The following is a 115,343-nucleotide window of genomic DNA, read 5'->3' as shown; positions in this document are numbered from 1 at the left end:
GCAAGTTTACCCCGCGCAAAAACGGCTAATGGCCAAGATGCTCGATCGGTATGCGCAGCTTATTGCGGATGGCCAGCTTAAACCCGATCCGGCGCAAAGAATCGCTGTCGAACGGCTCCATCGACTTCAAGACGAATTGGAAGCAGGGCCACCTAAACGCAGTTGGTTTGAACGGCTGACGGGGACCGCAACCGGCAAACCAGACCCGCGCGGCGTGTATATGTGGGGCGGCGTCGGACGCGGAAAATCGATGCTGATGGACTTGTTTGTCGAAACTCTTGACCTTGAACAAAAGCGCCGCGTGCACTTTCACGCTTTTATGCTGGAAGTTGACGCGTTGATCACAAAGGCACGCAAAGCCAAACGTGACGATCCGCTTACTTCGGTCGCGCTAAGTATGGCCGCGGATACGCGGTGTCTTGCCTTTGATGAGATGGTCGTCACGAACACCGCCGATGCGGCGATCATGGGCCGTTTCTTCACTGCATTGATGGCGTCTGGAACGGTTATTGTCACCACCTCCAATCGCCCGCCTCGCGATTTGTATAAAGACGGGCTGAATCGTTCGCTATTCCTACCCTTTATCGATCTGGTTGAGAGCGAGATGGATGTGGTCGAGTTGAATGGTCCGATGGATTACCGACTTGACCGGATCGGCGGCCTGGCGACTTGGCATACGCCGATTGGTGAACCGGCAACCAACAAAGTCCGCGAAGCGTTTTTCCGTCTGACCGATTTCGCACCTGAAGATGCGGCGAATGTTCCCACTGGTGAACTCGACCTTGGTGGAGGCCGCACACTTCATGTGCCCAAAGCTCTTAAAGGCGTGGCAGTGTTCAGCTTTAAAAAGCTGTGTAGTGAAAATCGCGGAGCAGCTGATTACCTCGCGATCGCGCGCGAGTTTCATACTGTGTTTCTGGTCGGCATACCGATCATGAGCCCTGAAAAACGCAACGAGGCGATCCGGTTCACCAAACTGATCGACGCCCTGTATGAGCAGCGGGTCAAACTGTTCGCGACCGCAGCCTCCCTGCCCGATGATTTATATCCGGCAGGCGACGGAAGTTTTGAATTTCAGCGAACGGCGAGCCGCCTCAATGAAATGCAAAGCGACGAATATATGGCTCTGGGACACGGGGCGGAGGGTTAACCCGCATCAAGCCGCGGCAATACGTTCTGCCAACCGGGCTTGAGCCGCAACCAGACGGCTCATCACCTTCAGGTCTTGCTCGCGCAATTGAAGCGCCGTGTCGGCCCACATTTCTGTGATCTTATTGAGCTCAGCCAGCTCCAATTGCCACACGCGCTTGGTTGCCTGGCGCGCACCAACCAGACCGCCGTGGCGGCGCTCGGACTTTTTGATGAAATCGCGCGTCGCGTTCAGACCGTCACCCGGCTCAGCCAAAGCGTGAACAATGCCCATATCGTACATTTGTTCAGCCGTATAAGTCTCATTTGAAAGGATAATTCGGTCAGCCATGGCGCTGCCTAATTTGCGAGACAGCAATGCGTGTGCGCCCATTCCGGGATACAGACCAAACATAATCTCTGGCAGACCAAACGTCGCCTGACGTTCTGCAATGATGAAATCAAACGACAACAAGGCCTCGAAACCACCGCCCAGCGCCGTTCCCTGAACCAAGCCAATCGTCAGCATCGGGATATCGAGCGTACGAATATTCCGGTCAAGAATAGCGCAACACCGATGCCCGTAATGCACCAACCCTGCTCTATCGCGCTCGCGGATCAACTGCTGAAACAGATCAAGATCGCCGCCAAAGCAGAACACATCATCGGCCCGGCTGCCGAGCACAAGATACCGCAGAGGCACTTTGTCGGGCCCGAAGCCCTGCCCGATCAATTGCTGCCATTGCTCAAAATCATTGAGCATCGCCGGAGTAAAGCTGGGCCGCCCCTCAGGGCTCATATAAGACCAAAGAGTTGCGGTGGTGTCGTCGTACAAGACGTCGAGTTCTTGTAATGAGAAAAGTTCCTGAGGGATGGACGCGTGAAGCGCGCTTTCTGCGTATAATTCTTCTACGTCAGTCAATGGAACCGCACGATTAGCGCCGCTATCCATAATGCTCACTCCAATACAACCCGATTTTCGAAAGCTGTTCCTCGTCAGCAAACGTGCGACTGGCCTATTTTAGGCTCTTGTAGACTTGATGGTAAGCGAGGTTGGAGTCGGTTGGCAATTACTATTTTACACTTATCCAACAAGCTGACTCACAAGTGAGCTTGATCGGGCGCAGTTTTTGAAACAAATGAAACAGGCTTTAGCCGGTAATACCAAGCCGGGTGATGGAGCGATCCAGCATCAAAATTTGCCAGAGAATTCTGGAATTATCGCTACGGCCAGCGACATGGGCATCGGCCAGGTCAGCCACCTCTTGCGGTTTGAACCAGCCCGTTTGCGCCAACGCAGAGCTTTCTGCGACCTGCCGCGCCTCTTTTGCCAAAGGCCCCCGAAACCAATCGGCGATCGGTGTTACAAAACCCTGTTTCGGGCGATACAGAATATCGCCGGGAAGATACCGTTCCATACTCTTTTTAAGGAGATATTTGCCGGTGCTGCCTTTTACCCGCATATTTTCCGGAAGCTGCGCCGCGAATTCAACCAGTCTGTGATCGAGCAGCGGCTCGCGCGCTTCAAGGCTCACCGCCATGCTGGTCCGATCGACCTTGGTCAGAATATCGCCAGGCATCCAGAATTTCAGATCGGCATATTGCGCGCGGTCCAATCCGCTTTGTGCAGGCGCACCGCGCATCAATTCGATCACTTCATCCTCAGCGCGAAATCCCCCGAGTGAAGCGGCAAAGGCGTCTGAATAAAGGGTCCGGCGCTGCTGCGGAGTGGCCACCGAAAGGCCGCTGGCATACCCTTCCTCGCCGCTTGCTGCGAGCGCGAGAAACGTAGATTTTGCTCTGAATTTTTGCGGGGCCCAGTCAGCTTTGGGCCAGACCCGTCCGAGGGTTCCGAATACCGTTTCACGAAGCCCGGTTGGCAGCATGGACCGGACGCGTTCTTCGTTGTGATGAAACACCTGTCTGCGGTACCCCGCAAAGGCTTCATCCGCGCCATCGCCCGACAGCGCAACAGTCACCTTTTCCTTTGCCAGAGCGCACACGCGCCACGTCGGCAGAGCAGAGGCATCGGCAAACGGTTCGTCAAACATCGCCGCCAATTGGTCAATCGCACCAAAATCATCTTGGCCGACAGTTCGCGCGGTGTGATCGGTGTTGAATTTATCCGCGATTTGCCGCGCATACGTGGTCTCATCAAGCCCTGCGACATCAAAGCCTATCGAGCATGTCCGGACTGGATCGGCACTCGCCTCGCTCATCAACGCCACCACGCTGGAGGAATCGACCCCGCCCGAAAGGAACGCCCCCAACGGAACATCCGAAACCATTCGTGATTGCACAGCATCACGCATCAAATGGACAAGCTCGGCTGATAAATCAGCTTCATTGCCGCTTTTACGGTTGGTGAAATCTATATCCCACCACTGTTTGGAACCTTCGGGTTTCTTGCCCTGTTCGAGCAACATGAAATGACCCGCAGGAAGTTTCTCGACACCGGACAGGATCGAGTGCGTGTCAGGAACATAGCCCCATGTCATATAAGCTTCGAGCGCGGCCGGATCGGCCTTGCGCCGCAATTGCGGGTGCGCAAGCAGCCCTTTCAGCTCAGAGGCAAACGCGATGCTGCCATCGGACAATCGCGCAAGGAACATCGGTTTTACCCCGAACCGGTCCCGCGCAAGAAACAATTGCCGCTTGTCCAGATCATACAGCGCAAACGCGAACATACCGTGCAGTTTTTCGAGACACGCGGTGCCCCAACGCTGCCACGCGGCCAGAATCATTTCTGTATCGCCTTGGGTGCGGAACTGTGCCCCGTCTTTTTCCAATTCGCGGCGTAGCTCGCGGAAATTGTAGATCTCACCGTTGAAAACAATCACCGCACGACCATTGGCCGAATGCATCGGCTGCGGTGATCCTTCAAGATCGATGATGGACAATCGGCGGTGACCAAGTCCGACGCCGTGATCTGTCCACACGCCTGCTCCATCCGGTCCGCGGTGGACCATGGCATCGCACATCCGTTCGACCCGAACAGGATCGACCGGCTTCGGCGTTTCAGCGTGAAAGATTCCGGCGATTCCGCACATATTGCGCGCCTAGCCGATTGCCATCGGGGCGACAATCACAGCCAGCATCGCGGCGGCAAATGCCATCGCAGCAATCGCTCCTGCTGTCGCGGAAATGCTCGGCGAACGCCGTTCAGCGCGAGCCAGCAGATCCCACGTGGAAAGATCATCTGCGGTCCACCCATAATCATCCGGTTCGCGTTCGAAAAACCGCCACGCGCCTGCGATCAGAATGACAACGACGAGCGCGAAGAATATCCACCCATAGAAAATGTGATCAAAGCCCGCTGCGAACTCGACGCCTTGGCTTTGCGCGATATAGATCGTGCCCCAAGCGCGGATACCGTTGGCAATAATGGGAATGATGATCGAGGCCGCGATAAAGGCCGCGCGCCTGCTCCAGCTGTCAAAACGGGTAAAGCTGACCAGCACAGATAGCGTGACCATCGCGACAAGAAATTTAACCCCCGAACACGCCTCCGCCACGATGAACAGGCCGACCGGTGTTTCGATGAATATCCCGTCAACCACCGCAGGCACCCCGCTCCAATGCGTAAGCGCAATGGCGATTTCTGCTGTGACCAGCTGCAAGGCCGGTATCAATTCGTCACCAAACGGAACGAGGAAAACTGCAAAAGCCAGCGGCAGTGCCAGCGCGAAAGCTACGCGTAATCCCAAAGTCGCCGCGACCGCAGCCTGCAACGCGCCAACGGCGCCTGCATGAGCGAACAGATTAATCTCGGTAGTCCGCCCTACCAACCACAGGCCAAGGCCCGCCGCCACCAAAGCGAGACCGGGCATCCATGGTTTAGGGGCGATCTTGATCAGATCATCATTGCGCAGCCAAACAAGCCAGATGATAATAAGCGGAACGAGCAAGATGTGGGTGTAGGTGTCGATGTTCCACCATTGATGGAACATCTCGCCCCATTCGCGGGCGGTTACAAAGATCAGCAACGCGGAGCACAAAACGAGCAGGCCGAGCGGCGCACGCCAGTTTTCAGGGACATAGTCCATCACGCTTTCCTGTTGCCATGATGGCTGCGTATTGGATGCCTCAGGCGGCATTGCGGTTCTCCTGCGCGGCGATCCCAACCATGGTTTCAAGCGGTGCGAGCATTGCGTCCCAGGCGTGGAAATCGACCACAAATTGCCGAGCAGCCTCGCCCATAGCCGATTTGGCTTGGGGTCTGCCCAGGAGCGTTTGCATACGCGCGGTCATGATCTGTGCATCTGCAACGCAGATCATCCAATGCGCGTCATCTGTTGCCGCAATACCGGTTGCTGCTTCGGGTGTGACAAGCACCGGACGGGCCATCGCCATCGCTTCCAGCACTTTATTCTGAACTCCGCGCGCAATCAGCAGCGGCGCAACCACGCAATCGGCGGCGGCGATGAAAGGCCGCACATCGGGCACTTCGCCATGAATAGTCAGACCGTCCTGTTTGCTGCGCGCCAGCAGTTTCGCCGTTGGGTTACGCCCGACAATGTGAAACTCTGCATCAGGATACGAACTGCGTATTGCGGGCAGTAATTGATCAAGGACCCACAATGCCGCTTGTTCATTCGGGCGGTAATCCATCTGTCCGGTAAACACGAAATGCGGACCGGGCCGGCCCGATATTTGTACATCGGGTTGAACGCGCGAAGGATTGAAGAAGTCTGCATCGATCCCGTTACCCAGAACGGTTACGCCTGCACCTTGTGATGCGGGAAGGCGGCTTCGAAAAAGCTCGGCCTCGTTATCACTGATCAGGATCGTCGTATCGGCGCGTCTGCATAACCGCGCCTCTTCAGCTGCGAGTAAACGGCCTTCACGCGAATTCAGCCAAACCCGCTCGCCCGCCTCGGCATAAGATTCAAATTTGGCGCTATCGACATCACAAAGGTCAATCACGACACGCCCGTCAAAATCATCTGGAATGTATTGACCCATTTGCCCGGAAAAGATCACAATCGTGGCGATATTGCGTGTGGCAATCGTCTCACGCACCCAGCTTTCAAGCTGCGCGCTATGAAATGCAGTCAGGCTGACCGGTTTACCCGACAGCACTGCTTCGGCGCCTGCCAAAACCAGTGGTTTGTTCCGGTTGACGATTTTGTAGCTCGCAGCAATTGCGCAAAGTGCGCCCTCGCCCGCTCGGTCTTCGTCATTCTCTGCGAAACAGCCGACATGGACCGGCGCCATACAAGCAAGCTTGTGAAGCAAATGATGCGCGCGGATCTTGTCACCGCGATTGGGCGGAAACGGAATGCGGTGCGCGAGGAAGAGGATTTCGCCCATAGTCAATCAGCCTCAGGCCAGATCACGGGCGATCAATGGACCGATCATATTTGCAACCGGCAGGGGAAGCTTTTTCCAAAGGTCGATCTTGCGGCTATAGGCTTCATTGGTCGGATCAATATCGCGTGCAGCTTCGCCCGGTGCTGTCCACTGTCCGTAAGTCAGCGGCACCGGATCAAATCCCCAATTCTTCTTGAAATTGTAAGGACCGCTGCCGGTTTTGGACCTGCCAAAATCGAACCGTGTCATGCCTTGCCGCCGCGCATGCAGCATCAGCTCGTAATACATCCGTTCATTCGCGCGTTCGTTTCGCGCGGCCAATGTTCCGCCGCCCCAGAACGGCAGAACCGCACCGCCGTGATAGAGTGAGAAAACGCTGGCAATCGGCGCGCCCCGTTTTAACACGGTCAAAATATCCGCTTGGCCGGGAAACACATCAATCATCGCTTTGAAAAGTTTGCGCGGAAAAACAGGTGTGCCCAAATTTCGCACGCTCTCGCTATAGACCGCATAATGCGCATCCAGATCGCGTTTTTCGTGCCCTACCCGCACCTCAAGATCATTCTTGAGACCCTTGCGAACCTCGGCGCGGGCCTTGCGTGGGATGGCGAGCAATTCTGCCTCGTCATCCTCGGCCAGATCTCGTTCGAAACCGCAATGTTTATCATCCCAAACCTGCCAGCCATCGGGAATGTTTCCTCCGCGCAGCTCAATGCTTGAAAATCCCATTTGGACCGCGTGATCCCGAGCGATTTGCGCGATCGACTTTGCTGCCTCGTGGCTATCAGTGCAGATGCCGCCGCCGACGCCGAAACCGCTTGAGACCAGAGTGTTGGGGAACAGGATAGAGCGCACTTCGGTAAGCGGTAGCCATCCGCTGATAACGCCAAGCTGTTCTGTGACAAATCCGTATGCGCGCTGGCCCGTGCCCGCTTCGACAGCGCGCAGCCAGGCGGGCCGGTGGAATACACTGGCCCCCTGTTCGCGGACAAATTCATCAATGCGCGAAGCCCATCGATTATCATTCAGATCGACGGCGCGCGCTGAATGGACAATTTTCATCGGCGCATTCATGCCGCGATATCCTTGGCCGGCTTATCGACGAAAAATGGCTGCGCTCGGCGCGCCTCTATCTTTGCCACGGCATCCATACGGCCCCATGCAAACTCGCCCGTCAGATCGCGCAGCTTGCCCGCCATCTGATCAAGGCCAGTGTAATGGCGCAATTTGGAACGAAGCGGCGCATCGGGAACGCGCGGTTGATCGGGGTCGATCTCCCAAGGGTGGAAGTAAAATACCGCCGGCCGCTCGTCGCGGGCATTCACCTGACGAATGGCCCAGCGCGAAAAGGCATAGGGCAGAACGCGGAAGAAACCGCCCCCGCCCGCGGCAAGCCGTTTTGCGCCCAGCATTGCTGTTGTCACTGGGATCTCGATCATTTGCGACCACGACACAGGCTTGAACGCGAAACGCGGCGCCTCTCTCCAGCCATAATGATCATGCGTGATGGGTGCGACGCTGGAGGAATAGATATAGCCTTGCTCTGCCAACTCTTCAAAAGCCCACAAATTGCGCGGGTCGATTGAGAAACTGGGCGCGCGGTATCCGGTAATGGATTGACCCGATGCGTCCTCAAGGATTGTGCGCGCTTTGCGAATGTCCGCAGCAAATCCTGATCGGTCAAATGTAAAGACCCGCGCATGGTCATACCCATGGCTGGCGACTTCGTGACCTGCATCGGCAATCCGGCGGATCAATGCCGGATGGCGTTCTGCCACCCAACCAAGGGTGAAAAAAGTCGCCTTCACGCCGGATTGTGCGAACAGATCGATGATCCGGTCCACATTACTTTCGACCCGTGTCTTCAGACTGTCCCAATCATTGCGGTCAATGACGGTTTCAAACGCGCCGACCTGAAACCAGTCTTCGACGTCGACCGATAATCCATTGATGATCGGAGTTTTTATCGAGGCAGCAGGATCGGTCGCCGACATATTCAGGCGGCCTCGCGCGCTTTGTTGTCCTCAAGCCATTCGATCAGCATTGTCAGGACATGACGGAAGGATTGCTCCTGCTCTTCAAGGCGCTGTTCAATCCGGTCGAGCGCGGCATTTACTTCCGCTTCGTCCGGTATTTCCGAAAGCTGGATCGGTTCATGATCAAAGCTTGATGTACCGGCGGCCTGAAGCTCGCCAAGCGCGGCTTCCAGTTCGGCTGTGCGTGCATCACGCTGAGCCAGCAGAGCTGCGACCTCTGTTGCGGGGACGCTGTCAATGTTCTGATCCGGTGCAGGATCAGCGGTTTCGACCGACGGTTCGATACTCAGCGGGCTTGGCTGGGCACTTGATCCGCGTGCGGCGTCGGCCCCCATCTCTTCGATGACCGCGTCGAGCATTTTGATGGTCAAAGCGTCCTTTTCTTCGATTGCACCCAGCAATAACAGACGGTTCATCACCTGATTGACGCGCCGCGGAATGCCATCTGTTGCCCGGTACAATGCCGGCAACAATCCCGGCCTTAGCGTCGGGCGCCCTTGCCAACCGACATGTTTCAGCCGGTGCATGATGTAATCCTCGACCTCTTCTTCATCCAACGCTTCGAGGTGATGCGATGCGATGATGCGCTGGCGCAGTTGATCGAGATCAGGATGATGCGCCAATGTACGGCGAAATTCGGGCTGACCAAGCAACAGTGTTTGTAGCAAAGGATGCGAGCCAAGCTGGAAATTGGACAGCATCCGCATTTCTTCGAGAGCGGTCAGATCAAGGTTCTGGCATTCATCAACCACCAGCAGGCAACGCTTTCCTTCGCGCGCTTCTTCTTGAAGGTACCGTTCGATTGCGCCCAGAGCGCTCGCTTTATCCTTGCCATGAATCGCGATGCCAAAGGCTTGCGCGACCACGTGGATCAATTCCTCACCATCCAGCGCGCTGGTTACCACCTGCGCCACAGTGAGTTCTTCGGGATTAATACGTTCCATCAGGTGCGCGACCAGCGTGGATTTGCCAGCGCCAACCTCACCTGTGATAACGATAAAGCCCTCGCCCTGGTTCAGACCATATCCAAGATAGGACATCGCCTTTTTGTGGCTCGAACTCTCAAAGTAGAATTCGGGGTCTGGGGTGAGCTGAAATGGCCGCCCGCTGAAACCGTAAAAATGATCGTACATGAGTATATCGCTCCGTCGGTCAGAAGTTGTAGCGCAGGCCCAGCAACGCGGTTGCTGTGGCAAAATCTTCTGCGGTGAATTCGCTGTCGATGTAATCAACCGACAAGGCGGCTCGTGCTGTCAGCTTGCTTGTGATGGACCGGCCATAAGCCGCCGACGCGCCAAATCCGGTGGCATCGCCATTGTCAGTGCCGCTTTCGAACCAGTTCACATAGGCATTCGCGGCGAAGGTCGCACTGCGGCCGATGGCCCGGTTGAACCCGCCAGCAATGTAATAGCTTTCGTCAATCACGCCATCGACAGCCGCGAGCACAGTGCCCGGTGCGCCGATAAACTCGCGCCGGTCATACCCTGCGCCAAGGACTGCGGTGGATTGACCGATGCGCCGTTGATAGCTGGCATTGACACCCCGGCCCCGGAATGCGGAAGACCGCACCGAACCAAGCGAATTGACCAGACCGCCGCCATCGGCGCCGCTAACCTGACCGCCGAAATCGCCGGTGACCGGGTTGCGCAAGGCCTCAAAATCAGTGCCCAGATCGGCCAGAGCGTTGTTCAAACGTCCGCCAAACCCGCTCACCCCGTCATACACGTTGACGTTGAAAGAACTGCGCGAACTCGGCGCGTAATTGAAACTGCCGTAATAGGTGGTGGAATCGTAGCGGCGGCCAACGCTGGCAGCCAGCGACGTGCGCGAACTGGGTCGCCATAACACGCCGACATCCCACAACAGGCCATCGACATCAAAAGCAAGGATGCGCGGTGATGCGGAATCCGTGACCAACCGGCCATCGGCGCCGCGAACGGGATCACCGTTTACATCGCGCAGGGCATCACGGCTCGACACTTCGACATTTTCATATCCAACGCCGCCAACCAATGCGAGCGAGTCAGTCACCGGAACGGTTACATCGCCTCGCACAAAGACATCGCGGACCCTTTGATCAAGGTTCGAGATATCTTCTTGATAAATACCGGCGGTAACACCGACACCCACTGGCAACGGATCGCCTGCTCTGGTTCCTGCTCGGATTTGCCCGTTATAGGTCACACTGTCATCGAATACGTCCACAGGATCGCCGTTCTGGTCGAACACGGCGTTTTCTGTTTCGAAGCGGTTATAGCCAACCCGGGCAACACCCGAGACTTCGACCGCGCCGACCTGTGTGTTCAAACTTGGCCCGGCATAGACGCTGTAAATCTGGCTCGCTGCGTCTTCGCGGACCAAGGGGTTCTGGGTAACAGCACCGCCGCCATCGACGCGGGTGCGGCTGGCCAGCCCGCCCGCTTCGAATGTCAAAGCGCGCGGGATGACGGAGACATAGCCGCGGGCGATCCCGCTAACCGTGTCTGTGTCCACCTGATCGCCATATCCGATATTGCGTTCGTAACGGACAGAGACGGACGCGCCGCTGTTGCGGCCCTGAGCGTTCACATCCACACCGGCTGCAATCTGGGTAAAGGTCACCACATCATCGCCCGGCTGCAATTCAGCCGAAAGGATCTGGTTCACCTCGATATAAGGCTGCACGAATACAGAGCGTTGCTCTTCTTCGGCTTCCTGAGCGAAAGCCGGTGCACTGACAAAACCGGTCGCGATGCCGATCAGAAGGGTATTGCGGAGTTTAGTCATGGTCATTCCTCCTGCCCGCCATATTCGCCAAAGCGGCGACCGGACGGACTGAAATGAGCTGCATTGAGCAGCAATTTGATAGTGGGACAGGCCGACAGAAGCTGGTGCGCATCTTCGAGCGCAGCCCGGCTTGTTTCATCGGCGCGGACAACCAAAACGGATTGCCCGACATGGGACGCCAATTCTGCGGCCGCTGAAGATGCGAGCGCAGGCGGAGTATCAAAAATTACATAGCGGTTCGGTGCGCCGCGCGTCAGCCGGTCTAATATCTCGCCAGTCCGTTCGCTCGCCAGATATTCGGCATCGTGCGAACCCGTGGTTCCGGCAGGAAGCACGAACAGGCCTTCGATATCGGTTCGGACCGCCAATTTCTCCGGGCGAAGCGATGGATTGGCCAGAGCGTCCATCAGGCCCCGTTCTGCGCTAATACCAAGCCGCCGGGCAACCGATGGACGGATAACGTCGGCATCAACCAGCAGAACCTCGACATCCCGCTCTGCTGCAAGAGCAATTGCGAGATTGGTAGCACAGTATGTCTTGCCCTCGCCCTGATGCGGGGAGCAGACCAGAATGCGGCGTTGTTTCGGATCACCACCGGCGCGGGCATCGGCAATGATGTCGCGCTTTACGATCCGAAATTCTTCGAGCAGCGCCGTAACCGGATCCTCCGGTACGATCAGCCCCGCATCGCGAAGATGTTCGCTGTCGATTTCCATATACGGGCCGGACAAGGCAACGGCTGGTTCGGGTTCTGGAGTGGGTTCGGCTTGCGGTTGCGGCGCGGCATAGGCTGTCGGTACGGCTGCAGCAGTGGGTTGCGGCGCAGCAGCAGGTACAGCAGCGGGTTGAGCGGCAACCGGCGCTGGCCGAGGCGCAGGAACGCGGGGCTTGGGCAGGTTTGATGGCACCTTGGCCGGGCCAAGATTATCCAGCCCGAAAACACGGTCTGCGCGTTCAAGCAACGAGGTGCGTTTGGCGCCGTCCTGATTGATTTTGCTCTGTTCAGTCATTTCCTGTGTCCTTTGGGGCCGGTCACGCGACGGTCGAGACCGAGACAACCTCGATCGCAAGCAAGATCACAAACACTCCGCCAAGCCCTGCGCAGGCTCCGGCAAATTGTTTGAGACGGCGGCGTTGAAGCGCGCGCGCGGTTTCGGACATGGTGAGCGAGATCGACCCGATCACCGGCATATCAAAAGTACGTTCCAGTTTTTGCGGCGTGGCAAAGCTCGATTTGAGCTGGCCCAAGCCGTATGCGACCGCCGCTCCGGCGCCCAGACCAACGATGAGCACACCAAGCAACAGCAGCGGACGGTTAGGCGCCGCTGGTTTCTGCGGTACTATTGGCGGATCAATCAGATCGAATTTGTACTGGCTGGTTTCATCAACGACATTGCCGCGTGTGCGAATTTCTTCGCGGTCCTGCAGGCGATCTTCGTAGTTTTTGCGCAGCACTTCGTAATCGCGGCTGATGCGGTTTGCTTCGGCGGCGACTTCTGGTTCGGTCGCCTGGCTGGCCATCAACGCAGCGATGGTTGACTGCAAACCTGCACGGCGCGCCTGCAAGGCTTCTACGCCCGCCTGACGCTCTGCCCGGATCGCGACCAATGATGAATAGGCCGGGTTTGGCGTGCCACCTGCGTCATTCGGCCCAGCTTGCTCGACCTGTTTTTGCAGCAGAGCCACCTGTTTTGTCATCGCGACAATATCGGGATGCCCATCTTTCAATCCGCGCCCGCGCAACGCGGCCAATTGGCTTTGTGCCTGAAGCAGCGAGGCCTGAGGACCGGTAGCGTCTTGTCCGCCAACAATTGTGCGCGGAGTGCTGGCAAGCTGACCGTTGATCGCCGCGAACGAGCTTGTCGCCGCAGCAAGATCGGCTGCATTGTCGCGCAATTCGGTGCGGGCTTGCTGGATCTTGGTGGAAAGTGTTTCCGACCCGCCAATCAGTTCGGGATATTGCGATTCGAACGCAAGCCGCCGCTGTTCGGCCGCCTCCAGTTCCTCTTTGCGTTCGTCCAGTTGATCATCGAGCTCTGCAATGGCTTTATTGATCTCTGCACGGTTGCCTGAGATGTGCTCCTCGCGGAAGATATCGAGAAGTTTCTGGACAACATTACGGGCGAGAACAGCGTTTTCTGCATCGGAAAGATCGCTCTTCCCCACGGTCGCGATAATCTCGAACAGGTTATCCTGTTGACTGGTGACCTGAACATTCTTGCTCAGGGCGGCAACTGCAGAATCCATCTGGGTTGCCTCGATCACTTCTTCACCCAGTTTGGTGGAATTGATCACCTTTTGCAGATTCTTGGTGCTCACCAGAGTTTGGCGCACCCGCATGATTTCTTCGCGGCCATCACCGGCAATGCCCAATTGTTCGGATAGTACATCGTCAACATCAACATAGATGCGGGCTTTGGACTGATACGAATTGGGGATCGTTGCAACGACCAGCCATCCGAGCAAACACACCGCCCAGGCAACACCAATCGCGATCCAGCGGCGATGCCAGATCGAATGAAGCGCCGTGCGCAGTTCTTCAAAAATCTCGTTCATAATACAGCGCGCCCGTTAGAAACGGCTCTCCGGGATTGAAATGGTGTCGCCAGGTTTCAGCGCGACGTTGGCTGTCGCATCGCCTTTATTCAGGAGATCTTTGAGCCGCAGACGGTAAATCTTGTTCTTACCGGCTTTCCCATCAAACCGGGTCAGCGTCGCGCGGTTACCGGCGGCAAACTCCCCGAGCCCGCCAACAGCGATCATCGCATCAAGGACAGTCATGTTCGCGCGGTAAGCCAGCGCAGCAGGAACCGCGCCAGCGCCCGTAATCCGGATTAACTGAGGCAAAGCGCCATTGAATTCATTGACGATAACCGAGACGATGGGCTGCTCGATATATTCGCTCAGCTCGGTTTTGATATCTTCCTGAAGCTGGGTCGGGGTTTTGCCCACGGCCACCATATCCTGAACCAGAGGAATTGTGATCTTGCCATCCGGGCGCACCTGAATGTCTTCGGCAGACAATTCAGGATTGCGCCAAACATGGACAGTGATCTGATCAAGCGGGCCGAGGATGTAATCATCAGTCGGCGCCTGAGCAGATTGCGTGTTGAATGTCGCAGCAGGCAATTGAGTGCCCGGCGGACTGGCACAAGCGGCAAGCGCAAATGGGGCAAATACTATGCCTGCAAAACGAGAAAATGACAGCGGGGTAAACATTGATACGTATCCTTGGCCTTTGCGCTGCGGGCCTCGATACGAAAGTGCAGGAGCGACCTGCGGCATCGGGACACGCGAATGACCCGTTCTCTCTGGCTGAAAATGGTGAACATAATATTAGTGATACGGCCCAATTTGAGGCCCTATCCCGTTTCGGGACAGTGGTTTACGATGTGTTAACCCGGTTCTAGACCAATATTTCTGCCGCCGGGCCATGCCCCAGAAACGCGGCGGGAGACGCTGTCGCGCCGTAAGCCCCCGCGCAAAACACCGCGACCAGATCGCCCACGTCGCCGCGTGGCAGGTGTGCCAGATCGGCTAAGCGATCGAGCGGCGTACAAAGACAGCCCACAACATTTACGATGTCGTCTGGTTCAGCATCAAACTTGTTTGCAATTGCAACGGGATAATTTCGCCGGACTACGGTGCCAAAATTGCCCGATGCAGCCAGCTGGTGATGCAGCCCGCCATCAGTGACAAGATAGGTTGTGCCGTGGCTGTCCTTGCGATCAATCACGCGGCACAAATACACGCCTGCCTCGCCAACCAGATACCGGCCCAGCTCCAGACACAGCTCAGTTTCGGCAAGCTCCGGTGGAAGATCGGCAACACGCCGATGTAAGGCCGCACCGACTGCGGGCAGATCCAGTGCTTCTTCTTTGGGGAAATACGGGATGCCAAACCCGCCGCCCATATTCAGCTTGGGCAGCGAAGTCCCGATTTGTGCACCCAATTCCGCGGCGAGATCAAGGACATTGCCCTGCGCTTCGATGATTGCATCGGCATTCAATGCCTGACTGCCGGTGAAAATATGCAGGCCGCGCCATTCGGCACCTTCGGCCATAATCTGCTTGGCAAGGGCTGGCACCCTGTCGGCATCCACCCCGAAAGGTTTGGCGCCTCCGCCCATTTTCATGCCAGATCCTTTGAGCTCGAACGACGGATTGACGCGGATGGCCATGCGCGGCGCTTTGCCGATGCGCTGTCCGATCGTTAGCGAGCGATTGGCCTCGCCTTCGGATTCGCAGTTCAGCGTGACGCCTGCTGCAATCGCAGCCTCCAGCTCATCATCGCGCTTACCCGGTCCGGCAAAGCTGATGCGGGCCGGATCAAGCCCGGCATTTTGCGCCATGACCAGCTCTCCCGAGGAGGCGATATCGAAACCATCCACCAACGGCTGCATATGCCGCAAGACATCGGGATGCGGGTTCGCTTTGATCGCATAATTCACGCCGATCCGGCTCGGCAAGACCGCTCGCAATTGCGCCATGCGCGCATTCAGATGATCTCGGGAATACACAAATAACGGCGTCCTCCCGGCCTCTGCGACCAGAGCGCTGGCCGTGTGTCCGCCAATCGCCAATTCGCCATCAATCGCCGAATAACCAGTCGGCATCGGGCCAAGCGCTTTGCTCTTCATGCTGACTGCTCCCCTGCGAATTCGCGGTAAAGGGCCGTGCGATCAATCTTGCCGTTGGGGTTCAGCGGCATAGCTTTCTTCCAATGGATTGCATGAGGTTGCATGAAATTGGGCAATTCCTGTTTGAGCATTTTGGGCAGCTTGGCCTGTTCTTGTGCATCATCGGAGCCGCGAACCACAAGATGCACAGCATGACCTAACCGTTCATCAGGCAATCCAAATGCCACCGCTTCTGCGACCAGATCGGTTGCAATTGCCGCTTCTTCAATCTCTTGCGGGCTGATCCGGTTGCCTGCGCTTTTAATCATGGCATCGCGCCTGCCCACGAAATAGAGCAATCCATCGGTGTCGCGCCGCACTCTATCGCCCGACCAGACCGCAGTGCCGCCATATTGTGATTGCGCCGGAGCCAGTTTGAAACGCTGCGCCGTACGCTCCGGATCTTGCCAGTACCCTTGGGCAACCAACGGCCCGCAATGCACCAGCTCGCCTTCTTCATCAGGTCCGGCAACATCGCCAGCGTCATTGATAACCAGAATTTCCGCAAAAGGTATCGCTTGGCCCATGGAGGTGGGGTGGGAATCCACCAGCGCTGGATTGAGAAAAGTGGAGCGAAATGCCTCGGTCAAACCGTACATTGGATACAGATCAGACTTCGGAAAAATTCCGCGTAAATCTCGGACCAGATCTGGGGTCAAAGCTCCCCCGCTATTGGTCATACGGCGCATCGCAGAGACGGCCTCGGCGGGCCACTCCATCTCGGTCAATTGCACCCAAAGCGGCGGGACCGCAGCCAATGTTGTGACAGAATGGCGGGCGCAAGCCTTTGCGACATCGCGGGGAAACAGAAAATCAAGCGGGACAACGCTGCCGCCCGCATACCAGGTTGAAAGCAATTGGTTCTGACCATAGTCAAACGACAAAGGCAGCACCGCAAGCGTAACATCATCGCGCGCCATTTTGAGATAATGCGCGACACTAACCGCGCCCAGCCAGAGATTGGCGTGGCTTAACATCACCCCTTTGGGCCTGCCTGTTGAACCGCTGGTATAAAGAATCGCCGTTAAGTCATTGGGATCATAATTCGAGGGGCCAAGCGTTAAACCGGCCGTCTGCGCAGCTGAAAGCGCATCATTCTCTTCGATCACACCGCAATCCGAAGGGATATCGCCGTCATCAAGTGACGCGATGCGAGACTTTGTCGCGATCAGCATTACCGAACCGCTATCCGCCAGAATGTGCGCGGCCTGCGCGCGTTTGAGCAGGGGATTGATCGGCACATGGACCAACCCTGCCCGCGCCGCAGCAAGCGGCATGAGGCACGTCAGCTCCCCTTTGGCAGCCCAGCTGGCCACCCGCGCGCCTGCGGTGCCAATTTCCCGCGCCAACCAACCTGCAAGATTATCGATACGCTGTCTTAACTCATCATGGTTAAATACAGCATCGCGAAGCACCAATGCAGGCCGCGCGCCGTATCCGCCAGTACCCGCCAATTCGGCAAGGTGATCAAGCGGACGCGGTGCAGGATCAAGCGCGGGTTGGAATTGGTCTGGACTGGTTTGCATGAATTTCCGTGGAGCACATGTTTGTGATTGAAGTGAGGTATCACGATAGCGTTAACGTCTTGCAAGGCCTGTCTTTGCAAGATGATGGCGAACGCGTTGCCGCACCGTTTGACAGTGCGCAATGGTTCGCGTGGCTGGCCGAAACAGGTTTGCAGCCATGCGTCGCTCTTGCCACCGGGGATGAGCAAACACTTGCGATGGCCCTGACCGAGAATTCGGGCCGTATCGAGCCGCTGCGCAATTGGTACAGTTTTACATGGAGACCGATCAGCAACGGGGGCGAAAATACGGAGCGTTTGCTGACTTCGATTGCCTTGGACCTTAAAAATCGCGCCCACCGCGTGACCTTGCTTCCGGTGCCGGATGAGGACGGATCAGCGTCTCGATTGGCGCGCGCATTCGATGCCGCGGGCTGGCGTGTCGAGGTGACCCAATGCGACACCAACCATATTCTGGGCGTCGAAAACCGCAGCTTCGCCGAATATTGGGCAGCGCGGCCCGGAAAATTGCGCACCACCCTGAAACGCAAAGCCAACAAAGTTTCCGTGACGATTACGAGCCAGTTTGATGATGGCGCTTGGGACGATTACGAACGCATTTATGCCGCAAGTTGGAAACCGGTCGAAGGTCAGCCCGATATGCTGCGTGCCTATGCGAAGGCAGAAGGGGCCGCCAGGCGACTGCGCCTTGGCCTCGCGTATTACGAAGGCGATCCCATCGCCGCGCAATTCTGGACCGTTGAAAACGGCATCGCCTATATTCACAAGCTCGCGCATCTTGAAGAATTCAAGAAACTGTCTGCGGGCACCACTTTGTCTGCGGCCCTTTTTGAACAGGTGATCGATACCGACCGTGTCAAGGTTGTTGATTTTGGCACCGGCAATGAACCCTATAAAGCCGACTGGATGGAATCGACCCGACCGCGTTATCAGATAGACTGCATTAACCTGCGCGCGCCGCGCGGTTGGGCCGATTTGGCCCGGCTCACACTGGGACGGCTTAAAAGCCACGATGTGCCAGAACTTGCACGTGTGCCCCGCTCTGGCTAAGGCGCGCTGCAAGAGATCGAAGCCTGCATGCAATGCATATGGCTCCATAGATCACTGCCGATGGTAAGGGATAAACACTGGCATGAACACCACCCCTGTCCGCAACAATGCGTCCGACGGCGTTAGCAATGCCGCTGAACACGACCCCGCGATCGGCGCCGAAGATAGTGCCACGTCCAAGCTTGGTATGAGCAGGGCGGCAATCGACTCCTCGTTAAAAGACATTCTGGTCGCAGTTTTGGGCATTGATCGCGAAATCGCAGATGCGTTTACCGACGAATCCGGTCTGTTTGGCCACTTGCCTGAATTGGACTCGATGGCGGTCGCTGGCCTGCTGACCGAAATGGAAGATCAACTGGACATCGTCATCGAAGATGATGACGTCGATGGCGAAATGCTGGAAACCTATGGCGGATTGCTGTCATTCGCCGAAGCCAAAATCGTAGCGGGCTGATCCAGTAGAGTGATCGCGAGCTGGCCATGCCCCCTGCCCGGCGGCGGACACGCCGATGAGCTTGTGCTGCAGACCGGCGCCAATGACGCAGAGATGCGCCTTATGCTGGTCGCTCCATTATTTGACGAACATAACAAACTGCGCCGGCATATGGCTCAGGTAATGCGCCGCCTGTCAGAGGCGGGTATCATGTGCGTTCTGCCCGACTTACCCGGATTGAATGAAAGCACGCAGCCCTTGGAGGATCAATCGCTTGCCCATTGGCGCAGCGCCCTTGCCGCGGCGAGCGCGCATTTCAATGTGACGCATGTCCTGTCTTTCCGCAGCGGTGCCATCTTGATTGGCAATGACGCAAAAGGATGGACCTATGCACCGCAAGACGGAGCCAAATTGCTGCGCGGCATGATCCGCGCGCGCGCCATTGCGAGCAAAGAGGCAGGCGTGGCGGAAACAAGCCAAGAGCTGAATGATCTGGGCCGCAGCGAAGGCATAACACTTGCCGGATGGCCGATCGGATCAGAATTGTTCTGCGATCTGGAAACGGCCACTCCCGCGCGCTCTGACACTCTCGTTTCGATTGAGCAGGCCCTGATCGGTGGACAGGGTCTGTGGCTGAGAGCGGAACCGGGCGAAGATCACGCCCAGGCAGACGCAATGGCCACCGCGATCATCGAAGAACTGGGCAAGCCGGAATGAGCCGCCTGGCGCTCGATTTTGGCTGCGGTAGCCTTAAGCTCGCAGGCGCGCTGGATACTGCGCCCGGCATGACCGGATTGCTCATTGTTAGCGGCGGGAATGAAATTCGTTCTGGCGCGTTTTCGGGGCAATCGCGCCTCGCTGCGCGGATCGCGCAAAAAGGGTTTCCTGTGTTCCGTTTTGATCGCCGCGGTGTTGGCGACAGCGAAGGCGAAAACCGCGGGTTCAGAAACAGTCAGGGCGATATCGAGGCTGCGCTCACCGCATTCAAAGCGATGGCACCACAAGTTGAACGGTTTATCGGCTTTGGCAATTGTGATGCGGCGTCGGCTTTGATGCTGATGAAAGGCACTGGTTTTGACGGCCTCGTTCTTTCCAATCCATGGACGATAGAAACAGACAGCGAAACCGCGCAAAGTGATGACGATACCCCGCCGCCTGCGGCGATACGCGCGCGCTATGCAGAAAAGCTGCGCAATCCCGCAGAGTGGGCGCGGCTTGTCAAAGGCGGCGTTGATCTGGGCAAACTTGTTCGCGGGATTGCGAAATCTGTTCGCAGCGATGCGCCTCCATCGTTACTCGCCGATCAGATCCGCCAGGGTTTGAACGCATTCGATGGAAACGCCCGTATCCTGCTCGCCAGCAGGGATCGCACAGCCCAGGAGTTCGAGCGGCATTGGGACAGCACCGATCCGCGTATTTCCCGCTGCGAAGGGGCCAGTCACGCCTATGTTGAACCACAGGCCAATGCCTGGCTAGAGGCTCAAATTCTGGCGGCTTTGCGGGCGTAAACGCCTATCTTTCGAACAGGCTGACCAATTCGACGTGGTTCGACCAGCGAAACTGGCCAATCGGGCGCAGCTTTGCCAGTTTGAAACCAGTTCCGGTCAAAGTTGCCGCATCCCGCGCCCAGCTTGATGGATTGCAGCTGATATAGACCACCCGCCCCACCGAGCTGGCGGCAATCTGTTCGATCTGGTCTTTTGCCCCGGCGCGCGGCGGATCAAGCAGCACAGCATCAAACCGGTTGAGTTCATCAGGCATCAACGGGCTGCGAAACAGATCGCGGTGTAGCGCGTGAACTGTCCCGCCCGCCAATTTGGACGCTGCTTTGCAGGCCAAATGCGCCGCCTGATCCGCTTCAACCGCGAGCACTTTGCGCCCTTCGCGCCCTTCGCGCAGAGCAAATGCAAACGTGCCCAGTCCTGAGAATAAATCCGCAATCAATCCCGCACCGGACAGCCATTCCCGCGCGTCTTCGATCATGAGGTTTTCTGCATCGTGGGTCGCCTGAAGAAACGCACCCGATGGCAAGGCAACGGGCACATTTCCCAGCGTTACAGTAACACGATCAGGCTCCCACTGGCTTTCCGGCCCGTATCCCTGATCCAGCGTAAGGCGCGCCAAATTGCGCTCACGCGCAAAATCCAACGAAGCCTCGATCGCCTCAAGTCCATCGAGCGGGAAATTGGTTAGCCCGACATCGACACCCTGATCACATAGCGACAATTGCACATCGACAGCGCCTTTGCGCGGGCCGTACCGGCCGATAAATCCGCGCAGCGGACCAACCAGTTCAGCTAGCTCAGGTGTGATGACATGACATTCACGCAGGTCGACGATCCGGTGTGACCCCGCCTCCCTATATCCGATCAGAGCGCTCTTGCCCGTTCGCATGGCATGGAGCGTCGCGCGCCGCCGCGATTTGGGCGGGGACAGATGCTCTTTCAGCAATTCCCCGATATTCAGATCTTGCCCGGCAGCCGCGTTGACCACCCGGTCTCGCGCAAATGCGCAAAGCGTTGCCTCATCGGCATGCTGCAACAAACAACCGCCGCACGGGCCAAAATGCGGGCATGGCGGAGCAACGTGATGGCCGCCCTTTGCAGTGATCTTTCCGGCATCCACCTCGTCACCGGGAAGCGCGCCTGAAACGTGCTGACCCGTTGCGGTTACGCCGTCACCTTTGGCTGCGATACGAATGATTTGTTCTGAATTGCTCACAAGCAGGCGCGATAGGCGCTCGAAACGGAATTGGCGAGTTCTTCCGCTGTAAACATCGCACCAGATTGACGCGCGGCCTCTCCATGGAGCCAAACCGCTTCGCACGCGGCCTCGAACGGATCAGAACCGGAGGCCATACGGCTGACAGCAATTCCGGCCAGCACATCGCCTGTGCCCGCCACGGAAAGCCAGCTTGATGCCGGCGGTGAAATTGCGATGCGACCATCGGGTGCGGCGATGACTGTATCCGGCCCTTTCGCACAGATCACCATGCCGGTGACTTTTGAAAGGGCGATAGCCCGAGCCATCCGCCCCTCTGCAATGACCGAAAAGTTGCGGCAAAGCGTTTCCAATTCTCCATCATGCGGAGTCGCCAGAATATTCGCCCCATCCTCAACCATATGCGGGCGCAGCAGCACCAACGCATCCGCATCAAGCACCAGCCTGTGATTTTGGGAAAACGCCGTTTCCAGCGTTTTAACAGAGCCATCGTGGCGGGCCAGCCCCGGACCAATCAGCATTGCCGTGATCCGTTTGTCAGTGCCCGCAACCTTAAGCGGTGACGGATCAACCACCAGGCCAGCGGGCGCGCCGACTGTTTCATGCCGGATCAGCTTCACATATCCTGCACCAGCGCGCATCGCAGCCTGAGCAGAAAGCATCGCCGCGCCTGGCATATCCCCGCCGACAATCGCGCAAAGCCCGCGCGTATATTTGTGTGCGTCGGCTGGCGGAGCGAATAATTTCGGGCAATTGGCCAGAAACGCTGCGCCCTTAACCGCCTCTACGCCGATTTGGACGAGCCGTTTTGTCCCCATCATCGCCCGGGCGGGAAGCATCCAATGCGCAAATTTCCATGCGCCCAGGGCAAGTGTCACGTTATAAATTGGAAGGCCATCATTCAGTAATCTGCCGCTATCGCTATCAACACCGGACGGCAGATCAACTGCAACGCGGATTAAGTGACGCTCGGCAAGATCGCGCAGCACCAATGCGTGTTCAGCCGATAATGGCCGGGATAGGCCGGACCCGAACAGGCAATCTACAAACACCTCGCCCGTTATGCCGCCACCGGACGTCGCAACGGCCCCGCCCCACGCTTTGCGCGCGGCCTTGGCGGCATCGGTTGCTGGAGCCATCGGGGCGACGATCTGAACGCTATTGCCGGATTCGCGCAGACGGCGCGCAATGACGTATCCATCGCCGCCATTATTTCCGGGTCCGCACAGGACCGTGACCCCTCGGCCCGCTGCAATGCGCCGCACCCATTGCGCCGCCCCGCCCGCAGCAATTTCCATCAAATCCTCAACCGATGTGCCTGCATCAAAGATTGCCTGTTCGGCAGCCTGCATTTGCGCAACGGTCAGGATCTGCGACTGGATCATTGGGGCTGCGTTCTCAACATTTCTGACGGGATGCGATAGCGGTCCTCGCCGATCGCAAACACCGCAATTTCTGCTGTGCTTTCTTCGCTCACCTTAAGCGCATCTGCCCCGTCACCAACACCGATTTGATCGGTGGCTGTATCGTATTCAATCCGCCGAAACCCGCCATCGGGATGATGGATCAGGAACGATACACTTTCACCCTCCGCAGATCGTTCAAGCGTGCAGACCGCTTCGAGCTCCACTCCGGCGCCGATAGCGCATTGAATATCGCTCCCTTGCGGCACGGGACTTTCCGTTCCGCATGACGCGGCGAAAAGAGCCGCCGCTGCCGCGCTAAATATCCGCAAAAACATGGGTTTCATTCTTGGCTCCGGGATGGGTAAGCGCACCTTCCCGCGCGGAACCCACGGTTTGAGAATAACGCCACAGCGCGCCTGATTGATAATCATTGGTGCGCGGCGTCCAGTTTTTGCGGCGCTCATCAAGAACGGCATCTTCGACGTCCAGATCAATCGTCCCTGCTTCGGCATCAATGCGGATCGTATCACCATCTTCGACCAACGCGATCGGTCCACATTCGGCCGCCTCTGGGCCGACATGGCCGATACAAAAGCCGCGGGTCGCACCTGAAAACCGGCCATCGGTGATAAGAGCCACTTTCTCGCCCATACCCTGACCATAAAGCGCCGCCGTCGTGGACAGCATCTCGCGCATTCCGGGGCCACCTTTTGGTCCTTCGTAACGGATCACGACAACGCAGCCTTCGGCAATGTCGCGCTTTTCTACCGCGGCGAAGGCATCTTCTTCGCAGTCAAAAACGCGGGCTGGCCCTGTGAATTGGAGCCGTTCCATCCCGGCAACCTTCACAATCGCCCCATCAGGCGCAAGCGAACCTTTAAGGCCCACAACGCCGCCAGTCGGTGTGATTGGCTGTTTCACATCATAGAACACCTTTTGATCGGGGTTCCAGGTGATCTCCTCCAGATTTTCGCCCAGCGTTTTACCTGTGACCGTCATCGGGTTCGGGTCTAGAAAGCCGCCATCCAGCAGTGTTCGCATCCCCATATAGACGCCGCCTGCCTCGTGCATGTCTTTGGCAACGTATTTTCCGCCCGGCTTAAGATCGGCGATGTAGGGCGTCGATTTGAAGATTTCGGCCACGTCGAACAGATCAAAATCAATCCCGCACTCACTTGCCATGGCAGGCAAATGCAGCGCCGCGTTGGTTGAACCACCTGTCGCCGCAACCACGCGCGCGGCATTTTCAAACGCAGCGCGGGTGCAGATATCGCGCGGGCGCAAATTGAGTTCGATCAATTTCATCACCTGACGCCCGGCAGCGCGCGCAATCTCTTCACGTGATTTATACGGTGCAGGCGACATATTGCTGTTTGGTAGTGACAATCCGATTGCCTCCCCCACACAAGCCATAGTGTTAGCCGTGAACTGACCGCCGCATGCGCCATGTCCCGGACACGCCACTTTTTCGAGCGCAATGAGCTCTTGCAGCGGACAATTTCCGGCCGCGTGCTGGCCCACTTTTTCAAACACATCGACAACAGTGACATCCTCACCCTTATAAGTGCCGGGCAGGATCGATCCGCCATAGACAAAGATGCTGGGCACATTCAGCCGAAGCATGGACATCATCATGCCCGGCAGGCTCTTGTCACAACCGGCAAAGCCTACCAGCGCATCATAGCAGTGCCCGCGCACCGAAAGTTCGACCGAATCGGCGATCACTTCACGGCTGACAAGCGAGCTTTTCATGCCCTGATGCCCCATTGCGATGCCATCGGTCACAGTGATCGTGTTGAACCGGCGCGGTGTACCGCCGCCTTCGATCACACCTTCGCGGCAGATATTGGCCTGCGGATCAAGCGTGGTGTTGCACGGCGCGCTGTCATTGCCGGCACTCGCCACCGCCACAAAAGGGCGCGCGATCTCTTCTTCCGTCATGCCCATGGCGTAATAATAGGAGCGGTGCGGCGCGCGCTCCGGTCCGACAGAGACGTGGCGGCTGGGCAATTTCGATTTATCGAACGACATATTGTTTCCCGTAAGGCTTAATTCGGGAAACAGCACTGCCGTTAGTCGAGCGCGAGCGCAACCCTTCCGCATACGTCTGCGATCATTGCGGCAAAGCGTGATTGCTGTGCGCGCGTCATGATCAGGTCCTGACGCACCTCGATTGCGCAATAATGGCGCCCATGCGCTTCTGCGTGACGGTTCATCGTCGCATTGAGCTGTTTGCCCGAATACGGGACATTATCCCCGACCGTCAGGCCCAGCTCCCCGAACAACCGGATGGCGTGGCGCGCGGCGCGATCATCCTGATTGTGCAGAAGCGCGATTTCCCACGGCCGCTCTTCATCGCTGGTTTCCAGTTTCGGCGTAAAACTGTGCAGCGAAATGATGAGCGCCGGTTCGGCCTGCTCCAGCCATTTTTCCAACGCGGTGTGATACGGACGGTAATATTTTTTGAGCCGCGCTTCGACATCTGCGCCGATATTGCCGGGGATCAAGTGCCCGTCGCTTTCGGTCGGGACAACAGCCGGGTGATCTTCTTCACGGTGGAGGTCCACGACGAGGCGGCTGACCATAGCCAGATGCGCTGGGATATCGTGCCGCCGTGCCATCCGTTCTGCCACGCCGGCCACACCGATATCGACGGCAACATGGGTATCCAGCAGCTTTTTCGTGATGCCCAGCGGAATATCATCAGGCACAAAATTGGATGCATGATCGGCCACACAGACAAGTCCCCCGCGCTTGGGTTCGCCGACTTGTCGGTATGGAAGTCCATCGATCATCTAAGTTTCCCCGTCATTTGCCACCACTGCGGATGCGCCTTTGCAATCCGGCGCGCGGCTTCATCGCGCGCTGTGGTTTGTTCATACAACGCAAAACATGTGGCCCCTGATCCCGACATTTCAAATTTCCATGGCGCATCGTGTTCCAGCTCGGCCAGAACATCGGCAATTTGCGGGCAGATTGCGATGGCAGGATCGCGCAGGTCGTTGCGGCCTGATTGCGCGATTTGGCGAGCGTTACCCTCGGGCAGCGCGCCGCGATCCCTGCCGTCCCATGCCGCGAACACGGGGCCAGTGGAAACCGGAACGCGCGGGTTGAGGAGCAGGACAGCCATTCCGCCCAGATCGCTTTCGATGGGTTCCAGTTCGGTGCCAGTGCCCCTTCCGACTACTGTTTCGCTGCGCACACAGCACGGCACGTCGGCGCCGAGCTTTGCCGCGCGCTCCTGCCAATCATCGGGAAGGCCGTGGGCTTGTTCTACAATGCGGAACAGCGCGCCCGCATCGGCTGACCCGCCGCCCAGACCAGCGGCAACCGGCAGTTTCTTTTCGAGGGTAATGTCGAGACCGCCCGAACGCGGCAACAAGCCGAGCGCCTTGCTCACCAAATTGTCGAACGGATTGTCGATACCGCCTGCGAACTCGCCCACGGTGCTCACACAGTCCTGATCCGCCGCGCGGGCGCTCAGAGTGTCGCCCGCATCGACAAAGGCAAAGAGCGTCTCAAGCTCGTGATAGCCATCCTCGCGCCGCTTGCGGACATGCAGCGCGAGATTGATCTTGGCGAAAGCGGTTTCGGTGATGGTCACCCTATCTATACATCCCACTTCAAGCGAGAGGCGTTGACCGAAACGGCACCCATTTGCTCAACAAAAATGCGTTTCAATTCCTCGTACTGCGGAGATTGTTTCGCATCATAATTGGCTGGGTATCCATCGCCTTCCGCTTGGAAAAGTAACTGAATAAATTGGTCAACGGTGACAACGCCGCCTTCGGGAATGAAATCATCAACGTGGGATGGTTTGCCGTCAGCTAAACCGCCGCAAAAACCCATCCCAACACACAATTCATGCTGAAGTTTATTGTAGGCCCCGTCACCCACGCTGATCACATATTCGGATAGTTAGGCCCGCCGCCACCTTCCGGCGTGACCCAGTTGATGTTCTGGTTCGGGTCTTTGATGTCGCAGGTTTTGCAGTGGACGCAGTTTTGCGAGTTGATCACGAATTTGGGCTCTGCGCCCTCCTCCTGAACCCACTCGTAAACGCCCGCCGGGCAATAGCGTGCTGATGGTCCGCCGAATACGTCCAGCTCGCTGTTCTTCTGAAGGCCGATGTCCTGGACCTGCAAATGGACCGGCTGGTCCTCTGCGTGGTTGGTGTAGCTGAACGCGACGTTCGTCAGGCGGTCAAAGCTGATCTCGCCATCGGGTTTCGGATAGTCGATCTTCGGATAAAGGTCCGCGCGGCCCGTCATGGTGTAATCGGCGTGGTGCTTCATCGCAATTGGCAGGCCAATCTTAAGCGTGCGCATCCACATATCGACGCCCGCCAGCATGGTGCCGATATCGCCGCCATATTTCGCGACCGCAGGCTCTGCATTCTGGACCAGTTTCAGCTCGTCCGCGATCCAGCTTGAGCGAACCGCGCTATCGTAATCGGAAAGTTCGGTTTTCTCGTGACCGGCGGCCACCGCCGCAGCGATGCTTTCTGCTGCCAGCATACCGCTTTTCATGGCGGTGTGGCTGCCTTTGATGCGCGGCACATTTACGAAACCGGCCGCACATCCGATCAAAGCGCCGCCCGGAAATGCGAGCTTTGGCACAGACTGCCAGCCGCCCTCGTTAATGGCGCGCGCGCCATAGGCGACGCGTTTACCGCCTTCGATGATTTCACGGATCGCCGGGTGCTGTTTCCAGCGCTGAAATTCCTGATACGGCGAAACCCATGGGTTTTTGTAATCAAGCGCAGTCACGAAACCGAGCGCAACCTGACCGCCAGCCTGATGGTAGAGAAAGCCCCCGCCCCAGCTGTCACTTTCCGTAAGCGGCCAGCCTTGCGTGTGGATCACGCGGCCGGGAACATGTTTCTTGGGGTCAATATCCCAAAGTTCCTTGATACCGAGGCCATAAACCTGCGGCTCGCAATTCGCCTCAAGGTCGAACTTCGCTTTCATTTCCTTGGTCAGCGAACCGCGCGCGCCTTCGGCAAATACAGTGTATTTTGCTTCGATTTCCATGCCCGGCTGAAAATCCGGCTTTTTCGAACCATCCGCCGCAATACCCATGTCCTGAGTGATCACTCCGCGAACATTGCCATCATCGTCGAACATGACTTCATTCGCCGGGAAGCCCGGGAATACCATAACGCCCATGCCCTCGGCCTGTTCGCCCAACCAGCGGGTCATATTGCCCAGCGAGCCGGTATAGCAGCCATTATTGCTCATGAGAGGCGGCATGATGATGTGTGGGATAGAGCTCTTGCCGGTTTTCGACATGTTCCAGTGCCAGTTATCTGTCACCGGAGTTTCTGCCATCGGGCAATCCATGTCGCGCCAGTCAGGGAACAGTTCATCGAGCGCTTTGGGGTCTACAACCGCGCCAGAAAGAATGTGCGCGCCGATTTCGGAGCCTTTTTCAAGGACAACGACTTCGAGTTCTTCGTTGATTTGCTTCAGCCGGATCGCTGCGGAAAGGCCCGCTGGGCCGCCGCCGACGATAACGACATCGCAAGGCATTGATTCACGTTCGGACATGCGCTCTTCTACCCTTGGCTTGGGCGCGAGTGCCGCGCCGCTCTCTATCAATGTTCCACTTGCTAACTGGGGTTTGCGCAGTCAAGACCTGCCTTCAATCTGATGAACGCCCACACCACCCCTTCTGCCCGCGATCTGGCCGCCACTATTGAATGGTGGAGCAATGCGGGTGTGGACATGGATTTCACCGATGACGCTACGGCTTGGTTGACTGACGAAGAGGTTATAGAGCCCGCCCGCAAACCCGATCAAAGGCAGGATGGAGACAATCCTGCAAACGCAGAGCAAAATCCGGAAAACAAACAGATTGCCGCGCCAAGTGTTCAGCGCGTCGATCTGCTGGGCGATTCGCCGCCTGCCTCGCTTGAGCAATTCCACACGTTCTGGATGGAGGCGCCCGGTCTTGATGGCATTGGCACAAAGGGCCGGATTTTACCGCGCGGAAAACCGCAGTGTGATCTGATGGTGCTGGTCTGCGATCCCGAAGAAAGCGACCGCGACACCCTGCTTTCCGGCGACCAAGGCAAACTGCTTTCAAATATGCTCGCCGCGATGGGATACGCCGAGGACGATACCTACATCGCATCCGCGCTCCCCCGGCACACGCCGATGGCAGATACCACAGCGATTGCGACCGGCGGGATGGATGAAGTCACCGCGCTGCATATCCGACTTGTCGCGCCAAAACGGCTGATTGCTCTGGGAACCAGCATTCTGCCGTTTTTAGGGCACGACCGGTCACAAGAGTTTACTTCTTTACGTGAAATCAACCATAGGTCCGTAAACACGCCGCTTCTGAGTAGCGAAGGCTTGGACGCGATGATGTCTATGCCCCGCCTAAAAGCCAGATTTTGGCGGAGATGGATTGAATGGTCGGCCGGGAAATGACGATAAAAATGCTGCGATCCGGGATGGTTGCGATGGGTTTGGCCTCTGCCAGCCTGATAAGTGGTTCGGCAATGGCACAAAGCCAGAGCATGGCGGCGCATTACGGACAGGGCGTATCGCAAAGTGATGCGATCCCGCAGGTCTTGTCGCAACGAGAACGCGAGCATTTCGCCGCGCTGTTCAACGCGCTCGACCGCGAAAATTGGGATGAGGTTCGCGAGCGGCTCAGCAAGCACGAAAGCTCGGTTCTTTACCAAACCGCGCTTGCCGAATTCTACGTTCACGCCAACAGCCCGCGGGTAAGCGCCGAACAGATCGCCGACTGGTTCGAACTTGGCGTGTATCTGCCACAATCCGAACAACTGGGCCGTATGGGCGCGAAACGCGGGTTAGAGGCCTTGCCTCAATTTGCCGAGACGCAGAATTTCAGCCGTCAGCCCTATGCACCAAAACGCATCCGCCCGCGATCCATCAATGACGGTACAATGCCGGAATCGGCGCGCTCGGCCATTCTCGATTCGATCAAGAATGATGATCCCGCAGGCGCGCATTCGCTGCTGATTGAAATCGATGAACAGCTGAGCGCGGAATCGCGCGCGGAATGGCGGCAAAAAGTCGCCTGGAGCTATTACATTGAAAACAACGACACAGCCGCGCTGCAACTGGCCGAAACCGTTGGCGAGGGCAGCGGCGCATGGGTGGCAGAAGGCGAATGGGTCGCCGGACTTTCTGCATGGCGACTGGGCTATTGCTCGCTTGCCGGGGAAGCTTTTGCCCGTGCGGCCGTAAAATCCACCAATGCAGAACTAACATCAGCATCGCATTATTGGGCGCATCGTTCGCTTGTCCGGTGCCGCGAACCTGGCCAGGCTCAAGGCCATCTCGAAGCGGCGGCGCGCTATGACGAGACGCTTTATGGAATGCTCGCCTCTGACCAGTTGGGATTGGAATTCGAACGATCAGCGACACCGCAGCCATTCACCAAAAGCGATTGGCGCGAACTGGAAAACACCTACAATGTAAAGGTTGCCGCGGCGCTCGTGGAGATTGGCCGCCCCGCCCTTGCCGATGAAGTCTTGCGGTATCAGGCCCGCGTGGGTGATCCGCGTAATTTCAATGCTCTGTCGCGATTTGCCCGCGAGCTTGGCATGCCTGCGACGCAGCTGTTTATGGCGCACAATGCACCGCGCGGTCAGCGCAGCGATGGAACCTTGCGTTTCCCTGTGGCGCGCTGGCAACCGCGCAATGGCTGGCGCGTTGACCCTTCACTGGCTTTTGCCCACGCACTGCAAGAGTCCAATTTCCGCGCCGGAGCGGTTAGCCCCGCCAATGCGCGCGGTTTGATGCAGATCATGCCCGGCACGGCACGCGACCATAACCGCAGATTGAACCTGGGCGCGAGCTATGCCGATCTCAACGATCCAGAGGTAAATCTCGCCTATGGTCAGCAGCATCTCGAAATGCTGCGCGATCATCCATCGACAGGCGGTCAATTGCCCAAAATTATGGCGGCTTACAACGCCGGCCTTACGCCCGTAACCCGCTGGAACACCGAAATTAACGATCAGAACGATCCGTTGCTCTGGATGGAATCGATTCCCTATTGGGAAACCCGCGGCTATGTTGCGATCGTCATGCGCAATTACTGGATGTATGAGCGCGCCGCAGGCGTGCCCAGCCCGAGCCGCCGGGCTTTGGCGCAAGGTCGGTGGCCAAGCTTCCCTCAGCCGGTTAGGACGCGGTCAGCCTATTTAAATCGCTGACAGGAGCAGACAGTGGCGATCGACGAGACAAAAACATTTACGCCGATCAATATTGCAGTCCTGACTGTTTCCGACACGCGAACGCGCGATACCGACACTTCGGGCGATATCCTTGCCGCGCGAATTAGCGATGCGGGACACAATATCGCCGCGCGTACCATCGTGAAAGACAATGCGGATTTGCTCGCACAGCAGCTCGGCATGTGGATCAACGATCCGGGCATAGATGCGATTATCAGCACAGGCGGGACCGGGCTGACAGGCCGCGATGTCACGCCCGAAGCCCTGTCCAAAATCACTGATGCTCGTGATATCCCCGGCTTTGGCGAACTCTTTCGCTGGCTCAGCTTCAAGACGATCGGCACCAGCACAGTCCAATCGCGTGCCTGTGCGGTCGTTGCGCGCGGAACTTACATATTTGCCCTTCCCGGATCGAACGGCGCGGTGAAAGATGGCTGGGACGGCATCCTTGCCGAACAGCTTGATAGCCGCAACCGGCCCTGCAATTTCGTCGGTTTGATGCCGAGGCTGCGCGAGAAATAGAGCTTCACATTCTGCTTTGTTCTATTTATGTTCTTACTCGTGAGAACGCCAGAACATCCCGACTATGAAAGCGGACGCGGCGCAGCATCTGCGTCAGTCCCAACCCGTTTCGGCCTTGCCACGCGAGAGACCGATGCAGATTGGCGCGATCATGTCGAATTGCTGGACGGTCCGCCGGCCAAACTGCGTACGACCGTCACCAACGAACAGCCAAAAACCATCCTCAGCTTTAATGCTTCACCCGATGTGCCGTTCGACCGCAGCATCAACGCCTATCGCGGATGCGAGCATGGCTGTGTCTATTGCTTTGCGCGCCCTACCCATGCCTATCACGACCTGTCGCCGGGTCTGGATTTCGAGACAAAGCTTTTTGCCAAGCCCAACGCAGCCCGATTGCTGCGCGAAACGCTGGCGAAACCCAAATACCGCCCTCGCCCGATTGCCATGGGGACCAACACCGATCCGTACCAACCTATTGAGCGCGGTTACGGGATCACGCGGCAGCTGCTCGAAGTGTGCCTTGATGCGCGCCACCCTGTCACGATCACCACCAAATCGGACCGCGTGCTGCGTGATCTCGATTTGTTGTCTGACATGGCAAGCCAAAACCTCGTCGCAGTCGCGATTTCCGTCACCAGCATGGACGCCGCGCTGTCATCAAAATTGGAGCCGCGCTGCGCCGCGCCTGCAAAGAGGCTCGCAGCGCTTGGCAAGCTGGTCGAGGCGGGCATCCCGGCCCACTGTTCGGTATCGCCGATTATCCCGGCGATCACCGATGAATTTATGGAAGGTATCATCGCAAGAGCAGGCGAATTCGGGGTACAGAGCGCTGGATGGATTCCACTGCGCCTGCCGCACGAAGTTGCGCCGTTGTTTCGTGAATGGCTGAATGTTCATTATCCTGAACGTGCGGGCAAGGTTATGAGCATCGTGCGCTCCATCCGGTCTGGAAAAGACAATGATCCCGATTTCTTTACGCGCATGAAGCCGAGCGGTGTGTGGGCCGATCTTTTTCGCGCGCGTTTCCGCGTAGCGTGCAAGCGCGCTGGGATTGCAAAACCGAAATTCCAGCTCGATTGTTCGCAATTCAGACGCCCCGAACAGGGCGGGCAGATGCGTTTGCTCTAGACGCGTTAATCTTGCCCGAGCTCGCTAAGCAAATCAGCAAACCAATCCGCCGACGCATCAAAACGTTTGCCGCCCTTGATCCGATCAAATTCAATCGTGCGAAGCACATCGCCGCGTTCTTCGTCCTGTCCGGCCACGCCGGATTCGCCGCGCATCGCCGCGTCAACTGCATGCACCGTGCAACGGCGGATTAAAGCAAGGTCCGCTTCATTTGCCGGAGCAGACCGGGCGAAATACCCGCTCTTTTGCACGAGCACTTTTTCCGCGCCCAGCTGCGCAGCGAATTGTTCGGCAAACCATTTGCCCGGATTCACTTTGTCGAGCTGCACATGACCAAATGGGTCGCGCGGAACTTCGGCGCCTTCACTCTCCATCGCGGCCACAATCTCGCTTAGCCCTGCGCCTTCTGAAATGAACAGATTTACGCTGCCATGCGCGTCCATCGTGGCGCGCAGCCGTTTGGCTTCGCGCGTGATATCCAAAGGGCGCTCCGGCACATAGACGCCGTGGACATCCCAGCGTGCGGCCGCATTTTCTTCCCACTCAGCAAAATGTGCGTGTTTGATCCATTCATGATGCGCGCGGGCCGTCGCCGCCGTTAACCATCCGCAATTGCGCCCCATCACTTCATGAACGGTCAGCATACGCGGATTGGCGGTGTGCTCTGCAATCATATTGCGCGCAAAGATCGCCCCCTGCTCGGCCGCCGTCCACGCGCCAAGCGATTGCCGGATCGGGATCACATCATTGTCGATCGTTTTCGGCAATCCGACCACGGTGAGCGGATAGTCATTGTCGTGCAGATATCTGGCGAGATCTGCGGCCGCAGTGTTGGTATCATCGCCGCCGATTGTGTGCAGGATATCAACCCCGTCGCGGGTCAACTGCTCGGCGGCCACATGCAGCGGATTTTCGCCCGGTTTCACCAGACCGCGCTTCTCGCAATCCTCGACATTGGTCAGCTTGACCCGGCTGTTTCCAATCGGACTGCCACCAAAAGCATGAAGCTTGGCGGCCTCGGCGCGAATTCTGTCATCCACCTCGGTCCAGTCGCCTTTGAGCAACCCGGCATATCCATCGCGATACGCGATAATGCGCATATCGGGCGCGATTTCGGTATAGCGTTCGATTAATCCGCCAACAGCAGAGGAAAGGCACGGCGCAAGACCGCCCGCTGTGAGCATTGCTACAGTTTTTTGTGCCATGCGAACATCCTGCCTAACGCAGCCGAATTAGGTCAGCCCATTGCGACGAGGATACGTATGCCTAGCCAAAGCCCCCGCCCGATTGCCCCGGTTTAAACCGCATAAGCCGGCTATCGATCAAAGCGGCAGTCCGGTTGACCACCGCTTTTTGATAATCGGGGTTCTTGATCATTTCAAAAAAGGCGCCCGAATTCGGATATTGAGCGACAAAGCCGTCATGCCAATCCTTGTCATCTGGTCCGGTCACCATTGTCTGAAAACTGCCGCGCCAAACGATTGTGCCGCCGACGCCTGCGAAAATTGGACCGCTGGTTTTGCCATATTCCCGATAGGCGCGCTGACCCGACCAGCCATTGCCATGATGCTCGTGACCTTCGGGATATTCGGCATGCTCCCGAAATCGCAGCAGGTTGAGCATGTGGATCGGCTCGTTACGCGGCAAATCCTTGAACGCCTGAAAATTCTCTGCCGATGGATCAATGTAGTATTTGGCCACGGTTTGCTCTCCCTGTTCTCCGCTTTGCGGTCTCACTCAGCTTGTGCCCCCATGCACTGACCAGACGCGGTGGCGCCCGTCTCGCATGATGAGCACAACCTGATACCGGTCAACGCGGGTGCCGTTTTCCATACCCGGCGATCCGATAGGCATTCCCGGCACGCTAAGCCCCACCGCATCGGGCCGCTCTTTCAGCAAACGGCGGATATCGGCTGCGGGCACATGCCCTTCGATCACGTAACCATCGACCTTGGCAGTGTGGCACCCGCGCAGATTGCGCGGCACGCCGGCTTTGTCAGCGACTGGATTGAGATCATCGACATTGCGCACGGCAAGCTCAAAACCGGCGGCGCGCATCCGCTCTACCCACACGGCGCAGCACCCGCACCACGGGGTCTTTGCAACGTCAATGACGCTGGCTGCGACGGATTGAGTGCAAGCAAGCAGAGCCAGCGATGCGGCGATTGCGGCAAAACGGGTACGGATCATGTCACTGTCCTTAATCCAGCTGTCTACGCTTCGAGTTTGTAGTCGGAGAACCGGTCACGCAGGTCTTTTTTGCTGATCTTGCCCGTCGCTGTATGCGGAATATCATCCACAAACTCGACCGCATCGGGAAGCCACCATTTCGCGATCAGCGGCTTGAGATGCTCCACGATCTCATCGCCGGTCACGTTTGATCCTTCGGCGCGAACTACGAACAGCACGGGCCGCTCGTCCCATTTCGGGTGGGGCATTCCGACACACGCTGCCTCGGCAACGCCTGCATGGCCAACGGCTGCGTTTTCAAGCTCTACCGAGCTGATCCATTCACCGCCTGACTTGATCACGTCCTTTGTCCGGTCAGTCAATTGCAGCGTGCCGTCAGGGTGGATGATGCCGACATCCCCGGTGTCGAACCAGCCATCTGCGTCCACAGCGTCTTCCTCGGCTTTGAAATAGCGTTTGATGATCCATGGGCCGCGAATTTGCAGCGCGCCCGATGTCTTCCCATCACGCGGCAGTTCGGTTGCCATATCGTCCAGATCGACCGTGCGCAGTTCCACGCCGAAAATCGGGCGGCCCTGCATCGCGGTCTTGTTTACGCGCTCTTCGAACGAAAGCTCTTCCCAATCCCAGGTTGGCCCGCCCACGGTACCGATCGGCGATGTTTCGGTCATGCCCCACGCATGTTGAACGCGCGTGCCGTTCTTCATCAGACGCTCGATCATAAAGCGCGGGCAAGCGGACCCGCCAATCGTCGCAGCCTTCAGCGGCGGAAGGTCGATGCCTTCCTTGTCGCAATACTGGAAATGCGCGAGCCAGACGGTCGGCACACCTGCACTGTCTGTCACTTTCTCGCGCAGCATCAATTCGTGCAGCACCGCGGGATCATTAACACAGGAAAATACGAATTTGATGCCAGCCATCGCGCCAGCATAGGGAAGCCCCCAGCTTGCCGCGTGAAACATCGGGACGACCGGCAGCATCACAGAGGCGCTGGAGAAATTGAATGCCGCCGGTTGAAGGCCGGCGATTGCGTGCATCAGGGTTGATCGGTGCTCATACTGAACCCCCTTTGGATTACCCGTGGTGCCAGAGGTGTAGCAGATCATGCACGGATCGGTTTCTTCGCCCGCGACCCACTCGTAATCGCCGTTTTGGGTGCCGATCCAGTCTTCAAAAGCGGGCGAATGTTCGCCGCTGTCATAGCAAATGTAATGCTCTACCGTGGTCCAGCGCTCTTTCATGCGGTCCACGATCGGTTGGAACATCGCATCGTAACACAGCACCTTATCTTCGGCGTGATTGACGATATATTCGAGCTGATCATCGAACAGGCGAGGGTTTACCGTGTGGAGCACGCCGCCCATCCCCGCAACGCCATACCAGCTAACCAGATGGCGCGAATGATTCATCGCAAGGCTGGCCACGCGGTCACCTTTTTTCAGGCCAAGTGCCTCAAGAGCTTGCGCCATTTTCAAGGCATCGCGGCGAATACCGGACCAATCGGTGCGTGTTTCCGAACCATCGGCCCAGCGTGTCACGATTTCCCGCGGGCCGGATTCCCGCGCCGCATGGTCGATAACGCTGGTGATGCGCATGGTGAATTCCTGCATCGCGCCCAATTTGATCATGTGTATTCTCCCAAAAGTTTTCGATCATCGCCGAGTTTGCATGTGTTCATGCCGTTGATTTCGGCGCTTTGCAATTGCATAGCGGGCTCAAGCGGGGTGATATGTTTCAGCAATTAAAGATCTTTATCGTCGGGAATGTTGGGCTCGCCAGAGATGCTCTGCATATCTATGTTGCATTGATCGTCTTTTTGGCGGCGTGCTGGGTTTTCCGCTGGCCCGCATCAAGCTGGAAACCTTGGCTGGCTGTTCTCGTAGTCGCGATCTTCGGCGAGGTGAGCGATTTTGTGACCACTCTTTCTTCTAGCCGACCCATTCTTTGGGATTATCATTGGACGGATATGTGGAACACCATGCTGGCACCAACCATGATCGTTTTGGCTGCCCGATATACGTCCATTTTTGACCGACAGCATAAGCCCTAACCGCAAATCGCCTGCGCCATGAAATCGGGCAATACCTATATTACGCCACCAATTTCAGATTGGCGCGGCCGCGAGCGGGTGCCAGCTCGACATTCTCGATCCCCTCTACTTCGGCAAGCCGTTCGGCCAGAGCGCCATCGAGGATGAAATTCTTGCCCAGATGCACCATCGCTTCCTGATCCGCATCCAGGATTAGCCTGACAAGCACTTCGCCCGGCGAGGATTCCCCGGTGGCAAGTTCAAGTTTCAGATCATTGAGCGCCTGCACACTCAGAATGTCGGCGCGCAGCATCATTTTTGTACTGCCGCTGACCGCCGATAATGGCTTGGCACCGCGTACGGTTAGACGCGGCGGTTCTCCCGGATTGGGCGAATCCAGCTCCACTGTCAGAAGCACGCATTCACCGCTATCAGCCCATTTCTGAAAACTTTCGACCAACGATTCTTCAAAGCACGCTGCCGAAAACTGGCCGGATGTGTCCGAGAAATCAGCACGGATAAATTCTGCACCGCGTTTGGTTCTGCCTTTATTGACACTCTCGACCATTGCCGCGACGACCGCGCTGCTACGCCCGCCGACCGGCGCACCGGCCTCCATCAGATTCTGATATGTCCGCGCGCCCTGAGCCGAGGCAACTTCACGGAATTGTTGAACCGGATGGGCGGAAAAGTAGAACCCGAAATTTTCACGCTCTTTGGCCATTTGATCAATCCGCGGCCATTCTTCGGCGGGTTGCAGCCGCAGGTCTTCTTCTGCGGCATTATCGCCGCCGAACAGGCCAACCTGGCCGCTCGACCTCTCTCGCATGGCGGCATCTGCCACCGCCAGCAACATATCGGCATTGGCATAAAGCAACGCACGATTGGGCTCCAATGCGTCCAACGCGCCGGCGCAAATCAAACCTTCCAGCTGGCGGCGGTTCATCGAGCCCTGCGGCAATCGCTCGCACAGGTCCTTCAGATTTTCAAACGGGCCGTTTGCTTCCCGCTCGGCAACGATCGCGTCCATCGCCTTTTCACCGACATTGCGAATCCCAGCCAGCGCATACCGCACGCCGTACCCTTGATCGGTTTGCTGGACGGTAAAACGAGCCTGCGATGCGTTTATGTCCGGTGGTAGCACGGCAACGCCGCCTTCCTCATTCGGATACCGCCGCGCATCATCGACAAATATATTCAGTTTTTCCGACTGGTGCAGATCAAAACACATCGAAGCAGCGTAAAATTCTTCGGGATAATGCGCTTTTAGCCACGCGGTCTGATACGCAAGCAACGCATAGGCGGCAGCGTGCGATTTGTTAAAGCCGTAACCTGCGAACTTGTCGATCAAATCGAACAGTTCGTTCGCCTGTTTCTTTTCAATACCCGAGACGTCCTTGCATCCCTCGACAAAACGAACACGCTGTATGTCCATTTCTGCCTGCACCTTTTTACCCATGGCCCGGCGCAAAAGATCGGCATCGCCAAGCGAGTATCCTGCGAGGATTTGCGCGGCCTGCATGACCTGTTCCTGATAGACGAAAATTCCATAGGTTTCAGCCAGAATGCCTTCGAGTTTTTCGTGCGGATACTCGATCGCCACTTCACCGGCCTTACGTTGACCGAACAGCGGGATGTTATCCATCGGGCCGGGTCGATAGAGCGATACGAGCGCGATAATATCGCCGAAATTTGATGGTTTCACCGCTTTGAGCGTGCGCCGCATCCCTTCAGATTCCAGCTGGAACACGCCGACCGTGTTACCATCCTGCATAAGATCATAGACCGCCCTGTCATCCAGCGGCAGCTGGCCCAGATCAATCGTGATCCCGCGCAGCTCCAGCAGGTCGGTCGCCTTGCGCAGAACCGACAGCGTTTTCAGACCGAGGAAATCGAATTTTACCAGACCGCTGCTCTCGACATTTTTCATGTCGTACTGAGTGACCGGCATATCCGAACGCGGATCGCGGTATAGCGGGACAAGCTGGGATAGCGGACGATCACCGATCACAACGCCGGCGGCGTGCGTCGATGAGTTGCGCGGCAAGCCTTCGAGCTGCATCGCCAGATCAACGAGGCGTTTTACCTCGTTATCATTGTTGTATTCGGCTTTGAAATCGGACGCGCCATTCAACGCGCGCGGCAGGGTCCATGGGTCGGTCGGATGGTTGGGCACCATCTTGGTCAACCGGTCAACCTGCCCATAGCTCATCTGTAAAATCCGCCCGCAATCGCGCAGCACAGCGCGGGCTTTAAGCTTACCAAATGTGATAATCTGCGCGACGTGATCGGCGCCGTATTTCTGCTGCACATAGCGGATGACTTCGCCCCGCCGCGTCTCGCAGAAATCGATATCGAAGTCAGGCATGGAGACACGTTCGGGGTTCAAAAACCGCTCGAACAGCAAGCCAAGCTGAATGGGATCAAGGTCTGTAATGGTCAGCGCCCAAGCCACAATCGAGCCAGCACCCGAACCGCGCCCCGGACCCACTGGAATACCTTGATCCTTGGCCCACTGGATAAAGTCGGCAACGATCAGGAAATAGCCGGGGAAGCCCATATTGACGATGATACCGATCTCATAATCGAGCCGGTCAAAATAGATTTTCCGGTCTTCGTCTGACATCTCGCCATATGGTTCAAGACGCGCCTCCAGCCCCGATTTCGATAGCTCGGCTAGCATTCTGGCCTCACCTTCCTGATCGCCAGCAAGGCTGGGCAGGATCGGATCGCGATAGGGCGGCGCGAATGCGCAACGCTGCGCAACGACAATAGTGTTGGAAATCGCTTCGGGCAGGTCCGCGAAAAGCTCTTGCATCATCGAGGCCGATTTGACGAAAGCCGCCGCATTGGAGCGCGGGCGGTCCTCGTTCTCGACATAGGTGGAGTTCGCAATGCACAGCATGGCATCGTGCGCCTTGTGCATATGTGGCTCTGCAAAGTTTGCGGGATTGGTCGCAACCAGCGGGATGTCGCGGTCATACGCCATATCGATCAACGCATCTTCGGCGCGCTCTGCCGCCGCATCGCCATTTCGGGCAAGTTCAATGTAAAGCCGGCCCGGAAACAGTTTCTGAAGCCGGTCACACACCGCCTCTGCAGCAGGCACCTGACCCTCTGCCAAAAGCTGGGTCAGCGCGCCCTCGCCCGCACCGGTAAGCGCGATCAGGCCATCACTATGGCCTTCCAGATCATCATATTTAACGTGCGGATCAAGTTCCAATGGCCGGTCAAGGTGCGCTTTGGACACAAGGTGACACAGATTGTCATAGCCCGCCTCATCCTGAGCAAAGAGCGGCAGGTAATCGACCTGTTTGCCATCCGCATCCCGCGCAACGCCCAGCAGAGTGCCGATAATGGGCTGAATACCTTCACTGCTGCACCCACCTGCAAACAAGACTGCACCGTAAAGCCCGTTACGGTCACAGATCGCGATAGCAGGAAATCCGCGCTCCTTTGCCAGTTTGGCGATGGCTTTGGGATCAATCGCCCCTTCGAGCATCGAATAGGACGATAGAATACGCAGCGGGATGAAGGGAGCAATTGCCATCGGAGCAGCTTAGAAAATTGGCCGCGATTCGGAAGGCTTTATCGCCTCTAATTCTCCACAGGGTGAGGAGAGTTCAAACCAGTTTTGCGACATCTTTCGCGATCTGCTTGGGCGTGTCCTGCGGGCCGTAACGCTTCACGACGTTGCCTTCGCGGTCGATCAGGAATTTGGTAAAGTTCCATTTGATCGAGGTCGAACCCATCAGGCCTTTCTTTTCGGACTTCATCCAGTCGAACAATGGCGAGGCATTGGGGCCGTTCACATCGACTTTCTCCATCAACGGGAATGTCACGCCGAAATTGACCTTGCAAAACTCCGCAATTTCATCGGCATTGCCAGGTTCCTGAGCGCCAAACTGGTTGCAGGGAAAGCCAAGCACTTCGAAATCCTTGTCTTTGAAATCCTGAAACAGCTGCTCCAACCCGTCATATTGCGGCGTGAAACCGCACTTGCTCGCTGTGTTAACCACCAACAGGACCTTGCCCTTTTTCTCGGACAGGTCGAGCTCTTCGCCGCGATTGGTGTTGACGGTAAAATCGGCGATTGTTGTCATGAGCTTGGATCCTTTAAAGCGTTGCTGCCCATGTGGGCATTGCTGGTCCAGCGAGCAAGGTCAGGCCAAAATCCCGTCATGCAGGCGGACAACCCGGTCCATCCGGCTGGCCAGTCGTTCATTATGCGTAGCGACCAAAGCAGCGCTGCCTTCACCGCGCACCAGTTCCAGAAACTGGCCGAGCACCGTGTCCGATGTCGTTTCATCCAGATTGCCGGTCGGTTCATCAGCCAGCACCAAAGTCGGTTGATTGGCAAGCGCGCGCGCCACGGCCACGCGCTGCTGCTCGCCGCCGGAAAGCTGGCTTGGCCGGTGGGTTAGCCGGTGGCCAAGGCCCAGGCTGGTCAGCAGGCTTTGCGCGCGCTCCAGCGCGGTTTCGCGGTCGGTCCCGGCGATCATTTGCGGCATTACAACATTTTCGGTCGCGTCGAAATCAGGCAGCAAATGGTGAAACTGATACACAAATCCGAGATGCTCTCGCCGCAGCCGCGTACGCCCGTCAGGCGGCAGCTTTTCGGCGCGCTCTCCTGCAATCGCGATGGAACCTTCGAACCCACCTTCTAGCAATCCCACGGCCTGAAGCATGGTCGATTTGCCCGAGCCTGATGGACCAAGCAGCGCAACAATCTCGCCCGGTTGAATATCCAGATCCACCCCGCGCAGCACATCAATGCGCTGCCCGCCCTGCTCGAAACTGCGCTTTAAACCGCGCAAAGAGACGATCGGCTTATTCATAACGCAGCACCTGAACAGGATCGGTGTTGGATGCTTTAAGCGCCGGATACAGCGTCGCGAGGAAGCTGAGCACTATGCCGAGCGCGGTGATGCCAATGATTTCCCACGGATCAACACGCACTGGCAGCGACGTGAGGAAGCGCACGCTTGGGTCCCAGATTTCAACTCCGGTCAAAAACGCCACACCATCGACAATCGGATTGCGGAAATACAGCAACAGAAAGCCGAGAACCAATCCGGTCAGCGTACCCAGCGTACCAATGGTTGTACCGGTGGTGACGAAAATCTTGAGCAAACTGCGCCGGGTCGCGCCCATTGTGCGCATGATCGCAATGTCGCGTGTTTTCGCGCGCACCAGCATCACAAGGCTCGAAAGGATATTAAAAGACGCGACCAACACCATGAAGCTAAGCACAAAGAACATCGCCACGCGTTCGACTTCCAGGGCTTCGAACAAGGTTGAATTGATCTGTTTCCAATCTGCGATAACCGCGCGGCCAACCAGAGCATCTTCGACAGGTTTCAGGATTTCACCGACATTATCGGGATCTGTCACCGTGATCTCAATCAATCCGACACTGTCACCCATTAATAAAAGCGTCTGCGCGTCTTGCATGGGCATGATCACGAATGTTTCGTCAAAATCGTACAGACCGATCTCGAAAATCGCCCCGACTTCATAGCCCACCTGCCGGATTGATGTGCCGAATGGTGTGGTGCGCCCTTGCGGATTGATGATCGTAATCGTGTCGCCCACGCGCGCGCCGATGTTGGAGGCGAGCCGCGAGCCGATCGCGACCTTGCCGGAATCGGGTTGAATGCTGGCAATATCGCCGAGCAGAACTTTATCCCCCAAATCGGCAATATCTTCAGCTGTGTTTCCGCGCACAAAAATTGCAACGGCGCGGCCATTCAGGCTGGCGAGCAAAGGCTGTTCTATCAATGGTGACGCCGTTACGACGCCTTCGGTCGCCAGAACCTGCTCCAGCGTGCTTTCCCAATTGTCGAGCTTTCCGCCATAGGCTTGCACCACGGCATGCCCGTTCAATCCGGCAAATTTATCAAGCATTTCGCTGCGAAAGCCGCCCATGACACTCATCACCAGCACGAGCATGGCGACAGACAGCATGACAACGCCCACCGATATCCCGGCGACAAGCGCAATGAAGGCCTCCCCCTTACCGGGCCAGAGGTACCTCTTGGCGATCATTCGTTCGAAAGGGGTAAGCATGGATTGGGCTGCTGACTGGTTGCTGCTGAACGCAGGCTGTAGGCGGAGGCTTGCCGCGGCACAATCCACAGAACACACACGATTGTGAGTAACAACCACCCCGATCGCGTCGCCTCACGGTCACCCTTGGCAAAAATGAGGGCATTAGAGCGCGCGTGTGGCTTGTAATTGATCGGTAACATGGCCATTGAGCCTGCACCCGACGGAGCAGCGCAGCGGACGGATCTGGCGATGGCAATTTCACCTCAAAATCTTACCCACCCCTTTCGGGATGATGATGGCGATAAACTGCGCGAGGAATGCGGCGTATTCGGCGTGATCAACGCCGCTGATGCCGCCGCCGTAACCGCATTGGGTCTCCATGCGCTTCAACATCGCGGACAGGAAGCTGTCGGCATCACCAGCTATGACGGGAAAGAATTCTTCTCGCGCCGCGGCCTCGGGCACGTGGCGGAAAATTTCTCATCGCCTGAAGCGATTGCAGAATTGCCGGGAAATATGGCTTCGGGTCATGTGCGGTATTCCACCACTGGCGGCGCAGGCTTGCGCAATGTCCAACCGCTTTATGCAGAACTCGCCAGCGGCGGCTTTGCCGTGGCGCATAATGGCAATTTCTCCAACGCTCAGGCGTTGCGCGGAGATCTCGTAACCAAAGGGTCAATCTTCCAATCGACCTCTGATACCGAAGTTATCATCCATCTGGTTGCCACTAGCCGGTATCCCACCATCGCAGACCGCCTGATTGATGCGCTGCGACTGGTCGAAGGCGCCTATGCGTTGATCGTGACCACGCCGGTCGGCATGATCGCCTGCCGCGATCCATTGGGTATTCGTCCGCTTGTGATGGGCCGCATGGGCGATGCTGTTGTTTTTGCCAGCGAAAGCGTCGCGTTTGACGTAATCGGCGCGGAATTGATCCGCGAGGTCGAACCGGGCGAGATGTTGCAGGTGGATTTCAAAGGCGAAATCAAAAGCCTGCGCCCGTTCGGCAATCAGCCATCGCGCCCATGCATCTTTGAACATGTCTATTTCAGCCGGCCCGACAGCATTTTTGCCGGACGCAGCGTGTATGAAGCGCGCAAAGCGATCGGTGCCGAATTGGCAACAGAGGCGCCGTGCGACGTCGATCTTGTGGTGCCCGTACCAGACAGCGGCGTGCCCGCAGCCATCGGCTATGCCCAGCAATCAGGTGTCCCTTTCGAACTCGGGATTATCCGTTCGCATTATGTTGGCCGGACATTCATTCAACCATCGGACAGCGCGCGTCATTCGGGCGTAAAACGCAAACATAACGCCAATCGCGGGCTAGTTGCGGGTAAGAAAATTGTCCTCATCGACGATTCCATCGTGCGCGGCACGACCAGTATGAAAATCGTCGAGATGATGCGTGAAGCGGGCGCAAAAGAAGTCCATTTCCGGGTCGCCAGCCCGCCCACCGCGCATAGCTGTTTCTACGGCGTTGACACGCCGGAACGTTCCAAACTGCTCGCCGCACGGATGGACATCGAACCGATGCGCGAATTTATCAGGGCAGACAGCCTCGCGTTTATTTCCATCGACGGACTTTACCGCGCAGTAGGATCGACAGGTCGTGATAAAGCCTGCCCGCAATTCTGCGATGCCTGCTTTACCGGCGAATATCCGACCCCGCTAACCGATTTCAATCAGACGGATACGAAATCCGCCGAATTGCCCTTTGCCGACCCCAAGGCTGCTTAAAACCATGACCAATACAAAACCGCTCGATGGGCAAACCGCCCTAGTCACCGGCGCGAGCCGCGGCATTGGCGCCGCGACTGCCATCGCTTTGGCGGAGGCTGGGGCGCATGTGATCCTTGTCGCGCGGAAGGTTAAGGCGCTGGAGCTGATCGAAGACAAGATTCACGAGATTGGCGGAACATCAACGATCGCGCCGGTCGATCTGACCGAACAAGACGCAATCAGCCGCCTTGCAGGGGCAATTGCTAGCCGGTGGGACACTTTGGATATCCTATGTCTTTCAGCAGCTTATCTACCGGAGTTGACACCGATATCCCAGATTGATCCCAAGCAGTTCAATCAGGCGATGATGATCAATGTTGTCGCCAATCAGGCCATGCTTGCAGCATTTGACCCGCTTGTCCGCAGAGCGAAAAATGGCCGTGTGATTGGCCTCACCAGCTCCGTTGGCGCGGACCCGCGCGCTTTTTGGGGGGCCTATGGCTCAACCAAAGCCGCGTTTGACAATTTGCTCGAAACCTATGCCGTGGAAAGCGAAAAGATCAGCCCGCTGCGCGTCGCAATCGTCGATCCGGGCGCAACGCGCACAGAGATGCGCGCGCGCGCATATCCGGGCGAAAATCCCGAGACGGTCAAACCCCCCGAAGCCGTGGCAGAGCGCATCGTTGCGCTGGTGCAGGAAGACTTCACAACCGGGCACCGTGAACGCGTCGACGGCTAACCCCCGTGCCGCGCTGGCGGCGCAAGACACAATATATTTTCGGTTGCTCCAAAATTAACTCTACATCGCAACTCAGTCGAAAGGCTGAAGGGCCGAAACCTGTGCGTGACCAACGACAAAACCAAAGGGCGAAGAGACCAAACGCTGTTTGAATAGGGTTCCACAGGCTATGCCGAGCGAATACAACACGTACCGAGTTGCCGCGCAGGAAGATCGCTGCGCGCCCCGCACAAAACTCACCATTCCCGCTACAGTACGGGCATCGGGTGGCCGCGCTTTTCAAAGCGTGGTGCATGACCTTTCCATTTCCGGCTTTTCGGCTGCATCGATCAATCGCATGCACGAAGGGCAGGTCTGCTGGCTCACGCTGCCCGGACTTGAATCGCTTCAATCCGAAGTCGTGTGGTGGGACAATTGCATCGTCGGCTGCGCATTCACGGACCTGCTAAGCCCAATCGTGCACGACAATATCCTGCAACGTTACAGCAACACCGGCATATACCGCACGGCGATCTGACGCCGGATCAATCCGCAGCGGCAATTTTTGCCACCACCGCGCGTGCCTGAGCGCGGTGGTCATTGGACGTCGCCGTCTTCCAGTTGCTGATAATGGCAAACACAATCTGTTTTTCAGGGACGAGCGTTATCGCCTGCCCGAAAATTCCCTGAGCCCCGTAATTGCCCTCGGGATAGGTCCACCACTGATAGCCGTAACCAAACCCGGTATCGCCAAAATCGACCTGAGAATCGCCCGCTTCGCTGAACCAGTCATCGGGCACGGTCCCTGCCCCGCCCTCAAGCGCAAACTGGCCCATTCGGGCATAATCTGAAAGCCGGATGGACAGGCAGCACCCACCGATATTTCCTCCGCGCGGATCAACCATCCAGAACAATCCGCCTTCGAATCCGGCAGGTTCGACAATCTTGTTTCGTGCGTATTCAGCCAGCGGCATGCCCACGGCGTTTTCGATCAGCAGACCGATCAAGTTCGTCTCACCGGTTTTATAGACCCATTTTTCGCCGGCGGGTGCTTCGCGTTTGAGCGTCTTCATCTGCGCGACAATCGCATCCTTGCCAAATTCAACGACATAGCGGTTCATCGCGGCCACATCGCTGTCAGGATCGGTGTAATCTTCGTTCCATGCGACGCCGCTGGTCATCGTGGCAATCTGCCGCACTGTCACACCGTCATAGGCGGAACCGGCCAGATTGGGGATGTACCGCGTGACAGGATCATCAAGACTGTCAATCGAACCATCTTTTACAGCGGCACCCAGCAGCGTCGATGTAAAGCTCTTCGCGACGGAAAAACTGGTCCAGCGATCTTCCGAACCCAGGCCAAGCCCGTAATCTTCAAAGCGGACTTTGCCATCCTGCAACACCATGACGCCCGATGCATTGGTGTCGGCCATCAATTTACGGATATCGGCCTGAATTTCAGGGCTCAGCGGCGAACCCGCCGGCAATTCGCGCGTGGTGGACGCGGCGGGTACTTCATGGCCCGCAAACCAGTTTTCCATATCCCGAAAGCGCGCTGATCTTTGTTCATCGTTCCAGAAAAGAACCTGAAGTTCGGATTGATCGCGCGCTGGCGGTGTAACCATCTCCACTGCGGACGGCGTGCTCGCAGATGCGCTTTTCAGGCCGGACCCGGTGCCATAACCGGCATCACAGCCGGCGAGCGCGATGGCAATAATTCCGGCAAGGCCGGCGGCGCGAATGGACATAATCTCGTCTCCCTCTGCGCTGTTGATAGCTCAGGTTTTAACCAGCGTCACCTGATGCACATCAATATTTCCGGCGAGAAACCCGCCTTCGCAATAAGACAGGTAATACCGCCAGAGCCGGACAAAGCGTTCATCGAAGCCATCGGGCAAACGGCCTTCGGTCGCAGCCACATCGAATTGTTCGCGCCATTTGCGCAGCGTTGCGGCGTAATCTTGCCCGAAATCGACTTGATCGCGCCACTCAAGGCCTCTTGCCGCGGCAAGCTCCCGGAATTCGGATGATTTGATCAACATGCCGCCGGGAAAGACATAGGCTTGAATGAAATCGGCGCTGTTGGCGTAAACCTCGAACAGGTCATCAGCCATCGAGATATACTGGATCGCCGCGCGCCCGCCGGGCCGAAGATTGGATGCGACGCAATCAAGGAAAGTCGGCCAATATTCGCGGCCCAAGGCTTCGACCATTTCCACGCTGGCGATGGCATCAAACTGGCCCGATACATCACGGTAATCGCATTTTTCGAATGCTATCTCTGCTGGACGGTGTTGGCGCGCATAGGCCAGTTGTTCATCCGAAAGGCTGATGGCTGTCACGCTCGCGCCGGACAGTGCAATACGCTCTGCCAGTGCGCCCCATCCGCAACCGATTTCCAGCACGGATCCGGCATCTCCCAGACGCCCGGCAATGCCATCCAGCTTGCGCAGCTGCGCTGCTTTCAACCCGTCCTCGCCGTATTCAAGCGCGCTGGAATAGGTCAACGTATCATCAAGCCACGCACGGTAGAAATCATTGCCCAGATCGTAATGTGCAGAGATATTGCGCACCGATCCGGCCCGGTCATTGCGGTTGAAATAATGCGCCGCGCGCGCGATCCATTTGGATAAACCGGCACTGCGCGCCGTATCGCCCAGCGCGCGGGCATTGTCAGACATCAACGCAAACAGATGTGCGTGATTGTCTGCTTCCCATTCGCCCGCTTCATACGCCTGATACCAACCGACCGACCCGCTGGTCGCCAGACGAAGCAGCGCGCGCCAGTCTTTAAGGTCAACCTTAACGTCAAAGCCCGGAGCGCGTCCGCCAAGAACCCGCACTGTGCCATCGGGAAGCGTTGCGGTGATCGAACCGCGTTCAAACCCTTTGTCAACGCGGTCGAGCATGGTTTTGAAACCGGGAGCGAACAGGCGCGAGAAAAGGTTGGGACGCGGCGCAAAGCGTTCGCCGCCGCTGAGCAATTGCTCGCCTCTCATCTCCTGCGCTCTCATGCGATGTCTTTAATCGCGAGGCAGCCCTGCGGGCAAGATGGTTACACGCTAGTTTATCCGTCTTTCATCGCTTTATACGCCGCCATTGCGCGTTCACGCCCCGCTTTATGTGCAATCATCTTGGGCGGGTATGATTTCGGCAGACAGCCATGCTCTTCGGGATCGTGAATGTAGGGGGCATCAAGGCCGGCAAGTTCGGGCACATATTCGCGAATATAGGCCGCAGCATCGAATTTCTCCGACTGGGTCAGCGGCGCCATGATGCGCACAAACATGTTGGAATCAACGCCGGTGCCCGCATTCCATTGCCAATTGACCGAGTTAGATCCGTAATCGGCATCGCAAAGGCAATCCCAGAACCATTCCTCGCCTTTACGCCAATCGATCAACAGATGTTTGATCAGGAAGCTGGCCGTAATCATGCGCACGCGGTTGTGCATCCAACCTGTCTGATAAAGTTGGCGCATCCCTGCATCGACTATGGGGTAGCCGGTTTTACCCTGCTGCCATTTCTTAAGATCGCGGGCGGCTTTTTCATCCGCGTCCGGATCGCGCCATTGCAGCTGGTCATAATCCTCGCGGTAATTTTCGCGCGCATAGGCAGGGAACTGGCAAATGACATTCGCGGCATAATCACGCCAGACCAGCTCGCTTTCATAGCTTTGCCAGCCATCGGAGCGTTTGTGTTTGAGCGCGTGCCATATCTGGACTGGAGAAACCTCGCCGAAATGCAGATGCGGTGAAAGGCGCGATGATCCATCGACGCTGGGCAGGTTGCGCTGGTCTTCGTAATCGGAAACATCGTCTTCCCATTCTGTCAGACGACGATGCGCGGCGTCTTCGCCCACATTCCAGAAAGCCGCGAGACCCCCGGACCAATCGGGCCGCGTCGGTAGCAGCTTCCAATCCGCCAGATCATCGCTGGCGGGCCAGCTACCGGGGGAGGACAATGTCTCGGGTGAAGGCACCGTATCGCGCGAGGGAAATTGCTGCCGCATCGCTTTATAAAACGGCGTATATATTTTGTACGGATCGCCGGAGCCGGTCGTCACATGCCCGGCGGGATAAAGGTAGATGCCGTCGTAGAGTTGCAGGTCGAGTTCCTCGCCCAGCTTACCCTGCGCCTTGCGCCACCACGGTTCGTAATGGCGGTTGGCGTGAATTGTAGCCGCGCCGGTTTCGTTGGCAATCTTGCACAATTCCTCCACCGCATCGCCGCGCCGCAGGATCAGCTTGGCGTTGCGTGCGCCGAGGCTTTTGGAAAGGCTCTCCAACGAATGGTGCAACCACCAGCGCGATGCGCCGCCATAGGCATGATGCCCGGCGGCCTCATCATCGAGGATGTAAACGCAGACGACTGGCCCCGTAGTGGCGGCTGCAAACAAGGCAGGATTATCGGCCATGCGCAGATCGCGCCGCAGCCAGACGATTTGTGTTTCACTCATGTATGAGGAAGCGCGTTACTCGGCGGGGAGTTCCTCACATTCAACATCGGGCAGCGCGATAGAGAAGTTATCGCGGGCGCGAGGATCGTAAAAGCGTGCGTCGCGAAGGATGACGGAGCCATCAGCCGCGCGCTCGGCGAAAGGTGCGCGGGACCAGAACAGGAAGGCATCGAGCTGTGAGTTCGCGATACGCTCCTCGGCAAGGTCGGGCAATTTGCATTCGACGTCGGCCAGCGGCTTTGCGTGCAGATGGCCATCCTCAGGATAAAGCTGAAAGAGTTGTGCCCAGCGGTCGTCTGCACCTACAAATCCTTCGCGTTGCCAGAAGTAGAAAGGCATCGGGCTCGCGATCACTTGTGATGAACTGCCCACCCCAGCACGGTAATCGCTGACCGCAGCGCCGGTAATCGCCCAATTCATTCCGATATACGCGAGCCCGGCGGCAATCCCGATCCACCCTGGCCGCGTCCAATTGCCGCCCTTCTTTTCACTGCGAAGCGACCACCAGACGCTGACGATAAGTATCGCCCACAACCACACGTCGATAATGAACAGCGTATCGCCGTAGAACCACGCGCTAGAAAACGGCTCGAAAAAACGGATGCCGTAGACATTCAGCCAATCGAACAGCGGGTGCGACAGGGCTCCGATAAAGCTCAATCCGTAAAGCCACCCAAAATGCACCGGACGACGCCCCTCGGGCCGTTTCCCGCGCTTCTCCTGCCACCGATCAAACGCCCACAGCAACGCTGCAAGGATCAGCGGGAGGATCACCAAAGCGGGCGGACCATGCGTAATCCCGCGCCGGAAGCCCAGATGCTCGGTCCCCTCCAGCCAAAAAAAGCACGCCGCATCAACATCTGGCAGGTTTGCGCCGATAATCAGCGCGGGCATTGCCAGACCCGTCTTTTTCTTAAGACCCGCCTGGCCCAATACCGCGCCGACCAGGCTATGTGTGAGATTGTCCATGGACGCCAACTAATCGCCGCGCGCCGTCAAAGCGAGTGGAAATCACCGGTAACTCTGCCTATCGCATACGAAACATTATGGAGAGACCAACCGCAATGACCGACAAAACGCCCTACGTCCGGCCTGATATGAAAGCGTTTCTTGATGCGCTGGCGGCAATGGATGGTCCCAGCATCGCGGATATGACGCTGGAGGAAGCACGCGGCAGCTACCTCGCGCTGCACGGTATGGCTGATCGCCCTGCCCGTGAATTGCCCGTCATCCGCGATCTGGCCTGCCCCGGTCCGGCGGGCAATATCCCTTTGAGGCTGTATGATGCGCGCGAGACCCGCGATGCAGGCCCGGTCATTACATTTTACCACGGCGGCGGATTTGTGATCGGCGATCTCGCCACGCACCATGCGCTGTGCACAGAGATTGCTGCCCTCATGGATTTGCCGCTGGTTGCTGTCGATTATCGCCGCGCGCCAGAGCACCCTTTTCCCGCCGCGATTGACGATTGCGAAGCCGCAACCCGCTGGATTTCGTCCAATCCCGCTGATCTGGGCCGCGAAGCCACCGGCATTATCACCATCGGCGATAGCGCCGGCGGGACTGCTACGATCGCAGTCGGCCAATTGCTTGCACAATCCCCGGCCGATGCGCCTGTTGTGCTGCAAGTGCCGCTGTTCCCGCTCGCCAGCGATGCGCTTGGATCGGGTAGCCTTGAAGAATTTGCCGATGGGTTTGTCCTGACAAAAGCAGCGATCGAATTTTTTGACGCCGCATATAAGGCTGATCGCAGCGATCCTCGCGGGTTTCCCATCCTTGGCAATCATGCGGATGCGCCGCCGACAGTCTGCGTCACCGCCAGTCTTGATCCGATCCGCGATTCAGGCCGCGATTATGCGAAGGCGCTGGTGGATGCAGGGCGCGATGTCACGTATCTCGAAATGCGCGGTCTAACCCACAGTTTCACCAATCTGCGCCTGGCAGTGCCCAGCACGCAGGGCGATCTGAAACGAATCATCGCCGCGATGAAAACCATGCTCGGAGGCGAATAAATGGCACTGAACCCAGATGATCTGTCCTACCGCCCCTGCGCCGGATTTATGCTCGTCAATGCTGCCGGAGATGTCTTCACCGGCGAACGGATCAACAAAAAAGCGCACGGTTTCTGGCAAATGCCCCAGGGCGGTATCGATCCGGGAGAGGACCCGAAAACAGCCGCATTGCGTGAGCTGGCAGAAGAAACCGGGATCGGCGCGCATTTGGTCGAAGTGATTGCGCCTGCGCCGCAGCCTTTGAAATATGATCTTCCGCCTGATTTGTTGGGGAATGTCTGGAAAGGCAAATATCGCGGTCAGATACAGCATTGGTATCTGGGGCAATTTCTGGGCAGCGATTCAGACATCAATCTGAACGCACACGATCCGGCCGAATTTCACGCCTATCGGTGGGTCAAACTGCACGAATTGGCGGAGCTGATCGTGCCGTTCAAACGCGCCGTTTACGAAACGCTTGTCATGGAATTTGAACCGCTTATCAAAAACGGAAGGTGATCCGGTCTCGGTTGTCGCGTGCCCGTGCAGCCATGAATGATGGCAACGCCTCAATCCGGGTAAACCACGCCGAGATATTGGGATAATCTGCGTCAAATGTCCCTTTATCGCGCGCGGCATACATGGGATAAACCAAAGTGATGTCGGCAGCGGTCAGGTTCTGGCCGCCAAAGAACGGCTGCTTGCCAAGATCTTTCTCCATTAACGCAAAGAGCGCATCAAGACGCGGATTGACGAAGATTGTGCGGACCTGACCGAATATCTTTCTCAGCAGCCAGCTGATCGGCCATGGTGTGCGCGTTTCAAGCAGGGTCAGGACCATATTGATGCCCTGCGTAGACATCAAAGATCCTTGTGCGGCGTGAAACCAGAACAGGTGCCGTGCCCGGTCCTTGTGGCCTGCTGCCGGACGCAAATCGCTCTGCGGATACGCGTCTAGGATATAATCCATGATCGCGTTGCTTTCCGCCAGAACCAGATCGCCATCGGTAACCACAGGAGCCGTACCAAGCGGCGACAGCGCCTTGTAATCATCAGGGGCAAGATTGGTTTCGGGATGGCGGTTATAACTTTTCAGCTCGTAAGGCGCGCCAAGCGCCTCGAGCAGCCAGAGAACCCGGAAGCTTTGCGAATATTCAAGGTGGTGGAGCGTCAACATCGAAAATCACTCAAAATTTCAATTGCTGCTAGGGGCATCCTCTGCCGTATCGGCAGCAAACCGCGCCGGCGGACCGGCAGCGATAGAAGTTTGCAGAGCGAGCGTTTCAGGGCAGTTTGATCCGCACAGGCTTTCCAAACGCGCAAGATTGCGTCTGGCTTTTTCAATGGCGCCTTTTTCAACCAAAGCGGCGCCCTCTCCCGAAATTGCTGCAAAATTTCCCGGATCGCGCGTCAACGCTTCGCGGTAATATCGAATGGCCTTACCTTGCAAACCGTCGGCACGCGCGGCCTGAGCAAGTTCGATCAGGATCGGTGTGTAACCCGGATCGATCGCCAAAGCGGCTTCATACGCATCAATCGCGCCTTGCGTATCGCCGGCATTCAACAATGCCTTGCCCTGCATAATCAAAGCCGCAGCGCGCGGTTTGGCTTGATCCTGATCCTGCGCGATCCCCACGCTGGCGGTGGTCACCAAAGCAAGAGACAAAGCAGCAGCGGCGGGCGCAAAACGCATAAAGGGCTCCTTGAGTGCAGCAAGCCGGAAAGGCACGGACTTAGCCATAGCGTGAATTGGTATCACGCACGGCGGACAATGGCGACAAAAAAGCCATCCGTACCATGGCGCAGCGGATCAAGGCGGATACCCAAGCCATGCGGATTGCCAAGCGGAACGGTGGGGGCCTCGGCGCTGAAACCTTCATTGCGTTCAAGGAACGCAGCGATCCGGTCCGTGCCCTCGCTATCCAGCAGCGAACAGGTGACAAACGCGATCCGTCCGCCCGGCTTTGTCAGTTTTGCTGCAATTTCCAGCAATTCATCTTGCAATCGCGCATAGGCATCGAGCGTTTTGGCCGTCAGCCGCCATTTGCCCTCTGGTTTGCGCCGCCATGTCCCCGTCCCGGAACATGGAGCATCGACCAGCACCAGATCGGCGGCTTCGGCATAGTCTTCTAGCGCTTCGAGTTCCGATTTCGGATCGAGCAGCCGCGTCTGGATCATACCGGCGCCCGCGCGGTTTGCTCTCGGCGTCAATTTGGAAAGCCGCCCGCGATCTGTATCGCACGCGATCAATTCGCCCATATTGCCCATGGCCGCGGCCAGAGAGAGGGTTTTGCCCCCTGCTCCTGCGCAAAGATCAATGACGGTTTCGCCGCCTCGCGCATTCGCAGCGATGCAGGCCATTTGGCTACCGTGATCCTGAACTTCGATTTTGCCGTCGCGGTATTCATCCCACTGATCAACATTGGTGCCTGCGGCCAGACGCAAGGCATTGGGTGCCTCAAGCTTTTCCGCAGGCTCTGGCAGGTCGAGCCCGTCACGATCCGCTTTAAGCGTGTTGACCCGCACATCGAGCGACGCGCGGCCCAGCATGGCCGCCGCGACTTCGCCGGAGACGCCGGATTGATCCAATTCACGCACCAGCCAATCGGGCGCCGTGCCCGCAATGGCGGGCTTTTCATTCTTGCCTATCGCTGGCGGACCGTGTGTTGATCCGTCAAACAAAGCCGCAATCTCTTCATCAGCCTGCGCCAAAGCCAGCATGGCTGCGCGCCCTGTGCGCGGGATGGGACCGCAATACCGAATGGCGCGGTACACAAGATCACGCACCGCCCTGCGGTCTTTTGATCCGGCATAGCGGCGCTGTTTGAAATAGGCTGCAATCAGACGATCGGCGGGCGCGCCTTGATTGCGCGCTCCGTCAATGACCATGTCGAGCAGTTCAATCGCCGCCTGTACGCGTGCCGCGGGGGTCACTCGCTTTCAGCTTCGATGCGAGCACGCCGCGCGGCGTCCATTTCGGAAAACAGCCGCTCATACTCGGGCGGCTGCGGAACGGCTTGGCAAAAATATTTAATCTGGGTGGGCTCCTCTGGCGTGACCAACGGAGGCCTCGTTTTGAAATTTTGTACAGCGGCCTGACACTGCTCTTCATCGGCGAACAGAAACGGATGTCTGGTCAGTTCAGCGCGCGATGGATCATCGAGAGGAGTTTCGAGCAGAAACAGCATGAAGGGGATGATCAGTTCCATCGATCAGCGCGTCGGATAGTTCGGGGCTTCGCGGGTGATCGCGACGTCATGAACATGGCTTTCGGAAAGGCCTGCATTGGTGATGCGCACAAACTGCGCCCGCTCACGCAGATCGGCAATCGTGGCCGATCCGGTGTACCCCATCGCAGCCTTCACCCCGCCGACAAGTTGATGGATCACATTGGCCGCCGGGCCTTTGAACGGCACTTGGCCCTCGATCCCTTCTGGGACCAGCTTCATCGCGGAAACATCCTGTTGGAAATACCGATCGGCGCTGCCGCGCGCCATCGCGCCGACACTGCCCATACCGCGATACGCTTTATAACTGCGTCCCTGATAAAGGAACACTTCGCCGGGGCTTTCCGCTGTACCGGCTAGCATGGAACCAACCATCACGGAGCTTGCGCCTGCCGCCAAAGCCTTGGCTGCATCGCCGCTGGTACGAAGACCGCCATCGGCAATCACCGGAACGCCTGATTTTGCAGCTTCGTTTGCGCTGTCCATGATCGCCGTAAGCTGCGGAACACCCACACCGGCGACCACACGGGTGGTGCAGATGGAGCCTGGCCCGATGCCGACTTTGACCGCATCCGCCCCTGCATCAATCAACGCGCGCGTTGCTTCTGCTGTGGCGACGTTGCCCGCGATGACCTGAACGCTGCTGGAAAGTTTCTTTACCCGCTCAACCGCAATCGAGACGTCTTTGTTGTGGCCGTGCGCGGTATCAATAATTACGACGTCCACTTCGGCGTCGATCAACGCTTCTGAGCGTTCGAACCCTTTATCGCCAACAGTGGTCGCGGCGGCCACGCGCAAACGGCCTGCGCTGTCTTTGGTGGCGTTGGGGTAATTGACCGCTTTTTCAATATCCTTGACTGTGATCAGGCCGATGCATTTGTACGCATCATCCACCACGAGCAATTTTTCAATGCGGCGGCCATGGAGCAAACGGCGCGCATCCTCTTGTGACGTACCAATTGGCACGGTGGCCAAATTTTCGGTCGTCATCAATTCGCGCACAGGTTGAGCCGGGTTTTCGGCAAAGCGCACATCGCGGTTCGTCAGGATACCAAGCAGCTTGCCGCCCGCATCGGTTACGGGAATGCCGCTGATCTTGTGCTGGTCCATCAAATCCTGCGCTTGGCCCAAAGTCGCATCCGGATTGATCGTGATCGGATTGACCACCATCCCGCTTTCAAACCGCTTTACCGCACGAACAGCGGCGCATTGTTCGGGCAATTCCAGATTGCGGTGCAAAACGCCAATCCCGCCAAGCTGCGCCATGACAATCGCCATGTCTGCCTCTGTCACGGTATCCATTGCCGATGAAAGGATCGGAATGTTCAAACCGATCTCTTTGGTAAGCATGGTTTTGGTGTCCGCCATGCTGGGCAAGACGCTGCTTTCCGCAGGGCGCAGCAACACGTCATCAAAGGTAAGACCGAGAGGGATGTCCATATGCGCCACTTTCATTGATCAATTTGGCATTGGCCGGCTTGGCAGCGCTTGAAAAGCGCCGCCAAGCATGGGGATTCGTGACGGCCCATTTAGGCGCGCTTTTGAAGTAACGCTAGGGGCAGGTTCACCCCATCGACGTTATTCCTTGTCCGTGGGCGTATAACTGGCCGTATCGGCCATCCGGCGGATCAATTCCTCATGCAGCAGCAGGTCATCAATTGCCCCGCCCAGCTCCATCAATTCCATCTCATCACCGGCGCGGTGGTAATTGCCCGAAAGATAAGGCCCCAAAGCAATTTCGGACCCGAAGGATGTCGAAAGAAACACCGCGGGCACGCCCTTTTGCAACAGCGCCCAACCATCCTGACGCCGCACAAAGCGTTCGGCAAATTCCTTGTCGCCCAAACGCCGCCCTGCTTGCTCCATCACATCCAGGATCACCGGATCGAGAGCCGTACGACCCTCTCCGACGAACCCGACCGTGCTACCCGAAGGCGCAATCGCAACCGTATCGAAATTGAACGCAGCAACGATAGAATCGAGCGGCATGGGCGGTTCATCGGCAAATGCAAAGGCACCCAGCAGGCCCAGCTCCTCTGCACTGGTGGCCAGCACATAGATATCGCGATCGTGCGGTCCCACCGCCTTTAAACGGCGCGACAATTCGAGCATCACCGCAATCCCGCTGGCATTATCGACCGCCCCGTTGCAAATGCGGTCAACCGCATCTTCCGGACCGCATTCGCCCAAGTGATCCCAATGGCCCAACAATAAGACGGCACCCGAATTGGGCATTGTTCCCGGCAATTTGCCGATGACATTATAGCTGGTGAATTCGCGGCGCTTTGAAGTCGCCTCAATCGTTGCGGTCTGTTTTAGCTGGACCGCCTCGAAACCATCATCCTGCGCCGCTTCAAACAGTTTTTCCCACGCAGATTTACCCAGCAATTCGGCCATAACTTCGCGGGTCACAAACGCGCTCAGCGAACTGTTTGCTTCTGCTTTCAGCATGATACGTTCGCGGCCATAGGCACGATTGACGCTGGTCATCGCATCGTCATCGGCCACCACCGTGATGATGGCGGCCGGGCCTTTATCAAACAGAACGGCGCGCCTGGCGGGGCTGACGCCCGGTTCGCTCAGCATGACAACAATCCGGCCTGCGATATCTTCCTCAGATACAGCATCCGATTCAGTGCCGACAAACACCAAAGGCGCGGTTTCCACCAATTCGCGCCGGCGGGGGGTGAATGCCGCGCCCTTGTCATTTGTGAGGTCAAAAGACTGTTTTGCGCTGTATAATGTAATGCGGCTTGTAAACGGCTCTGTACTGACCAGCGGCACCGGCGCGCGCCATGCACTGCCGGGATCGTTGGTCCCCGATTCCAGCCCGGCTTCCTGCATCTTCTGCGTAATAAAGCTGACCGTGCGTTCTTCGCCCAGAGTGCCCGGTTTGCGCCCGGCAAATTCATCGCTCGCCAAAACCGAAATATCTTGCATCAGGCGCGCTTCGATCGCGCTGCGCTCCGCGTCGGAGGCACTGGCGATCCGATCGCCGCCAGCACAGGCGCCAAGCGCGAGCAAGGCAGCACCGGCCAATCCGCGTTTGAGCAAAGCCGGTTTAATTCTTGAAAGCATCAATGCGCGGATCATTCGGCGGTCCACCCGCCATCAATGCTCCAATTCGCGCCGGTCACATTGCCCGCTTCCTCGCGGCAGAGAAACACCGCGAGCGCGCCGATTTCTTCAGGCTGGACGAATTTTTTGGTCGGCTGTTTGGCGAGCAACACATCATTGATGACTTCATCACGGGTTAGACCGCGCGCCGCCATAGTGTCAGGGATCTGCCCCTCGATCAGCGGCGTCCAGACGTAGCCGGGGCTGATGCAATTGGCGGTTACGCCCGTTTGCGCCAATTCCAGCGCAATTGTTTTTGTAAAACCTGCGATACCATGTTTGCTGGCGTTATAGGCGCTTTTAAACGGCGATGCGGTTTTGGAATGGGCGCTGGCGGTGTTGATGATCCGCCCCCACCCTTTTTTCTTCATCGCAGGCACAGCAAGCCGCGTCGTATGAAACGGTGCGCTAAGGTTGAGAGCCATGATCGCATCCCACCGGTCTGTGGGGAAATCCTCTACCGGAGAAACATGCTGCATCCCGGCATTGTTGACCAGAATATCGATATTGCCGATGTCAGCCATCATCGTTTCGATGGCCGCCGGATCCAGCAGGTTTGCCGCGTTAAATTCAGCATCAAGTTCGGATTGCAGTTTGGAAATCTCATCGGCATCGCCGAGACCGTTGAGGATAACCTGCGCGCCCTCGGCATGCATTGCGCGGGCCACAGCCAGTCCGATCCCGGATGTTGACCCTGTGATCAGCGCGCGTTTTCCCGCGAGCAATTGGCCCTTGAGCATATCGGACAACTCCTTCAAACAACAGTTGGACATGCTTTTGCGGGTGGAACGACGCGTGTCCAGCAAATAGCGAAAGGTCTTAAGCCTTGTCGCGGCAATAAAATGAGGGGTTTGCAGTGCGGCTTAATCGGTTCGACACATCTAAAATTCGCGTCCGGTCCAGCGGCGGAGGCGGCGGGCGACGCGCCGGAGGTATTGGCTGCGGAACACTGGTTATAGCTCTGATCGCTGCGCTGTTTTTTGGCGTCGATCCGATGCAGACGATCGGCGCAATTCAGGGAACGCAGCAGACAAGTGCGCAAGGACAAGGCGGCGATCTGACCGAAGAGCAGATTTGCAGCAGCGGCACCTATGCCCAGGAGGCCTGCAACGCCCTGACCAGCCTTAACGAAACATGGGCACCGGAATTCGCGCGGGCGGGTGTGCCTTTCAAAGAACCGTTCCTTGACCTGTATCGCACAGGCCGTGTGTCAACGCAGGGCTGCGGGAATGCGTCATCGGCGGCGGGTCCGTTCTACTGTCCGGCGGATTTGGGTATCTACATCGACACCGGTTTTTACGATCAGCTTGCGCAGATGTCTGGCACCGGCGGCGATTTTGCCCGGCTGTATGTGATTGCCCATGAATACGGGCATCACATTCAAAATCTGACCGGCCTCGCCGCGCAGGTTCGCAGCCTGCAGCAACGCAATCCGTCTCAGTCAAACGGGCTGCAAGTGCGGATGGAATTACAGGCCGATTGTTACGCAGGTGTCTGGGCGGGCAAGAACCGCACTCTGATCGAACGCGGCGATATGGAAGAAGGCCTTCGCGCCGCCAGCGCCATCGGTGATGACAATCTTCAGCGGCAATCCGGCCAACGGATCAACCCGGAAAATTTCACCCATGGCACCAGCCAGCAGCGGATGGACGCGCTGAAACGCGGCCTACAGGGCGCGGATGACAGTGTCTGTGACACCTATTTCGACCTCCGATGAAAAGACTTTCGGATGAAACAACAATGGGCCGGAGCGGTGAAAACCACTCCGGCCCATTTCGTTCGTCACTGCAACCCGTGATCCTAAAGCGCTGCCTCATTGGCCGAGGCACCGCGAATCGTCGCATTCGACCATTCGATCGTGCGGGTTGCGTACATCACACCGGCCAGCGCGGCGAACAGCATGACCGATCCGATCACCAGCGACCACGCTTCAAGGTTTAGCAGAACATAAAGCACCGCATACAAACCGATCAGAAGCGCACCGATTACACGGGCCCGCTTCCAGCTGCCCAGGACCGCCGCACTGTAACTTGTCAAAAGCCCGATAATCGCGCCGCTGGCGACAATATAGGCAAAGGCAAAACCGATCAGTTCTGCAAAAGCCAGCAGCATGACGAAAAACAGGATCAGCCCGGCACCCGTCAACAGATATTCCGCAGGAGCCACCCGTGCACCGGCCACAATATCGAACATCAGAAACGCCAGAAACGTAAAGCCGATGAACAGGAACCCGTATTTCAGCGCGCGCTCCACGCGCTTGTACAGGTCAACCGGTTCCATCAGGCGGATCGTGGCGATTTCATTGCCGCTGATGTTCTCTCCTGATGCGGTTTGCGCATAGCGATAATCATCGCCATCTTGCACGATGACCGGATTGGCTGGCGCATTGGTGCTGACAAGCGATTGGCCGAGCGCCAGATTGGAGATAGACCATTTGGCGCTGAAACCTTCAGGCCCGACTTCCTTGTCAGCGTCTCCGGGTAGAAATCCGCCGGAAAAGCTGGGGTGCGGCCATGTTGAACGGACTGCGAAATTTGTTTCCTCCCCGCGCGGGACCATGCTGAATGCGCTGCTGCCTCGAAGGGTGTAGGAGAATTGGAGCATGAATTCGGCGCCTTCGGTCCAATCGAAAAATGCATGGACGCCCGCACCGGTTTGGCTGCTTCCCAGGCCCGGCTTCAGATTGAGCGTTTGATCGCCAACCTTTAGCGCGGCATCGGTTTGCAAGCCGCGCGGATCGGAAATCGGCAATTGCAGAAAAGCCTCGTCTAGCAACAACTGGGTTTGCTGAATGCCAAGCCGGTCAAGATCCGCCGGCATCGCAAAACCCGCCGAACCGGTGATCGCAGCATCATAGACAACAGACTGGTGAATGATCCCGCGTGACCTGATTTCGGGATCAATGTTGGCATCAAGGTTCTGTTTTATCGGAGACAGATACAGCATTTCGCGGACCGTGACGGTGCGAGTGGTGGTTTTGCCGTCGCGTTCCTCTGAAATCTCGCGGGTCGCGGTGTAGGGCACAATCAACATGGGGCCAGATACAGTCTGCGCCCCTGCCCAGCCTTCGGTGATGGACGCCTGCGCGACGCGGGCCTGATGCTGACGATCACTGATCAGCCAATACACCATCAATAATGGCACTATCAAAGCTGCACCGACCAACCCGGTGAACAGCAGTTTTACTCCGGGACTTCGTTCATCGCTCATCGCTCATCCTCCTAAATGTGAGACGAAACGTGCTTTGTAAGCGATGAAATGAATTGTAAATGAACTGCCCAAACAGAGTGCGGCAAGCCACCGAAACGGCCTGCCGCATTCATCGTGTAATCAATCCCGCGCGCGTCTGGCGCAGGGACAATGTGATCAATCCTTGTCCCAGTTTTTGATCTGCTGATCGATTTCGCGGAGCACGTTCTCGCGCATTTCGCCTTGTATCTCGGCGTTGTTGGCGATTGATTTGCGTGCTTCTTTGAGACCCTTTAGCGCCTCGGCCATGACGCGGCTCTGGCACATATACACTGTCCGCGTGCCGTTCTCGCTCACGTCAACGCTTGCGGGGTCGCTGCTGTCGCCGCGGCATTGCATTTTTATGATTGTGCGGCCTTTCTCGCCGTTCTCCTCGTCTATTTCGACAAAGGCGAGTTTGACCTCTTTCATGGCGTTCTTAACGTCAATCTCGACATCCGCGAGATCCGCGCGAAGTTCCGCCAACAAAGCCTCGCGCTCTTCATCGGTCATGCCGTCATCACCGTTCTTGGTGATCCATGTTTGCACCGATTTTTGACCATCGCCCGACTTCTTGTCCTTGCGAATGACGAACACGTTCTCCTCACCCTTTTTGACGACTTCGACATCGACATCGACATCATGATCAGGATGCGCAGCGAGCATTGACGAAACCGACATCGCAGCAGGGGGCGCTGGCGGGGCAGGCGGTGCCGGCGGTGCTGGCGGCGCGAATGAGCCGGCAGACGGGGCCGCAGGCGCTGCGGGAGCCGATGGCGCTGCCGGAGCAGCGGGCGCGGCAGTCTCTGCATAAGAAATCGAAGCGGTAAGCGGCAGCGCAATAATTGCAGCGCCCAACATAAAGCGGCCAGCCATACGGCGGCGGGTTGAAGTCTCGGACATATTCAGGCTCCTCAAACGATGGATAATGGATTTGTCGCCGAGTACGGGGCACGCCATCGGCGCGGCCAGGGCAACATTGGGTCCAGCAGCAAAGCTGGCGATGAGACTGGCGTAGGTCGCGCGGTCTTCGTGCGGTTTCTGGGCCATGACCCGTGCATCACAGGCGGCCTCTTGATCGCAGCGCAGAGCCAGCCAGCCATACCGGCCCAGCGGGTTCCACCAATGCAGCGCGAACAGCGGTTGAACCAGCACGTTCACGAACAAATCGCGGCCTTTGTGGTGGGTCAGCTCATGCGCCAGGGCAAGATCGCGGGCAACCTTGTCAGGCTGGGCCATAAACCCGTCAGGCATCGCGATAACCGGATCGACCACTCCAAAGGCCAGCGGCGCCTGTGTGCCGGGCGTTTCGAGCAGGCGCACTTTGCCGTCACGGCCAACTTCACGCGCATCGGCGAGCAACTGCGTGCGCAGTTCGAAATAGCTCGAAAACCGCCGCCACATAAAGATGGCAGCGCCGATCAGCCACACCGCGCATCCGAATTCAAACCAGGGGACTGCCTCAAGCAAGGATGGCGGGGTAATCGGTGCGATCTGATCGAGCGCTGCCGCTCCGGCTCCAGACGCAGCCTCTGCCACAGTTTCCTGTGCCACAATTCCTGCATCGGCGGTCTGGTTCGGGAGTAGGGATTGGGTATCGCTGGCGGTGGTTCGCGGCGCAAGCCATGCGGGCAACGTGATCGGCGGCATGATCAGACGCAGCATAGGCAATGCCCACAATGCATAAGCCGCCTGAGGACCAAACCAGCGCGCAACCGGACGGCGAATAATCAGGACCAATGCAATCAAGCCAGCGGTCCAGATGAGGGTATCTATCAGCCAATCGATCATTGCTTCAACTCCTTCAAAAGAGTCTCAATCTCGGTAAGATCATCCTCGCTCAAAGCCTCTGATTGGGCGAGATGAGCGACCAGCGATGCGGCCTTGCCCCCGAACAGCCGGTCAACCAGACGCCGCGATTCCCCGCCAACATAATCCGAACGCTGGATCATCGGACTGTACAAAAACCGGCGACCGTCCGGGCGTGTCTCGATGGCCTGTTTCTGAACAAGCCGAGACAACAGCGTCTTGACCGTCGCGAGGCTCCAGCTGCGCTTTTCGCAGACTTCCTCGCACACTTCGGCAGCGGTCAACGTGCCGCGATTCCAGAGCGCCTCCATAACGGCATGCTCGGCCTCGCTAATTCTTTCGGGTAATGGATGGTCTGATCCGGCCAAGATAATCTCCCTTGCGGCATCATCGCTGCGTTACGGTTACATCTGTAGTCATAACGATTACGGCTGTAAACATTAAACCCCGATGAATGGGCGCATCCCCCCTTGTTCTTCGATCAGCAGTCGATAACAAAGGACCAATGACTTTAAATAAGGCTCTATTCGCTGCGCTCGCCTGCGCCGTTGCTCTGCCAGTCAGCGCCCAAGGCGTGCTGCCTCAGACAACACCGATCGCTCTTGATCAATCCAGTGATAACGAAACGATCGTTGGCGACCTTATCTATCGCGGCGGAGTGATTGTTGAACCCGGCGAACAGGAAATCGGCGGAATATCCTCGCTCGAATGGGCGGATGATAAACTGTTTGCGGTGACAGATGACGGGCGCTGGTTGATCATGACGCCTGATGAGCTGGACGGCCGGTTGGTTGATATCATCGACATTCAAAGCGGGCCGCTGCGCAGTACCAAAGGCAAAAGACTGAAAGGCAAGGACGAGGCCGATTCCGAGGCGTTGACCCGCGCAGACGATGGCAGCTGGCTTGTCGCGTTTGAACATGACCACCGGATATGGCGGTATCCCGATCTTGATGGAGACGCGCAGGAAACCGATCTGGCGATCAGCGATCTGGCTTTTGATGCCGCTGATAATAGCGGTATGGAAACCCTGACCCAATCAACCGAAGGTTTGCTGGCATGCGGGGAATGGACCGGCAGCGATATGCCAAATTGCATGCGTGAACGCGGCGGCGGGCTGGTCAGTTTCGAGGTTAGCCCCCCTGCCCCGCTGGATGAAAGGCGCGGCGTGCCCACCGATGCGGACTGCGCCAGCGACGGCACATGTTATATCCTGTTCCGCAGCTATTCACCCGATCAAGGCAACGCAGCCGCAATAATCGCCTTAAGCAGCGCCAACGAGGCGATCCCGCTGGCGATCATGCTGCCCCCACTTACGCTCGACAATTTCGAGGGGCTGACCGTCCGCGAAGAATATGGCCGCACTTTCCTGTATCTCGCATCGGATAACAATTTCTCGGATCGGCAACGCACCCTGGTGATGAAATTCGAAGTGCAATCGGCGCGCAAGGATATCGTGCTGCCCCCGCCCCCTTCGACCGAGATTGACTCAGCGGTTTACGAAACAGTCTTGGTCGTGATTGAAACGACACTGGGAGAGATAACGGTCGCTCTTGAAACAGAGCGGGCACCGATCACGGCCAGCAATTTTCTGCGCTATGCCGATGAAGACCGTTTTGATGGGACCGTATTTTACCGGGCGATGCGGCTGAACCGCGATCCGCGTCCCAACGGCCTGATCCAGGGCGGCACGCAGTGGGATCCAAAGCGAATTTTGGCCGGTATTGCGCACGAACCGACCAGCATTACCGGACTTAGTCATACCAGCGGCGCGCTATCGATGGCGATGGGTGAACCGGGCACGGCCAATGGCGATTTTTCGATCATGCTACAGGATCAGGTTGGATTGGACGCGCAGCCCGATTCCGATGAACCCGTCTGGAAAAACGGATATGCTGTATTTGGCTATGTGACCGAAGGCATGGATGTTGTGACCGCGATCCATTCGGCAAAAGTTGACCCGGATAAAGGCGAAGGCTGGATGAAGGGGCAGATGATTGCAGATCCGGTGACCATCATTGATGTTCGCCGCGTCAGCCCATCTGGCGATTGATTCACTCTCCGACCGAGGGCCGCCCTACAGGATCGGTAGCGGTTTGCGGCATCCGGCTTTCCAATTGCGCCAACCACACTTTTGCACCATCTCCGATTGCAGTTTGCGGCAACGATGCCAGCAGGCGGCGGCTGCTTTCCCATTCGGCGATCTGGCGGCTCGTTTCTTTCGCGGCATCGGCCAGCGACTGTGGTTTGCGCAGCGAACGATTGATCAGCGCATCACCATAAAACGTCCAGTCATTCTCCGGCGCGCATCCAAATGACGTACGCTGCGCGGCGGCGGCGGTGAGAATCGCGGTGTCAGGGCCGGAAAGCTTGGGCAGGAAGATGCCCGAATAACATGCGCTGATGATCAACAAGCGGCGTTTTATCCCGAGCTCTGCAAACACTTTTTGCAGGCGGGTGGGTGAGAAAATACCATATTCATTGTCACCAAAATGATTGACCAGACCCAGCTGCGATCCGTGGCTGGTCGTGTAGACAACCAGAACATCCTCATCACGGTCCATCAATTCGGCCATATGGGCCAGCCCCAGGATCATTGATCGGATCGACCCGCGAGCAAGATCATCACTCTGTCCGTCAGGCCCGGCACGGGTAAGAATGCGGCCCTTACCGCCGTCTGATCCGCCATAGCGCCGCCCCAGAACTTTTGCCGCTTCGCGCGCTTCACGGGCAAAGACCGGATCACTGTCGAGCGCAATGGAGACGATATAGGCATCAACTGTGCCGGGGCGCTGCGGTTCAAGCGCGGCCAAAGCGCGGCTTAACCTGCGGTTTTGTTCCAACATCTGCGTGGCAGGGGTGCCGCGTTCAAGATGCGGCGCCAGATCGAAACTTTCGCGCGCTTTCTCCCTGCCTTTGCCAATCGCAAGATTGGGGAACGGTTCGACATGCTCGGGCGGTTGGTTGGCACCGCCGCCACCATCCTGCGCCAGCAATGGCGGCACAAAGAGGGCTGAAAGTGCGAGGAACGGGGCAGCGCATTTTATCATGCGCGCAAAGCTGCCCCGCTACCTTTCATGCGTCAAGTCAAAGCAAGGTTTGCACCCTGATCGCGACCAAATAAGCTGCGAGCAAAGGAGCCGCGACCATGGGATCGCGCGCACGGGCAAGATCATTTCTCGGCCCGCGCGCGTCACCGATTGCGTGAATTAATACACTCGGGCTTTCGGTTCGATATAGGTTGCGTCTTCGGTCAGCGTGTATTCGTGAACCGGGCGATAATCGATTTTGATATTGCCGTTTTGTCCGCCCCATCCTTCGAACCATGCGACGGTGTGCTTCATCCACTCTTTGTCGTTGCGATCCGGGAAATCCTCGTGCGCGTGGGCGCCGCGGCTTTCCTTGCGGTTCGCAGCGGATGCCATGGTGACATTCGCCTGAGCCATCAGATTGTCGAGCTCCAGCGTCTCGATCAGGTCGCTGTTCCAGATCAGCGACTGGTCGGTCACGTGAATGTCCTCCATCCGCTTGTTCTGCTGGGCCAGCTTCTCGACGCCTTCGTCCATCAGTTTTGAATCGCGGAACACGGCGGCATGCGCCTGCATCGCTTTTTGCATATCAGCGCGGATTGCCGCCGTGGGCGACCCGCCCTGCGCGTAACGGAAGTGGTCCACGCGGCCCAACGCGAAATCTGAGCTGTCACCGGGCAGTTCGGGCTGACTTGCGCCGGCTTTGAGGTTTTCCTTAAGATGCAGTCCGGTTGCCCGGCCAAACACCACCAGATCGATCAGCGAGTTCGAACCAAGGCGGTTTGCACCGTGAACCGACACACAGGCCGCCTCACCAACTGCGTACAGGCCCGGCACAACCGTGTCCGGCCCGTCTTTGCCAAGCGTCACAACCTGACCGTGATAATTACACGGAATTCCGCCCATATTGTAATGCACAGTCGGCGTTACTGGCAGGGCCTGCCGGGTGAGATCGACCCCAGCGAAAATCTTGCCGCTTTCGGTGATACCGGGCAGGCGCTGGGCCAAGACGTCCGGATCGATGTGATCGAGATGCAGGTGGATATGATCGCCTTCGGGCCCGTGTCCGCGCCCTTCGCGCATTTCAAGAGCCATCGAGCGCGATACAACATCGCGCGATGCAAGGTCTTTGGCCGATGGCGCATAGCGTTCCATAAACCGCTCGCCTTCGGAGTTGGTCAGATACCCGCCTTCACCGCGCGCGCCCTCTGTGATGAGAACGCCCGCGCCGTAAATGCCGGTCGGGTGGAATTGCACAAATTCCATGTCCTGCAATGGCAGGCCCGCGCGCAGCACCATGCCGCCGCCATCACCGGTGCAAGTGTGCGCAGAGGTTGCCGTGAAATAGCACCGGCCATAGCCGCCGGTCGCCAGAACCACGGATTGCGCGCGGAACCGGTGGATCGTGCCATCATCCAGACACATCGCCATCACGCCGACGCATTTCTTCTCGCCGCCCGCTTCGGACATAATCAGATCAAGCGCGAAATATTCGATGAAGAAATCCGCATCGTATTTCAGGCTCTGTTGATACAGAGCGTGCAGCATGGCGTGACCGGTACGGTCGGCCGCTGCGCAGGTGCGCTGCACCGGAGGCCCATCACCCATATTCTGCATGTGACCGCCAAAGGGGCGCTGATAGATTGTGCCGTCTTCGTTACGGGAGAACGGGACGCCTGCATGTTCCAGTTCATAAACCGCTTGCGGGGCTTCTCGGGCAAGATATTCAATCGCGTCCTGATCGCCCAGCCAATCGGCGCCCTTCACCGTGTCATACATGTGCCATGACCAGTGATCGGGCGTGTTGTTGCCAAGCGAGGCGGCGATTCCGCCTTGCGCCGCGACTGTGTGCGAACGGGTTGGGAAAACTTTGGAAATGTTGGCGGTGCGAAGCCCGGCCTCTGCCGCGCCCATCGTTGCGCGCAGACCCGATCCGCCCGCGCCCACTACGATCACGTCATACATGTGATCGATAATCTGGTAGGCGCCCTTCAATGAGGCATTGGTAGAACTATCAGCTTTAGTCGGCATCAGGCCTGACCTCCAAGTGCGAGGCTGGCGACGCTGAATATTGCGAAAGCGCCGCCGCCAATAACTGCGATATTGAGCGCGGTAAGACACGCGAATTTTGAACCGGAATTGTGAACGTAATCCTCAATCAAAACCTGCAACCCCATGCGCGCATGGGAAAACAGGCTGATGATCAACAGGATCATGGCCACCGCCGTAATAGGCTGAGAAATCCAGCCCACCATCGAAGCGTGACCGAAATCGCCCATCAGAACGAAACTGACCAAAAGCCAGCTCATCAATACAAGGTTGCTGATCGCGGTGAAGCGATGCGAAAGCCAGTGATGCGCGCCATCATGCGAAGAGCCGAGGCCGCGAACTTTACCGATAGAGGTTCCGTTACCCATGTTCTGTCCCCTCAGCGCAGCAGGATGAGCGCCCAAAAGGCGCAGGTGAGAAGTATAGCAATGATCGGCGAAGCCATGGACCAGAACCGATTGGTGTTCAGTTCGTAACCCGCGCCGATATCCAAAACGAAATGGCGCAGCCCGCTCATCATATGGGTGAAAAATGCCCAGCTCAGCCCGACCATGACCACCCAACCGAGCGGCGATGTCATCACGCCAGAAAATGTCTCATACGCTTCCGGACCACCGGCAATAGCGCCAAGCCACCAGACCAGCACTGCCAGCCCGACAAGCGCCATCCCGTCGCCGGTCGCCCGGTGAAGGATCGAAACCAGCATATGCGGACCCCACCGCCATATCTGGAGGTGCGGAGAAAGCGGTCTTTGGCTCATGATTATCCCGTTCAAACGTGAATTTACGTCTATTTGCTGAGGCACACTTAGCGGTCCTGTCGCGTGGTGCAAGCCGCGAACGCTCGACTTTGCTTGCAAAGTTCTGGACAGACACTTGCAAAGTTTTGGATAGAGGCGCCCATGAGTTTCATTCTAGTCACCGGATCAAGCCGTGGAATCGGCGCTTCTGCAAGAGCTCTGCTCGATCAACGCGGCATTTCCGTCATCGGTCATGCGACTTCGGCCAGCGACGCCGATACAATCGCTGCCGACTTTTCAAATCCCCGCGCAGCCCAATTGCTGTGGGAGGAGGCGCTGGATCGCTCTGGCGGGAATATCACCGCAGTCGTGAACAATGCCGGACTGTTTGAAACCAACCGGCTTGACCGGTCTGACATCGAATGGCTGGACGCATGGGAAGACACCTTGCGGATCAACCTGACCGCAGCGGCGCAGCTCAGCCGGTTTGCGGTTCGTCACTGGCAGACCAAAGGACAGGGCGGCCGGTTGGTCCATGTTGCAAGCCGCGCGGCCTATCGCGGCGATTCGCCTGCGCATTGGCATTATGCAGCGGCCAAAGGCGGCATGATCGCCATGCACAAAACCATCGCCCGCGCCTATGCCAGCCAAGGGATACTCAGCTACGCGATCACTCCGGGCTTTACCGACACCAGCATGGCGGGCGATTATCTGGACAGCCGCGGCGGTGCGGGCCTGCTCGCCGACATCCCGCTTGGGCGCGTGGCACAGCCGGAAGAAATCGCACGGATCATTGCGTTTTGTGCACTGGATGCACCTGCCAGCATGACCGGCGCGGTGATTGATGCCAATGGAGCCAGCTTTGTTCGCTAGAATTCTCAGTCTCGCGGTGCTTTGTGCGGCAATTCCTGCCTCTGCGGGACCTGTCATGATCACCCCTGACGAGCGGCTCGATCATCCGTGGATGATGCAGTGCGGAGAATGGGACGGTTGGAACAAGCCGGGACCGTCGTTCCAGATATTTGACAATACTTACTACGTGGGCACCTGCGGCATTTCGTCAATTCTGATCACCGGCGATGATGGTCACATATTGATCGATACCGGGACTGAGAAAGGCGCTGATCTCGTAAAGGCCAATATCGAACAGCTCGGCTTTAAGCTCGGCGATATCAAAGTGATCCTGCATAGCCACGAACACCACGATCACGTCGGCGGCATGGCCAAGATGAAAGAGTGGACCGGAGCCAAAGTTTTGGCATCCACGTCGGCCCGCAAAGTCTTGGAAACGGGAAATGTCGGCCCCGACGATCCGCAATTTGGCGTCCATCCCGATTTGGCACCTGTTACCGTCGATGAAGAGGTTTGGAGCGGAAAAGACATTGTAGTCGGCAATCTCAAAGTCGAAGCTATCGCGACTCCCGGCCATACTCCCGGAGCGATGAGCTGGACGTGGGCGAGTTGCCACGCCTCTGTCTGCGCCGACATTATGTATGCGGACAGCCTTTCGCCGGTCAGCGCCGATGGATACAAGTTCGGCGATCATCCTGAGTATCTAAACCAGTATAAGTTGGCGCTCGAACGGCTCGCGGCCCGCGATTGCAACCTGCTGATCACCCCTCACCCGTCGGCGAGCAACATGTTCTACCGGATGAAACGGGTGAGAGGGCTTTTGGGCGAAGAGATGTGCACTGGTTACGCGCGAGCCATCGAACGCCGCCTTGACGCGCGGCTTAAGCATGAGACGGAAGAAGCCTCGGAATGAGCACCGCTTGGAAACTCACCGCTTTCGCGCCGAAACGCGTAATTCAGGCCGCTCTGCTCGCGCATGACGAGATTGAAGAATGGGATTTCGATCTGGTGATCTCTGGTCGTGAGATTGACGAGGACCGTCCGCAGGAATGGGTGTTGGAAGGTTGGTATCCCCGCAAACCGGGCAAAACGCAGGTTAACGCTCTGGCCGGATTGTTTGCGACAAAAGCGCCAAAGATCACATCCGAGAAACTGCCTGACGAAGACTGGCTTACGTTAAGCCAGCAAGGCACTCCGCCAATCCGCGCGGGCCGTTTTTATGTTCACACACCCGATTATCCCCCTGCCGATGACGCTGTGAATTTCGCCATTCCCGCAAGCCAGGCTTTTGGCACCGGACAACATGAAACCACCGCCGGCTGCCTTGAAATGCTTGGTGCGATCAAATCGACAGGGGCGCATTTTCGCCGCATCGCCGATATCGGCACCGGCACCGGATTGCTCGGCTTCGCGGGCCTCTCGCTTTGGCCCAATGCGCAGTGCACCGCATCCGATATCGATCCGGTGTGCGCCGGTGTTGTAGAAGACAATGCCGCGATGAACGGGATTGAGATTGGCGCGCAGCGCGGGGCAATGACCATGGTGATTGCCGACGGGATGGATGATCCGCTGCTTCAGGCGCGCGGGCCGTATGACTTGTTAATCGCGAATATTCTGGCCGGGCCTTTGGTTGAACTGGCACCCGATTTCGCCGCCTCGGTCAGTCCCGGTGGCAGCATTGTGCTGGCTGGATTGCTGGCCGGGGATCAGGAACAGGCGGTGCGCCGCGCCTATCGCAAATCGCATTGCAGGCCAGTGGCGCGGATTCAGCGCGGCGATTGGGCCATCCTGTGGTTCCGGCGGCGGCGTGAGCGTTAAGGCTGGCCGAACGAAACGGGCTGCGCAGATTGCCGGTCTGATCCTGATCGGTGGGCCGCTTGTATTCCTGTTATCGGCGTGGATCGGATCAAGCATCCCGCGCAATTCGGACTGGCAGGAAACGGCGGACGGGGTCGAAATATTTGTCGGCACAAACGGCATCCATACCGAAATCGTCATGCCGATCGCGACCGATGTGATCGATTGGCGCGGCAGGTTCCCGATTGGCGATATAACCGCAGCCCAGCGGCCCTATACCCATGTTGCAGTGAGCTGGGGCGAAAAGGAATTTTTCCTTCAGACACCGACCTGGGGCGATCTCTCGCCCGGCGTCGCTCTCAACGCGGTTACCGGCGGCAGCGGGGTTCTGCATATCGCATGGTATGTCCGTCCCGCCCCATCGGACGATTTCCGCCCTTTGCGCATCACCCGCGATCAATATGCCTCGCTCGCTGCGCAAATCACAGCGCAGCTTGCTCCTGAAGACACCGGTCAAAGCTATCCGGGATATTCGCGGAACGATGTGTTTTACGATGCGGTTGGCACCTATCACCTCGGCAATACCTGCAATCAATGGACCAGCGACAGGTTGGCCGCAGCAGGTATCAAAACCGGTTTATGGACCCCGCTACCGGGCGGCGTGATGAAATGGGTGAATGCCCTCCCGCACGCTGCGGCCCTCCCACGCGCCCCGCACGCCCCGGATGCCCCGGATAGATAGCCGCGACAAAGTCTACCGCCTTTTTCTCGGAACACTCGCGCCGGTCACCCTTTGAAAAGTCATAGACACATTTTCAAAGGAACCTATCCATGGCCAAAACTCTATTTATTACAGGCGCGTCAACCGGCATCGGCGCCGCAACCGCAAAAGCCGCCGCAGCCGCGGGCTGGAATGTCGGTCTATGCGCCCGCTCCGCTGACAAGTTGGAAGCACTCGCCAACGACATTGGCGGCACCGCGATTGCACTGCCATGCGACGCGGCCGACCGCGATCAAATCACCGAAGCTCTGCAAAAATGCGCTGACGCTTTTGGCGGGATCGATGCGGTGTTCGCCAATGCCGGAACCGGCGTTTCAAAAGCGGGCGTGGAAAACGGAGATCCTGACGAGTGGGACGCGATGGTGCGGATCAATATCCTCGCCGTACTTTACGCCGCGCACGCCGCAATCCCGCACCTTAAAAAGACCGAAGGGCATTTTGTAATGACCGGCTCCAAAGCTGGGCGCGACACATTCAAGGGATCGGTCTATTCCGCGACCAAGCATTTCGTGCACGGCTTTGGCGAGAATCTGGCGGAGGAAATGCGCGAGTGGGGCGGCCGCGCAACTGTGATCGCGCCGGGGATGGTCGATACGCCGTTCTTCGATGAACCCAAACCGACCAAAATCCAGCCTGAAGATGTCGCCAACGCCGTCGTCTTTGCGCTCACTCAGCCCAAAACCGCGGCGGTGCGCGAAATCTATCTGATGCCCAACGATTAATCCGTTTGCGTCAGAGCCTGTTCAAGCAGGTTGAGCGCATTACGGGTAAAGGCCGCCATATTATCGATCCGGTCATCGCTGGCCGTTTCGATGATAGCGGTGCGCTCCGCATCTGGCCCCGCAACAGCGGCCACACTGATGCCGGATGCGACACCCATGGGATGCTTGCTCGATCCGGCAGAACCGCTTTCCGCGATCCCCCATTGCGCCCCGAACCGGTCACGAATGGCGCGCGCTTGCAGCAGCGCATATTCCTGTGTCGCAGAGCGCATCCCGTCATAGGCATCGCGCGGCAAATCAAACAGCACATCGCGCGCTTTGAACGAATAAACGATCCCGCCGCCAACATAGAATTTAAGCGCGCCGGGAACCGTAAGCAGCGCCGCCCCGATCAAACCGCCGGTTGCCCCGTCAGCCACCGCGATTTTCTCGCCCCGCGCCTTCAGCGCCTCGGCAATACGGGCGGCCTGCGGATGCAGCTCACGTAGCAAATCCATCAGCCCGCCCCGCTATCAACATCTGCGACAATCCTTGCCCAGCCCGCTTCATCGATTGTTTCAATGCCGAGCTCCTGCGCCTTTTTCAGCTTCGATCCCGCGCCCGGTCCCGCGACGAGCAAATCGGTTTTGGCGCTGACCGATCCCGCCGCTTTTGCGCCCAACCGCTCGGCCTGCGCCTTGGCCTCATCGCGGCTCATCGTTTCCAGCTTGCCTGTGAAAACCACCGTTTTGCCCGCAACCGGACTGTCGAGCGTTTCGACCACGTAACGCGGCGGATTCACCTGTTCGAGCAAATCGTCCCACACTTTCACATTGTGCGGTTCGTGGAAAAAATCGGCGAGCGAATGTGCAACTGTCACGCCGAACTGGTCGGTGACGCCAAAAATATCCTTCGCCGCCTGATCCATACGCGCTTTGAAAGGAGACGCTTTCTCCTCCTCACCCTGCGGATTGGTACTGCGGTATTCAGCGAATGTCTGTGACGCCGTTTTGATGGCCGAAATATCGCTGAGCGATTTCATCAAATCACGCGCCGTCACCTCGCCCACATGCCGGATGCCAAGGCCGAACAGCAGCCGCGCTGCATCGGGTTCGCGCTTGCTATCCACAGCCGCCAACAGGTTATCGACAGACTTATCCTGCCAACCTTCGAGGGCGAGAATATCCTCGCGCCGCGTATGCAAACGGAAGATATCAGCGGGACTTTCGAGCCATCCCAGCGCAAAGAATTGCGCGATGGTTTTTGACCCGAACCCGTCAATATCCAGCGCCTTGCGGCTGACAAAATGTTCAAGCCTTTGAGTGCGCTGTGCAGGACAGATAAGACCGCCTGTGCAGCGCACATCCACCTCGCCTTCCTCCGCCACGGCCTCGCTACCGCATTCGGGGCACTTGTCCGGGAAATGGTAGGGATCGCGCCGCTCGCCGCGCGTCAGGTTTTCGACCACTTGCGGGATAACATCGCCTGCGCGCTGGATCACGATCCGGTCGCCCGGCCTCACCCCAAGCCGATTAATCTCGTCGCGATTGTGCAGCGTCACATTGGTAACGGTCACACCGCCGACAAGCACGGGTGCAAGCCTGCCCACCGGCGTCAGTTTACCCGTCCGGCCCACCTGAATATCGATCGCCTCTAGCGTGGTCTGCGCGCGCTCGGCCGGGAATTTATGCGCCAATGCCCAGCGCGGCGCCTTCGCCACAAAGCCCAACCGTTTTTGATAGTCGAGCCGGTCCACCTTGTAGACGACGCCATCAATATCATAGCCAAGATCGGGCCGCTGCCGCCCGATTTCATTATAATGCGCGATCATCGCATCGACGGTATCGGTGACGATAAGAAACGGCGAAAGCGGGAAGCCCCAGCTTTCGATCATGCGCATCATTTCATGCTGGCTCTCGCACGGCACATCGGAGGCCGCGCCCCAGCCATAGGCCCAGAATTTGAGCGGGCGTTTCGCCGTGACACCCGCATCTTTCTGACGCAGCGAACCGGCGGCGGCATTGCGCGGATTGGCGAACAGTTTTCCGCCCGCCTCCTGCTGAGCCGCGTTGATCGCGTCAAAGTCGGCTTTGGCCATATAGACCTCGCCGCGAACTTCGAACACGTCCGGCACACCGGCGGGCAATTCCTGCGGAATGTCGGCGATATGGCGAACATTGGGCGTCACGTCTTCGCCAACCTGCCCATCCCCGCGCGTCGCGGCGCGCACCAGCTTGCCGTGCTCATAGCGCAGCGAGCAAGACAGACCGTCAATCTTGTCCTCAGCGGTGATCGCAACCGGAGCATCCTCGGGAAGCGAAAGGAACCGGCGGATGCGCTGCGTCCACTCCTCTACCTCCGCGCGGTTAAACGCATTGTCGAGGCTCATCATGCGCTGCTCATGCGTCACTTTGGACAGCGGCGAAGCGGCGATTTCATGCCCGACCTTTTGCGAAGGGCTGTCAGGCCGGATCAGATGCGGAAACGCCTCTTCCAACTCGGCATTCCGGCGGACCAGCGCATCGTATTCCTGATCGGTGATCTCGGGATTGTCCTGCGCATGGTACAGCTTGTCATGCTTCGCGATTTGGCGAGCAAGACGCATCAGCTCATTGGCGGCTTCGGCTTCGGAGATTTTGGTCATCGTTTATCTTCTAACAAACGTACAGACCATTGATCCCGCTCCTTGTACGCCGAGATCGCAATGCCGCGCTCTATCGTATCGCCGAAACTGATATCTGTGTTCGCGGTGCAAACCCGCTCTGCGCAGCGGATCGTGCTGAGGCCGATCAGCACGGACATGGTGCCCCGGCTCCGATAAGGCGAGCACGCCAAGCGCCCTTTGAGCGGGATGCCTGTGTCCGCGACCCGTTCAAAGAACGCTTCGGTCGGCTGTCCATAAGAATAGCCGAGGCAAGCAAATTTCAGCTCATCTCCGAACCGTGCTTTCATCCGCTCGATTTCATGACGAAACAGGGCTTCGACCGCGAACGGATCAGCTTTCTCAAGCGGCCATTCGCCAAATTCGATCACAGCCGCGCCGGGTATCGTGACGGGCAGTGGCCTAACGTCTTTGGATGGCTGTGCATTCACCGCTGCGGCGAGCGCTAATGAACCGAGCAAGCCGATCATCTCACTCACCCTCGGGCAAACTGTCCGTCTGCACCCCTGCCTCTGGCGTTATCTCTGGGCCTTCGAGTTCGATCTGGGCACCGGATGTTTCTTCGATCAATTGCTCCAGCTGCGTTTCAAATTCGTCTGGGGTAATCGTGCCATCGCTCAATTGCTGGCGAAGCTCCTGAATGCGCGGAAGAGCGCCCATGACATTTTCTGACCCGGACACCACCTGATTCAATTCGGTCAGCAATTCCAGCTGAAAACTCTCTTCACTGACCGCCGATGACGCCCATATCGCAAGCCCAAGCGGCGCCAGCAGCCCAATCCCGAACGATACAAAAAACAGCCGCCTGAAACTCATTTCGGTGACAAGGCCCAGCAGCACCATGCTGGCAAAAGCAAGCGCGGTGACCGAGCCCAGCAGCGTCAGTAAAACAGTGATTAGTAGCAATCCGCCCAGAATTTCCATCAAACGCCCTCCAGCAGCCGGTCCGCCTGCGCCCTTGCCTCTGGCGTTACTTCCGCGCCGGACAGCATCCGCGCGATTTCTTCCTGACGCCCGCTTTCATCGAGCAGCACCACACTTGTTTTGGTAACGGTGCCGCTGGAGGCTTTGGCGATCATGTAATGCTGACTGCCGCGCGCTGCGACCTGCGGGCTGTGGGTGACGGCCAGCAATTGGCCCTCTCGCGCTGCGAGCCGGGCAAGACGTTCACCAATGGCCGAAGCCACCGCCCCGCCTACGCCGCGGTCAATCTCGTCAAAGATGATCGTCGCCGCGCCGCCTTTTTCCGCCAGCGCCACTTTCAGCGCGAGGATAAAGCGCGACAGCTCGCCCCCAGATGCGATCTTGGCCAGCGGCGCAAAATCCGCGCCGGGATTGGTCGCGATCAAGAACTCGCAGGCATCCATGCCATGCGCGCCCCATTTTTCCTCTGGCAGCGCACCGATCGAGGTTAAGAACCGCGCAGCATCGAGTTTCAGCGGTGCCAGTTCAGCGGCAACAGCTTTGTCGAGTTTTTTGGAAGCTTTGATCCGTGCATCTTGCGCTTTTTCTGCCGCTTTAACATAGGCTTCGCGCGTTTCCTTCGCAGCGACCTCTAATGCATCGAGCTGCGCCTCTCCGCCTTCGATCGCATCGAGCTGTGCGCGCATTTCGCGCATCAGATCGGGCAGGTGATCCACATCACAGCGGTGTTTGCGTGCCAAAGCGCGCAGTTCAAACAACCGCGTTTCCGCTTCATCCAGCGCGGCGGGATCATGCACCAGAGTTTGCGCGGCAGTTTCCAGCTTATCCTCGGCCTCGCCCGCTTCGATCACCGCGCGGTCCAATGCGGCCAATGCTTCGGTCAATAGCGGGTGCTGCTCTGCAATCCGGTCAAGCTTACGCGCGGCCACACGGAGCGAGGCAAGCGGCGAATCCGAACCCTCCCAGATGTGCCTCAAATCTTCGAGCTCACCGGAGAGTTTCTCGGCCTTCTGCATATCGGATCGCGCCCCTGCGAGGCGCACTTCCTCACCCGCCTGCGGTTCAAGCTGCGTCAATTCGGCAAGATGCGCGATCAACAGGTCTTGATCAGCCTTCGCCTGTTCCACTTGATCACGCGCTTCGGCCAATTGCGCCTCGGCCTTTGCCCAGCTGCGCCATCCGCGCTCAAGCCCTGCAAGGTCAGTGCCGGCATATCTGTCCAGCAAGGCCCGGTGCCCGCGCGGATTGACCAGCCCGCGATCGTCATGCTGTCCGTGCAGTTCGACCAGAGCGGGTGCAAGTTCGCGCAGCAAGGCAACGCTGGCGGGTTGATCGTTGATAAACGCCTTCGACCCGCCATCGGCCTTAACCTGACGGCGGATCATCAATGGCTCACCGGGTTCGATTTCCAGATCGGCTTCGTCAAGCGCGGCCACGATCAGATCGGGCAGAGCCGCAAATTCAAAACTGGCCGTGACGCTCGCCTTCGGCTCGCCTGCGCGCACCAGAGCTGTCTCCGCCCGGTCACCGAGCACCAGCCCCAGCGCATCGAGCAGAATCGACTTACCCGCCCCCGTCTCACCGGTAAGCACACCGAGCCCACGGGTAAAATCGAGGTCCAGCGCCTCGATCAAAACGATATTTCGGATGGATAGCCGGGTCAGCATTGCAGCAATGCCTTAACTCAAGTGTCCCGCCTCGTCACGCGCGACTGATCAGGATGCCCACAGCCCAAGCACGCCCGTGAAACGCGCCAGCGAAACAATTATCCGCCAATTGCGGCGGGCGCTTTGTCCTGCACCAGCTTATACGCCTTTTCGTACCATTCATCGCCCGGATAGTTCGCGCCCAGAACTGCGGCATATTTCACCGCTTCATCGGGCAATCCCAGCGCCAGGCTGCTTTCGGTCAGGCGGTATAGCGCCTCAGGCGTGTGGCTGGTGGTGTCAAACCGCTCCACCACATTGCGGAACCGCGCGGCCGATGCCAGCCACTGGCCCGAACGCTGGTAAAACCGCCCGATCTCCATTTCCTTACCCGCAAGGTGATCCTCCACCAGATCGAGCTTCAAGCGCGCATCGGCGGCATATTCGGTCTGCGGGAACCGGCGGTTCACCTCGCGCAAGGCCGACTTGGCTTGCTCGGTAATTTTCTGATCCCGGTTCACATCACTAATCTGCTCGTAATAACTGAGCGCAATCAGATAATACGCATAGGGCGCATCCTTGTTACCCGGATGGATCGACAGGAACCGCTGCGAATTGCGGATCGATTTGTTGTAATCGCGGGCGATGTAATAACTGAACGCGCTCATCAGCTGGGCCCGGCGCGCCCACGGCGAATACGGGTGCTGACGCTCCACCTCGTCAAACAGCGCCGCCGCGAACAAGGTGTTGCCCCGATCAAGCCGCCGCTGAGCCTCGGCATACAGCGTTTCGACATCGCGCGCGACATAGGCGACGTCCTCATCCGCGGAGCCCCCCGCACAGCCGGCAGTGGTCACAAGTGTCGCCCCGACAAGGGCAGCGCGAAGCAGCGAAGTGCGAAGATTGGTCAACATGGAAAGCCGTATAACCGCGCCGCTCCTGAACGCCAAGTGAAGTTAATCGTGTTATTCCCGCCTCAAGCACGCTCGAGCGCACATGGCCGGGCGGGCTGAGCCCGGCTTTGGCGCCCCCGCAGACGTTGCAGGCTCTGCCGATGTTCCAGACGTTGCCGCGTTCCGAGTTTCCTACTCTGCGATTTTGTGCCCTATACTGTGCGATGCCGAAAACCCCCGCGCCTGATACCGCTCAGATCCCCGATTTCACCCCCGTACCGCGCAAACGCATGCGGCGCGGCGGGTGGAGCGCAGAGCGCCAGCGGGCCTTTATCGAAGCCCTCGCCGAAACGGGCAGCGTGCGCGCCGCCTGCCGCCGCCTTGGCGTGGGCGAACACCACATCTACACCCTGCGCCGCCATCCAGAGGCGGAGAGCTTTCGCAAAGCATGGGAGGCCGCGCTCGATATCGGTATCGCCCGAATCGAGGATGTCGCGATGGACCGCGCGTTGAACGGGGTGGAGGAACCGGTCTATCACCGCGGAGAGATCGTCGGCACACGCCGCGTCTATAATGACAGGCTATTGATGTTCCTGCTTAAATCCCGCGCGCCGGACCGCTTTGGCGAAACGCGCCCATCGGGCAAACCTGATGCGATCCGCGCAATGACAGACAAACGCACGCTCAAACGCATGACCAAGAAACTGCGCCCCAAAATCCGCGCCGAATTGCTGGCTCAGGAACAGGCGGCAATCACAGCCGAGGCCCGCGCAAGCGCCCCCACCCCCGAACAAATCCGTGCCAGCATCGACACCAAAATAGAAGGCTTCCGCCGCGCCGCCGAATATCGCCGCAAACAGGAATGGGAAACCCTGTCCGAGGAAACCCGCGATGCGTGGGCACGTTACGAAGCGCTAAAAAAGCGCGATTTGGAGCGGATTGCGGACGAGGACGAAGCACAGCGAAAGTTGCTGGAGGGGCCAAACCAGCAGAGTAACTCTGCCTAACGCCGTGTTCTCTCGACTAATTCGATCAGCTCCCCGAATTTTTCGCGCTGCGTCTCCTCATCACCGCTCGCAATAGCATCGGCAACGCAGCAAGCAGCGTGGTCTTTCAACACCTGCGTCTCAACTTTTTGCAGAGCGGATCTGATCGCCTGTATCTGGTGCAATATGTCTATGCAGTAGCGATCATCTTCGATCATCTGCGCAACACCGCGCACCTGCCCTGCTATTCGGTTCAGCCGACTGACCTTGGCACTGATCTTGTCACTCATGCTCGTCTTCCACGTTGAAATACCCTAGGGGGGTATATATGAAGGTACAGAATGTTTGAGTAAAGGCCTCTAATGACCAAGCCGCATCTATCCCGTCGCCGCCTGATTGGAAGTACAGCCGCACTGGCAGCAGCAACCGCTCTGCCAATGCCTCTTTGGGCGCGTGGCCGATCTCTTACTCATGCAAATCAGGGGTTTGGCTCTGTCTCGGGCGAAGACATCAAACTTGCGATTGGCGATCATCACTTTTCCACCGGCGGTCGCTCCGGCCATGCCATTGCGGTTAATGGAACAGTTCCCGGCCCTTTGATCCGATTGAAAGAAGGGCAGGACGTGCGCCTGCATGTCACCAATAATCTGAATGAGGATTCTTCAATTCATTGGCATGGACTGCTTCTGCCATTTCAATTTGATGGCGTACCCGGTGTCAGCTTTCCCGGTATCAAGCCGGGCCAAACCTTCACATATGAATTTCCCGTCCGTCAAAACGGTACATACTGGTGGCATTCGCATTCTGGTTTGCAGGAGCAGGCCGGGCATTATGGCCCGATCATTATCGAGAGCGCAGAACCAGACCCGCGCTACGACCGCGATTATATCGTCCTGTTGAGCGAATTTACCCCGATACACCCGCATGAGATTATGCGAAAATTGAAGGTGGGTGAGCATTATTTCCAGCGGCAAATGAACAGCGCAGTCGAAGGTGATTTGTCGGGCGCTGAACGTAGGATGTGGGGTAACATGCGGATGAACCCGCGCGACATTTCGGATGTCACCGGGAGCACTTATACCTACCTTATCAATGGCCACGGTCCGGCCGATGACCTGCAACTGGAATTTAAACCGGGTGAGCGTGTTCGCCTCCGTGTGATCAACGGCAGCGCCATGACATTTTTCAATGTCCGTATTCCCGGCGTTGCGATGACCGTGATCCAAGCTGACGGTAAAGATGTAGAAGAGGTGGAAATTGACGAATTCCAGATCGGCACTGCTGAAACCTACGATGTAATAGTTCAGCCCAAGGACGGCAGCCACGCTATCGTAGCCGAGGCAATGGATCGCAGCGGCATGGGCATCGCAAGCCTGACAAGCCATAAAGGCCATACGGCCACACCGCCGCCGCTTAGAAAAATTCCGACGCTGACCATGACCGATATGGGCATGATGGATCACGCCGCGATGGGCCACGATATGGGCGATATCGGCGATATGGATCACAATATGCGCGACACATCGCTGTTACCCGCTGATGTAAAGGTTGGCCCCGGCATCGATATGGTTGCGCCCATGCCCACCGACCGGATGGACTTCCCCGGCCTTGGCCTCGACAAAGTGGCACACCGCGCGCTGCGCTATACCGATCTCAAGGCCAAGCGGATGAACCCGCACCGCGAAATTGATCGGGAAATGGAGATCCACCTTACCGGCAATATGGAACGGTACATGTGGTCCTTTGACGGCAAGAAATTCACCTCCGTCACCGATGATCCGATCCGCTTCGGTTATAATGAGCGGGTGCGCGTGAAATTGGTCAATCAAACGATGATGGCACACCCGATCCACCTGCACGGCCATTTCTTTGAAATGGTGAACGGCGCAGATCACATGCATCAACCGTTGAAACATACAATGGTGGTGCAGCCGGGCGGAACGGCAACTTTTGACCTGACAGCGAATGAGCCGGGCGACTGGGCGTTTCACTGCCACCTGCTGTATCATATGCATGCCGGTATGATGCAGGTTGTGACGGTCCGGCCTTTCCCGGAAAGTGCCAAATCATGACGCGGTTATCTATGGTTGCGGGCATGGCTTTAATCGCAGCGCCGCTTTCAGCGCAGGATCACTCCGGTCATGCCATGCCGGACAAACCGCCTGTTGATGCGCAAGCGAAGCCAGCGATGGATCATTGCGCAATGGGCCACCTGCCTCCGGAAAAATGTCCTCCCAAAGACACCGTTCCGGCAGATGAAGATAAGGGCCGTCATCCTGAGGGTCATATCCCTAGGGAGCAAGGTTCCAAAGATCATAGCTCTATGAACCATGGTGCAATGGACCGTGGTGCAATGGACCATGGTGCATCTGGCGCATCCGCCGACAAAACAGCGCCCGGCGCTGCACCGGAAATTGCGGTGCCAGAGCGCGCCTTTGACGGACCGCGACACGCAGCTGATGCAATCTGGGGCGCCGAAGCCATGGAACCGAGCAGAAGCACCCTCGCCCGCGAGAATGGCGGCATGCAAACAGGGATGGTGATGATCGAGAGGCTGGAGGCGCGCATTGCCGCCGATGGCGGCGAAGATGGCTATGTCTGGGACGCTCAAGCTTTCTATGGCGGTGATATCAATCGTTTCGTTATCAAAACCGAAGGCGAAGGAGAGTTCGGCGGCGAACTGGAAAGCGCGGAAATTCAGGCGCTTTATAGCCGCGCGATTGGTCCCTTTTTCGATCTTCAAGCCGGCGTTCGCTTTGATCCGGTGCCTGACACGCGCGGGCATTTGGTCGTGGGTGTGCAGGGATTGGCTCCCTATATGTTTCACGTTGATGGCGCACTATTCCTTTCGGATCGCGGCGATCTGACGGCTCGTATCGAGGGTGAATATGACCAGCTCATCACCCAGCGTCTGATTTTGCAGCCGCGTATGGAAGTGGAACTGTCCGCGCAGGACATTCCCGAAATCGGCATCGGTGCCGGGATCACCAAAATCGAGCCAGGTGTGCGTTTACGCTACGAGGTCAAGCGGGAGTTCGCGCCGTATATTGGCATCGAATACGAAGCCGCTCTGGGCAGAACCGCCGACCTCGCGCGAGCGAATGGCCAAAAAGCCGATGGGATAAAGGTGATCGCTGGCCTTCGGGCCTGGTTCTAATTTCCGCGTAAGCTCCGCCCAGCCTGCGAGAGGCGGCGCAACCTTGCGAAATTTGATAAAGCGAAAGCGCTGCCGGGTTCGCCGCGCTATTCATCCCCCATCCGCAGGGCTGCGATAAACGCTTCCTGCGGGATGGAGACATTGCCGTATTCGCGCATCTTGGCTTTGCCTTTTTTCTGCTTTTCCAGCAGTTTCTTTTTACGCGAAATATCGCCGCCATAACACTTGGCCGTCACATCTTTGCGCATGGCCGCAATGGTTTCGCGCGCGATGATCTTTCCGCCGATGGCAGCCTGCACCGGAATCTTGAATAAATGCCGTGGAATCAAATCTTTAAGGCGTTCGCACATGCCGCGGCCACGCTCTTCAGCGACCCCTGCATGGACGATCAGCGATAGGGCATCGACTGGCTCGTTGTTGACCAGGATGTTCATCTTAACAAGGTCGCCTTCGCGCAGGCCGATCTGCTCATAATCAAAGCTGGCATAGCCCCGCGAAATGGACTTCAGTCGGTCGTAAAAATCGAACACCACCTCATTCAAAGGCAACTCATAAGTCACCTGCGCGCGGCCCCCGACATAGGTCAGATCCGTCTGCACTCCGCGCCTGTCCTGACACAGTTTCAGGATAGCTCCCAGGTGCTCGTCAGGCGTGTAAATCACCGCCTTGATCCACGGCTCCTCCACCGCAGAAATCCGGTTTACATCGGGCCAATCGGCAGGGTTGTGGATCAACACCTCTTTCGCATCTTCATTCTTGGTCTTCGCCAGTTGCAGCCGGTAAACCACAGACGGCGCTGTGGTAATCAGATCAAGATCGTATTCGCGGCTAAGGCGTTCTTGAATAATCTCAAGGTGCAGCAACCCGAGAAAGCCCGCACGAAAACCAAAACCCAGCGCGGCAGAGCTTTCCATTTCGAAACTGAAGCTCGCATCGTTGAGCCGCAATTTGCCGATGCTCTCACGCAGCTTTTCAAAGTCCGCGGCATCCACGGGGAAGAGACCACAGAACACCACCGGTTGCACTTCTTTATAGCCCGGCAGTGCTTCGGTCGCCCCGCCCTTTACGGTGGTAATCGTGTCACCAACGCGGGCTTGTTCAACCTCTTTGATCTGCGCGGTAATAAATCCGATTTCGCCCGGGCCAAGCTCTGTCAAATCGGTCCGTTTGGGAGTGAAACAGCCCACCCGGTCAATAAGGTGATTCGTGCCACCTTGCATGAATTTGATGTTCAATCCCTTATTCAAGACCCCTTCGATCACCCGGACAAGAATGACGACACCGAGATACGGATCGTACCAACTGTCAACGAGTGACGCCTTGAGCGGCTTTTCGCGCTCGCCTTTAGGAGGGGGGATTCTGGCAACGACCGCTTCGAGAACATCTTCAATCCCGATGCCCGTTTTGGCCGATGTCATAACGGCTTCGGATGCGTCGAGGCCGATCACTTCCTCGATTTCTTCCCGAACACGCTCTGGCTCGGCGGCAGGCAAATCAACCTTGTTAATGACAGGCACGATCTCGTGGTCATGCTCGATCGATTGATAGACGTTGGCCAAGGTTTGCGCTTCGACACCTTGAGCCGCATCGACAATCAACAGAGCGCCTTCACACGCCGCAAGACTGCGAGAAACTTCATAAGCGAAATCGACATGGCCGGGGGTGTCCATCAGGTTAAGCTGATAGGTCTCACCATCCTTCGCCGTGTAATTCAGCCGGACGGTCTGCGCTTTGATAGTAATACCGCGCTCGCGCTCGATATCCATATTATCGAGGACCTGCTCGGACATTTCGCGCAGGGTCAATCCGCCAGTGAATTGAATCAACCGGTCGGCAAGCGTGGATTTGCCGTGATCAATATGCGCGATAATCGAGAAGTTTCGGATTTTGGAAAGGTCAGTCATACCCAACGGCGTTTAGCGGGCAGTTTAATCAAAGTCATTCGCGAAAATCGCAACAGTGCTTGGCGTGACCCGAACCGTGGCTGGAGCAACGCATTTAAGCTGCTTCGTGCGCGGTTCCTCCGGCATATGCAAATTGCGGAACACTGGCCCCTTGGCCAAGCAATCCGCCTTCCATACCCTTGTAATCGCCAGACGAAAGCGCGGCCAGAGGAGCGCCCGCAGAAGCCAGCGCATATGGTGACACTCGGTTGCGGGTACACAGACCACCCGACCCATCATCAACAAGCGATTGCTCAAATTCGAGCCCTTGGGTGTCAGACATGGCGCGCGTGACCGTGGCAACAGCAAGCTGCCCTCCGCCAAGATCAACAACGAACTGCGTTCCCTTGGGCACATCCGCCAAGCCCTGGATCAGAGCACCGCTTCTCGAAAGGTTGCGCAATGTCACTTCATAAGAGTGATCATCATGGATAACTTGAATCTTGCGGAATACGGTCCGGCGGCGCGCGCGTTTGGTACGGTCGCCGCTTGGGGTGATTGTCCACCCCTCGCCCAGCAGCTCCGATTGCACGGTATCGTGGGTCACAGGGTCAGAGAAAATAGGACCTTCGACATAGCTGATGCCGCAATCAAGCAAGGAGGCGAGAAGCAGGTTACTTTCAATCCCGTTCGCAATTGTCTCCATGTCGAGTGCGCCCGACAATGCAACGATGGCGCGAACCAAACCCAGTTCGCGGCTATCATGCCGATCCGCCTCTGCCAGCAGCTGTTCATCAATTTTGATTGCATTGAATGGAGCCCGGCGCAGATAGGCTAGCGAGGAATACCCGCTGCCAAATTCATCAAGCGTAAGGCGCACCCCAACTTTGAAAAGGCGTGCAAGTGTCCGATCAACCTGATTGGTGTCGCCAAAGAAAACCGCTTCCTTGATCTCAAGATCCAAACGGTTTGCCGGCATATCGGCATCATCCAATGCCTTTGAAACATCTTCCACAAAGTCGCTATGATTGAACAACGGCACGGGCACATTGACAGCGATCCGAACGCTCTCCGGCCAATATGCCGCGTGGCGGCATGCTTCGGAAATTGCCCATCTGCCGACTTCCAAAACGTGGCTCGATCCGTCCAGGATTGATGCAAATTCGTCTTCGTCGATCTCGCCGCGCTTCTCGTGATTCCAGCAAATATGCGCCTCGAGTGCTGCGACCTTTTGGGTTTTGGCATCGACGATAGGTTCATATTTGAGAAACAGCTGTTTTTCACGGACTGCCGTTCCGAGATCTTCCTCCAAACGGCGGCGGAAAATGGCTTCATTTTCAAGATCGCATGAAAAGAACCGGTATTGGCCGCGTCCACCATTTTTGGCGGCATACAAGGCGAGATCGGCCGAACGCACGACTGCATCTGCGCTTACGCCATCATGCGGAGCGATCGCGATGCCGACTGACGCGCCGATCACGCATCTGCCTTCATCAAGGGAATATGGCTGTTTAAGCATCGTGATGATTTTCATCGCGATTTCACCGAGGACACCGCGGTCATCCACGTCGGGAATCATCACCTGGAATTCGTCACCGCCAAGCCGGCCAATTTCGCAATCATGGGTAATCGAACGCCGCAGACGCTCTGCAACCTGTTTCAACAATTCATCGCCCGCAGCATGGCCCAGCGTGTCATTCACCTGCTTGAACTTATCCAGATCGAGCATCATGATCGCACAGTTGCGCTTAGCCGTTTTGAACGCCGTGAGTGTGGTTTCGATCTGGTGCGCCATCCGATGCCGGTTCGATAAACCGGTCAAGGAATCGAATTTTGCAAGTTTGGCAGTTTCTGCCTCGCGGTAATATTCTTCAGTAATATCCGCGCTCGTGCCCCGGAATCCGGTGAATTTTCTGCCTGAGGAGAAAACAGGCTGGCCCGACATTCTCAGAACAGCACCTGCAGGACGGCTATCGGCACGCACGGCAAAACCCGAAAACGCTTTTCGGGCACCGTGCATCAGCGAAAGTGATTGAGTACGCCCATCGCGATCAATCGGAGAGAATACGCTTGCAAGCGGTTTGCCCAGCAAATCGCCGAGCGGGATTTCAAGTCGGTCTGCGATCGCTGCGCTAAGATAGGAAATATTGCCGTCGGCGTCTGTCGCCCAAAACCATCCGAGACCGGATTGCTCAAGTTCATCCAGCATTGTCAATCGCTCGCCATCGGTCATTTCCGAGGCAGCATGGGTGCGAAAGCCGCTAAGCAAACCACCGCTTTTCGTTGACAAGAGACCCTTTAGGGACACCGAGGCAATTCCTTTAACAAGTACGCCAGCTCAGAACATCCTGAACCTCAATCACCTGTAAACCCGGTTGGTTATTTTTCTACTAATGTCGGAGCGCAATTGATCGTAACAATCGGCAAAAGCGGAGAAAAATTGCAAAACGTTCGCGTTGGCAAAACCGGCTATTGTGCTATTTTTTTCCGTCTGGCTGTGCGCTGATGTCGACTTCTACAAAGGCTTTTTTGCTCATGTTCAGCGCCCCTGTCAGCGCTGCAACCGCAGAATCGTTAAGCGCTCCAAGCGGGCGGCCTGCAGCTTCGATCTGATAAGGTGAGACTCTGTGGCGGGTACAGAGGCCGTCCGCGCCATCGGAAACCAGCGCAGTTTCAAATTCAACACCCTGGCTGAAACCCTGCGAGCGGCGCACGCTCGCAACCGCTAGCTGACCACCGCCCAGATCGAGAACAACGTCTGTGCCAATTGGCACTTCGAGCAAGCCTTCGATCTTGGCGCCTGTTTTTGACAGGTTGCGCAAGAACACATTGTACCGGCTGTCTTCATGGATCAGCCCGATTTTCCGAAATTCTGTACGGCGATCAGACCGATATTTTTCAGGTCCGCGCGGTTCAAAAATCAGTTCTCCATTCTCGAGCCGCTCACGTATTTCTGATCCAGGCATCGCTCTTGCAAACAGAGCGCCCTGAATCCGCCCTGCACCATACGTAACCACCGCTTCCAGTTCGTCTTGCGTCTCTACACCTTCGGCCACAGTTTCCATATTGAGCGCTTTTGCCAGGCTCACGACCGCAGAGACAATCGCTCCGTTATTGTTGCCTTCCTCGGTGCAGCCACGAACGAAGCTCTGGTCAATCTTCATTTTGTCAAAAGGCGCATCGCGCAGGTAGCTAAGTGAAGAATAGCCAGTGCCAAAATCATCCAGCGCCAGACGCACACCGATTTCTTTCAGCTCGCGGAACATCCTGAGCGCGCGATCAATATCGCCGACAAAGACGCTTTCGGTAATCTCGAACTCGATGCGCGACGGCTCGACGCCCGAATTTTTCAACGCTCTATTCACGATCTCAATGAAGTTATCGGATGCGAATTGAACCGCCGAAACGTTAATCGCTGCGCAGACATCCGTCGGCCAACTGGCGACTTGTGCGCAAACATCGTTGATCGCCCATTCGCCCAATTCGCGAATAATGCCGACCTCTTCGGCAACTGGAATAAAGTCAGCCGGCGAGATCATGCCGCGCTCACCATGATTCCAACGCATCAGGGCTTCGACACAAACAACCTTGTGTTCGTCAGCGCTGACAATCGGCTGGAAATGCATTTCCAATTCTTCTTTGACGAGCGCATCCCTCAGATCTTCTTCAATCTGATGACGATGGCTCGCCTGATCACGCAGGTCACTCGAATAGAACCGGAATTGCCCACGCCCGCCGCCTTTAGCGGCGTACAATGCAAGGTCGGCTGCCTTGATCAACTCTTCGCTTTCGATCCCATCAAAGGGGGCCACGGCAACGCCGACAGAACACCCGATGATCGCCCGCATACCGTTGATAGAATAGGGCTGCGACAGCATCTGAATGATGCGGTCAGACAGGTCCCCTAGAATGGCGCGGTCCTCAATATCGGGGAGCAGGATCTGGAATTCATCGCCGCCCAAACGGCCAATTTCCCCTTGATCGCCGACAATCCGCGTTAGTCTTTGCGAAACCTGCTTCAACAACTCATCACCGGCAGGATGGCCCATCGTATCATTGACCTGTTTGAAACGGTCAAGATCAAGCAGCATCGTCGCACAGGATCGTTTTGCGACCCTGAATGCGCTAAGTGTTGCGGTCAGTTTGTGATTGATCCGATGCCGGTTAGCCAGGCCGGTCAGCGAGTCATATCGCGAGAGTTTTTCAGCGTCTCTTTGACTCGCGATGGTTGACGTAACATCGCGGGCAATACCGTGATAACCGCTAAATTCGTTTTCTGTATCCTGCTTTGGCGCCCCGGAAATTTCCCACCAGACTGTTTTTCCGCCTTGCTCGATTTTAACAATGGTCGGACGAAGCGAATTGCGGGCCGCAAACTGAAACTTCAGTGGTCGCTGTGTCGACGATTCACCGGTGCCTTCGTCATCAACGAACAAATCGCTGAGCTTCATACCGATCAGTTCATCGGGGTTTCCCGATAGTCGCTCTGCTGCGGGTGCGGAAAGGTAAACCAATCGCCCGGCACCGTCGCTGGCCCAGAACCAGCCCAATTCGGATTTCTCTAAGGCATCCAACAAGCCTGCGCGCCGAACTGCATCATCGGACGCAATCGGCGCAAGCGGAGCAACGCCGCCTTCTGCGGAATCTGCCTTTTTTTGCTGCGCACCAGCAAATTTTGAAAAAAAACCGCCCATGAAGAGCCTCTCTAAATCGTGTAATATCTGCCACGGTGCATTACGCGCAGATTGGTTTAGGAATGGCTAAGACGAGTTAACCCTAACCAAAACGGTGAACGGGAACCGTGCCCCCCGCTTGATACTTATACCGGTAACAGGCATGTAAAACCTGAAAAAACAAAACGCCGAAACGCAACGGCAGCAGTAAGAGAGGGCTCCTATGTCAGACGACACAATCAAGCTTGAAAATGAAGCAGCTCAATCCACGAGCGCGCTCGGCCCACTGATTGGGGTCGCTCGCGAGGACTTTGTCAGCGCTGTGGCATTGCTTCTGCGTGAGACTGCGTCTAACCCCAACCGCGCGTTTCGCCATGCGCGATCTTTCAGCGAGGATATGGTCAAGATCCTGACCGGCAAAAGCGAGCTTGCCCCTCACCCAAAAGACAAACGGTTTCAGGATCCTGCGTGGCAGTTCAACCCGTTTTTCCGGGCCGGTGCGCAGTATTATCTGGCCGTGCAAAAAGGAATGCGCAGCTGGCTGGACGAGCTTGAGCTGGATGATCTGGAACGCAACCGCGCCAATTTCATCGCCAACATTATCCTTGACGGTCTGGCCCCGACCAACACGCTGGTTGGCAATCCGATTGCGCAAAAGCAGATCATCAATTCAGGCGGACTGTCTTTGATCAAGGGTCTTCAAAACGCCTATAATGATCTGGTCCACAACAAAGGCATGGTCAGTCAGGTCGATAAACGACCGTTTAAAATCGGCGAAAACATTGCGACATCCAAAGGTGCGGTTGTGCATCGCACAGAGATGTATGAGCTTGTGCAGTATACGCCGACGACCGACGAAGTTTATGCAATCCCGCAAATGACAATCCCGCCGCAGATCAACAAGATGTACATCAATGATCTCTCGCCGGAAAAATCCATCATCAAATGGCAGGTCGATAACGGATTGCAGACTTTCGTTATCTCATGGCGCAACCCATCGAAGGATCAGGGCCATTGGGACATGGCCGATTATATCGCTTCGTGCGAAGAGGCATTGGCAATCGTGTCGGACATCACCGGTTCGAAAAAGGTGAATGTTTCGGCCGGATGCTCGGGCGGTCAGACTGCTTCTGTCCTGGCATCAAAGCTGGCGGCGACAGGCAATGACATTCTGGGCACGCTGACATTGATGGTCTGCGTTTTGCACCCGAAACAGACTGACATTGAGGCAGCGTCTCTGGTCAGCGAAAACGGCACCCAGCTTGCTCGCCAACGCGCGGCAAAAGCTGGCATAATCAAGGCAGACGATCTGGCGCGCGGCTTTGCGTGGCTGCGCCCGAATGATCTGATCTGGAACTACGTCATCAACAATTATCTGTTGGGTATGGACCCGCCGGCTTTTGATGTTCTGTACTGGAATGCAGATGCCACCAATCTTTCGGCCAGCCTTATGGGCGATTTCTTGACGTTATTCGAGACATTGGCTTTCACGAAACATGGCGAAGTGGAAATGGCAGATCATAAAGTCGATCTGTCGAAGGTGACATCAGACATGTTCATTTTGGGCGGCGTGACCGATCATATCACTCCGTGGAAAGCGACCTATCGATCGACCCAGCTTTTTGGTGCGAAAAATGTCACCTATGTGCTCAGCCAGTCTGGACATATGCAGGCTATCTTGAACCCTCCCGGCAATCCCAAAGCCAAATACTTTGTTCAGAAAAAGAAGGGCAAACTGCCTGCAACCGCAGATGAATGGTTGCAAGGAACCGAAGAGGTTGCCGGTAGCTGGTGGCCGTATTGGATGGAATGGATTCAAGAACGCTCAGGCGCGAAGAAAGCGGCCCCGGCGAAGCTCGGCAGTGCCAAGCATAAACCATCAGATCCAGCGCCCGGACTCTATGTTATTGAAGAAGTCTGATAAGCGCTTTAGCGACGTATTTTACTAAAGCTTATGGGAGGCACCCCCGTTAGGGATCAACGAGGGTGCCTCCCACCCACGTCCCGGTTCAGCCGTGACGTTCAGAAAGGACGGAAATTAAGTGTCTGATGTATTGAAGGACGCTGACGTCCGCATGGAAGAAATTGGCGGACGGACGCTACGGATTGCTACGTGGCGGCTCGACGAACAGAGCGATCATCCGCCTGTATTGTTCTTTAATGGCATCGGCGCGAATATCGAGGCTGTGGCACCGCTGGCGCAGACTTTGACCGAGCGCGGTTTCATCATGTTCGATATGCCCGGTGTCGGCGAATCGCCTGATCCAGTTGTCCCTTACAACCCCTTCACGATCAGCTGGACTGCCTCAAAACTGCTCGATAAACTGGGGATTGATCAAGTTGATGTGATGGGCATCAGCTGGGGCGGAGGCATCGCGCAACATTTCGCCATGCAACACGCCAATCGCACTCGGCGTCTGGTTTTGATCGCTACAAGTGCCGGTATGTTGATGATGCCTGGCAGTCCCAAAGCGCTTACCAAAATGGCCAATCCGCGCCGGTATGTTGACGCTGACTACATGATCAAGAATTTCGAGACCCTCTATGGCGAAGGTTTAGGCAAAACCAGCGGCAAAAAAGGGCATATGTCGCTGTTAAAGCCGCCCTCGCCGCGCGGATACATGTATCAATTGATATGTATGCTCGGCTGGACAAGCGCGCCAGCCCTGCCATTCCTATTGCAGAAACCGACCCTTATCATGATGGGCGATGAAGATGCGATTGTCCCCCTCGCCAATGGCAAATTCCTATCCATGCTGATCCCCAACAATGAATTGGTCGTCATGAAAGGCGGCGGGCATCTATTTTTGCTTAGCCACAAAGAGGAATGCGTGAAGTCTATTCGCGGATTTCTTGCCACTGCCGAGCATGACGATGAGGATGAAGACACCGCTGAGGCAGCTTGAACCGCTGGTTTAACTTGGCTCCAAGCACCCAACCTTTGATCAATTGCTGCAACGTTTACCGATCAACGTATCCCCGAAACCGTCGCGGCTCAGGAAATTGGTCATTTCTTGGTCACATCGGGCATTTGTAGCTCTGTTTGCGCCCTTGCAGACGCATTTGCAGGCGCCCGTGTAGACTCCATTGTAGCTGCCTTAGAAAAGGCGAGCACACCGCTCAAACCTCTCAAAATACTCATCAATCCCCTCAGTGCATGACGATCGCCATCGTCTTCGAACTGCTCGAAAACGCAACGCTGATCTCAGATCACTCTACTCCGCTTGATCCACCAACAGCCGCGCTCTCGGACTGCTCTTCGCAGATAAAGCGCTCTGGACACGCCCGGAGGATTGGGACAATCTGCTGTGCATAACGGGAGAGAGACCATGCCAGCATTTGACCTTATTATCCGCGGCGGAACGATCGTCGATGGCACCGGCGCAAAACGGTTCGCCGGAGATATCGCGATCAAAGATGGTCTCATTGCGCAAATCGGCACCATTCTGGGCGACGCCGCAGAAGAGATCGACGCGACCGGTAAAATCGTCGCGCCCGGCTTTGTCGACATTCACACGCATTACGATGGTCAGGCGACCTGGGATCAGGAAATGGCCCCCTCCAGCTGGCACGGGGTAACCACCGTTGTCATGGGCAATTGCGGTGTTGGTTTTGCCCCTGCAAAGCCGGATCGCCACGAATGGCTGATCAGCCTCATGGAGGGTGTGGAAGACATTCCTGGCACGGCTCTGGCAGAAGGGATTACCTGGGATTGGGAGACTTTCCCGGAATATCTCGATTCGCTTGAGAAACTTCCCCGTACAGTCGATATCGGGACGCACGTACCGCACGGCGCGGTAAGAGCGTATGTATTGGGCGACCGGGAACAGCCCGGTGCCGTCCCCACTCCTGAAGATATCGCCGCAATGTCAGATATCGTCGAAGAGGGCGTGCGCGCCGGCGCTTTGGGCTTTTCTACATCGCGTACAGTGCTCCACAAATCGGTCGATGGAGAGCTGGTGCCGGGAACCACCGCCACACCCGAAGAGCTTGTCGCTATCGGCAAAGCAATGGGCCGCGCAAAAGACGCAGGCGGGCACGCGGTATTCGAAATGGCTAGCGACCTTCAGCGCGACTGGAACGAGTTTGAATGGATGGGCAAATTGTCTCGAGAGGCCGGCATTCCTGTCACCTTTGCCGCGCTTGAATCCATCGCAAAGGAAATGCCGCTGAAAGAGCAGATCGAGACGATGCGGGCTGAAAACGACAATGGCGCGCACATCGTGGCTCAGATTGCCTTGCGCGGCAACGGGATCATCATGGCGTGGCAGGGAACCGTAAACCCGTTCACATTCCGCCCAAGCTGGCAGGGCATTAAAGACCTGCCCTGGCCGGAACAGAAAGCCAAATTGCTCGATCCCGCATTTAAAAAACAGCTTTTGTCAGAGGCCAATGATTACTCAGAGGCGCCCATGGACATCATAGGTGTCGTCATGGTGATCACACAGGGTTGGGCCCTGCAATATGAAATGGACCCCGATTTCGATTATGAGCCGGACGAAACCGCAAGCGTGAATGCCCGCGCTCAGGCCGCCGGCGTTGATCCTCAGGAATACGCCTATGACATGCTGTGCCGCGAAGAGGGGACCGGCTTTATCTACCTTCCCATTCTGAACTATGCCGAGGGCAATCTCGACTTCCTGCATCCGTTGCAACATGCCGATGACACGGTGAATTCGCTATCAGATGGCGGCGCACATTGCGGCACGATTTGCGATGCAGCCTCGCCCACATTCATGCTGGAACACTGGGTCAAGTCTCGCAAACGGGGGAATCGGATTACACTTGAAAACGCGATCAAACGGCAATGCCGCGACACCGCCGTGCTTTATGGTCTGGAGGATCGCGGCATCATCGCACCGGGTTATCTTGCCGATATCAACGTGATTGATATGGACGCGATCAAACTTGGCCGCCCATGGCTGGCATTTGATCTCCCAGCGGGCGGAAAACGGTTGCTGCAGAAAGCCGATGGCTACGTCTGCACAATCAAGAACGGGGCCGTCACATTTCGCGGCGGCAAATGGACCGGTGAGACGCCGGGCGGGCTGATCCGCGGGCCTCAACGTGTCGAAATGGCCGAAGCGGCGGAGTGAAACTCCGCCGCCAACCACTCACGGCTCGATGACGATACCCTTCGCTGGATCAACCTTGCCAGCAATCATTTCGAGATAGACCGACTTCGCGGCATCAAGGCCCGAATGTTTGACGATCTCGACTGTTCCGTCTGTTGCGCCGAGAAAACCGTGCCACGCCTTCGCGACCAGTTTACCACCTTCAACCGGACCATGCTCTTTAAAGAATGACACGGCATGATCCGGCGCAAAGAATAATGTCGGTTTGGGACCGGGGAGCCCGCGATCATCGGTCATCCGGCCGCTGCCGCGCTCTTCGATATGGGTCGCGCCAACGAGGCATGAATATTTGAGCGTATCCGAGAAATGCTCGTGCAAATTAGCGAGCAAAGCGGCGTTACCAGCGAAATCGACGGTGACACTTTCGGCGATTGGCAACATGCCAACCTCTTCATACGACATCACTTTGTCATAAAGCCCGGTGCCTTCGACGAATTCGATATTGCCCGCGGAAGTCAAACCAATGCGTTTGATACCCGGCGAATTCTGCTGGGCAACACTGGCAAGGCCCATCGCTGTTTTCGAAGACGCACTGGTCAGGATCACCTGCTTAGCCCCGAACCAGTCTTCCTGCCGCATGAAATACTCGATCAGGAAACCCGTTTTGAAAAGCGGTCCAAAAATCATCCGCTCCGCTTCACGGGCTGCGTCATGTTCCGGATCCGCCGCAAGCCGTGAATACTGATTGTAGATCGGGCTCATCGGTTGACGATATTCGGTCATATCTGTGAAACCGGAAGCGGAAACCTTGCCCGGTTGCACGTCCAGATGGGTCGCCATCGGAAGATACCCATAGACGCGCTCGCCAGGGGTGAATTCCTCGTGTTTGCTCTCGATCACTTTTGCATGGCCCCACATCGGTACGATGCCAAAACCGGCAGGGGCGGGGAAGAAATTCCAGTACCCGAAACCATCGCCAACAACCGCGTAGGTGATATTGTTTGCCGTGACCGAGAAGCTCTCGATCTCAAGTCGGACAGCGCCTTCGGCGAGGTCGGTTAATTCAACATGGACGATATCGGCATGGGTGAGTTCGTCTTTTTTGACGTGGACTTGTTGAATGGTCACGGGCTTTCTCCTCTTTGAAGAAGACCCTACCCCATCACGGCTCGCTTTCCCACCGTGTTGCTATGACGGAGGGACGCTTTTCGCACGCTTCCATCCAGCTGCTGATCTTGTCGCATTGGGCAATGCCTACCTCGCCTTGCGGTGTGAGCTGCAATCCGCGCAGAACAGGATAGAGAAACACGTCAGCCATGGTGAAACCGTTTGCGGCCCACGCACCGTCCCGCTGCATTTCACCTTCAACGAACCCGAGAGCGAGGCTGATATTGGGCAGTGCCCGGTCAATCTTTTCCCGTTCAAGCGGGAAGCCTGCGACTTTGTGCATGATCCATGGCATCACAAGGCCACTTTCAAACAACGGGAACATGTAATTGTTGGCAATCGCGACCCATTTTTCACTGAGCGCCCGCGCAGCGTGATCTGCCGGCTGAAGCGCGCCGCCATTATGCGCATTGTCAATGTAATTGGCGATCGCAACGCTTTCGACCAGCTCAAGGCCATCAATCTCGACAACCGGCACCTTGCCGAAGGGGTGCCTGTTCTGCGGTGATTGCGCAGCAGTCGCAATAGTTTCGTGGCTTACGCCGGCTTCTTCACACGCAATCTGAACAATGCGGGTGTAAGTCGAAATGACCGTACCAAAAATGCGGACCTGCGCTGTCACGCCGATATGCCGGGCGGGATTAGACCCGCATCGGCATGAGGACATACAGCGCGGGGCTGTTTTCGTCCTGACGGATCATCGTCGGCGCGCCTGCATCGGCGAGATGCAATTCAACAGTGTCGCTGTCGATCTGATCGAGGATATCTTTCAGATAGTTGGCGTTAAAGCCGATTTCGAATCCTTCCGACTTGAATTCCGCAGCCAATTCTTCGGTTGCCGTTCCGTTATCGGGAGATGTTACAGAAAGTGTGACCTTATCCGTCTCAAGCCCCATCTTCACGGCGCGGGTTTTCTCCGTTGCGATCGTCGCAACACGGTCAACACCCTGGAAGAACAGTTTCGGATCAACTTTCAAAAGCTTGTCATTTCCTGTGGGAATAACACGGCTGTAATCCGGGAAAGTGCCATCAATCAGCTTGCTGGTAAGAACAACGCCGCCTTCGCCGCCAAGGGTAAAGCGGATCTTGCTGGCGGACAGATCGACCTGAACATTCCCGTCCAACGCCTCTTCGAGGAGTTTGCGCAGCTCGGCCACCGCTTTGCGCGGCACGATCACATCCGGCATGCCTTCGGCGCCTTCAGGTCGGTCAAGTGTGAAACGGGCAAGCCGGTGACCATCTGTCGCAGCCGCCTTCAACACCGGCTCATCATCATCGGTCACGTGCAGGAAAATGCCGTTGAGGTAATACCGGGTTTCCTCGGTCGAAATGGCGAAGCGGGTGCGATCGACCATCTCTGCCAGAACGCGCGCGGGCAATTCAAACGAGGTCGGAAGATCGCCTTCGACAATAACCGGGAAATCATCACGCGGCAGTGTCGGGAGTTTGAAACGGCTGCGTCCGGCCTTAACCTCCATCCGGTTATCGGCCGTTTCCAGACTGACCTGGCTGCCTTCGGGCAATTTGCGGGCAATATCGAACAAAAGGTGCGCGGAGACCGTAATGGCCCCGGCTTTTTCTACCGACGCTGCGGCCATCGTTTCGACGACTTGCAGATCAAGGTCGGTTGCCATCACTTTAACACTGCCGCCATCACTGGCATCGATCAGCACGTTCGACAGGATCGGAATGGTGTTTCGGCGTTCAACCACCGATTGTACGTGGGAGAGACAACGCAGGAGCGTCGCGCGTTCGATCGTAGCCTTCATCGCTTACCTATCGCTCTGTGGGGGCCGGTGCCCTCGTTATGGCGAACATGGGACGGAATCGCCCCGGTCGCACTGGAATTTGCCTGAAACCTTAGCGCGGTGGCCGTTACGGGCAAGCCGCGAGGAATACGAATTGCAGACTCGTCTGGGGATAAGGCCTCGTCCGAGGGCTGTCAGCCGCTTATCGAGCAAGCGGGCGCCTATGACATCATCGCCATGCCGCCGTTCACGTGCAGCGTCTGACCGGTGACATAACCGGCTTCACGGCTTGCAAGATAGGCTACGGCGGCTCCGATATCGTCGCCCTCGCCCATTTTGCCGGCCGGTATTTTGGCGTTGATTGCCGCGGTTTGCTTTTCATCCAAGGCAGCCGTCATGGCTGTGCGGATGAAACCGGGTGCGACGCAGTTGGCGGTGATCCCGCGCGATGCGACCTCCTGTGCAAAGCTTTTGGTCATGCCGGTAACGCCTGCCTTGGCCGCGATGTAGTTCATCTGCCCCGGGTTACCCGTCGCGCCGACAACGCTGGTAATGTTGATGATCCGGCCAAAGCGGGCCTTCATCATCGGCCGGGCACTGGCGCGCATCAACCGGAAGGTCGCCTCAAGATTGATGCGGATTACCTCGTCCCATTCATCGTCTTTCATCCGCATCGCAAGGTTATCGCGCGTAATCCCGGCATTGTTGACCAGAATGTCCACACTGCCCATCGTATCGAGCGCGGCCGGGATCAATTCTTCAACTTGCGTACTGTCGGAAAGATTGCAGGTGATCTCTACATGATCGCCGCCATTTTCCTCGATCAGTTGCTCGCGAAATCCGCGCAGCTTTGAACCGTTGGAACCCGACAAAGCGACGCGCGCGCCCTGTTTGGCCAGCGCGATTGCAATCGCCGATCCGATACCGCCGCTTGCGCCGGTGACCAAAGCGTTCATTCCTGAAAGTGAAAACATGGGTGTCTCCTGGACTCTGATATTTCTTGTAAGCGAACTAAGCTAAGCGACTTGGGGTAATTTCGGAATTGCCGCTCTTATTCTGGTGCCAATTGTTCTAAAGCTGTTTCTCGCAAAACGCGCGCAGCAAGATAGGCACCGATATATTCGGATTGCTCGATCGAGCCGTTCACCGGCTCGTCGATGATCACATTGCTGAACCAATCGACGTCTTCCTCATTCAGCCCGCTCTGTTTGCCGGTCTCGGGGTCGCCAAACACCATTATTGAAAACAGCTTCATAAAGCGCGCGCGATCTTCATTGCTCAAAAGCGTATCGATCCGGCGAACCACTTCGACCACATCAGGGCGCGAGGCTTCAATCCCCTTTTCCGACAACAATGCAAAACGATGCTGGGCGAGAAGGATAACGGTTTCCTCCTCCGCATCCGGGCCGGCACACTCTTCTAAACGAGTGCCAAGCGCCATGCCCAAAGCCTGAGCCAGACTGTCATCGTTAATTGAAAACTCGCTGACATATCTATCAATCGTGGCCTGATCAGCCTCGGAATATCCACCCTCCATACAGGCGATCAAATCGGCAGTCTGAGCGTGGCCAACAGTCGGCAGGGACAATGCCGCTCCAGCAAGCGAAAGTGTTTTAATCCAATGCATTAACCGGCATCCTTGGCAAAACTTTCGATGTCTTCCATCGTGATCAGGCTGGACGCTGCAGCTTCTTTATCAATGCGGCCAATCATCGGGCCAAGCACTTTCCCGCCAAGCTCGATAAAGCTGTCCACTCCATCAGCACGCATGGACAGCACACTTTCACGCCAACGCACACGGCCAGTCACCTGTTCGACCAGCAAAGCGCGTTCTTCTTCAGGGTCACTCACCTTGCTCGCGGTGACATTGGCAAAAAGCGGTAATGCCAAATCACCCGGCGATGTTTCCGCCAAGGCCTCAGCCATACGGTCCGCCGCAGGCTGCATCATCGAACAGTGAAACGGAGCCGATACCGGTAGCAATATCCCGCGCTTGATGCCGTGGTCTTTGACCAAAGCGATGGCGCGCTCAATCGCGCTCCTATGGCCGGATATCACGACCTGAGTCGGGTCATTGTCATTGGCGATCTCGCAAACGTCCCCTTCGGCAGCCGCAGCGGCCAGGGCGGCGGCTTTTTCGATATCCGCCCCCAGCAAAGCCGCCATTGCGCCCTCGCCCACAGGAACCGCTGCTTGCATCGCCTGACCGCGCAGTTTCAGCAGCCGCGCTGTCGTCGGCAGATCAAAAGCCCCGACAGCGCATAGCGCCGTATATTCGCCCAAAGAATGCCCCGCCACGCAAGCGCCATGATCCGCCAGTTTTACGCCGAATTCGATTTCCATGACGCGTAGTGTCGCGATAGCATTGGCCATGATCGCTGGCTGGGCATTTTCGGTAAGGGTAAGCTGATCCTCAGGTCCGTCGCGCATAATCTCCGACAGTTTTTGCCCAAGAGCTTCGTCGACCTCTTCAAACACTTCACGGGCCGCGCTGCTGGCTGATGCCAGCTCGCTACCCATTCCCACTTTCTGGCTGCCCTGTCCGGGAAACACGAATGCACGCATGAAATTACTCCTTGTCAGGCCCGGCGGTTACGAAGCTGCCGGCGGACTGGCAAGCCCGAACGGCACGACCCTGTTGGCAGATGTGTGACCGATTTCAGCTCGGCCCAGATACGGAACACCTGCGCGCTCGCACCAGAAACGCGCAATATCTTCCTCGCTCTGGCCGAACTCTACATAATTTTCCGGAATGTCGGTTACCGAACCAAGCCGAAGCCCGGCGATGCGCGGCAAGCTGCCCGACAGATGGAAGAACAGCCGATCAATCGCGTAGAGATGCTCGCTGACTTCCTCGACCATAACAACATGCCCGGAAAGGTCCGGCATCATCGGCGTGTTGGAAAGCATGGCGAGTGTGATCAGGTTAAACGCGACTGCCGGTGTCGCCCCATCCAAGCTCGGCTCCAGTCCGGTATTGTCACCGTTAAGCCATTGCAAAACCCGGCGCACAGCCTTGCGACCATTGGCGGAGCGCGCGCTGACTGGCATCGACCCATGCGCGCACTGCCCGATACCAGCGCGGTACAACGCCGCCAGCAAATACCCGCAATCGGAAAACCCGACATAAGTTTTCGCACGCGCAGCAGCGTTCATTCGGGCCATGGCGGCTTCGGCGATGCGATTGGAGCCATACCCGCCTTTAGCGAACCAAACCGCGTCAAACGCCGGATCATTGGCGCACTCGAGCAGCGCGGTTAGCCGCGTAAGATCACTTCCCGCGAAATGCCCTTCGCGAACAAAGCATTGGTCATGAAATGTGACCTGCGTCTGCGGAAATTCTGCGGCCACCATCTCGCGCAAGGCGTCCGCGTGTTCGCGGGTTATCGGCGTGGCAGGGGCACAAATGGCAATTTTCGTCATTCTTTACACCTAGTTCGCTTGTCAGTGCCCGCGCAAGCCAATATCCGTGTCCTATGGATAACTGGAACGACCGGCCGGACCTTGATGGACGGCCCTTTTTCTTTTGCGGCATCGGTGGGTCGGGCATGCTCCCGCTGGCTCAGATCGCGCACGGCTTTGGCCACCAGATCGCAGGCTCTGACAGAAGCCGTGATCAGGGTCGCACGCCCGAAAAATTCGGATGGCTCGCGGACAACGGATATGCACTTTACCCGCAAGACGGCACAGGCATCACCGACAAAGACCAAATCCTGATCGCATCCGCTGCGGTCGAGGACACCGTGCCCGAGGTTAAACGTGCAAAAGAGCTGGGCTGCGTGCGTATGACGCGCGCTGAACTGCTTTCGATGTTGTTCAACGAAGCGGGATATTCCATCGCCATCGGCGGCACCTCAGGCAAATCGACTGTCACCGGAATGATCGCGTGGATTCTTTCTGTCGCAGAACATGACCCGACCGTGATGAACGGTGCGGTCATGAAAAACTTCGCCGATGGCGACAATCCCTTTGCAAGCGCACGGGTTGGCAATCCGCGGGTCTTTGTTAGCGAGGTGGATGAAAGCGACGGCTCAATTGCGCTTTACCGGCCAACAATCGGCGTGCTGCTCAATGTCAGTCTTGATCACAAAAGCCTTGGCGAGCTGCGCGCTTTGTTCGGCAATTACCTCTCTGATTCCGGCTGCGCAGTCGTCAATTTCGACAATCACGAGGCCCGTGATCTGGTGAAGTACGCTTCCCAATTTGTGAGCTTCGGGATCGAGTCCGATGATGCGGAGATCACCGTTGATCGCAAGACAATCGAGCAAGGCGCGTTGGAAATCTCCGCTGCGGTTGTGGACAGCCGATCAAAAGAAGCCTTCCCTCTGGTTCTGCCTATGCCGGGGTTGCACAATCTTTCCAACGCCCTCGCCGCAATCGCAGCGGTAAGCGCGGCGGGTATCGGAGTTGATAAAGCGGTGCACGCGCTGCGTTCCTTCAAAGGGCTGGCGCGCCGGTTCGATGTTGTGGGTACGAGCGATACCGATATCACCGTCATCGATGATTTTGGCCACAACCCGGAAAAATGCGCGGCGACCCTTCGGACGTTAAAATCGGCCCCGGGCCGGGTAATCGCGTTTTTTCAACCGCATGGATATGGCCCACTGCGGCAGATGGGCGATGAACTGGCTGAAACTTTCGCAAGCGTGCTTGCTCCAGACGACATCACAATCATGTGCGACCCGGTCTATTTCGGCGGGACGGTTGATCGCAGTGAAGGCAGCGAACGGATCATTGATCTGATCAAAGCGCAGGGAGGAACCGCCGAACACATCGCCGCCCGCGAAGATTGCGGAGCCCGCATTAAACAGCTTGCAAAGCCCGGGGACCGGATTGTGATTATGGGCGCTCGGGATGACACACTTAGCGAATTTGCACGGTCCATTTTCGAACAGATCCGATGAATACCTATCAAGCCGCAAAACAACATGCATTGCGGATGTTGGGCGCGCTTTTCCTCGCCATTCTGTTTGTCATCGTTGTGGAGCGATTTTGGGGACACTCATCCATCGCGTTTGCAATCGCCATCGTCGGGCTCGTCGCGATGAACACACCTATGCTGCGCCTCAATTGCAAGACTTGCGGAAAGAACCTTTTCTTTCGCGGAATATTTGTGGTGCCGTGGCCGAACAGGATCTGTGGCAAATGCGGGACAGATTTGACGCAAGCAAATCCCTAGGATGGGAGCGCGGCGCGTCCTTTTTCCTCGCGTTCGGCGGCGCGTTTGTAGGCTTCTCGTCCCGTAAGTCGCTCTCTGTACGCTTTAAGCCCTGCTGGAATGCCATCGTCCAGACCGACATTCTTTGCCAAAATTAACGCGTATCCCACACAGATATCAGCGATTGTAAAACGGTCCGCGCAAAGGAAATCGCGCCCCTGCAATCGCTGCTCGATCTTCACCAGACGTTTGTAAAACCACTTGGCATAGGCATGACCTGCATCGGCCCAGCCCTTGTCCTTTTCGAATATGGCAAAGCGCATATAGACAGTTTGCGGAAAAGTGATCGTGGCATCTGCGTGATATGTGTAATCACAATATTCGGCATAGTCCGTATCACCTGGAGCGACAGCCAGATCGGTGATGCCGTCTTTGGTCGCCAGATAATGGGCAATTGCGCAGCTTTCCGTCATGCGGGCATCGCCATCAATCAACAAGGGCACGGTGCCTAGTGGATTGATCTCGAGATAGTCAGGCGCAAGATATCGCGGCGGAAACGGCAAGATCTTCAGATCAATCTCAACACCAGCCTCCTCAGCCGCCCAGGTCGCTCTAAGCCCGCGCGATGCAGCGCAAGTGTATAAGACCGGTTTTTGGGTCATCAGTGTGCGCCCTCATACCCGATCACTTTGTGCAGCACGAAAGTGATGATTGCGCCGAGGATGAGGCCGATCACTGCCGAAATCGCTGCGTAGGTGAACCAGCCTGCGATACCCGCCAATGAACCTGCAATGCCTTGCACGGCGTATTCTGCACCGTGTGCGATATCATAGAGCAAATCGAACCCGACTTCATGTGTGCCATGCACGATAATTCCGCCGCCAACCCACAACATCGCAACCGTCCCGATCACCGAAAGCGCGACCAGCAATTTGGGGACAGCGTTGACCAGAAAATGCCCGAAGTTTTGTGCTGTAGTGTTCTCTTTCTTCGTCAGATGCAGGCCGACATCGTCCATTTTCACAATCAAAGCCACTGCGCCGTAAACCACCACGGTCACCACCACGGCGACTATTGCCAGAGCGATCCCGCGTTCCCACCACACGTCCAAATCGATCTCGTTCAGAGTGATCGCCATAATTTCCGCCGACAATATGAGGTCGGTTCTGACAGCGCCAGCGATCCGCTGTTTTTCAAATTCGGCAGGGTCCTGAATTTCATCTTCAAGCGTTTTGCCGTGCTTGGCCCCGCCCAGTTTTTCCAAGACTTTTTCCGCGCCTTCGTAACAGAGAAAAGCCCCGCCCAGCATCAAAATCCAGATGATTAACCACGGCAAAAACTCCGACAACAGAATCGCACCGGGCAATAGAATGATGAGCTTGTTGAACAAGCTACCTTTGGTGATTGCCCAGATTATCGGCAATTCCCGTGCAGGCGAAAGACCCGTAACATAGCTCGGGGTCACGGCTGCGTCGTCAATCACGACCCCGGCAGTCTTTGACCCTGCCCTGCCTGCGGCCGCCGCAATGTCGTCTACCGAGGCAGAGGCTGCGCGCGCAATCACCGCGACATCATCGAAAAGTGCGACCAGACCTGATGGCATTGTGTTTTCCTATGGTGAAATGGAATGGCCACCTCCATATCGGTTGTTCGCCCGCCTGCAAGAGCGCGCGCGACATTGATTGTGAACGCTTGCATTCATCCCAGAACAAGCTATGTGCGCGCATCGCCTTTTTATCGGGCGGAAACGAAGAAAGCCGGAGGGGCCCCGCGATCCGCGCGGACAAGCCAGCGATCGGCATAAACATGAAAGGATGCGAGATGGCTCTATATGAGCATATCTTTCTCGCGCGTCAGGATTTGAGCCAAGCTCAAGTCGATGCGCTGGCGGCCACGGCCACCGAAATCGTCGAAGCGAATGAAGGCAAAGTCACCAAGACTGAAACTTGGGGCCTAAAATCACTCGCCTATAAAATCGACCGTAACCGCAAGGCTCACTTCGTGATGCTCAACATCGACGCTCCAGGCAGCGTTGTTGAAGAACTCGAACGCCAGACCCGTATCAACGAAGACGTCATTCGTTACATGACCATCCGTGTCGAAGAGCACGAAGAAGGTCCAAGCGTAATGATGCGCAAAAACGAGCGCGATCGTAAGCGCCGTTCAGACCGTGAGGAGCGCGACTGATGGCACGCCCGTTTTTCCGCCGCCGCAAATCTTGCCCGTTCTCTGGCAAGGATGCCCCCAAAATCGATTTCAAAGACGTGCGCCTGCTTCAGGGTTTCATGTCCGAGCGTGGCAAGATTGTGCCTTCGCGTATCACCGCCGTTTCCGCAAAGAAGCAGCGTGAACTCGCTAAAGCCATCAAACGTGCGCGTCACATCGGCCTTCTGCCGTACATCGTGAAGTAAGAGGAGTAAGAACATGGATATCATCCTCCTCGAACGTATCGAGAAACTCGGAACCATCGGTGACGTTGTCACTGTGAAAGACGGTTATGCCCGCAACTTCCTTCTCCCGCAGAAGAAAGCTTTGCGCGCCAACGAATCGAACAAAAAAGTGTTCGAAGCCAACCGTGAGCGCCTTGAAAAAGAAAACGCAGAGCGTCGCAGTGTCGCAGAAGCGACCGGTGAAAAAGTTGCTGGAGCAGAGGTCATTCTGATCCGCGCCGCATCCAACACCGGCCAGCTTTACGGTTCTGTCAACGTCCGTGACATGATTGTCGGTTTGACCGCGCAAGGTCACGATGTTGACAAGAAACAAGTCATCATGGGCGCCCCGATCAAAACCATCGGCATGCACGATGTGACTGTGGCTTTGCACCCAGAAGTGCACGTGACCGTCAAAGCAAACGTCGCGCGCAGTGACGACGAAGCCGAATTGCAAACGCAGGGCATCGACGTTCTGGCTCAGATGTTTGAAGACGAGCAGAAGCAAATCGAGGAACAGGCCGACGCAAACCGCATTGACCCTGCCCTTGAGCCGGGCGAAATCCCTGCCGAGCTGCTTGAAGAAAACGCCGCCGACGCAGCCGAAGCATCGGCAGACGAAGCAGCCAGCGAAGAAGAAGCCGAAGGCTGATTTCTTCCAAGAGCTTTCGCTCAGTCATTAAAAGGGCGCGGAGTCGGTTCGACTTCGCGCCCTTTTTGTAAGAGGCGATGAAGCATCCGCGCAAACGCCAGATTTTGAAACATACAGCATCAACAGCTAAGGACACTGAATGACACCAATCAACACCATTGTCGAAGAATTGCAGCAGGTTTACAGCGAAGCTGTTTCTACCTTGCGCGCAGACGTGATGGCATTCGGCACTGCCGGAACCATCCCGCCTCAACGAAAGCGTGAGGACGGCAGTTATGCCTATCCGCAGCTTACTCTGCATTATTCAGGTGTTGGCGAACCCTTGGACCGAAGCCGCGCATTCGGACGGCTCGAAATGCCGGGGACGTATACGACAACAATTACCCGCCCTGATCTGTTCGCGCCCTATCTAGAAGAGCAGCTGGAACTGATCGCATCGGAATACGATGTTAAATTCGAAGTCAGTCGCTCGCGGCAGGAAATCCCGTTCCCTTATGTTTTGGATGGCGCAGCAGGCGCTGCGATGGTCGGCATTTCTCCAACTGACATCGCGCAACACTTCCCTTCTACCGACCTCGCTTTGATCGGCGACGAATTGGCTGATGGCATCGAATTCGACGACAACGAAGACATGCCACTTTCGCTATTTGATGGTTTACGAACCGATTATTCACTCGCGCGTCTCGCGCACTACACCGGCACACGGGTGGAAGATTTTCAGGACTTCATCCTGTTCACGAACTATCATCGTTATGTCGATGAATTCGTTAATTGGGGGGCTCAACAGATCTCCGATGACACTGGCAAAGACAGCTATATCGGCCTTACTGGCGCCGGAGGGTTGGACATCCGTAAGTGCTCCGACAATGCGCAGGAACAGCTGAACGATACCGCTTGGCGGCGACACCAGATGCCTGCCTACCACCTGATCCGGAAAGACGGCAAAGGCATCACGCTGGTCAACATCGGCGTCGGCCCGTCCAACGCAAAGACTATCTGCGATCACCTCGCTGTATTGCGGCCGCATGCATGGATGATGATCGGTCACTGTGGAGGCGTACGTTCCAGCCAGAAGATCGGCGATTTTGTGCTCGCACACGCCTATCTTCGTGATGATCATGTTTTGGATAATGTTCTGCCCCCTGAAATTCCGATCCCGCCGATCGCCGAAGTCCAGCAGGCTTTGGCAGCGGCGGCCGAGGCTGTTTCCGGCGCGCAGGGCGCAAACATCAAACAGCGAATGCGCACTGGAACTGTAGTCACCACCGATGACCGCAATTGGGAATTGCACTATTCAAGCTCGGCAAAGCGCTTTTCGCAGAGCCGGGCCATCGCCGTTGAGATGGAAAGCGCCACTATTGCTGCCCAAGGATATCGGTTTCGGGTGCCGTACGGCACATTGCTATGCGTATCGGACAAGCCACTTCACGGTGAGATCAAATTGCCGGGACAGGCAAACAAGTTCTACGAAGAAGCCATCGCAGCACACCTGCAAATCGGCTTGGAATCGTGCAAGCGGTTGAGAGACGAAGGTGACCGGTTGCACAGTCGGAAATTGCGCGCATTTAATGAGCCTCCCTTCCGCTAGAGAACGCTCGTAATACTACGCATCTCTATGCGTTCAGAGCGATAACCAAAACCCGTCAAAAGGACGCCTATGGCAAACATAGGCGCACTTTTGATGGCGATACCCCCTGTGATTTGGAAGACTGCGCTGGTCCCGCTTTATTTCCTTTTCGCATGCATCGTGGTGCTCGCACTTCTGCTGACCCCGAGGCGCGGTGAACCGGTTACGCTTTATCCCGTTGATCAGCGGGGCATTGCTGCGATGCCTCACATCTTATCATCAAAAAGCCTCCGATTGGTCTCCCGCGGCAATCTTCCGGGCAGTTACGTTGTAATCGGAACCCCTCCTGACTTCGGGACAGCTCTGCGTTTCCATGGCTTACTTTTACTGAACTCAAACGCGCCGGGTTGCGGGCCGGCTTCAATCGAAAAGGACACAAGATGATCGTTTCGATCGAAGAACTGCGTTTGCGTGGAATCCAATTCATTACCGCGGGCAGTTGGCTCGTGACCCTCACCCTGTTCGTTTTGGGGTTATGGTTTGGCGATATCGCTGTGACCGCAGCATTTGCCAGCGCGTCCCTGAATATTTTACCTTCGGTCTATGCCGCAAGGGGCATCAATAACCGGAACGCAAGAAGCCTGATGGGAATTGCTGCTGCGATCCAGCCAGCCTTGTTGCTCTACGTTATGCAGGATACGGGCTGGCAAATCGATATGCACCTGTACTTCTTCGTCGCCCTAGCCTCACTCACGGTGCTCTGCGATATCCGCTCAATATTCATAGCCTGCGCGCTGATCTTCGCCCATCACGTGTTTCTATCCTACCTAATCCCGACCTGGGTGTTTATCGGTGAGACCAATGCCGCACGATTGTTTATTCATGCCTTCGCCACCTTGCTGATCGGATGCGTCCTAAGCTGGATATCTAACGAAATCAGGCAATTACTGGAGCAGAATGCGAGCGCCCGCATTGACGCTGAGGTGAACGCAGATCTCTTGAAAGAACAGTCTGCCGAGCTACAGCAGGCGCTTCACCGCGTTGAACTTGAACGCACACGCCGCGAAGAATTCGAGATCGAAAAAGAACAGCAAAGAACAGAGGATCTCAAACGGTTCTCACACGAGTTTGAAACATCGGTTTCGACCGTAATCCAATCTGTCGCAAAAACCGCAATGATGCTGGATACCACTACCAAACAGCTTGACGCCTTGGCCAAAGAGACCGGCGATCAAGCCGATGGCTTCTTCGGCACCTCAAATGCTGCTGCCAAAGCCGCCGATACGGTCGCGCGCGGCGTAGCGGAGCTGACGGACTCGATTGCAAAGATTGCCGTAAACGTAAGCCAGCAAGACGAATTAACCCAGCTTGCTACTGAAAAAGCGCTGTCGGGCGGGCAGTCGGTGGGATCGCTCACCCAGCATTCTGACACTATTGGCGAGGCAACGCGCGCAATCGTGCGGATCGCGGAGAAAACAAACCTGCTGTCACTGAACGCTGCGATTGAAGCCGCCACAGCCGGCCCAGCTGGCCGAGGCTTCACCATTGTTGCCCAAGAGGTCAAAGCTCTTGCATCGCAGGCAGGGGAAGCGGCCACGCAGATTGATGCATTTCTGACTGGCGTACGGTCCGGGAGTCTCGAGGCAGAACGCAATTTCACAGAAATCGACGCGGCTATCACCGAGCTTAATCAAGCCGCAAAAGCCATCCGCTGGGACGTCGACGATCAGCGCAAATCAGCCGACACGATTCAGCAATTCGCGCGCGGTGCAGCAAGCGAGGTTAGCGAAATGGCAGAACGCAGCCGAAGCCTTGCCCAATCGGCCAGTGCCGCGAAAAACCTTTCCGGCGAACTGGGTCACGCAGCGAGTGCTTTGATCCAAACCGTACAAGCGCTCGAAACATCAACCCAAGAGTTCGTCAGCAAGCTTAAGGCTGCCTGATATCAGCCCTTCCCCTTGGTTTTTGTGCTGTTCGGTTTTGCATGACCTTCGATGAATTCGATGATCTGGCCTGCAATGTCTTTGCCTGTGGCATTCTCAATTCCCTCCAGACCCGGCGATGAATTGACTTCCATGATCACCGGCCCGTGATTGCTTCGCAGCAAATCAACGCCGCACACATTCAGCCCCATATGTTTCGCTGCACGAACGGCGGTGGAGCGCTCTTCTGGAGTGATCTTAATCAGCTGCGCAGTTCCGCCGCGGTGAAGATTTGACCGGAACTCGCCTTCGGCCCCCTGCCGCTTCATTGCTGCAACAACCTTGCCGCCTACGACCAGGCACCGGATATCGGAGCCTCCGGCTTCTTTGATGAACTCCTGCACCATGATGTTCACATTGGCACCGCGGAACGCCTCGATGATCGACGCTCCGCCTTTGAGCGTTTCAGCGAGCACCACACCGATGCCCTGCGTTCCTTCGAGCAATTTGATTACCACCGGCGGACCGTTGACAGCCTTGATAATCTCTTCGGCTTGCTTGGGATCATTTGCGTATGCAGTGAGCGGCAAACCCAAACCGTGTTTCGCCATAATCTGGGTCGAGCGGAGTTTGTCGCGGCTTCTGCCGATCGCAACGCTTTCGTTTAGGGACCATACGCCGCTCATTTCAAACTGACGAAGGACTGCGAGGCCATAATTCGTGATCGAAGCGCCAATGCGCGGGATTACAGCATGATAGCCGCTCAATGTTTCCCCGCGATACATAACTGTCGGGCGGTGGCTGGCGATGTTGACGGTGCAGCGAGTGGTGTTGAGAATATCAAGCGTATGACCACGCTCCTCCGCAGCCTCAACCAGGCGCTTGTGCGAGTAGAGGTTAGGGTTACGAGCGAGCATCGCGATTTTCAAAATGAAGTATCCTTTTGCTGATCCCAGTTCAGGGACCACTGTTTTATTGAGAATTATCGGGCGTTCGTCAGCCCGCCTTTTTGCAGCCACGATTGACCGCTGTTCACGACGAAACGCCGTCTTAAAGCCGTACGGCCAATCAGCATGGGAAACTGCATGTCTGACCTGTCGGCCAGACTGAATTCCGCGCGGAATTGGGTGTCCCCGATACAAAGCGGCGTCTTGATTACATATCGCCGCTGACTTTCTCCGTTTGAGCTGGTTATTCCGCGAATGTCCACCTGAACCGCTTCACATTCGTGCTCCTCACCATCCCAATCGACCGAAAAACGCACGAATTCTTTTCCATCACGCTCGATCGTTTCGGTCACATGGCCGTGGAGCGATGACGTGCGGGCCCCGGTGTCGATTTTGGCCGGAATGTTGAACAGGCCCAGATCGGGCAGGCTCACGCGTTCACGCCACCCGACAACAGGTAAAATTAATGCTTCAGACTTCATGGCAAGATCGCCATGCCATCGCCGCCATCACCCGTGGGTAATCGGCGCAAAACTTCTCCACTCGCATAATCTACCTCTGCGACAGTGTTGCTCGCCGTTTCCGCGACATAGATACGCCGGCCATCATCAGACCATAGGATCGTCACCTGAAAGCGTTCCTGCGCCTCTTCTGGCCCGGAAACCGCAATCGTGCGAATAACTTTAGCCGATTTAAGATCAATCACCGTCAGCCCGCCATCTCTCAAATCAGAAGTCACAGCAACGTCGCCTTGGGGCCGGATGGAAAGGCGCAGCGGGAACGCGCCTGTTTCAACCGTATTACGGACTTCCATAGTCGTTGGATCGAGCTCAAATGCCTGATCGGATCCACGCGCTGACACCCATAATGCTGATCCGTCTGGCGCAAGGGAGATACCCTCCGGTTCTTCTCCAACGGTCACTGACTTTACCGATCCAGATTTCAGATCAATCCGGGTCACAGTTTTGGACCCGAGATCGGTTGTCCAAGCCGCCGACTGATCCGGTGCCACAGCGATCATGTGGCTGCCTTGTTTACCCGTTTCGTATCTTGATTGCGCGATCGAAACGGCGGGAAAGGGATCGGGCAGCCTGTAAATGGCCTGTTGACCTTCGGCGGTGACATAGATGTCGCCGCTTTCATGCCAGACGATACCATGCGGACGCGCATCTTCGCCTAGATTGAGGCTCCGCACCCTTTCGAGCGTGTCGGTTTTGAAGATGTCCACAGTCGTGCCGCCATAACAGGCCAGAGCGACATGCTTCTGATCGGGTGAAGTCGCCAATTCGTGCGGGTTTGTACAGCTATCGCGCCGCAGCACTTCTTCGCCCGAAACAAGATCAATTTTCGACAGCGTATTGCCACGTTTATTGGCAACAAACAGTGTGCCGGTCACATCCGAAGATGCGACCGGCTCAGTTTCGATGCGCTCATCCGGTGCCAGGCATGCGGTAACGAGCGGCAAAATGAAAAAGGAGGCTGCCGTTAATCTCACCAACCTTTTTCCTGTCCTTTATTCTGTTCTTCAAGCCAATCCATAAGCGGGGCGAAATATTCGACCATCGCCTTGCCGGACATTTGGCGCTCTCCTGTGAAGGCCTCAAGTGCGTCAGGCCACGGCTTGGAAGCGCCCATTTCAAGCATGGCGTTCAAATTCTGGCCGACCTCTTCATTGCCATAAAACGAACAGCGGTGAAGCGGCCCTTCCCAACCTGCGGTGTCGCAGGCCGCTTTATAAAACTGGAATTGCAGAAGACGGGCAAGGAAATAGCGGGTGTAGCTGACATTGCCGGGAACATGATATTTTGCGCCGGGGTCAAAGGCATCATCCGGCCGCTCAACCGGTGGAATGATACCCTGATATTCGGTGCGCAATTCGGTCCATGCCTTGTTGTAATCTTGCGGTGCGACCGATCCATCAAACAAGCTCCAACGATACCGGTCAACAAGCAGACCGAATGGCAGGAACGCCACCTTATCCATCGCCTGACGCAGCAGCAGGCCAATGTCCTTATCGGCGCTGGGCACTTCGTCTTCTTTCAGCATGTCGATCTGCACCAGATAATCCGGTGTAATCGACAAGGCGATCATATCGCCGATCGCTTCGTGGAAACCATCATTTGCGCCATTGAGATGCAGGAAGTCCTGATCATTATAGGCGCGCTGATAATAATTGTGGCCAAGCTCGTGATGGATCGTGATGAAGTCATCTGCATTCTGCTTGATGCACATCTTGATACGAAGATCGTCGACATTGTCGAGGTTCCAGGCTGAGGCATGGCACACAACTTCGCGGTCGCGCGGTTTGGTGAACTGGCTTCGATCCCAAAAGGTTTCCGGCAGAGCTTCAAAGCCCAAAGATGAGAAAAACTGTTCGCCGACTTTCGTCATCTCGACCGCGTCCAGATCTTTTTCCGCGATCAAATCGGTTAGGTCATAACCGATATCACCCGCGCCTTCGGGCGCAACCAGAGGGTAAATGTTACCCCATTCCTGGGCCCACATATTGCCGAGCAAGTCAGCGCGAATTGGGCCGGTCGCAGGTTGCACGTTGTCGCCGTATTTCTCGTTCAGCTTTCGGCGAACGTATGTATGAAGCGCAACGTAAAGCGGTTTGACTTCCTGCCACATGCGTTCGGTTTCGCCTGCGAATTCCTCCGCCGACATATCATAACCCGAACGCCACATCGTGCCGACATTATCGAATCCGAGCTCTTTGGCGCCTTCATTCGCGATGGCTATCATTTTGGTGTAATCTTCACGCATTGGCGCGCCGACATTGTCGTGCCAGCTGGCCCACATTTCGGCGAGCTCTTCCGGGGTGCGTTCCAGATTACCCATTTCTGCTTCGATGTCGGAGCCATTGATAGGCTCGCCATTCAAAGTCCCCTTACCCTGACCGTACTGTGCGCCAAGATCGGTCGCGATGTTTGACAATTCCTCTGCCGCGCCATCGCGTGAAGGAGCTGGCATCGCGATCCCGTTGCGCAACATATCCAGTTTGCGCGAGATTTCTGAATCGAGCCCGGGCACTGCGGCGTATTTTGCCGCTTCATTGGCATAGCCAACGCTCATCAAGGTAGCCCGCGCGCCATATTCAGCGGCAAGTTTGTTGCTGTCATAGGTGATGTTGGTCGCTTGCAACCAATAGATATGCGCAGAAGTGCTGGAAAAGTCGGCCATTTCGGCTTCGACTTTTGCAATGAACTGCGCCGCTCCTTCAGGTGTGAGCGGAAACTCTGTTTCGGCAGCCGATGCCGCAGTGTCCGTGTGCGCATGTCCGGCATGGCCATCTGCAAATGCGGGAGCGGCTGCGAGCGATATCGCCAAGGATGCGAGAGAGGTTTTAAGCGCAGAGATTGCGAGTGTCATGGTTGAGTGATCCTCTTGAGACTGAAATGTGTTTGCCTGGATAACTGATTGAACCTGTGGGCAAGCTGAATCAAGCGTCGCCAGTCGAAAAACGCCTGACTTGAAACTAGCATTGCTCGTCCGTCACTCGGCTTGGAGATATTCGACGATAGCGGCGCCTAATTCGGGTTTGGTAGCACTATCAAGATGCCCCCCCGGTACGGTTTGATAGCGCGCATCAGGCAGCAGCCGCGCGAGCTCTTCTGCCGAGCCATTGTCCTGATCGTTTTCCCCGCAAAGGACCAGTGTCGGCACATGAATGTTCGAAAGCATTGCCGGATCGAGGTTTTCAAAAGCGTTCAGCAAAAGCCGGGCCGCAACGCGGTCAACACCTTGAGACTTCAGGAATTGCCGCGACAGATAGGCGGGATCGCCGCGCTCGATTGTGTCGAATTCGTCGATTACGCGCTTAAAGAATGCAGAGCGTTTCTCCCATTCTGCCAGGCCTGCAACGCCCATGCCGCACGCAACAAGTCGCCGCGGAGCGAGGACACCTGCAGCGCAGGCATGGATTGAAGTGCGCGCTCCCAATGAAAATCCGACGAGGTCATATTCATGATCGAAGACACCAAGGTGATCGATCAAGGCCGCGACATCGCGAACCAGGACCCCTGCCGGATATGCCGCCGGGTCGGTCGGGGATGCGCTGTCTCCGTGAACGCGGAAATCAAGCATAATGGCCTCAAAGCCCGCCTCGGCGAGCCGCGCCGCGTGTCCCCATTTGATCCAGTTCATATGCGAGCTGGAAAACAGTCCATGCAGCAATACGACAGGTTTGCCCTCACCTTCCCGATGGAGTGCGAGTTCGGTCCCGTCGAAAGTTTCAAAATATTCGGTTTTCATCCCGCTACGCTATCCCAACAAATTCGACCCACTCCTGATGGGAGCGCGGCTGCTGTTCCATTGTCTTCGCGCCTTCGTGAAGACCGATCCATGGTTGTTTACTCGCCACCCAAATATGGTGCTGAATGTCGAGATCGGTGCTATTATCGAGCGTCCCGCAGCGCAGGCTTGCCATGCCCTCGCGGTT

General features: G+C 56.9%; 108 protein-coding genes (2 of these 108 only partly in view). 36 read left to right on the top strand and 72 right to left on the bottom strand.

What is annotated here, in order from left to right:
• Positions 1–29 carry the end of a PaaI family thioesterase gene (locus FGU71_RS12050; protein ID WP_142788794.1) on the top strand. The gene continues 448 nt to the left of window position 1, outside the view, so the window shows 29 of its 477 coding nt (coding positions 449–477); its start codon lies off the left edge, out of view; its stop codon occupies positions 27–29.
• Complete coding sequence (gene zapE, locus FGU71_RS12045) at positions 29–1,150, top strand: cell division protein ZapE (protein WP_142788793.1); 1,122 nt, start codon at positions 29–31, stop codon at positions 1,148–1,150. Before FGU71_RS12050 ends, zapE begins: the two co-directional genes overlap by 1 nt.
• A 6-nt stretch (positions 1,151–1,156) precedes the next feature.
• Here the strand turns inward: zapE and FGU71_RS12040 are convergent, their stop codons facing one another.
• The 13 genes from FGU71_RS12040 to FGU71_RS11980 form a co-directional block, all read right to left on the bottom strand.
• On the bottom strand, positions 1,157–2,080 hold the full coding sequence (locus FGU71_RS12040) for a crotonase/enoyl-CoA hydratase family protein (RefSeq protein ID WP_142788792.1): 924 nt from the start codon (positions 2,078–2,080) through the stop codon (positions 1,157–1,159).
• Between the two features lie 199 nt (positions 2,081–2,279).
• Positions 2,280–4,178, bottom strand: a complete 1,899-nt coding sequence (locus tag FGU71_RS12035; RefSeq protein ID WP_142788791.1) for an XrtA/PEP-CTERM system amidotransferase — start codon at positions 4,176–4,178, stop codon at positions 2,280–2,282.
• A 9-nt stretch (positions 4,179–4,187) separates the two neighbouring features.
• On the bottom strand, positions 4,188–5,225 hold the full coding sequence (xrtA, locus tag FGU71_RS12030; RefSeq protein ID WP_234035741.1) for an exosortase A: 1,038 nt from the start codon (positions 5,223–5,225) through the stop codon (positions 4,188–4,190).
• The gene (locus FGU71_RS12025; RefSeq protein WP_142788790.1) at positions 5,215–6,441 is read right to left on the bottom strand and encodes a TIGR03087 family PEP-CTERM/XrtA system glycosyltransferase; all 1,227 of its coding nucleotides are present in this window, start codon (positions 6,439–6,441) and stop codon (positions 5,215–5,217) included. Before FGU71_RS12025 ends, xrtA begins: the two co-directional genes overlap by 11 nt.
• 12 nt (positions 6,442–6,453) lie before the next feature.
• The gene (locus FGU71_RS12020; RefSeq protein WP_142788789.1) at positions 6,454–7,515 is read right to left on the bottom strand and encodes a FemAB family XrtA/PEP-CTERM system-associated protein; all 1,062 of its coding nucleotides are present in this window, start codon (positions 7,513–7,515) and stop codon (positions 6,454–6,456) included.
• Positions 7,512–8,435, bottom strand: a complete 924-nt coding sequence (locus tag FGU71_RS12015) for an XrtA system polysaccharide deacetylase (RefSeq protein WP_142788788.1) — start codon at positions 8,433–8,435, stop codon at positions 7,512–7,514. The genes FGU71_RS12020 and FGU71_RS12015 overlap by 4 nt, the downstream gene beginning before the upstream one ends.
• A gap of 2 nt (positions 8,436–8,437) precedes the next feature.
• A complete protein-coding gene (locus tag FGU71_RS12010) occupies positions 8,438–9,610 on the bottom strand; it encodes an XrtA/PEP-CTERM system-associated ATPase (RefSeq protein WP_142788787.1) in 1,173 nt (390 codons plus the stop codon).
• A gap of 19 nt (positions 9,611–9,629) precedes the next feature.
• Positions 9,630–11,243, bottom strand: coding sequence for a TonB-dependent receptor (locus FGU71_RS12005; RefSeq protein WP_234035740.1), 1,614 nt, complete (start codon positions 11,241–11,243; stop codon positions 9,630–9,632).
• 2 nt (positions 11,244–11,245) lie between these two features.
• Positions 11,246–12,253 carry an AAA family ATPase gene (locus tag FGU71_RS12000; protein ID WP_142788785.1) on the bottom strand — a complete coding sequence of 336 codons (1,008 nt, stop codon included), beginning with the start codon at positions 12,251–12,253 and terminating at the stop codon, positions 11,246–11,248.
• A 22-nt stretch (positions 12,254–12,275) separates the two neighbouring features.
• Positions 12,276–13,799 carry an XrtA system polysaccharide chain length determinant gene (locus tag FGU71_RS11995; RefSeq protein WP_142788784.1) on the bottom strand — a complete coding sequence of 508 codons (1,524 nt, stop codon included), beginning with the start codon at positions 13,797–13,799 and terminating at the stop codon, positions 12,276–12,278.
• A 15-nt stretch (positions 13,800–13,814) separates the two neighbouring features.
• Positions 13,815–14,462 (bottom strand): XrtA/PEP-CTERM system exopolysaccharide export protein, encoded by a 648-nt coding sequence (locus FGU71_RS11990; RefSeq protein WP_142788783.1) that lies wholly within the window; start codon positions 14,460–14,462, stop codon positions 13,815–13,817.
• 187 nt (positions 14,463–14,649) lie between these two features.
• Entirely contained in the window at positions 14,650–15,882 is a 1,233-nt protein-coding gene (locus FGU71_RS11985; RefSeq protein WP_142788782.1) for a pyridoxal-dependent decarboxylase, exosortase A system-associated, read from the bottom strand.
• Positions 15,879–17,447: an acyl-CoA ligase (AMP-forming), exosortase A system-associated gene (locus FGU71_RS11980; RefSeq protein WP_142788781.1), complete on the bottom strand. Its 1,569-nt coding sequence runs from the start codon at positions 17,445–17,447 to the stop codon at positions 15,879–15,881. Before FGU71_RS11980 ends, FGU71_RS11985 begins: the two co-directional genes overlap by 4 nt.
• Before the next feature lie 17 nt (positions 17,448–17,464).
• Here FGU71_RS11980 and FGU71_RS11975 point away from each other — a divergent pair, with 17 nt between their 5' ends.
• From FGU71_RS11975 to FGU71_RS11960, 4 genes are all read left to right on the top strand, one after another.
• On the top strand, positions 17,465–18,496 hold the full coding sequence (locus FGU71_RS11975; RefSeq protein ID WP_142788780.1) for a GNAT family N-acetyltransferase: 1,032 nt from the start codon (positions 17,465–17,467) through the stop codon (positions 18,494–18,496).
• Positions 18,497–18,683: 187 nt separating this feature from the next.
• A complete protein-coding gene (locus FGU71_RS11970) occupies positions 18,684–18,950 on the top strand; it encodes an acyl carrier protein (protein ID WP_142789125.1) in 267 nt (88 codons plus the stop codon).
• A gap of 9 nt (positions 18,951–18,959) precedes the next feature.
• On the top strand, positions 18,960–19,646 hold the full coding sequence (locus tag FGU71_RS11965) for a hypothetical protein (RefSeq protein ID WP_142788779.1): 687 nt from the start codon (positions 18,960–18,962) through the stop codon (positions 19,644–19,646).
• Positions 19,643–20,437, top strand: a complete 795-nt coding sequence (locus FGU71_RS11960) for a hydrolase 1, exosortase A system-associated (RefSeq protein ID WP_142788778.1) — start codon at positions 19,643–19,645, stop codon at positions 20,435–20,437. Before FGU71_RS11965 ends, FGU71_RS11960 begins: the two co-directional genes overlap by 4 nt.
• A gap of 4 nt (positions 20,438–20,441) precedes the next feature.
• Here FGU71_RS11960 and FGU71_RS11955 read toward each other — a convergent pair whose 3' ends face one another.
• From FGU71_RS11955 to FGU71_RS11920, 8 genes are read right to left on the bottom strand one after another with little or no spacing between them, the layout of a single operon-like run.
• A complete protein-coding gene (locus FGU71_RS11955) occupies positions 20,442–21,650 on the bottom strand; it encodes a class I SAM-dependent RNA methyltransferase (protein ID WP_142788777.1) in 1,209 nt (402 codons plus the stop codon).
• Positions 21,647–23,035: an NAD(P)H-hydrate dehydratase gene (locus FGU71_RS11950; RefSeq protein WP_142788776.1), complete on the bottom strand. Its 1,389-nt coding sequence runs from the start codon at positions 23,033–23,035 to the stop codon at positions 21,647–21,649. The genes FGU71_RS11955 and FGU71_RS11950 overlap by 4 nt, the downstream gene beginning before the upstream one ends.
• Positions 23,032–23,400 carry a hypothetical protein gene (locus FGU71_RS11945; protein WP_142788775.1) on the bottom strand — a complete coding sequence of 123 codons (369 nt, stop codon included), beginning with the start codon at positions 23,398–23,400 and terminating at the stop codon, positions 23,032–23,034. The genes FGU71_RS11950 and FGU71_RS11945 overlap by 4 nt, the downstream gene beginning before the upstream one ends.
• Entirely contained in the window at positions 23,372–25,087 is a 1,716-nt protein-coding gene (gene ilvD, locus FGU71_RS11940) for a dihydroxy-acid dehydratase (protein WP_142788774.1), read from the bottom strand. Before ilvD ends, FGU71_RS11945 begins: the two co-directional genes overlap by 29 nt.
• A gap of 41 nt (positions 25,088–25,128) precedes the next feature.
• Complete coding sequence (locus FGU71_RS11935) at positions 25,129–25,851, bottom strand: N-formylglutamate amidohydrolase (protein WP_142788773.1); 723 nt, start codon at positions 25,849–25,851, stop codon at positions 25,129–25,131.
• A complete protein-coding gene (locus FGU71_RS11930; protein ID WP_142788772.1) occupies positions 25,848–26,660 on the bottom strand; it encodes a 4-(cytidine 5'-diphospho)-2-C-methyl-D-erythritol kinase in 813 nt (270 codons plus the stop codon). The genes FGU71_RS11935 and FGU71_RS11930 overlap by 4 nt, the downstream gene beginning before the upstream one ends.
• A gap of 5 nt (positions 26,661–26,665) precedes the next feature.
• Positions 26,666–26,953 carry a hypothetical protein gene (locus tag FGU71_RS11925; RefSeq protein WP_142788771.1) on the bottom strand — a complete coding sequence of 96 codons (288 nt, stop codon included), beginning with the start codon at positions 26,951–26,953 and terminating at the stop codon, positions 26,666–26,668.
• Positions 26,954–26,958: 5 nt separating this feature from the next.
• Positions 26,959–28,605, bottom strand: a complete 1,647-nt coding sequence (locus FGU71_RS11920; protein WP_142788770.1) for an electron transfer flavoprotein-ubiquinone oxidoreductase — start codon at positions 28,603–28,605, stop codon at positions 26,959–26,961.
• Between the two features lie 102 nt (positions 28,606–28,707).
• On the opposite strand from FGU71_RS11920, the gene FGU71_RS11915 reads away from it, so the two are divergent.
• Genes FGU71_RS11915 through FGU71_RS11900 form a run of 4 tightly spaced genes read left to right on the top strand, consistent with a single transcriptional unit; the run spans position 28,708 to position 32,927 of the window.
• The gene (locus FGU71_RS11915) at positions 28,708–29,493 is read left to right on the top strand and encodes a uracil-DNA glycosylase family protein (protein WP_142788769.1); all 786 of its coding nucleotides are present in this window, start codon (positions 28,708–28,710) and stop codon (positions 29,491–29,493) included.
• A complete protein-coding gene (locus FGU71_RS11910) occupies positions 29,490–31,256 on the top strand; it encodes a lytic transglycosylase domain-containing protein (RefSeq protein ID WP_234035739.1) in 1,767 nt (588 codons plus the stop codon). Before FGU71_RS11915 ends, FGU71_RS11910 begins: the two co-directional genes overlap by 4 nt.
• 12 nt (positions 31,257–31,268) lie before the next feature.
• Positions 31,269–31,799, top strand: coding sequence for a molybdenum cofactor biosynthesis protein B (gene moaB, locus FGU71_RS11905; protein WP_142788768.1), 531 nt, complete (start codon positions 31,269–31,271; stop codon positions 31,797–31,799).
• A gap of 39 nt (positions 31,800–31,838) precedes the next feature.
• Positions 31,839–32,927, top strand: a complete 1,089-nt coding sequence (locus tag FGU71_RS11900) for a PA0069 family radical SAM protein (RefSeq protein WP_234035738.1) — start codon at positions 31,839–31,841, stop codon at positions 32,925–32,927.
• Positions 32,928–32,932: 5 nt separating this feature from the next.
• Here FGU71_RS11900 and FGU71_RS11895 read toward each other — a convergent pair whose 3' ends face one another.
• The 4 genes from FGU71_RS11895 to FGU71_RS11880 all read right to left on the bottom strand — a co-directional run bounded on the left by FGU71_RS11895 (position 32,933) and on the right by FGU71_RS11880 (position 36,745).
• Positions 32,933–34,132 carry a pyrophosphate--fructose-6-phosphate 1-phosphotransferase gene (locus tag FGU71_RS11895; RefSeq protein WP_142788766.1) on the bottom strand — a complete coding sequence of 400 codons (1,200 nt, stop codon included), beginning with the start codon at positions 34,130–34,132 and terminating at the stop codon, positions 32,933–32,935.
• A gap of 61 nt (positions 34,133–34,193) precedes the next feature.
• Complete coding sequence (locus FGU71_RS11890; protein WP_142788765.1) at positions 34,194–34,628, bottom strand: DUF1330 domain-containing protein; 435 nt, start codon at positions 34,626–34,628, stop codon at positions 34,194–34,196.
• A gap of 36 nt (positions 34,629–34,664) precedes the next feature.
• Positions 34,665–35,117: a DUF411 domain-containing protein gene (locus FGU71_RS11885; protein ID WP_142788764.1), complete on the bottom strand. Its 453-nt coding sequence runs from the start codon at positions 35,115–35,117 to the stop codon at positions 34,665–34,667.
• 23 nt (positions 35,118–35,140) lie between these two features.
• Positions 35,141–36,745 (bottom strand): long-chain fatty acid--CoA ligase, encoded by a 1,605-nt coding sequence (locus FGU71_RS11880; RefSeq protein WP_234035737.1) that lies wholly within the window; start codon positions 36,743–36,745, stop codon positions 35,141–35,143.
• A 101-nt stretch (positions 36,746–36,846) separates the two neighbouring features.
• On the opposite strand from FGU71_RS11880, the gene FGU71_RS11875 reads away from it, so the two are divergent.
• Positions 36,847–37,167 (top strand): hypothetical protein, encoded by a 321-nt coding sequence (locus tag FGU71_RS11875; RefSeq protein ID WP_142788763.1) that lies wholly within the window; start codon positions 36,847–36,849, stop codon positions 37,165–37,167.
• Between the two features lie 40 nt (positions 37,168–37,207).
• Here FGU71_RS11875 and dnaE read toward each other — a convergent pair whose 3' ends face one another.
• From dnaE to FGU71_RS11855, 4 genes are all read right to left on the bottom strand, one after another.
• Positions 37,208–40,696 carry a DNA polymerase III subunit alpha gene (dnaE, locus tag FGU71_RS11870; RefSeq protein ID WP_142788762.1) on the bottom strand — a complete coding sequence of 1,163 codons (3,489 nt, stop codon included), beginning with the start codon at positions 40,694–40,696 and terminating at the stop codon, positions 37,208–37,210.
• Between the two features lie 73 nt (positions 40,697–40,769).
• A complete protein-coding gene (locus FGU71_RS11865; RefSeq protein ID WP_142788761.1) occupies positions 40,770–41,249 on the bottom strand; it encodes a glutathione peroxidase in 480 nt (159 codons plus the stop codon).
• Between the two features lie 60 nt (positions 41,250–41,309).
• A complete protein-coding gene (locus tag FGU71_RS11860) occupies positions 41,310–41,984 on the bottom strand; it encodes an ABC transporter ATP-binding protein (protein ID WP_142788760.1) in 675 nt (224 codons plus the stop codon).
• Positions 41,977–43,215, bottom strand: coding sequence for a lipoprotein-releasing ABC transporter permease subunit (locus FGU71_RS11855; protein WP_142788759.1), 1,239 nt, complete (start codon positions 43,213–43,215; stop codon positions 41,977–41,979). Before FGU71_RS11855 ends, FGU71_RS11860 begins: the two co-directional genes overlap by 8 nt.
• Before the next feature lie 231 nt (positions 43,216–43,446).
• Here FGU71_RS11855 and purF point away from each other — a divergent pair, with 231 nt between their 5' ends.
• The 3 genes from purF to FGU71_RS11840 all read left to right on the top strand — a co-directional run bounded on the left by purF (position 43,447) and on the right by FGU71_RS11840 (position 46,172).
• Positions 43,447–44,934, top strand: coding sequence for an amidophosphoribosyltransferase (gene purF / locus FGU71_RS11850; RefSeq protein ID WP_142789122.1), 1,488 nt, complete (start codon positions 43,447–43,449; stop codon positions 44,932–44,934).
• Positions 44,935–44,938: 4 nt separating this feature from the next.
• Positions 44,939–45,655, top strand: coding sequence for an SDR family NAD(P)-dependent oxidoreductase (locus FGU71_RS11845; protein WP_142788758.1), 717 nt, complete (start codon positions 44,939–44,941; stop codon positions 45,653–45,655).
• A 169-nt stretch (positions 45,656–45,824) separates the two neighbouring features.
• A complete protein-coding gene (locus FGU71_RS11840) occupies positions 45,825–46,172 on the top strand; it encodes a PilZ domain-containing protein (RefSeq protein WP_142788757.1) in 348 nt (115 codons plus the stop codon).
• Positions 46,173–46,179: 7 nt separating this feature from the next.
• Here the strand turns inward: FGU71_RS11840 and FGU71_RS11835 are convergent, their stop codons facing one another.
• The 4 genes from FGU71_RS11835 to FGU71_RS11820 are packed head-to-tail and all read right to left on the bottom strand — an operon-like array spanning position 46,180 to position 51,062.
• Positions 46,180–47,382, bottom strand: a complete 1,203-nt coding sequence (locus FGU71_RS11835) for a serine hydrolase domain-containing protein (protein WP_142788756.1) — start codon at positions 47,380–47,382, stop codon at positions 46,180–46,182.
• Positions 47,383–47,412: 30 nt separating this feature from the next.
• The gene (locus FGU71_RS11830; protein WP_142788755.1) at positions 47,413–48,648 is read right to left on the bottom strand and encodes an SAM-dependent methyltransferase; all 1,236 of its coding nucleotides are present in this window, start codon (positions 48,646–48,648) and stop codon (positions 47,413–47,415) included.
• A gap of 53 nt (positions 48,649–48,701) precedes the next feature.
• Entirely contained in the window at positions 48,702–50,093 is a 1,392-nt protein-coding gene (locus tag FGU71_RS11825; RefSeq protein ID WP_142788754.1) for a cryptochrome/photolyase family protein, read from the bottom strand.
• Between the two features lie 15 nt (positions 50,094–50,108).
• On the bottom strand, positions 50,109–51,062 hold the full coding sequence (locus FGU71_RS11820; RefSeq protein WP_142788753.1) for a metal-dependent hydrolase: 954 nt from the start codon (positions 51,060–51,062) through the stop codon (positions 50,109–50,111).
• Between the two features lie 95 nt (positions 51,063–51,157).
• Between FGU71_RS11820 and FGU71_RS11815 the strand changes: the two genes are divergently transcribed.
• On the top strand, positions 51,158–52,105 hold the full coding sequence (locus tag FGU71_RS11815) for an alpha/beta hydrolase (RefSeq protein WP_142788752.1): 948 nt from the start codon (positions 51,158–51,160) through the stop codon (positions 52,103–52,105).
• Complete coding sequence (locus FGU71_RS11810) at positions 52,106–52,603, top strand: RNA pyrophosphohydrolase (protein ID WP_142788751.1); 498 nt, start codon at positions 52,106–52,108, stop codon at positions 52,601–52,603.
• On the opposite strand, the gene FGU71_RS11805 is transcribed toward FGU71_RS11810, so the two are convergent.
• From FGU71_RS11805 to FGU71_RS11775, 7 genes are all read right to left on the bottom strand, one after another.
• The gene (locus tag FGU71_RS11805; protein ID WP_142788750.1) at positions 52,587–53,261 is read right to left on the bottom strand and encodes a glutathione S-transferase family protein; all 675 of its coding nucleotides are present in this window, start codon (positions 53,259–53,261) and stop codon (positions 52,587–52,589) included. The genes FGU71_RS11810 and FGU71_RS11805 overlap by 17 nt on opposite strands.
• 18 nt (positions 53,262–53,279) lie before the next feature.
• Complete coding sequence (locus tag FGU71_RS11800; protein WP_234035736.1) at positions 53,280–53,777, bottom strand: tetratricopeptide repeat protein; 498 nt, start codon at positions 53,775–53,777, stop codon at positions 53,280–53,282.
• A 62-nt stretch (positions 53,778–53,839) separates the two neighbouring features.
• Positions 53,840–55,018 carry an RsmB/NOP family class I SAM-dependent RNA methyltransferase gene (locus FGU71_RS11795; RefSeq protein ID WP_142788748.1) on the bottom strand — a complete coding sequence of 393 codons (1,179 nt, stop codon included), beginning with the start codon at positions 55,016–55,018 and terminating at the stop codon, positions 53,840–53,842.
• Positions 55,015–55,293, bottom strand: coding sequence for a hypothetical protein (locus tag FGU71_RS11790; protein ID WP_142788747.1), 279 nt, complete (start codon positions 55,291–55,293; stop codon positions 55,015–55,017). Before FGU71_RS11790 ends, FGU71_RS11795 begins: the two co-directional genes overlap by 4 nt.
• Before the next feature lie 3 nt (positions 55,294–55,296).
• Positions 55,297–56,751, bottom strand: a complete 1,455-nt coding sequence (gene guaB, locus FGU71_RS11785; RefSeq protein WP_142788746.1) for an IMP dehydrogenase — start codon at positions 56,749–56,751, stop codon at positions 55,297–55,299.
• Between the two features lie 138 nt (positions 56,752–56,889).
• Positions 56,890–58,404 (bottom strand): M28 family metallopeptidase, encoded by a 1,515-nt coding sequence (locus tag FGU71_RS11780; RefSeq protein WP_142788745.1) that lies wholly within the window; start codon positions 58,402–58,404, stop codon positions 56,890–56,892.
• Positions 58,401–59,168: a 3-hydroxybutyrate dehydrogenase gene (locus tag FGU71_RS11775; RefSeq protein ID WP_185960287.1), complete on the bottom strand. Its 768-nt coding sequence runs from the start codon at positions 59,166–59,168 to the stop codon at positions 58,401–58,403. The genes FGU71_RS11780 and FGU71_RS11775 overlap by 4 nt, the downstream gene beginning before the upstream one ends.
• Positions 59,169–59,284: 116 nt before the next feature.
• Here FGU71_RS11775 and ypfJ point away from each other — a divergent pair, with 116 nt between their 5' ends.
• A complete protein-coding gene (gene ypfJ / locus FGU71_RS11770; protein WP_142788743.1) occupies positions 59,285–60,145 on the top strand; it encodes a KPN_02809 family neutral zinc metallopeptidase in 861 nt (286 codons plus the stop codon).
• Between the two features lie 83 nt (positions 60,146–60,228).
• On the opposite strand, the gene creD is transcribed toward ypfJ, so the two are convergent.
• The 3 genes from creD to FGU71_RS11755 form a co-directional block, all read right to left on the bottom strand.
• Positions 60,229–61,638, bottom strand: a complete 1,410-nt coding sequence (gene creD, locus FGU71_RS11765) for a cell envelope integrity protein CreD (RefSeq protein ID WP_142788742.1) — start codon at positions 61,636–61,638, stop codon at positions 60,229–60,231.
• Positions 61,639–61,794: 156 nt separating this feature from the next.
• Positions 61,795–63,447 carry a M56 family metallopeptidase gene (locus FGU71_RS11760; RefSeq protein WP_142788741.1) on the bottom strand — a complete coding sequence of 551 codons (1,653 nt, stop codon included), beginning with the start codon at positions 63,445–63,447 and terminating at the stop codon, positions 61,795–61,797.
• Positions 63,444–63,833, bottom strand: a complete 390-nt coding sequence (locus tag FGU71_RS11755; RefSeq protein WP_267901821.1) for a BlaI/MecI/CopY family transcriptional regulator — start codon at positions 63,831–63,833, stop codon at positions 63,444–63,446. Before FGU71_RS11755 ends, FGU71_RS11760 begins: the two co-directional genes overlap by 4 nt.
• Positions 63,834–63,970: 137 nt before the next feature.
• Here FGU71_RS11755 and FGU71_RS11750 point away from each other — a divergent pair, with 137 nt between their 5' ends.
• On the top strand, positions 63,971–65,518 hold the full coding sequence (locus tag FGU71_RS11750) for a peptidylprolyl isomerase (RefSeq protein ID WP_185960286.1): 1,548 nt from the start codon (positions 63,971–63,973) through the stop codon (positions 65,516–65,518).
• A gap of 1 nt (position 65,519) precedes the next feature.
• Here FGU71_RS11750 and FGU71_RS11745 read toward each other — a convergent pair whose 3' ends face one another.
• From FGU71_RS11745 to sdhC, 4 genes are all read right to left on the bottom strand, one after another.
• Complete coding sequence (locus FGU71_RS11745; protein WP_142788739.1) at positions 65,520–66,515, bottom strand: C13 family peptidase; 996 nt, start codon at positions 66,513–66,515, stop codon at positions 65,520–65,522.
• 159 nt (positions 66,516–66,674) lie between these two features.
• A complete protein-coding gene (gene sdhA / locus FGU71_RS11740; RefSeq protein WP_142789120.1) occupies positions 66,675–68,489 on the bottom strand; it encodes a succinate dehydrogenase flavoprotein subunit in 1,815 nt (604 codons plus the stop codon).
• A gap of 35 nt (positions 68,490–68,524) precedes the next feature.
• A complete protein-coding gene (gene sdhD, locus FGU71_RS11735) occupies positions 68,525–68,911 on the bottom strand; it encodes a succinate dehydrogenase, hydrophobic membrane anchor protein (RefSeq protein ID WP_142788738.1) in 387 nt (128 codons plus the stop codon).
• A gap of 11 nt (positions 68,912–68,922) precedes the next feature.
• Entirely contained in the window at positions 68,923–69,303 is a 381-nt protein-coding gene (gene sdhC / locus FGU71_RS11730) for a succinate dehydrogenase, cytochrome b556 subunit (RefSeq protein ID WP_142788737.1), read from the bottom strand.
• Between the two features lie 141 nt (positions 69,304–69,444).
• Here sdhC and FGU71_RS11725 point away from each other — a divergent pair, with 141 nt between their 5' ends.
• From FGU71_RS11725 to FGU71_RS11705, 5 genes are all read left to right on the top strand, one after another.
• Positions 69,445–70,155, top strand: coding sequence for an SDR family NAD(P)-dependent oxidoreductase (locus FGU71_RS11725; protein ID WP_142788736.1), 711 nt, complete (start codon positions 69,445–69,447; stop codon positions 70,153–70,155).
• Between the two features lie 55 nt (positions 70,156–70,210).
• A complete protein-coding gene (bla, locus tag FGU71_RS11720) occupies positions 70,211–71,047 on the top strand; it encodes a subclass B3 metallo-beta-lactamase (protein ID WP_185960285.1) in 837 nt (278 codons plus the stop codon).
• Positions 71,044–71,952: a 50S ribosomal protein L11 methyltransferase gene (locus FGU71_RS11715; protein ID WP_142788734.1), complete on the top strand. Its 909-nt coding sequence runs from the start codon at positions 71,044–71,046 to the stop codon at positions 71,950–71,952. The genes bla and FGU71_RS11715 overlap by 4 nt, the downstream gene beginning before the upstream one ends.
• The gene (locus FGU71_RS11710; protein WP_234035735.1) at positions 71,942–72,673 is read left to right on the top strand and encodes a TIGR02117 family protein; all 732 of its coding nucleotides are present in this window, start codon (positions 71,942–71,944) and stop codon (positions 72,671–72,673) included. The genes FGU71_RS11715 and FGU71_RS11710 overlap by 11 nt, the downstream gene beginning before the upstream one ends.
• Positions 72,674–72,762: 89 nt before the next feature.
• Complete coding sequence (locus FGU71_RS11705; RefSeq protein WP_142788733.1) at positions 72,763–73,434, top strand: SDR family oxidoreductase; 672 nt, start codon at positions 72,763–72,765, stop codon at positions 73,432–73,434.
• On the opposite strand, the gene FGU71_RS11700 is transcribed toward FGU71_RS11705, so the two are convergent.
• The 6 genes from FGU71_RS11700 to FGU71_RS11675 form a co-directional block, all read right to left on the bottom strand.
• Positions 73,431–73,931: a CinA family protein gene (locus FGU71_RS11700; RefSeq protein WP_142788732.1), complete on the bottom strand. Its 501-nt coding sequence runs from the start codon at positions 73,929–73,931 to the stop codon at positions 73,431–73,433. The two genes, FGU71_RS11705 and FGU71_RS11700, sit on opposite strands and share 4 nt — an antisense overlap.
• Positions 73,931–76,057, bottom strand: coding sequence for an NAD-dependent DNA ligase LigA (ligA, locus tag FGU71_RS11695; protein WP_142788731.1), 2,127 nt, complete (start codon positions 76,055–76,057; stop codon positions 73,931–73,933). Before ligA ends, FGU71_RS11700 begins: the two co-directional genes overlap by 1 nt.
• Positions 76,054–76,554 carry a hypothetical protein gene (locus FGU71_RS11690; RefSeq protein ID WP_142788730.1) on the bottom strand — a complete coding sequence of 167 codons (501 nt, stop codon included), beginning with the start codon at positions 76,552–76,554 and terminating at the stop codon, positions 76,054–76,056. Before FGU71_RS11690 ends, ligA begins: the two co-directional genes overlap by 4 nt.
• Entirely contained in the window at positions 76,547–76,999 is a 453-nt protein-coding gene (locus FGU71_RS11685; protein WP_142788729.1) for a hypothetical protein, read from the bottom strand. The genes FGU71_RS11690 and FGU71_RS11685 overlap by 8 nt, the downstream gene beginning before the upstream one ends.
• Entirely contained in the window at positions 76,999–78,666 is a 1,668-nt protein-coding gene (gene recN / locus FGU71_RS11680; protein WP_142788728.1) for a DNA repair protein RecN, read from the bottom strand. The genes FGU71_RS11685 and recN overlap by 1 nt, the downstream gene beginning before the upstream one ends.
• 98 nt (positions 78,667–78,764) lie before the next feature.
• Positions 78,765–79,559 (bottom strand): outer membrane protein assembly factor BamD, encoded by a 795-nt coding sequence (locus tag FGU71_RS11675; RefSeq protein ID WP_142788727.1) that lies wholly within the window; start codon positions 79,557–79,559, stop codon positions 78,765–78,767.
• A 203-nt stretch (positions 79,560–79,762) separates the two neighbouring features.
• Here FGU71_RS11675 and FGU71_RS11670 point away from each other — a divergent pair, with 203 nt between their 5' ends.
• Positions 79,763–80,545 (top strand): hypothetical protein, encoded by a 783-nt coding sequence (locus tag FGU71_RS11670; protein ID WP_142788726.1) that lies wholly within the window; start codon positions 79,763–79,765, stop codon positions 80,543–80,545.
• Here FGU71_RS11670 and FGU71_RS11665 read toward each other — a convergent pair.
• Positions 80,542–80,814, bottom strand: a complete 273-nt coding sequence (locus FGU71_RS11665; RefSeq protein ID WP_142788725.1) for a metal-sensitive transcriptional regulator — start codon at positions 80,812–80,814, stop codon at positions 80,542–80,544. The genes FGU71_RS11670 and FGU71_RS11665 overlap by 4 nt on opposite strands.
• 72 nt (positions 80,815–80,886) lie before the next feature.
• Here FGU71_RS11665 and FGU71_RS11660 point away from each other — a divergent pair, with 72 nt between their 5' ends.
• Together FGU71_RS11660 and FGU71_RS11655 are read left to right on the top strand one after the other, a co-directional pair.
• On the top strand, positions 80,887–82,596 hold the full coding sequence (locus tag FGU71_RS11660; RefSeq protein ID WP_142788724.1) for a copper resistance system multicopper oxidase: 1,710 nt from the start codon (positions 80,887–80,889) through the stop codon (positions 82,594–82,596).
• Positions 82,593–83,681, top strand: coding sequence for a copper resistance protein B (locus FGU71_RS11655; protein WP_142788723.1), 1,089 nt, complete (start codon positions 82,593–82,595; stop codon positions 83,679–83,681). Before FGU71_RS11660 ends, FGU71_RS11655 begins: the two co-directional genes overlap by 4 nt.
• An 86-nt stretch (positions 83,682–83,767) precedes the next feature.
• Here FGU71_RS11655 and lepA read toward each other — a convergent pair whose 3' ends face one another.
• The 3 genes from lepA to FGU71_RS11640 form a co-directional block, all read right to left on the bottom strand.
• Positions 83,768–85,585 carry a translation elongation factor 4 gene (gene lepA / locus FGU71_RS11650; protein ID WP_142788722.1) on the bottom strand — a complete coding sequence of 606 codons (1,818 nt, stop codon included), beginning with the start codon at positions 85,583–85,585 and terminating at the stop codon, positions 83,768–83,770.
• Between the two features lie 94 nt (positions 85,586–85,679).
• On the bottom strand, positions 85,680–87,797 hold the full coding sequence (locus FGU71_RS11645; protein ID WP_234035734.1) for a putative bifunctional diguanylate cyclase/phosphodiesterase: 2,118 nt from the start codon (positions 87,795–87,797) through the stop codon (positions 85,680–85,682).
• A gap of 244 nt (positions 87,798–88,041) precedes the next feature.
• Positions 88,042–90,258 (bottom strand): putative bifunctional diguanylate cyclase/phosphodiesterase, encoded by a 2,217-nt coding sequence (locus tag FGU71_RS11640; RefSeq protein ID WP_142788721.1) that lies wholly within the window; start codon positions 90,256–90,258, stop codon positions 88,042–88,044.
• A gap of 202 nt (positions 90,259–90,460) precedes the next feature.
• Here FGU71_RS11640 and FGU71_RS11635 point away from each other — a divergent pair, with 202 nt between their 5' ends.
• The 3 genes from FGU71_RS11635 (at position 90,461) to FGU71_RS11625 (ending at position 95,333) form a co-directional block, all read left to right on the top strand.
• Positions 90,461–92,158 (top strand): alpha/beta fold hydrolase, encoded by a 1,698-nt coding sequence (locus tag FGU71_RS11635; RefSeq protein ID WP_142788720.1) that lies wholly within the window; start codon positions 90,461–90,463, stop codon positions 92,156–92,158.
• Between the two features lie 121 nt (positions 92,159–92,279).
• On the top strand, positions 92,280–93,143 hold the full coding sequence (locus FGU71_RS11630; RefSeq protein ID WP_234035733.1) for an alpha/beta fold hydrolase: 864 nt from the start codon (positions 92,280–92,282) through the stop codon (positions 93,141–93,143).
• A gap of 423 nt (positions 93,144–93,566) precedes the next feature.
• On the top strand, positions 93,567–95,333 hold the full coding sequence (locus FGU71_RS11625; RefSeq protein WP_142788719.1) for an N-acyl-D-amino-acid deacylase family protein: 1,767 nt from the start codon (positions 93,567–93,569) through the stop codon (positions 95,331–95,333).
• Positions 95,334–95,351: 18 nt separating this feature from the next.
• Here the strand turns inward: FGU71_RS11625 and FGU71_RS11620 are convergent, their stop codons facing one another.
• The 7 genes from FGU71_RS11620 to FGU71_RS11590 all read right to left on the bottom strand — a co-directional run bounded on the left by FGU71_RS11620 (position 95,352) and on the right by FGU71_RS11590 (position 101,650).
• Positions 95,352–96,440, bottom strand: a complete 1,089-nt coding sequence (locus FGU71_RS11620) for a DUF2855 family protein (protein ID WP_142788718.1) — start codon at positions 96,438–96,440, stop codon at positions 95,352–95,354.
• Positions 96,441–96,474: 34 nt separating this feature from the next.
• Entirely contained in the window at positions 96,475–97,101 is a 627-nt protein-coding gene (locus tag FGU71_RS11615) for a glutathione S-transferase family protein (protein ID WP_185960284.1), read from the bottom strand.
• A 19-nt stretch (positions 97,102–97,120) separates the two neighbouring features.
• On the bottom strand, positions 97,121–98,248 hold the full coding sequence (dnaN, locus tag FGU71_RS11610; protein ID WP_142788716.1) for a DNA polymerase III subunit beta: 1,128 nt from the start codon (positions 98,246–98,248) through the stop codon (positions 97,121–97,123).
• 200 nt (positions 98,249–98,448) lie between these two features.
• Positions 98,449–99,201, bottom strand: a complete 753-nt coding sequence (gene fabG, locus FGU71_RS11605; protein WP_142788715.1) for a 3-oxoacyl-[acyl-carrier-protein] reductase — start codon at positions 99,199–99,201, stop codon at positions 98,449–98,451.
• Positions 99,202–99,278: 77 nt separating this feature from the next.
• Positions 99,279–99,854: a hypothetical protein gene (locus tag FGU71_RS11600; protein WP_142788714.1), complete on the bottom strand. Its 576-nt coding sequence runs from the start codon at positions 99,852–99,854 to the stop codon at positions 99,279–99,281.
• A complete protein-coding gene (fabD, locus tag FGU71_RS11595; RefSeq protein WP_142788713.1) occupies positions 99,854–100,792 on the bottom strand; it encodes an ACP S-malonyltransferase in 939 nt (312 codons plus the stop codon). Before fabD ends, FGU71_RS11600 begins: the two co-directional genes overlap by 1 nt.
• Positions 100,793–100,819: 27 nt before the next feature.
• Entirely contained in the window at positions 100,820–101,650 is an 831-nt protein-coding gene (locus FGU71_RS11590; RefSeq protein WP_142788712.1) for an LD-carboxypeptidase, read from the bottom strand.
• 53 nt (positions 101,651–101,703) lie between these two features.
• Between FGU71_RS11590 and FGU71_RS11585 the strand changes: the two genes are divergently transcribed.
• Positions 101,704–103,131: a glutamate ligase domain-containing protein gene (locus FGU71_RS11585; protein WP_142788711.1), complete on the top strand. Its 1,428-nt coding sequence runs from the start codon at positions 101,704–101,706 to the stop codon at positions 103,129–103,131.
• Positions 103,128–103,406, top strand: a complete 279-nt coding sequence (locus FGU71_RS11580) for a hypothetical protein (RefSeq protein WP_142788710.1) — start codon at positions 103,128–103,130, stop codon at positions 103,404–103,406. The genes FGU71_RS11585 and FGU71_RS11580 overlap by 4 nt, the downstream gene beginning before the upstream one ends.
• On the opposite strand, the gene FGU71_RS11575 is transcribed toward FGU71_RS11580, so the two are convergent.
• Together FGU71_RS11575 and FGU71_RS11570 are read right to left on the bottom strand one after the other, a co-directional pair.
• A complete protein-coding gene (locus FGU71_RS11575) occupies positions 103,403–104,047 on the bottom strand; it encodes a glutathione S-transferase family protein (RefSeq protein WP_142788709.1) in 645 nt (214 codons plus the stop codon). The genes FGU71_RS11580 and FGU71_RS11575 overlap by 4 nt on opposite strands.
• A complete protein-coding gene (locus FGU71_RS11570) occupies positions 104,047–104,988 on the bottom strand; it encodes a DUF808 domain-containing protein (protein WP_142788708.1) in 942 nt (313 codons plus the stop codon). The genes FGU71_RS11575 and FGU71_RS11570 overlap by 1 nt, the downstream gene beginning before the upstream one ends.
• Before the next feature lie 218 nt (positions 104,989–105,206).
• On the opposite strand from FGU71_RS11570, the gene rpsF reads away from it, so the two are divergent.
• The 5 genes from rpsF to FGU71_RS11545 all read left to right on the top strand — a co-directional run bounded on the left by rpsF (position 105,207) and on the right by FGU71_RS11545 (position 109,976).
• Entirely contained in the window at positions 105,207–105,572 is a 366-nt protein-coding gene (gene rpsF / locus FGU71_RS11565; RefSeq protein ID WP_142788707.1) for a 30S ribosomal protein S6, read from the top strand.
• Entirely contained in the window at positions 105,572–105,796 is a 225-nt protein-coding gene (gene rpsR / locus FGU71_RS11560) for a 30S ribosomal protein S18 (protein ID WP_142788706.1), read from the top strand. The genes rpsF and rpsR overlap by 1 nt, the downstream gene beginning before the upstream one ends.
• Positions 105,797–105,809: 13 nt before the next feature.
• Entirely contained in the window at positions 105,810–106,466 is a 657-nt protein-coding gene (rplI, locus tag FGU71_RS11555; protein ID WP_142788705.1) for a 50S ribosomal protein L9, read from the top strand.
• Between the two features lie 139 nt (positions 106,467–106,605).
• Positions 106,606–108,054 (top strand): AMP nucleosidase, encoded by a 1,449-nt coding sequence (locus FGU71_RS11550; RefSeq protein WP_142788704.1) that lies wholly within the window; start codon positions 106,606–106,608, stop codon positions 108,052–108,054.
• Between the two features lie 419 nt (positions 108,055–108,473).
• Positions 108,474–109,976 (top strand): methyl-accepting chemotaxis protein, encoded by a 1,503-nt coding sequence (locus tag FGU71_RS11545; RefSeq protein WP_142788703.1) that lies wholly within the window; start codon positions 108,474–108,476, stop codon positions 109,974–109,976.
• A gap of 2 nt (positions 109,977–109,978) precedes the next feature.
• On the opposite strand, the gene rimK is transcribed toward FGU71_RS11545, so the two are convergent.
• The 6 genes from rimK to FGU71_RS11515 all read right to left on the bottom strand — a co-directional run.
• Complete coding sequence (gene rimK / locus FGU71_RS11540; RefSeq protein WP_142789116.1) at positions 109,979–110,884, bottom strand: 30S ribosomal protein S6--L-glutamate ligase; 906 nt, start codon at positions 110,882–110,884, stop codon at positions 109,979–109,981.
• A 53-nt stretch (positions 110,885–110,937) separates the two neighbouring features.
• Positions 110,938–111,384 carry an ATP-dependent zinc protease family protein gene (locus FGU71_RS11535; protein WP_142788702.1) on the bottom strand — a complete coding sequence of 149 codons (447 nt, stop codon included), beginning with the start codon at positions 111,382–111,384 and terminating at the stop codon, positions 110,938–110,940.
• Positions 111,381–112,397, bottom strand: coding sequence for a Vgb family protein (locus FGU71_RS11530; RefSeq protein ID WP_234035732.1), 1,017 nt, complete (start codon positions 112,395–112,397; stop codon positions 111,381–111,383). The genes FGU71_RS11535 and FGU71_RS11530 overlap by 4 nt, the downstream gene beginning before the upstream one ends.
• On the bottom strand, positions 112,394–114,274 hold the full coding sequence (locus FGU71_RS11525; RefSeq protein ID WP_142788701.1) for a M2 family metallopeptidase: 1,881 nt from the start codon (positions 114,272–114,274) through the stop codon (positions 112,394–112,396). Before FGU71_RS11525 ends, FGU71_RS11530 begins: the two co-directional genes overlap by 4 nt.
• A gap of 123 nt (positions 114,275–114,397) precedes the next feature.
• Positions 114,398–115,156 (bottom strand): alpha/beta fold hydrolase, encoded by a 759-nt coding sequence (locus FGU71_RS11520; RefSeq protein WP_142788700.1) that lies wholly within the window; start codon positions 115,154–115,156, stop codon positions 114,398–114,400.
• 4 nt (positions 115,157–115,160) lie between these two features.
• Positions 115,161–115,343: the end of a GFA family protein gene (locus FGU71_RS11515; RefSeq protein ID WP_142788699.1), read on the bottom strand. 300 nt of this gene lie beyond the right edge of the window; 183 of the gene's 483 nt are visible here — the last part of the coding sequence; its start codon lies off the right edge, out of view — the gene reads right to left on this strand; its stop codon occupies positions 115,161–115,163.

It is taken from the genome of Erythrobacter insulae (genome assembly GCF_007004095.1).
GTDB classification, from domain to species: Bacteria; Pseudomonadota; Alphaproteobacteria; order Sphingomonadales; family Sphingomonadaceae; genus Erythrobacter; species Erythrobacter insulae.
This window is presented reverse-complemented; position numbering and strand designations above follow the sequence as displayed.

Bases quoted from the DNA above. Each gene is read 5' to 3' on its own strand.
- FGU71_RS11570 (WP_142788708.1), bottom strand. From the start codon at position 104,988: ATGCCATCAGGTCTGGTCGCACTTTTCGATGATGTCGCGGTGATTGCG.
- FGU71_RS11845 (WP_142788758.1), top strand. From the start codon at position 44,939: ATGACCAATACAAAACCGCTCGATGGGCAAACCGCCCTAGTCACCGGC.
- lepA (WP_142788722.1), bottom strand. From the start codon at position 85,585: ATGACTGACCTTTCCAAAATCCGAAACTTCTCGATTATCGCGCATATT.
- FGU71_RS11945 (WP_142788775.1), bottom strand. From the start codon at position 23,400: ATGAAACCCATGTTTTTGCGGATATTTAGCGCGGCAGCGGCGGCTCTT.
- FGU71_RS11800 (WP_234035736.1), bottom strand. From the start codon at position 53,777: ATGCGTTTTGCGCCCGCCGCTGCTGCTTTGTCTCTTGCTTTGGTGACC.
- FGU71_RS11810 (WP_142788751.1), top strand. From the start codon at position 52,106: ATGGCACTGAACCCAGATGATCTGTCCTACCGCCCCTGCGCCGGATTT.
- FGU71_RS11805 (WP_142788750.1), bottom strand. From the start codon at position 53,261: ATGTTGACGCTCCACCACCTTGAATATTCGCAAAGCTTCCGGGTTCTC.
- FGU71_RS11825 (WP_142788754.1), bottom strand. From the start codon at position 50,093: ATGAGTGAAACACAAATCGTCTGGCTGCGGCGCGATCTGCGCATGGCC.
- FGU71_RS11875 (WP_142788763.1), top strand. From the start codon at position 36,847: ATGTTTCAGCAATTAAAGATCTTTATCGTCGGGAATGTTGGGCTCGCC.
- FGU71_RS11915 (WP_142788769.1), top strand. From the start codon at position 28,708: ATGAACGCCCACACCACCCCTTCTGCCCGCGATCTGGCCGCCACTATT.
- FGU71_RS11995 (WP_142788784.1), bottom strand. From the start codon at position 13,799: ATGAACGAGATTTTTGAAGAACTGCGCACGGCGCTTCATTCGATCTGG.
- FGU71_RS12010 (WP_142788787.1), bottom strand. From the start codon at position 9,610: ATGTACGATCATTTTTACGGTTTCAGCGGGCGGCCATTTCAGCTCACC.
- FGU71_RS11865 (WP_142788761.1), bottom strand. From the start codon at position 41,249: ATGACAACAATCGCCGATTTTACCGTCAACACCAATCGCGGCGAAGAG.
- FGU71_RS11880 (WP_234035737.1), bottom strand. From the start codon at position 36,745: ATGATCAAATTGGGCGCGATGCAGGAATTCACCATGCGCATCACCAGC.
- FGU71_RS11525 (WP_142788701.1), bottom strand. From the start codon at position 114,274: ATGACACTCGCAATCTCTGCGCTTAAAACCTCTCTCGCATCCTTGGCG.
- FGU71_RS11590 (WP_142788712.1), bottom strand. From the start codon at position 101,650: ATGACGAAAATTGCCATTTGTGCCCCTGCCACGCCGATAACCCGCGAA.
- sdhD (WP_142788738.1), bottom strand. From the start codon at position 68,911: ATGGGTAACGGAACCTCTATCGGTAAAGTTCGCGGCCTCGGCTCTTCG.
- FGU71_RS11885 (WP_142788764.1), bottom strand. From the start codon at position 35,117: ATGATCCGTACCCGTTTTGCCGCAATCGCCGCATCGCTGGCTCTGCTT.
- recN (WP_142788728.1), bottom strand. From the start codon at position 78,666: ATGCTGACCCGGCTATCCATCCGAAATATCGTTTTGATCGAGGCGCTG.
- rplI (WP_142788705.1), top strand. From the start codon at position 105,810: ATGGATATCATCCTCCTCGAACGTATCGAGAAACTCGGAACCATCGGT.
- FGU71_RS12025 (WP_142788790.1), bottom strand. From the start codon at position 6,441: ATGGGCGAAATCCTCTTCCTCGCGCACCGCATTCCGTTTCCGCCCAAT.
- FGU71_RS11700 (WP_142788732.1), bottom strand. From the start codon at position 73,931: ATGGATTTGCTACGTGAGCTGCATCCGCAGGCCGCCCGTATTGCCGAG.
- FGU71_RS11670 (WP_142788726.1), top strand. From the start codon at position 79,763: ATGCCGAAAACCCCCGCGCCTGATACCGCTCAGATCCCCGATTTCACC.
- FGU71_RS11820 (WP_142788753.1), bottom strand. From the start codon at position 51,062: ATGGACAATCTCACACATAGCCTGGTCGGCGCGGTATTGGGCCAGGCG.
- FGU71_RS11715 (WP_142788734.1), top strand. From the start codon at position 71,044: ATGAGCACCGCTTGGAAACTCACCGCTTTCGCGCCGAAACGCGTAATT.
- FGU71_RS11835 (WP_142788756.1), bottom strand. From the start codon at position 47,382: ATGTCCATTCGCGCCGCCGGCCTTGCCGGAATTATTGCCATCGCGCTC.
- FGU71_RS11545 (WP_142788703.1), top strand. From the start codon at position 108,474: ATGATCGTTTCGATCGAAGAACTGCGTTTGCGTGGAATCCAATTCATT.
- FGU71_RS12005 (WP_234035740.1), bottom strand. From the start codon at position 11,243: ATGACTAAACTCCGCAATACCCTTCTGATCGGCATCGCGACCGGTTTT.
- FGU71_RS11640 (WP_142788721.1), bottom strand. From the start codon at position 90,258: ATGGGCGGTTTTTTTTCAAAATTTGCTGGTGCGCAGCAAAAAAAGGCA.
- FGU71_RS11790 (WP_142788747.1), bottom strand. From the start codon at position 55,293: ATGGAACTGATCATCCCCTTCATGCTGTTTCTGCTCGAAACTCCTCTC.
- FGU71_RS11745 (WP_142788739.1), bottom strand. From the start codon at position 66,515: ATGATAAAATGCGCTGCCCCGTTCCTCGCACTTTCAGCCCTCTTTGTG.
- FGU71_RS11655 (WP_142788723.1), top strand. From the start codon at position 82,593: ATGACGCGGTTATCTATGGTTGCGGGCATGGCTTTAATCGCAGCGCCG.
- FGU71_RS11520 (WP_142788700.1), bottom strand. From the start codon at position 115,156: ATGAAAACCGAATATTTTGAAACTTTCGACGGGACCGAACTCGCACTC.
- zapE (WP_142788793.1), top strand. From the start codon at position 29: ATGGCCAAGATGCTCGATCGGTATGCGCAGCTTATTGCGGATGGCCAG.
- FGU71_RS11535 (WP_142788702.1), bottom strand. From the start codon at position 111,384: ATGAAGTCTGAAGCATTAATTTTACCTGTTGTCGGGTGGCGTGAACGC.
- FGU71_RS11780 (WP_142788745.1), bottom strand. From the start codon at position 58,404: ATGATCCGCGCATTGATGCTTTCAAGAATTAAACCGGCTTTGCTCAAA.
- guaB (WP_142788746.1), bottom strand. From the start codon at position 56,751: ATGGACATCCCTCTCGGTCTTACCTTTGATGACGTGTTGCTGCGCCCT.
- purF (WP_142789122.1), top strand. From the start codon at position 43,447: ATGGCAATTTCACCTCAAAATCTTACCCACCCCTTTCGGGATGATGAT.
- ligA (WP_142788731.1), bottom strand. From the start codon at position 76,057: ATGACCAAAATCTCCGAAGCCGAAGCCGCCAATGAGCTGATGCGTCTT.
- FGU71_RS11980 (WP_142788781.1), bottom strand. From the start codon at position 17,447: ATGCAAACCAGTCCAGACCAATTCCAACCCGCGCTTGATCCTGCACCG.
- FGU71_RS11970 (WP_142789125.1), top strand. From the start codon at position 18,684: ATGAGCAGGGCGGCAATCGACTCCTCGTTAAAAGACATTCTGGTCGCA.
- FGU71_RS11895 (WP_142788766.1), bottom strand. From the start codon at position 34,132: ATGGCACAAAAAACTGTAGCAATGCTCACAGCGGGCGGTCTTGCGCCG.
- FGU71_RS11910 (WP_234035739.1), top strand. From the start codon at position 29,490: ATGACGATAAAAATGCTGCGATCCGGGATGGTTGCGATGGGTTTGGCC.
- FGU71_RS11675 (WP_142788727.1), bottom strand. From the start codon at position 79,559: ATGTTGACCAATCTTCGCACTTCGCTGCTTCGCGCTGCCCTTGTCGGG.
- FGU71_RS11600 (WP_142788714.1), bottom strand. From the start codon at position 99,854: ATGCATTGGATTAAAACACTTTCGCTTGCTGGAGCGGCATTGTCCCTG.
- FGU71_RS11975 (WP_142788780.1), top strand. From the start codon at position 17,465: ATGTTTGTGATTGAAGTGAGGTATCACGATAGCGTTAACGTCTTGCAA.
- FGU71_RS11760 (WP_142788741.1), bottom strand. From the start codon at position 63,447: ATGATCGATTGGCTGATAGATACCCTCATCTGGACCGCTGGCTTGATT.
- FGU71_RS11635 (WP_142788720.1), top strand. From the start codon at position 90,461: ATGTCAGACGACACAATCAAGCTTGAAAATGAAGCAGCTCAATCCACG.
- FGU71_RS11815 (WP_142788752.1), top strand. From the start codon at position 51,158: ATGACCGACAAAACGCCCTACGTCCGGCCTGATATGAAAGCGTTTCTT.
- fabD (WP_142788713.1), bottom strand. From the start codon at position 100,792: ATGCGTGCATTCGTGTTTCCCGGACAGGGCAGCCAGAAAGTGGGAATG.
- FGU71_RS11665 (WP_142788725.1), bottom strand. From the start codon at position 80,814: ATGAGTGACAAGATCAGTGCCAAGGTCAGTCGGCTGAACCGAATAGCA.
- fabG (WP_142788715.1), bottom strand. From the start codon at position 99,201: ATGTTTTCACTTTCAGGAATGAACGCTTTGGTCACCGGCGCAAGCGGC.
- dnaE (WP_142788762.1), bottom strand. From the start codon at position 40,696: ATGGCAATTGCTCCCTTCATCCCGCTGCGTATTCTATCGTCCTATTCG.
- FGU71_RS12020 (WP_142788789.1), bottom strand. From the start codon at position 7,515: ATGAATGCGCCGATGAAAATTGTCCATTCAGCGCGCGCCGTCGATCTG.
- FGU71_RS11775 (WP_185960287.1), bottom strand. From the start codon at position 59,168: ATGCTCAAGGGCCAATTGCTCGCGGGAAAACGCGCGCTGATCACAGGG.
- FGU71_RS11990 (WP_142788783.1), bottom strand. From the start codon at position 14,462: ATGTTTACCCCGCTGTCATTTTCTCGTTTTGCAGGCATAGTATTTGCC.
- FGU71_RS11625 (WP_142788719.1), top strand. From the start codon at position 93,567: ATGCCAGCATTTGACCTTATTATCCGCGGCGGAACGATCGTCGATGGC.
- FGU71_RS12035 (WP_142788791.1), bottom strand. From the start codon at position 4,178: ATGTGCGGAATCGCCGGAATCTTTCACGCTGAAACGCCGAAGCCGGTC.
- FGU71_RS11860 (WP_142788760.1), bottom strand. From the start codon at position 41,984: ATGAATAAGCCGATCGTCTCTTTGCGCGGTTTAAAGCGCAGTTTCGAG.
- FGU71_RS11645 (WP_234035734.1), bottom strand. From the start codon at position 87,797: ATGACCGATGGCGAGCGATTGACAATGCTGGATGAACTTGAGCAATCC.
- FGU71_RS11685 (WP_142788729.1), bottom strand. From the start codon at position 76,999: ATGGAAATTCTGGGCGGATTGCTACTAATCACTGTTTTACTGACGCTG.
- FGU71_RS11920 (WP_142788770.1), bottom strand. From the start codon at position 28,605: ATGTCCGAACGTGAATCAATGCCTTGCGATGTCGTTATCGTCGGCGGC.
- FGU71_RS11840 (WP_142788757.1), top strand. From the start codon at position 45,825: ATGCCGAGCGAATACAACACGTACCGAGTTGCCGCGCAGGAAGATCGC.
- FGU71_RS11725 (WP_142788736.1), top strand. From the start codon at position 69,445: ATGAGTTTCATTCTAGTCACCGGATCAAGCCGTGGAATCGGCGCTTCT.
- FGU71_RS12015 (WP_142788788.1), bottom strand. From the start codon at position 8,435: ATGTCGGCGACCGATCCTGCTGCCTCGATAAAAACTCCGATCATCAAT.
- FGU71_RS11660 (WP_142788724.1), top strand. From the start codon at position 80,887: ATGACCAAGCCGCATCTATCCCGTCGCCGCCTGATTGGAAGTACAGCC.
- FGU71_RS12040 (WP_142788792.1), bottom strand. From the start codon at position 2,080: ATGGATAGCGGCGCTAATCGTGCGGTTCCATTGACTGACGTAGAAGAA.
- FGU71_RS11830 (WP_142788755.1), bottom strand. From the start codon at position 48,648: ATGAGAGCGCAGGAGATGAGAGGCGAGCAATTGCTCAGCGGCGGCGAA.
- FGU71_RS11705 (WP_142788733.1), top strand. From the start codon at position 72,763: ATGGCCAAAACTCTATTTATTACAGGCGCGTCAACCGGCATCGGCGCC.
- FGU71_RS11935 (WP_142788773.1), bottom strand. From the start codon at position 25,851: ATGATCGATGGACTTCCATACCGACAAGTCGGCGAACCCAAGCGCGGG.
- FGU71_RS11750 (WP_185960286.1), top strand. From the start codon at position 63,971: ATGACTTTAAATAAGGCTCTATTCGCTGCGCTCGCCTGCGCCGTTGCT.
- creD (WP_142788742.1), bottom strand. From the start codon at position 61,638: ATGAGCGATGAACGAAGTCCCGGAGTAAAACTGCTGTTCACCGGGTTG.
- dnaN (WP_142788716.1), bottom strand. From the start codon at position 98,248: ATGAAGGCTACGATCGAACGCGCGACGCTCCTGCGTTGTCTCTCCCAC.
- ilvD (WP_142788774.1), bottom strand. From the start codon at position 25,087: ATGTCGTTCGATAAATCGAAATTGCCCAGCCGCCACGTCTCTGTCGGA.
- rpsF (WP_142788707.1), top strand. From the start codon at position 105,207: ATGGCTCTATATGAGCATATCTTTCTCGCGCGTCAGGATTTGAGCCAA.
- FGU71_RS11575 (WP_142788709.1), bottom strand. From the start codon at position 104,047: ATGACCCAAAAACCGGTCTTATACACTTGCGCTGCATCGCGCGGGCTT.
- FGU71_RS11985 (WP_142788782.1), bottom strand. From the start codon at position 15,882: ATGAAGAGCAAAGCGCTTGGCCCGATGCCGACTGGTTATTCGGCGATT.
- FGU71_RS11960 (WP_142788778.1), top strand. From the start codon at position 19,643: ATGAGCCGCCTGGCGCTCGATTTTGGCTGCGGTAGCCTTAAGCTCGCA.
- FGU71_RS11550 (WP_142788704.1), top strand. From the start codon at position 106,606: ATGACACCAATCAACACCATTGTCGAAGAATTGCAGCAGGTTTACAGC.
- FGU71_RS11950 (WP_142788776.1), bottom strand. From the start codon at position 23,035: ATGATCCAGTCGCAGATCCTGACCGTTGCGCAAATGCAGGCTGCCGAA.
- rpsR (WP_142788706.1), top strand. From the start codon at position 105,572: ATGGCACGCCCGTTTTTCCGCCGCCGCAAATCTTGCCCGTTCTCTGGC.
- xrtA (WP_234035741.1), bottom strand. From the start codon at position 5,225: ATGCCGCCTGAGGCATCCAATACGCAGCCATCATGGCAACAGGAAAGC.
- FGU71_RS11855 (WP_142788759.1), bottom strand. From the start codon at position 43,215: ATGCTTACCCCTTTCGAACGAATGATCGCCAAGAGGTACCTCTGGCCC.
- FGU71_RS12000 (WP_142788785.1), bottom strand. From the start codon at position 12,253: ATGACTGAACAGAGCAAAATCAATCAGGACGGCGCCAAACGCACCTCG.
- FGU71_RS11585 (WP_142788711.1), top strand. From the start codon at position 101,704: ATGGATAACTGGAACGACCGGCCGGACCTTGATGGACGGCCCTTTTTC.
- sdhC (WP_142788737.1), bottom strand. From the start codon at position 69,303: ATGAGCCAAAGACCGCTTTCTCCGCACCTCCAGATATGGCGGTGGGGT.
- FGU71_RS11580 (WP_142788710.1), top strand. From the start codon at position 103,128: ATGAATACCTATCAAGCCGCAAAACAACATGCATTGCGGATGTTGGGC.
- bla (WP_185960285.1), top strand. From the start codon at position 70,211: ATGATCACCCCTGACGAGCGGCTCGATCATCCGTGGATGATGCAGTGC.